Annotated in this window: 92 protein-coding genes and 2 tRNA genes (1 of these 94 running past the window's edge); 48 read left to right on the top strand and 46 right to left on the bottom strand. The window is 55.7% G+C overall.

From position 1 onward, the window contains the following. From rpoA2 to VGK23_10895, 5 genes are all read right to left on the bottom strand, one after another. Positions 1-177: the start of a DNA-directed RNA polymerase subunit A'' gene (gene rpoA2, locus VGK23_10875; GenBank protein ID HEY3421043.1), read on the bottom strand. It extends 1,278 nt beyond the left edge of the window; only the first 177 of its 1,455 coding nucleotides appear in the window; it begins with the start codon at positions 175-177; its stop codon lies beyond the left edge, outside the window. Further along, positions 177-2,954: a DNA-directed RNA polymerase subunit A' gene (locus tag VGK23_10880; GenBank protein HEY3421044.1), complete on the bottom strand. Its 2,778-nt coding sequence runs from the start codon at positions 2,952-2,954 to the stop codon at positions 177-179. The genes rpoA2 and VGK23_10880 overlap by 1 nt, the downstream gene beginning before the upstream one ends. Further along, positions 2,951-6,541, bottom strand: coding sequence for a DNA-directed RNA polymerase subunit B (locus VGK23_10885; protein ID HEY3421045.1), 3,591 nt, complete (start codon positions 6,539-6,541; stop codon positions 2,951-2,953). Before VGK23_10885 ends, VGK23_10880 begins: the two co-directional genes overlap by 4 nt. Positions 6,542-6,546: 5 nt before the next feature. Then, positions 6,547-6,810: a DNA-directed RNA polymerase subunit H gene (locus VGK23_10890; protein HEY3421046.1), complete on the bottom strand. Its 264-nt coding sequence runs from the start codon at positions 6,808-6,810 to the stop codon at positions 6,547-6,549. Between the two features lie 132 nt (positions 6,811-6,942). After that, positions 6,943-7,075, bottom strand: a tRNA-Lys gene (locus VGK23_10895). Between the two features lie 244 nt (positions 7,076-7,319). On the opposite strand from VGK23_10895, the gene VGK23_10900 reads away from it, so the two are divergent. The 4 genes from VGK23_10900 to VGK23_10915 all read left to right on the top strand — a co-directional run bounded on the left by VGK23_10900 (position 7,320) and on the right by VGK23_10915 (position 10,624). Continuing rightward, on the top strand, positions 7,320-7,487 hold the full coding sequence (locus VGK23_10900) for a zinc finger domain-containing protein (GenBank protein HEY3421047.1): 168 nt from the start codon (positions 7,320-7,322) through the stop codon (positions 7,485-7,487). An 11-nt stretch (positions 7,488-7,498) separates the two neighbouring features. Beyond that, complete coding sequence (locus VGK23_10905) at positions 7,499-7,765, top strand: elongation factor 1-beta (protein HEY3421048.1); 267 nt, start codon at positions 7,499-7,501, stop codon at positions 7,763-7,765. Positions 7,766-7,849: 84 nt separating this feature from the next. Further along, positions 7,850-9,484 carry a radical SAM protein gene (locus VGK23_10910; protein HEY3421049.1) on the top strand — a complete coding sequence of 545 codons (1,635 nt, stop codon included), beginning with the start codon at positions 7,850-7,852 and terminating at the stop codon, positions 9,482-9,484. A gap of 66 nt (positions 9,485-9,550) precedes the next feature. Next, positions 9,551-10,624 carry a DNA primase large subunit PriL gene (locus VGK23_10915; GenBank protein HEY3421050.1) on the top strand — a complete coding sequence of 358 codons (1,074 nt, stop codon included), beginning with the start codon at positions 9,551-9,553 and terminating at the stop codon, positions 10,622-10,624. Here the strand turns inward: VGK23_10915 and VGK23_10920 are convergent, their stop codons facing one another. The 3 genes from VGK23_10920 to truA all read right to left on the bottom strand — a co-directional run bounded on the left by VGK23_10920 (position 10,625) and on the right by truA (position 12,802). Beyond that, complete coding sequence (locus tag VGK23_10920) at positions 10,625-11,239, bottom strand: CDP-alcohol phosphatidyltransferase family protein (GenBank protein ID HEY3421051.1); 615 nt, start codon at positions 11,237-11,239, stop codon at positions 10,625-10,627. 17 nt (positions 11,240-11,256) lie between these two features. Then, a complete protein-coding gene (locus VGK23_10925; GenBank protein ID HEY3421052.1) occupies positions 11,257-11,793 on the bottom strand; it encodes an adenylate kinase family protein in 537 nt (178 codons plus the stop codon). A 208-nt stretch (positions 11,794-12,001) separates the two neighbouring features. Then, on the bottom strand, positions 12,002-12,802 hold the full coding sequence (gene truA, locus VGK23_10930; protein ID HEY3421053.1) for a tRNA pseudouridine(38-40) synthase TruA: 801 nt from the start codon (positions 12,800-12,802) through the stop codon (positions 12,002-12,004). A 67-nt stretch (positions 12,803-12,869) separates the two neighbouring features. Between truA and VGK23_10935 the strand changes: the two genes are divergently transcribed. Both VGK23_10935 and VGK23_10940 read left to right on the top strand, forming a co-directional pair. Then, the gene (locus VGK23_10935; GenBank protein HEY3421054.1) at positions 12,870-13,883 is read left to right on the top strand and encodes a hypothetical protein; all 1,014 of its coding nucleotides are present in this window, start codon (positions 12,870-12,872) and stop codon (positions 13,881-13,883) included. A 64-nt stretch (positions 13,884-13,947) separates the two neighbouring features. Next, positions 13,948-14,670, top strand: a complete 723-nt coding sequence (locus tag VGK23_10940; protein HEY3421055.1) for an RNA methyltransferase — start codon at positions 13,948-13,950, stop codon at positions 14,668-14,670. A gap of 5 nt (positions 14,671-14,675) precedes the next feature. On the opposite strand, the gene ftsZ (VGK23_10945) is transcribed toward VGK23_10940, so the two are convergent. Together ftsZ (VGK23_10945) and VGK23_10950 are read right to left on the bottom strand one after the other, a co-directional pair. Next, entirely contained in the window at positions 14,676-15,695 is a 1,020-nt protein-coding gene (ftsZ, locus tag VGK23_10945) for a cell division protein FtsZ (protein ID HEY3421056.1), read from the bottom strand. Between the two features lie 27 nt (positions 15,696-15,722). After that, positions 15,723-16,034 carry a ribbon-helix-helix domain-containing protein gene (locus VGK23_10950; protein ID HEY3421057.1) on the bottom strand — a complete coding sequence of 104 codons (312 nt, stop codon included), beginning with the start codon at positions 16,032-16,034 and terminating at the stop codon, positions 15,723-15,725. Positions 16,035-16,530: 496 nt separating this feature from the next. Here VGK23_10950 and VGK23_10955 point away from each other — a divergent pair, with 496 nt between their 5' ends. Then, complete coding sequence (locus VGK23_10955) at positions 16,531-17,400, top strand: TatD family hydrolase (GenBank protein ID HEY3421058.1); 870 nt, start codon at positions 16,531-16,533, stop codon at positions 17,398-17,400. Here VGK23_10955 and VGK23_10960 read toward each other — a convergent pair. Next, on the bottom strand, positions 17,397-17,669 hold the full coding sequence (locus VGK23_10960; GenBank protein HEY3421059.1) for an acylphosphatase: 273 nt from the start codon (positions 17,667-17,669) through the stop codon (positions 17,397-17,399). The two genes, VGK23_10955 and VGK23_10960, sit on opposite strands and share 4 nt — an antisense overlap. A 191-nt stretch (positions 17,670-17,860) precedes the next feature. Between VGK23_10960 and ftsZ (VGK23_10965) the strand changes: the two genes are divergently transcribed. After that, on the top strand, positions 17,861-18,994 hold the full coding sequence (gene ftsZ, locus VGK23_10965; GenBank protein ID HEY3421060.1) for a cell division protein FtsZ: 1,134 nt from the start codon (positions 17,861-17,863) through the stop codon (positions 18,992-18,994). 33 nt (positions 18,995-19,027) lie between these two features. On the opposite strand, the gene VGK23_10970 is transcribed toward ftsZ (VGK23_10965), so the two are convergent. Then, positions 19,028-19,234 carry a helix-turn-helix transcriptional regulator gene (locus tag VGK23_10970; GenBank protein HEY3421061.1) on the bottom strand — a complete coding sequence of 69 codons (207 nt, stop codon included), beginning with the start codon at positions 19,232-19,234 and terminating at the stop codon, positions 19,028-19,030. 317 nt (positions 19,235-19,551) lie between these two features. Between VGK23_10970 and ftsZ (VGK23_10975) the strand changes: the two genes are divergently transcribed. From ftsZ (VGK23_10975) to VGK23_11025, 11 genes are all read left to right on the top strand, one after another. Then, entirely contained in the window at positions 19,552-20,664 is a 1,113-nt protein-coding gene (gene ftsZ / locus VGK23_10975; protein ID HEY3421062.1) for a cell division protein FtsZ, read from the top strand. Between the two features lie 65 nt (positions 20,665-20,729). Next, complete coding sequence (locus VGK23_10980; protein HEY3421063.1) at positions 20,730-20,954, top strand: protein translocase SEC61 complex subunit gamma; 225 nt, start codon at positions 20,730-20,732, stop codon at positions 20,952-20,954. A gap of 28 nt (positions 20,955-20,982) precedes the next feature. Then, entirely contained in the window at positions 20,983-21,849 is an 867-nt protein-coding gene (locus tag VGK23_10985) for a transcription elongation factor Spt5 (GenBank protein HEY3421064.1), read from the top strand. 5 nt (positions 21,850-21,854) lie between these two features. Beyond that, positions 21,855-22,331, top strand: a complete 477-nt coding sequence (locus VGK23_10990) for a 50S ribosomal protein L11 (protein ID HEY3421065.1) — start codon at positions 21,855-21,857, stop codon at positions 22,329-22,331. Between the two features lie 103 nt (positions 22,332-22,434). Next, positions 22,435-23,073, top strand: a complete 639-nt coding sequence (locus VGK23_10995; GenBank protein HEY3421066.1) for a 50S ribosomal protein L1 — start codon at positions 22,435-22,437, stop codon at positions 23,071-23,073. A 12-nt stretch (positions 23,074-23,085) separates the two neighbouring features. Then, positions 23,086-23,946 (top strand): 50S ribosomal protein L10, encoded by an 861-nt coding sequence (locus VGK23_11000; protein HEY3421067.1) that lies wholly within the window; start codon positions 23,086-23,088, stop codon positions 23,944-23,946. 21 nt (positions 23,947-23,967) lie between these two features. After that, on the top strand, positions 23,968-24,270 hold the full coding sequence (gene rpl12p / locus VGK23_11005; protein HEY3421068.1) for a 50S ribosomal protein P1: 303 nt from the start codon (positions 23,968-23,970) through the stop codon (positions 24,268-24,270). Between the two features lie 192 nt (positions 24,271-24,462). Then, positions 24,463-25,431: an NGG1p interacting factor NIF3 gene (locus VGK23_11010; protein ID HEY3421069.1), complete on the top strand. Its 969-nt coding sequence runs from the start codon at positions 24,463-24,465 to the stop codon at positions 25,429-25,431. Further along, complete coding sequence (locus VGK23_11015; GenBank protein HEY3421070.1) at positions 25,428-26,594, top strand: AAA family ATPase; 1,167 nt, start codon at positions 25,428-25,430, stop codon at positions 26,592-26,594. The genes VGK23_11010 and VGK23_11015 overlap by 4 nt, the downstream gene beginning before the upstream one ends. A 42-nt stretch (positions 26,595-26,636) precedes the next feature. After that, on the top strand, positions 26,637-27,818 hold the full coding sequence (locus VGK23_11020; GenBank protein HEY3421071.1) for a glycine cleavage system aminomethyltransferase GcvT: 1,182 nt from the start codon (positions 26,637-26,639) through the stop codon (positions 27,816-27,818). A 5-nt stretch (positions 27,819-27,823) separates the two neighbouring features. Beyond that, entirely contained in the window at positions 27,824-28,882 is a 1,059-nt protein-coding gene (locus VGK23_11025) for a M20/M25/M40 family metallo-hydrolase (GenBank protein HEY3421072.1), read from the top strand. On the opposite strand, the gene asnS is transcribed toward VGK23_11025, so the two are convergent. Further along, complete coding sequence (asnS, locus tag VGK23_11030; protein ID HEY3421073.1) at positions 28,873-30,171, bottom strand: asparagine--tRNA ligase; 1,299 nt, start codon at positions 30,169-30,171, stop codon at positions 28,873-28,875. The genes VGK23_11025 and asnS overlap by 10 nt on opposite strands. A 98-nt stretch (positions 30,172-30,269) precedes the next feature. Here asnS and rimI point away from each other — a divergent pair, with 98 nt between their 5' ends. The 9 genes from rimI (at position 30,270) to VGK23_11075 (ending at position 35,649) form a co-directional block, all read left to right on the top strand. Next, complete coding sequence (gene rimI, locus VGK23_11035) at positions 30,270-30,707, top strand: ribosomal protein S18-alanine N-acetyltransferase (GenBank protein ID HEY3421074.1); 438 nt, start codon at positions 30,270-30,272, stop codon at positions 30,705-30,707. Positions 30,708-30,929: 222 nt separating this feature from the next. Continuing rightward, positions 30,930-31,097, top strand: coding sequence for a hypothetical protein (locus VGK23_11040; GenBank protein HEY3421075.1), 168 nt, complete (start codon positions 30,930-30,932; stop codon positions 31,095-31,097). A gap of 87 nt (positions 31,098-31,184) precedes the next feature. Next, the gene (locus tag VGK23_11045; GenBank protein HEY3421076.1) at positions 31,185-31,526 is read left to right on the top strand and encodes an Lrp/AsnC ligand binding domain-containing protein; all 342 of its coding nucleotides are present in this window, start codon (positions 31,185-31,187) and stop codon (positions 31,524-31,526) included. Positions 31,527-31,562: 36 nt separating this feature from the next. Beyond that, positions 31,563-31,838, top strand: a complete 276-nt coding sequence (locus VGK23_11050) for a UPF0147 family protein (protein HEY3421077.1) — start codon at positions 31,563-31,565, stop codon at positions 31,836-31,838. 115 nt (positions 31,839-31,953) lie between these two features. Further along, a tRNA-Gly gene (locus VGK23_11055) sits at positions 31,954-32,025 on the top strand. 505 nt (positions 32,026-32,530) lie between these two features. After that, entirely contained in the window at positions 32,531-32,743 is a 213-nt protein-coding gene (locus VGK23_11060; protein ID HEY3421078.1) for a hypothetical protein, read from the top strand. Further along, positions 32,740-33,765, top strand: a complete 1,026-nt coding sequence (locus VGK23_11065; GenBank protein ID HEY3421079.1) for a hypothetical protein — start codon at positions 32,740-32,742, stop codon at positions 33,763-33,765. Before VGK23_11060 ends, VGK23_11065 begins: the two co-directional genes overlap by 4 nt. A gap of 113 nt (positions 33,766-33,878) precedes the next feature. Continuing rightward, the gene (locus VGK23_11070; GenBank protein ID HEY3421080.1) at positions 33,879-34,001 is read left to right on the top strand and encodes a hypothetical protein; all 123 of its coding nucleotides are present in this window, start codon (positions 33,879-33,881) and stop codon (positions 33,999-34,001) included. A 178-nt stretch (positions 34,002-34,179) separates the two neighbouring features. Next, positions 34,180-35,649 carry an MFS transporter gene (locus VGK23_11075; GenBank protein ID HEY3421081.1) on the top strand — a complete coding sequence of 490 codons (1,470 nt, stop codon included), beginning with the start codon at positions 34,180-34,182 and terminating at the stop codon, positions 35,647-35,649. A 48-nt stretch (positions 35,650-35,697) separates the two neighbouring features. Here VGK23_11075 and VGK23_11080 read toward each other — a convergent pair whose 3' ends face one another. Together VGK23_11080 and VGK23_11085 are read right to left on the bottom strand one after the other, a co-directional pair. Beyond that, a complete protein-coding gene (locus VGK23_11080; GenBank protein HEY3421082.1) occupies positions 35,698-36,318 on the bottom strand; it encodes a DUF1638 domain-containing protein in 621 nt (206 codons plus the stop codon). Between the two features lie 71 nt (positions 36,319-36,389). Next, the gene (locus VGK23_11085; protein ID HEY3421083.1) at positions 36,390-38,300 is read right to left on the bottom strand and encodes a cation:proton antiporter; all 1,911 of its coding nucleotides are present in this window, start codon (positions 38,298-38,300) and stop codon (positions 36,390-36,392) included. Between the two features lie 332 nt (positions 38,301-38,632). On the opposite strand from VGK23_11085, the gene VGK23_11090 reads away from it, so the two are divergent. Both VGK23_11090 and rtcA read left to right on the top strand, forming a co-directional pair. After that, the gene (locus tag VGK23_11090; protein ID HEY3421084.1) at positions 38,633-41,356 is read left to right on the top strand and encodes a cation-translocating P-type ATPase; all 2,724 of its coding nucleotides are present in this window, start codon (positions 38,633-38,635) and stop codon (positions 41,354-41,356) included. Further along, complete coding sequence (rtcA, locus tag VGK23_11095) at positions 41,353-42,381, top strand: RNA 3'-terminal phosphate cyclase (GenBank protein HEY3421085.1); 1,029 nt, start codon at positions 41,353-41,355, stop codon at positions 42,379-42,381. The genes VGK23_11090 and rtcA overlap by 4 nt, the downstream gene beginning before the upstream one ends. Here rtcA and VGK23_11100 read toward each other — a convergent pair. Further along, complete coding sequence (locus tag VGK23_11100; protein ID HEY3421086.1) at positions 42,368-43,165, bottom strand: PAC2 family protein; 798 nt, start codon at positions 43,163-43,165, stop codon at positions 42,368-42,370. The two genes, rtcA and VGK23_11100, sit on opposite strands and share 14 nt — an antisense overlap. A 117-nt stretch (positions 43,166-43,282) precedes the next feature. Between VGK23_11100 and VGK23_11105 the strand changes: the two genes are divergently transcribed. From VGK23_11105 to VGK23_11115, 3 genes are all read left to right on the top strand, one after another. Continuing rightward, on the top strand, positions 43,283-43,480 hold the full coding sequence (locus VGK23_11105; GenBank protein HEY3421087.1) for a PF20097 family protein: 198 nt from the start codon (positions 43,283-43,285) through the stop codon (positions 43,478-43,480). A 92-nt stretch (positions 43,481-43,572) separates the two neighbouring features. Then, complete coding sequence (locus VGK23_11110; protein HEY3421088.1) at positions 43,573-44,214, top strand: 2,5-diamino-6-(ribosylamino)-4(3H)-pyrimidinone 5'-phosphate reductase; 642 nt, start codon at positions 43,573-43,575, stop codon at positions 44,212-44,214. 10 nt (positions 44,215-44,224) lie between these two features. After that, positions 44,225-44,701, top strand: coding sequence for a Mut7-C RNAse domain-containing protein (locus tag VGK23_11115; GenBank protein HEY3421089.1), 477 nt, complete (start codon positions 44,225-44,227; stop codon positions 44,699-44,701). Here VGK23_11115 and VGK23_11120 read toward each other — a convergent pair. Together VGK23_11120 and VGK23_11125 are read right to left on the bottom strand one after the other, a co-directional pair. After that, complete coding sequence (locus tag VGK23_11120) at positions 44,683-45,621, bottom strand: hypothetical protein (GenBank protein ID HEY3421090.1); 939 nt, start codon at positions 45,619-45,621, stop codon at positions 44,683-44,685. The two genes, VGK23_11115 and VGK23_11120, sit on opposite strands and share 19 nt — an antisense overlap. 133 nt (positions 45,622-45,754) lie before the next feature. After that, positions 45,755-46,726: a hypothetical protein gene (locus VGK23_11125; protein ID HEY3421091.1), complete on the bottom strand. Its 972-nt coding sequence runs from the start codon at positions 46,724-46,726 to the stop codon at positions 45,755-45,757. 78 nt (positions 46,727-46,804) lie between these two features. Between VGK23_11125 and VGK23_11130 the strand changes: the two genes are divergently transcribed. Beyond that, a complete protein-coding gene (locus VGK23_11130) occupies positions 46,805-47,203 on the top strand; it encodes a DUF131 domain-containing protein (GenBank protein HEY3421092.1) in 399 nt (132 codons plus the stop codon). On the opposite strand, the gene VGK23_11135 is transcribed toward VGK23_11130, so the two are convergent. The 3 genes from VGK23_11135 to VGK23_11145 form a co-directional block, all read right to left on the bottom strand. Continuing rightward, a complete protein-coding gene (locus tag VGK23_11135; protein HEY3421093.1) occupies positions 47,189-47,377 on the bottom strand; it encodes a hypothetical protein in 189 nt (62 codons plus the stop codon). The two genes, VGK23_11130 and VGK23_11135, sit on opposite strands and share 15 nt — an antisense overlap. A gap of 20 nt (positions 47,378-47,397) precedes the next feature. Next, positions 47,398-47,973 (bottom strand): GMP synthase subunit A, encoded by a 576-nt coding sequence (locus tag VGK23_11140; GenBank protein HEY3421094.1) that lies wholly within the window; start codon positions 47,971-47,973, stop codon positions 47,398-47,400. Positions 47,974-48,036: 63 nt separating this feature from the next. Further along, positions 48,037-48,267, bottom strand: coding sequence for a hypothetical protein (locus VGK23_11145; protein ID HEY3421095.1), 231 nt, complete (start codon positions 48,265-48,267; stop codon positions 48,037-48,039). 119 nt (positions 48,268-48,386) lie between these two features. Here VGK23_11145 and VGK23_11150 point away from each other — a divergent pair, with 119 nt between their 5' ends. Next, positions 48,387-49,118 carry an HAD family hydrolase gene (locus tag VGK23_11150; protein ID HEY3421096.1) on the top strand — a complete coding sequence of 244 codons (732 nt, stop codon included), beginning with the start codon at positions 48,387-48,389 and terminating at the stop codon, positions 49,116-49,118. On the opposite strand, the gene guaA is transcribed toward VGK23_11150, so the two are convergent. The 7 genes from guaA to VGK23_11185 all read right to left on the bottom strand — a co-directional run bounded on the left by guaA (position 49,119) and on the right by VGK23_11185 (position 54,831). Further along, the gene (guaA, locus tag VGK23_11155; GenBank protein HEY3421097.1) at positions 49,119-50,066 is read right to left on the bottom strand and encodes a glutamine-hydrolyzing GMP synthase; all 948 of its coding nucleotides are present in this window, start codon (positions 50,064-50,066) and stop codon (positions 49,119-49,121) included. Beyond that, positions 50,066-50,533 carry a 5-(carboxyamino)imidazole ribonucleotide mutase gene (purE, locus tag VGK23_11160; protein HEY3421098.1) on the bottom strand — a complete coding sequence of 156 codons (468 nt, stop codon included), beginning with the start codon at positions 50,531-50,533 and terminating at the stop codon, positions 50,066-50,068. Before purE ends, guaA begins: the two co-directional genes overlap by 1 nt. A gap of 72 nt (positions 50,534-50,605) precedes the next feature. Further along, on the bottom strand, positions 50,606-51,262 hold the full coding sequence (locus tag VGK23_11165) for an SOS response-associated peptidase (GenBank protein ID HEY3421099.1): 657 nt from the start codon (positions 51,260-51,262) through the stop codon (positions 50,606-50,608). 106 nt (positions 51,263-51,368) lie between these two features. Then, positions 51,369-51,683, bottom strand: coding sequence for a hypothetical protein (locus tag VGK23_11170; GenBank protein HEY3421100.1), 315 nt, complete (start codon positions 51,681-51,683; stop codon positions 51,369-51,371). A 200-nt stretch (positions 51,684-51,883) separates the two neighbouring features. Continuing rightward, on the bottom strand, positions 51,884-52,816 hold the full coding sequence (locus VGK23_11175; GenBank protein ID HEY3421101.1) for a carbohydrate kinase family protein: 933 nt from the start codon (positions 52,814-52,816) through the stop codon (positions 51,884-51,886). Next, positions 52,798-54,042: an adenosylhomocysteinase gene (locus VGK23_11180; protein ID HEY3421102.1), complete on the bottom strand. Its 1,245-nt coding sequence runs from the start codon at positions 54,040-54,042 to the stop codon at positions 52,798-52,800. The genes VGK23_11175 and VGK23_11180 overlap by 19 nt, the downstream gene beginning before the upstream one ends. A 33-nt stretch (positions 54,043-54,075) precedes the next feature. Further along, positions 54,076-54,831 (bottom strand): phosphopantothenate/pantothenate synthetase, encoded by a 756-nt coding sequence (locus VGK23_11185; protein ID HEY3421103.1) that lies wholly within the window; start codon positions 54,829-54,831, stop codon positions 54,076-54,078. A 227-nt stretch (positions 54,832-55,058) separates the two neighbouring features. Here VGK23_11185 and VGK23_11190 point away from each other — a divergent pair, with 227 nt between their 5' ends. From VGK23_11190 to VGK23_11200, 3 genes are all read left to right on the top strand, one after another. After that, on the top strand, positions 55,059-55,328 hold the full coding sequence (locus tag VGK23_11190) for a Gar1/Naf1 family protein (GenBank protein ID HEY3421104.1): 270 nt from the start codon (positions 55,059-55,061) through the stop codon (positions 55,326-55,328). Next, complete coding sequence (locus VGK23_11195; GenBank protein ID HEY3421105.1) at positions 55,294-56,226, top strand: transcription initiation factor IIB; 933 nt, start codon at positions 55,294-55,296, stop codon at positions 56,224-56,226. The genes VGK23_11190 and VGK23_11195 overlap by 35 nt, the downstream gene beginning before the upstream one ends. A 100-nt stretch (positions 56,227-56,326) precedes the next feature. After that, entirely contained in the window at positions 56,327-57,331 is a 1,005-nt protein-coding gene (locus VGK23_11200) for a tetratricopeptide repeat protein (protein ID HEY3421106.1), read from the top strand. A gap of 9 nt (positions 57,332-57,340) precedes the next feature. On the opposite strand, the gene endA is transcribed toward VGK23_11200, so the two are convergent. Continuing rightward, on the bottom strand, positions 57,341-58,396 hold the full coding sequence (endA, locus tag VGK23_11205; GenBank protein HEY3421107.1) for a tRNA-intron lyase: 1,056 nt from the start codon (positions 58,394-58,396) through the stop codon (positions 57,341-57,343). A gap of 147 nt (positions 58,397-58,543) precedes the next feature. Here endA and VGK23_11210 point away from each other — a divergent pair, with 147 nt between their 5' ends. The 7 genes from VGK23_11210 to VGK23_11240 all read left to right on the top strand — a co-directional run bounded on the left by VGK23_11210 (position 58,544) and on the right by VGK23_11240 (position 65,725). Beyond that, positions 58,544-59,194: an ArsR family transcriptional regulator gene (locus VGK23_11210; GenBank protein ID HEY3421108.1), complete on the top strand. Its 651-nt coding sequence runs from the start codon at positions 58,544-58,546 to the stop codon at positions 59,192-59,194. Further along, positions 59,187-59,504, top strand: a complete 318-nt coding sequence (locus VGK23_11215) for a hypothetical protein (protein ID HEY3421109.1) — start codon at positions 59,187-59,189, stop codon at positions 59,502-59,504. The genes VGK23_11210 and VGK23_11215 overlap by 8 nt, the downstream gene beginning before the upstream one ends. 106 nt (positions 59,505-59,610) lie before the next feature. Further along, a complete protein-coding gene (locus VGK23_11220; GenBank protein HEY3421110.1) occupies positions 59,611-61,794 on the top strand; it encodes a CDC48 family AAA ATPase in 2,184 nt (727 codons plus the stop codon). A gap of 6 nt (positions 61,795-61,800) precedes the next feature. Beyond that, positions 61,801-62,328 carry an archaeal heat shock protein Hsp20 gene (gene hsp20 / locus VGK23_11225; protein ID HEY3421111.1) on the top strand — a complete coding sequence of 176 codons (528 nt, stop codon included), beginning with the start codon at positions 61,801-61,803 and terminating at the stop codon, positions 62,326-62,328. A 115-nt stretch (positions 62,329-62,443) separates the two neighbouring features. Next, positions 62,444-63,403 carry a transcriptional regulator gene (locus tag VGK23_11230; GenBank protein ID HEY3421112.1) on the top strand — a complete coding sequence of 320 codons (960 nt, stop codon included), beginning with the start codon at positions 62,444-62,446 and terminating at the stop codon, positions 63,401-63,403. Continuing rightward, the gene (locus tag VGK23_11235) at positions 63,390-64,019 is read left to right on the top strand and encodes a hypothetical protein (GenBank protein HEY3421113.1); all 630 of its coding nucleotides are present in this window, start codon (positions 63,390-63,392) and stop codon (positions 64,017-64,019) included. Before VGK23_11230 ends, VGK23_11235 begins: the two co-directional genes overlap by 14 nt. Positions 64,020-64,045: 26 nt before the next feature. Further along, on the top strand, positions 64,046-65,725 hold the full coding sequence (locus VGK23_11240; protein HEY3421114.1) for a UbiA family prenyltransferase: 1,680 nt from the start codon (positions 64,046-64,048) through the stop codon (positions 65,723-65,725). Between the two features lie 2 nt (positions 65,726-65,727). On the opposite strand, the gene VGK23_11245 is transcribed toward VGK23_11240, so the two are convergent. The 4 genes from VGK23_11245 to VGK23_11260 all read right to left on the bottom strand — a co-directional run bounded on the left by VGK23_11245 (position 65,728) and on the right by VGK23_11260 (position 76,043). Beyond that, positions 65,728-66,906, bottom strand: coding sequence for an NAD(P)/FAD-dependent oxidoreductase (locus tag VGK23_11245; protein HEY3421115.1), 1,179 nt, complete (start codon positions 66,904-66,906; stop codon positions 65,728-65,730). A gap of 24 nt (positions 66,907-66,930) precedes the next feature. Then, entirely contained in the window at positions 66,931-71,241 is a 4,311-nt protein-coding gene (locus VGK23_11250; protein HEY3421116.1) for a type IV pilin N-terminal domain-containing protein, read from the bottom strand. A 365-nt stretch (positions 71,242-71,606) separates the two neighbouring features. Beyond that, positions 71,607-74,009: a VCBS repeat-containing protein gene (locus VGK23_11255; GenBank protein ID HEY3421117.1), complete on the bottom strand. Its 2,403-nt coding sequence runs from the start codon at positions 74,007-74,009 to the stop codon at positions 71,607-71,609. Between the two features lie 1,506 nt (positions 74,010-75,515). Then, positions 75,516-76,043 carry a cob(I)yrinic acid a,c-diamide adenosyltransferase gene (locus VGK23_11260; GenBank protein ID HEY3421118.1) on the bottom strand — a complete coding sequence of 176 codons (528 nt, stop codon included), beginning with the start codon at positions 76,041-76,043 and terminating at the stop codon, positions 75,516-75,518. 82 nt (positions 76,044-76,125) lie between these two features. Between VGK23_11260 and cyaB the strand changes: the two genes are divergently transcribed. Further along, entirely contained in the window at positions 76,126-76,641 is a 516-nt protein-coding gene (cyaB, locus tag VGK23_11265) for a class IV adenylate cyclase (protein HEY3421119.1), read from the top strand. A gap of 44 nt (positions 76,642-76,685) precedes the next feature. On the opposite strand, the gene VGK23_11270 is transcribed toward cyaB, so the two are convergent. Then, entirely contained in the window at positions 76,686-76,937 is a 252-nt protein-coding gene (locus tag VGK23_11270; protein HEY3421120.1) for a hypothetical protein, read from the bottom strand. Positions 76,938-77,136: 199 nt separating this feature from the next. Here VGK23_11270 and VGK23_11275 point away from each other — a divergent pair, with 199 nt between their 5' ends. Continuing rightward, on the top strand, positions 77,137-78,531 hold the full coding sequence (locus VGK23_11275) for a CPBP family glutamic-type intramembrane protease (GenBank protein ID HEY3421121.1): 1,395 nt from the start codon (positions 77,137-77,139) through the stop codon (positions 78,529-78,531). Here VGK23_11275 and VGK23_11280 read toward each other — a convergent pair. Both VGK23_11280 and VGK23_11285 read right to left on the bottom strand, forming a co-directional pair. Next, a complete protein-coding gene (locus VGK23_11280; GenBank protein HEY3421122.1) occupies positions 78,509-79,285 on the bottom strand; it encodes a sugar phosphate isomerase/epimerase family protein in 777 nt (258 codons plus the stop codon). The two genes, VGK23_11275 and VGK23_11280, sit on opposite strands and share 23 nt — an antisense overlap. Further along, the gene (locus VGK23_11285) at positions 79,285-79,668 is read right to left on the bottom strand and encodes an RNA-binding domain-containing protein (protein ID HEY3421123.1); all 384 of its coding nucleotides are present in this window, start codon (positions 79,666-79,668) and stop codon (positions 79,285-79,287) included. The genes VGK23_11280 and VGK23_11285 overlap by 1 nt, the downstream gene beginning before the upstream one ends. A 41-nt stretch (positions 79,669-79,709) precedes the next feature. On the opposite strand from VGK23_11285, the gene VGK23_11290 reads away from it, so the two are divergent. Continuing rightward, positions 79,710-81,212 carry a DNA-directed DNA polymerase II small subunit gene (locus tag VGK23_11290; protein ID HEY3421124.1) on the top strand — a complete coding sequence of 501 codons (1,503 nt, stop codon included), beginning with the start codon at positions 79,710-79,712 and terminating at the stop codon, positions 81,210-81,212. Between the two features lie 26 nt (positions 81,213-81,238). On the opposite strand, the gene VGK23_11295 is transcribed toward VGK23_11290, so the two are convergent. The 10 genes from VGK23_11295 to VGK23_11340 are packed head-to-tail and all read right to left on the bottom strand — an operon-like array spanning position 81,239 to position 89,743. Further along, on the bottom strand, positions 81,239-81,388 hold the full coding sequence (locus VGK23_11295) for a hypothetical protein (protein HEY3421125.1): 150 nt from the start codon (positions 81,386-81,388) through the stop codon (positions 81,239-81,241). Beyond that, positions 81,388-82,023, bottom strand: a complete 636-nt coding sequence (locus VGK23_11300) for a V-type ATP synthase subunit D (protein HEY3421126.1) — start codon at positions 82,021-82,023, stop codon at positions 81,388-81,390. The genes VGK23_11295 and VGK23_11300 overlap by 1 nt, the downstream gene beginning before the upstream one ends. 6 nt (positions 82,024-82,029) lie before the next feature. Continuing rightward, positions 82,030-83,412: a V-type ATP synthase subunit B gene (locus tag VGK23_11305; protein ID HEY3421127.1), complete on the bottom strand. Its 1,383-nt coding sequence runs from the start codon at positions 83,410-83,412 to the stop codon at positions 82,030-82,032. After that, positions 83,413-85,143 carry a V-type ATP synthase subunit A gene (locus VGK23_11310; protein ID HEY3421128.1) on the bottom strand — a complete coding sequence of 577 codons (1,731 nt, stop codon included), beginning with the start codon at positions 85,141-85,143 and terminating at the stop codon, positions 83,413-83,415. Positions 85,144-85,155: 12 nt separating this feature from the next. Further along, on the bottom strand, positions 85,156-85,449 hold the full coding sequence (locus tag VGK23_11315) for a V-type ATP synthase subunit F (GenBank protein HEY3421129.1): 294 nt from the start codon (positions 85,447-85,449) through the stop codon (positions 85,156-85,158). Next, positions 85,449-86,510 (bottom strand): ATP synthase A1 subunit C, encoded by a 1,062-nt coding sequence (gene ahaC, locus VGK23_11320; protein ID HEY3421130.1) that lies wholly within the window; start codon positions 86,508-86,510, stop codon positions 85,449-85,451. The genes VGK23_11315 and ahaC overlap by 1 nt, the downstream gene beginning before the upstream one ends. 4 nt (positions 86,511-86,514) lie before the next feature. Further along, entirely contained in the window at positions 86,515-87,066 is a 552-nt protein-coding gene (locus VGK23_11325) for a V-type ATP synthase subunit E family protein (GenBank protein HEY3421131.1), read from the bottom strand. A 51-nt stretch (positions 87,067-87,117) separates the two neighbouring features. Continuing rightward, on the bottom strand, positions 87,118-87,342 hold the full coding sequence (locus VGK23_11330) for an ATPase (protein ID HEY3421132.1): 225 nt from the start codon (positions 87,340-87,342) through the stop codon (positions 87,118-87,120). A gap of 5 nt (positions 87,343-87,347) precedes the next feature. Further along, positions 87,348-89,411 carry a V-type ATP synthase subunit I gene (locus VGK23_11335; GenBank protein ID HEY3421133.1) on the bottom strand — a complete coding sequence of 688 codons (2,064 nt, stop codon included), beginning with the start codon at positions 89,409-89,411 and terminating at the stop codon, positions 87,348-87,350. Between the two features lie 11 nt (positions 89,412-89,422). Next, on the bottom strand, positions 89,423-89,743 hold the full coding sequence (locus VGK23_11340) for a hypothetical protein (protein ID HEY3421134.1): 321 nt from the start codon (positions 89,741-89,743) through the stop codon (positions 89,423-89,425). Positions 89,744-89,983: the final 240 nt, after the last annotated feature.

Genomic DNA, 89,983 nt, shown 5'->3' on the forward strand with positions numbered 1-89,983 from the left:
GTTCAGCTTCTCCAGGACGTCGACAACCTCATCCTTGGCCAGACCGGCTGCGAGCAGGTCCTCCTTGGTGGCGTTCTCGACCTCTCCGATGGAGGCGAACTTGGTGGTGATCTTGTCGGCGACGTCGTCTGCGATCTTGCGGCGACGGAGCGCGTTGATCGTGTCCTTGCGTGCCATTACTCTTCACCTCCGCCCTCGAACTCGACTTCCTCTGACTCCTCTTCCTCTTCGGAGAGCTCCATCAGGTCCTTCTCGACGGTACCATAGGTGCCGACCTTCTTGTCCTCGATGCGCTGCAGCAGTTCGGCTTCGTCACCGAGCACTTCCAGCAGCACGTCGTCGATGTCGATCGCTTCCCCGCCGACGCCGCGGCACGGGTCGATGCCATCCTCGCCGTATTCGAACTGGATGATGCTGTCGGCGGTGTTCCTGACGGTATGGTCCTGCTTCAGCTTGAGGTCCTCCAGAGCGTTGATCAACCGCCTCTGCATGTAACCTGACCGGCTGGTACGGACGGCGGTATCGACCAGTCCTTCACGACCTCCCATGGAGTGGAAGAAGAACTCGGTCGGTGTCAGCCCGGACTTGTAGGAGTTGGTGACGAATCCCTTGGCCTTCGCACCCAGGTCTCCCTGTCGGAAGTGCGGCAAGGTCCTGTTCCAATATCCCCTCGACAGCCTCTCACCTCTGACCGCCTGCTGCCCGATGCAGCCGGCCATCTGGGAAAGGTTAAGCATGGAACCTCTTGCTCCGGATTTGGCCATTTGGACCGCGGCGTTCTCCAGACCGAGCTGGTCTCCTGCGATCCGACCGGCTTCGTCTCTTGCCCGTCCCAGCTCCTTCATGGCCTCGACCTCAAGGGTCTCCTCCATGGATCGTCCAGGCATCTGTTCCAGCTCGCCCTTGCGGTATGCGGTGACCAGCTGGTCGACCTTGTCCGAGGCGTTCTGAAGCATGTCCTGGATCTGTAGCTGGGATTCCTTCGGGATATCCTCGTCGTCTATGCCAGTGGAGAATCCCTTCACCATGATGGCGCCGATGGCGATCTTGGTAACGCTGTCCAGGAACTCGCGCGAGTAGTTCGACCCATAGTCGCGAGCGATCTTGTCCAGGATCTTACCTTTCATCGATCCGATGGCCTTCTCGTCGATCGTTCCGGTCAGAAGCTTTCCGTCCTTGATCCTTACGTAGGCGTCGTTCTCGCACTTGTCCTTCTTGCACTGCGTGCACTTCTCGCAGATGGAGGACTTGAACACCACCCGCATGTCCTTGGGCAGGATGGAGGAGAAGATCATCTTCCCGGTCCAGAATTCCTTTCCGTCCTTGATGAGCGGTGGTGGCAGCTCGTTCCCCTTCAGCCTGGAGGTGATTATCAGGGTCTGGCTCTTGTTGAAGAGCGGGTTGTTGTGCGTGAGCATGTACGTTCCGGTGATGTGGTCGTGGATGGCACCGATGACCGGACCTCCGAACCTGGGCGACAGGATGTGCTCCTGCACCTTCATCAGTATGGTGGCTTCGGCCCGAGCCTCCTCGGACTGCAGCACGTGCATGTTCATCTCGTCCCCGTCGAAATCAGCGTTGTATGGCGGGCAGACGCACAGGTTCAGCCTGAAGGTCTTCCCTGGCATGACCCGGACGGTGTGCGCCATCATCGACATCCTGTGCAGCGACGGTTGCCGGTTGAATAGAACGATATCGCCGTCCATCAGGTGCCTCTCGATGACGAAGTTGACCTCGACCGTCTCTGAGACCGTCTCGGCGTTCTTGTCGGTGACCCTGATCCTTCTTCCGTCTGGCCGGATGACATAGTTGACACCCGGGATGTAGTTCTCGGTGTGGGGCGTCGGTCCGCGCTTGACCATATCCTTCAGGATTGCCAGGTTCGCCGTGGTCACGTGGACCGGCAGCGTCAGCTCCCTGGCCGCTTCCGTGGGTACCCCGACCTCATTGATCGACAATGCGGGGTCAGGAGAAATCACGGTACGGGCGGAGAAGTTGACACGCTTACCTGACAGGTTGGAACGGAACCTGCCTTCCTTACCTTTCAATCTCTGGACCAATGTCTTCAACGGACGGCCGGACCGGTGCCTTGCGGGCGGTATTCCGGACGTCTGGTTGTCGAAGTAGGTGGTGATATGGTACTGCAACAGCTCCCATAGGTCCTCGACGATCAGCTGCGGCGCGCCCGCGTCACGGTTCTCACGCAGACGCTGGTTGATCCTCAGCACATCGACGAGCTTGTGGGTAAGGTCATCTTCCGACCGGTCACCGGACTCCAGGGTGATGGAGGGACGTACCGTTACCGGCGGGACCGGCAGCGCCGTAAGGACCATCCATTCGGGACGGCAGGACGCCGGGTCTATGCCCAGTGGCACCAGGTCTGCGTCCGGTATCCTTTCCAGACGCTCGCGGACCTCCTTCGGGGTCAGCTTGTGGCCGTCCTCGCGGAAGGTGGTCGGCTTGTCCAGGGTGATCTTCAGCTGTTCGGCGCCGCAGTGCGGGCATACTTGCCTGGAAGCGGCGTCCTTGGCGGTGTCCTTGGATACCAGGCGGACATCCATCGAGTCGCCTCCCAGCTCCTCGACCTGCTCCATCGTCTCACGGTACTCTTTGGCCTGCTCCTCGGTGAGCAACAGGCGTCCGCAGGAGCGGCAGGTTGACTGCAGCAGCTTCTTGATCTCCTTCATGAACCCGACGTGCACCACCGGCATGGCCAGGTCGATGTTGCCGAAGTGTCCGGGACATTCGTCGACCTTGTGCCCGCAGGTCTTGCATCGAAGACCCGGTTCGATGACGCCCAAATGAGGGTCCATCAGACCCATGTCGATGGGGAAGCCGTCGTCGTCGTACGTGTCGGCGGTGATGATCTTTGTGGCCGACATCTTCCTGATCTCGTCAGGAGAGAGGCAGCTGAACTTGATCGAACCTATCCTCTTTGAAACCCCTCGCATCATCGCAAGTCCTCCAGTTGAAGACGCATGGCGACCCCAAGCGACAGCAGCTCATCGAGGAGCAGCTTGAACGCATAAGAGGTCTGGACCAAGTGGACGTTGGTGTTGTTGCCGCACACCGGACAGCGCAGCGAACCGCGCCGGTCGAGCATGGCCATATGGCCGCAGCTCGGGTTGCCGCATACGTATTGGAACGTTCCGTCGGACTCGTCCAGCAGACGGTCCTTTATGACCATCGCGGCACCGTGACCGATGAGACAATCCCTTTCCATCTCACCGAACCTCAGACCACCTTGCCTGGAACGGCCCTCGGTAGGTTGCCTGGTCAATATCTGGACCGGCCCCCTCGACCGGACGTGCATCTTACCTGACACCATGTGGTGCAGTTTCTGGTAATAGATGACGCCGATGAAGACGTCCGCTCCGATCATCTGACCGGTGAGACCATCATACATGACCTCCCTGCCGGAGTGGTTGAACCCGTTGCGCACCAAAGCCTCTCGTATGGCATCTTCCCTCTCACCGGAGAATGGGGTACCGTCGATTAGCCTCGACTCCATGGAGCCGACCTTCCCTCCGACCATCTCCAGGATGTGGGCGACGGTCATACGGGACGGGATAGCATGCGGGTTGATGACCAGGTCGGGGATGATGCCGTCGGTCGTGAACGGCAGGTCCTCTGGCGGTGCGATCAGGCCGATGACTCCCTTCTGCCCGTGCCTGGACGCGAATTTGTCACCCAGCTCGGGTATCCTCTCGTCACGGACCCGGATCTTGACCAGACGGGAACCGTTCTCCGATTCCGTCAGCATGACCGAATCGACCCATCCGGTCTCACCGGCACGGCAGGTGATGGAGGTCTCACGCCTCTTCTGAGGGGTGAGGAAGTCGGTCTCTTCTTCCAGGAACCTCGGGGGTGATGTTTTGCCGATCAGCACGTCACCGCCGGTGACGGAGGTCTCCGGGCTGATCAGTCCGTCCTCTCCCAGGTTGCTGTATGAAAGGTCCTGCCTTGCTCCCCTTACGTCCGGTGGCGGGATCTCGAAGTGATCTTCCTGGCCTCCAGGGTAGCGGCGCTCCTCCGCACGGTAGGTCCTCATGAACGAGGAACGGCCCAGCCCGCGTTCGACACTGGCCCGGTTCAGGATAAGCGCATCTTCCATGTTGTAGCCGTGGTAGGACAGGATCGCGACCACGAAGTTCTGTCCAGCCGGTCTCTCGTTGAACGCGACGAACTCCATGGTCTTGGTCTGCACCATAGGCTTCTGCGGGTAGTGCATGACGTGACCGCGGGTATCCGGCCTCTTCCGGTAGTTGCTGGAAGCCAATCCCAGCGACTGCTTGGACATACCTGCTCCCATTGTGACACGTGGAGAGGAGTTGTGCTCAGGGTAAGGAACCAGTCCGGCGCATACCCCCAGAATGACCATCGGGTCCACTTCCATATGAGTATGGTCCTTCTGCATCAGCAGCTTTCCGGATATGATCTGGTTACAGTGCTTGCACTTCAGATTGGCCTGCTTGTCGGTCGTTCCCGGGTTCATCCAGTCGACATCGATCGGGGACAGCGCTCGGGAGCACTTGTCGCAGCGTTCCGGCACCTCGAAGGGGTCGACGCAAATGAAGGCGTCCTCCTCTTCCTCGGCATCGATCCATTCCAGCACGCCCTCGCGTATCAGGTCGGACCACTTGCTCTTGCCCTCGCGGATGTCCTCGATGTTCTTGCGGGTCAGAGCCAGTTTTCCATCGTTGACGACCAGCAGCGGCCTTCTGAGACGACCTTCATCGCAGTTGATGATCACCTCGTCCATCTCATGGTCGAAACGGATGTTGATCTCATGGGACAGCAGACCGCTGCGCCGGCGGTGGCGCATCTCGGCGATGAGCTCTTTGGCCTTCTCGGAGACCCCTTTCAGATCACCGTTGACGTAAACGCGGGTGCCGCTCTTCTGTCCCTTGACCTCCTTGACTCCGAGGTCCTTCAGCAGATAGGCGACATCCTCCTCGCGGAATCCTTCCGAGACATCGATGATCAGCGCGGCGTTCTTCACCAGTCCGCAGTTCTGACCTTCAGGCGTCTCGCTGGGGCACAATCGGCCCCATTGGGTCGGGTGCAGGTCACGGGCCTCGAAGTGAGGCTGGGACCGGGTAAGTGAAGATGTCACCCGCCTCAGATGAGAGGCGGTGGACATGTTGGACGTGCGGTCCAGCAGTTGCGATACACCTGCCCTTCCGCCCACCCAGTTGCCGGTGGCCAGAGCATGCAGCAACCGATGGGTCAGCAGGTCCGGGCGGATCGCGCTGGCGATCCTCAGGTCCTTCTTCCTGGCGTACGAGCGTTCCAGCTGGTACTTCAGGTCCTTCATCAGGTTGGTGAAAGCGACCCGGAACAGGTCCTCCATCAGGTCGCCGGAGAGCTTCAGCCTCTTGTTGGCGTAGTGGTCCTTATCGTCCTCACCGCGCTTCTCCAGATAGAGCTCCAGGACGGACCTGGCGATCCTGCCGAGGAAGATGGCCTTCTTCATCCGGTCGTCCTTGGTGTCGCCCAGGTGGGGCAGCAGGGACCGGTCGATGATCGACTCGACCTTCTTCAGACGGTACTCCTTTGCCTGACCGGTGGCGAACTTGCGCTCCAGGTACAGGTTCGCGTCTTCCGGGGTGAAGATTCCGTTTGGCGGGAACAGCTTCTTGTCCTGGCATTCCTCGATGTTGGCATAAACGATGTTGTGCATCTCGGGCATGGACGCGACGGCCTCAAAAATCTCCTCGTCCGTCTTCATTCCCAATGCCTTCATGAGGGCTACCAGCGGGATCTGTCCAGATGCTGCTGGCACCGTGACCATCAGCATGCCGTCGCGCTTCTTCTCGACCAGGGTCAGCGCCCTGTGGCCTTCCCTCTGCGAGAACACCTTGGCAACCTCGAGCTTCGTGCCGTAGCGCTCGTTGTACTCGACCATGACACGGTTAGGCGCAAGGTCCTCAAGGGTGATCAGGACCCTCTCTGTTCCGCCGATTATGAAATATCCACCGGGGTCCATGGGGTCCTCGCCGGCCTTCATCAGGCGCTGGCTGTACTCATGGTCGTTGATCTCCCTCTCCTGCTCCATGTTCTCTTTGTAGAGGGTGCACTTCTTTGACTTGACCATGACCGGCAGGTCACCGATGTGGACCCTTTCCGGCTCCTTCTCGATGCCGTCCTCGACGACAGTAAAATCCAGATAGACTGGGGCCAGATAGTTCAGGTTCCTGAGCCTGGCCTCCATCGGGGTGAGGTCGTGGACGTAACCGTTCGCCTCGCGGACGACCGGCAGCCCGACATGTATGGTCGGACGAGACTGGTTGTCGATGTTCCCAGTTTTCTCATCCCGCTTCCTTCCGACGCGGATCTCCACGATCCTGCCATCGGTCTTGTCCGGGTCGAGCCTGATGAACCCTCGGTCCAGGTCCTCCGCCGACACACGCAGGTTGTCGACGATCTTCTGCATCCTGCTGTTCGGGTTGTCCAACGTCGACAGGAAGTCGTCAAAGCTGGAGATATGATGATTTACAATGCTTCTTTCTTTGAAATAGAGTTCGACTAGGTCACGCAACGAATTCACCCTCTGACAACTAAGCGATAGGCAACGGTGGTCTCCGCGGTCGCGCTTCGGCGCACGATCTTGACCACTCTTCCCTCGGTGATAGGGCCCTCAAGGTTCTCCAGAAGCCTGATGCAGGCGTCTCCCTTTCGGATCTTCGGCAACTGGTCCTTCTGAATCCTCAAGGAGGCCAGTACCTTCTTGGTTTCCTCGTCCGATAACAAATAATGCTCTGGCACGAGGTCGTGCTCTAAGACGTTAAACTGTACAGTGTCGACCATAGCTATCACCTCGACGAAATTAAGCCCGGACCTTCTTTCATACTAAGTAGCGGCCTTATAAAAATGCATCGGAATCTCTCGAAACGGATGTTCACTTTTCGATCTCCCATGTCGTTTCTTTGCCTACGCAAGCGGGCCTGAAGGGATTTTCGACATGACGGAGTTACCGTCTATGATTCGAACCCTTGGCCAGCTGGTTAAAAGCCAGCTGCTCTTTCTAGGGACGCATGTTGCCATACGTCCTACCTAGCTGAGCTACAGGCCCTTGGTAGGTATGCCGGCGTGCAGAGCCGAGAGAATCCGGTGCCGTTATTTAATCTTTCTCTTCAACCCAAGGAAAACCAAAAGCTAACCTAGGTTTCCGACATGTCAAGTGTCGATATGCTATCATTATCGATAGTCTAGATGAGAACTTATTTGTTTGCGATGTCATAGAATGATTAATTGCTATCTTTGGAATCCCACCTATATATTTATACAAGAAGTCTAATCTCGCACGAGCGATTGCTATGGAGAATGAGAAAGTCTGCAGCTCATGCGGCAAGAGATTGACCGGAAAGGGTATCACCTTCTTCAAGTGCCCCCAGTGTGGTGTCACCGAGATCGGGAGATGCTCCAACTGCCGCGACCAGAGTGTAAAGTATAAGTGTGACAAGTGTGGGTTCACCGGACCTTAAGGGTGTTTCACATGGGACAGGTCGCCGCCGTTCATCACCTAATGCCAGACTCTACCGACTTCGACCTTGAAGGACTATCGAAGAAACTTCCGACCATCGTCCCAGAAGGGGTTAAGGTCGTCCGGTCCGAGGTCAAGCCGCTCGCCTTTGGGTTGAGCATGCTCGAGGTAACCACGATCATGCTAGACTCTGGAGGCTTGATCGAGAAGCTAGAAGAAACCTACCGCTCAGTGGAAGGTATCCAGAACGTTGAGACGGTGGAGGTCGGCCTCATCTGAGGCTGACCCATAAATGACTTTGAACAATACTGTAATAAACTCAGGAGACCCGTCTGCGCATGCAGAGGGGCCCATTTCCCTGTTTTGGAGCACCTCCCGACCATGACGCTTGTCGCAGTGATCGATGGATACATCGATGAACCGGGATCGCTTGGCGTGCCACCCTATATTCACCCGTTGGTAAGAGCGACCTATGGTGCGGCCAGGGACGCGGGGGCGGAGGCAAGCTACCACACCATCGATGATCTGCGTCAGGGCTGGCATCCGGAAAAGGCCGACGTGGTGATCTTCCTTACTGGCAGTGCTGTTCCTGGTAGGTACATCAGGGCGTCCCCAGCTTCGAGAAGAGAGATCGAGAGATTCCTTCCCCTGATGGGTGGGGTCAGGGTCCTTGGCGGTCCGCTGACGATGGAGGAAGGCATGGAAAGTGCCGGTCTGTTCGAGATCATCGCCAAACGCGACCCTGCGAGCTGCCTTTTCGATTACCTCAAGGGCGAGGGCCCATCCAACCGATGGAGAACGGTCGAAGAATGGAACCGATGGCTGATGATCGGGGCGGACATCGTCACAAAACATCGGGACTTCCCCCAGCCACTGGTGGCGGAGATCGAAACTTATAGAGGGTGTGTGAGATACAAGAGCGGAGGATGCTCCTTCTGCGTCGAACCGCTCAAGGGCATTCCGGTCTGTCGGGAACCGAAGGATATCATAGCCGAATGCAGAAAATTGCATGATCTGGGGGTGCGTAATTTCCGCCTGGGGGCGCAGACCTGTTTCATATCGTATCACGCCCACCTCGATGGGACGGAGACCCCGCGGCCGGACCCGGAGGCGATAGAGGAATTGCTTTCCGGAGTGGCCTCGCTCGGTGTGGACCTGCTCCACCTGGACAACGCGAACCCGGCGGTCATAGCCGCTCACCCGGTCGAATCGGAACAGATCCTCCGGAGCATCGTGCGTCACTGCACGAGCGGTAATGTCCTTGCGTTGGGCATGGAGAGCGCGGACCCGGCGGTGGTCACTGCCAACAACCTGAACGCCTCCGCTGGACAGGTGATGGAGGCGATCGAACTTATCAACCGCGCTGGCAGGGAGCGCGGACCCACGGGTCTTCCGGCGGTGTTGCCCGGCTTGAACTTCATTATAGGCCTGGACGGAGAGACCAAGAAGACCTTGCAGCTGAACTTCGATTTTCTGAGCATGGTACTGGAGAAGGGCCTCCTGCTTCGACGGATAAACATCAGGCAGGTGATCGGTATCAGGCGCTCGTTCGACGAAGGGGTCTCACACTCGGATTTCCTGAAGTTCAAGGAAAAGGTCCGCGAGAACATCGACAGACCGATGCTGGAAAGGATCGCGCCCCTGGGCACGGTTCTTCGCAGGGTGTACACCGAGATGCATGAGGGGAAGACCACTTTCGGCCGCCAGATCGGAACATATCCGCTATTGGTCGGCTTTTCCTACCCCATTGAACTGGGTAAGTTCGTTGACGCGGTCGTGACCGGTCACGGTTATCGGAGCTTGACCGCCGTGGAGCATCCGCTCAAGATCAATCGGTGCTCCCTGGCGGCGATAGCGTCGCTCCCCTCCGTCGGCAAGAAGCGCGCCGCCAACATCCTTGTCCACCGCCCTTACCGGTCCAAGGAAGAATTCATCGCGGCGATGGACGACCATGCCGTAGGACAGACCCTGGCGGACATGCTGGATTTTTCGACGTGATCCCGCCGGCATCCCGAAAAGCAACGGAATGCCCATAAATATCGGGTTGCCGCTCACAATAATTGAATGGATGAAAAGTCCTTGGCTCGTTACCCTTTCATAAAGGGCGCTTCCGAGATCGTCAGGAACAAGGGGGTTTCGCTAGCAGACCTGATGAGCCAGAATTCGTTCCCCGAGGCGAGGAGAAGAGGCCGGAAAAGGGTGCTGGAAGCGTTGAACGACACGAAGATCCAGACCAACTCCACCGGTACGGAGGAGGATATCCTGGCCGAGCTCCTCTCATATCCGGTTGCGAGGATGATCGTCTCCAGTGTGGGCGATGATTTTCTGATCAGGCGTTATGCCATGGGCGAGGCCAAGACCTTGGCTGACCGACTTTCCACCGAGGATGTGTACCTGCAGATGGAGGTGGCATCCGACCTGGGGGTCTCTTCGCAATTGGACGGTGAACTGCCTTCGATGCATTTCTGCGATTTCCTGAAGTACACCTCGGGCATCCGCGGCAAGGAATGGAAACTGGTGAACCAGGAGGTCAAGAAGGGCTACATCTCCCTGCCCAAGGTCAAGTTCGCCAGGGTACTGGAGCAGGCACTGGATGAGAAGATCGAGCACGAGCTGCCGCTACCGGTCACCGAGGCGATCATTGATGCGTTCCAGGAAGAGGTAGGAGAGGTCTCGGCCCAGGTCGAGGAGATACGCAGTAAGTACAAGGGAAACGAGTTCGGGGAGGTTCGGATTGTGAACTTCCCCCCCTGCATGAAAGCGCTCGTTTCTCAGGCACAGGCGGGCAAGAACATGCCCCATGCCGGGCGTTTCGCCATGGTCACATTCTTGAACTACATCGGAATGCCGACCGACCAGATAATCAGGACGTTCTACACCTCTCCCGACTTCGACAACAAGATGACCGAATACCAGGTCAGACACATCACCGGGGACGGGATGGGCAAGAAATACTCCTGTCCAGAGTGTTCTACAATGAGGACCAACGGCATCTGCGTAGACCAGGACGCGCTGTGCAGGTCCGGCAAGATCAGGCACCCGCTCAATTACTACCGGGTCAAGACCATTGAGATGAAACGGAGCGGAACCCAGGCGAAACCGGCGGAAAAGTCAAAGGAAGAGAAGCCAAAGAAATGATCATTTGCCCTTGAGCTCCTTCCACGTGCCCCATGCACGCTGGACCGCGGTCAGGTTCCCGACCACCGCGAACCATAGCATCATCATCTCGAACGCGGACAGGTGTATCGAACCGAACGTCAGCCATCCATATCCGTTCACGGACATGATCACAAATTGCACCAAGGGTATGACGAAGGAGAGGACGATCCGATCGGCCCGGCCCAGGAGTCCGGAATACATCCTACCCGCCCCGACCGCCTGGGCCTGCGTGCCCATATAACTGGTGAGCAGGACGCCGATGATCGCTGCCATGCCAAGGTAGGGGTTGCACCAGGCGCTGACCGCCACCGCGCCGATCATCAGTACGTCGGCATAACGGTCGAGAACGTGATCAAGGAAATCACCGCGCTTCGAGGTCTTGCCGGTGAGTCGGGCGACCTTACCGTCAAGCGCATCGAGGAGACCGGAGACCAGGACCAGAATGGAGACCAACGGCAGCAGTATCTGCCAGTTCTCGGGGCTGTAAAATGTGGCAAGTGCCGCGAATAACGCGATCACCAGCGACATCCCGGAAATGGCATTGGGGGAGAACCTGGTCAGTGATTTCGCCATCGGGGTAAGAATGAACTCCACCTTGCCGCGCTTAGAATCTAGGACCAGTCCAATGCCTCCTCGCTCCAGTCGATATTTCCGATGGCGTACTTCTCCTTTTCTCCGGCCAGTATTTTCATGATGGCATCCGCTGTCTCTTCCGGAGAAATAATGGTGGTATCGATCTCATAGACCTCTCGGCCTGTCTCCACGGACTCGACCAGGATAACGTCCAGAGCCTCCGCCTCTGCGTTCTCCGCCACCTTCCGCTCCGGATAGCCGCGGGACCTCAGCCGCTCGGCCAGCACCGATGGACGGCATCGGAGGATGATGATGAGGTCCGAAGCGATGAGATGTGACAGATGCCCGACCAGTATGGTCGTCCCGGTTGCACCTATCTCTCCAGCCGCCAGGTCAAGCTTCTTGACATCCACCTCATAGGTGCCGCCCTTTCTGTCGAACCTTTCCAACAATTTCTTTTCTTTGGCTAGGTCTCCAAGTTCAATGATCTTTAACCCTCTGGATGCCAATATCTTAGCGACTGTGGACTTGCCCGTACCTGGAGTGCCTGTGAGAGCCAATTTCACAAACGTCATAACGCGGTACACATTAAAAAGCGGATATCATGCGGGACGGAGGTTCGCTCCGTCCCGACGTCGTTTTTCCCGTGGTCCTTCTCCAAAGACCTACAAGCTGCTTCCTTCAGCCTAATCCACGGACCGTAGAGGGGATATTTGAAGGGATTCGGAGCATGCTACAATTAATCTTATATATTAACAGACCCGAAACCTCGATGTTGGATGGTCAATCCAAGCCACATCTGGATGAAAGCGAATCGTAGAATAGGAGCTCGATCATTTTTTCCGATCTTTTCGCCCTTGCTTTCCTCTCCAATGTGGGAGGACACATCTCTACGAATTCGATGCCATAATCGATCTTCATCAGGACCAACCCTTCGGAAGGAGCCAGCCCGAACGACATGTCACGACCTTCAAGGGCCTCTCTGACCTCCTCGATCGTCGAGCTCCCTTCCGAAACCGATGACAACGTCGCCACGATGCGCCTGACCATATTACGCAGGAACTCCCGGCCCTTGAGATCTATCACCACAATGTCTCCCAGATCGGTCAGGACGATCGAGTCTATGGTCTTCTCGGAGCTCTTGCCATCGGCCTTGCAGAACCTTTTGAAATCGTGCCTTCCTACGAACTCCTGAGCGACCTTGTCCATCGCCTCAAGGTCCATCCCTTTCCCAAGTGGCAGGAAATATCGGTACCACCGTTGCTTCGCCCGCCGAGGGGTGAACTCCGGACCCACCTCCGCATAGGCGCAGAAATAGACATTCTCGGACGCAGCGTTCAAGGCCTGCAGCAAGCGGTCCCGCTTGAATCCGGTGTCGAAGGCAATGACGTTGCCGAGCGCCGAAACTCCCCGATCGGTCCGGCTGGCGGCCCTGAACCTGGATCCCTTTACCGAATCGATGGCCTTGATCTTCTTAAGGGCCCGTATGCACTCGTCCTCTACGGTCCCTTTATCGGGCTGCCTCTGGGACCCGGTGAAGTCCCTCCCATCGTATGCTATGATGACTGCGGCATGCCAGACCATATTACCGTTAACCTCAGTACTGATAGTTATGGTTAGCGCTCCAGCAGATTGATTATGGATCCCGCTAATGGTTGATTCGATGCACCAGGGCGTTGGAGCTGCCGATCAGGAGATCATCGACCGCCTTGTTTCTTCGGACGATCCCACTGTAAGACTGGCCGCCATGACAGAGCTGGGAGGATTCCGCGGATCTGATCCGGAGGTGTTCCGAGCCCGCCAGGAAGCGATGCGATCGGGACCGATACCGAAGATCCTTGCCGCCCAAGACCCAGGCGGATTCTGGGGCCGTGAAGAACAATTCTATGTCGGCGGTAAATACAAGGGCACGGTCTGGAACTTCATCCTGCTCGCACAACTGGAGGCCGATGGGAGTGACGGTCGGATCAGGGCTGCGTCCGAATTCCTGTGGAGATGGTCGCAGCACGAGTGCGGCGGATTCGGGTATCAAGGTAATGCCGAAGGCAGCTCCGCCGAAAGCATTCTACCGTGTCTGACCGGAAATCTCGTTTGGTCTATGCTGCGATTCGGCATGAAGGACGATAGCCGTGTCCGGACCGCCATAGAATGGATAGCGAAATACCAGCGTTTCGACGACAACGAAGGACCGGCCCCGAAGGGATGGCCATATACCCGTAAGAATTGCTGGGGAAAGCACACCTGCCACATGGGCGTGGTCAAGGACCTTAAGGCGATCTCATTGGTCCCGAAGGACGAGAGATCGACGGCCTTGGCCAACGTCGCTTCCGCCGGGGCGGAGCATCTTCTTAAGCATCGTCTCTTCAAGAGGAGCCACGATCCGAGCCAAATCGCCAAGAAATGGTGGATCAATCTGGGATTCCCCCTCATGTGGGACACGGACGCGCTGGAAATGCTCGAAGTGCTGACCGACCTGGGATACCGGGATGAGCGGATGGAGGATGCGATCGAGCTTGTCCTGTCCAAGCGCCGCTCGGACGGCCTGTGGAGGAACGAGAGGAGCTACAACGGAAGGATCATTACCACGATTGAAAAACAGGGAGCGCCCAGCCAGTGGGTCACGCTCAGAGCGCTTGCGGTGCTCAAGAAGCTCGATCGGCTCTGATGGGCGGCAGATCCTCCAGAAAACAATTATACCGTTGGTTGATTCGCTGAGCGAAGGGATATTGATGACTAGCTTCAGGATCGTCCTGGTAGAGCCCCAGACCGACGGGAACGTGGGAGCGGTGGCCAGGTCGATGGGTAATTTCGGTTTCGAGCGTCTGTTCATGGTAAACCCATGCGAACTCACCGAGGAAGCGTTCAAAAGGGCGAAGCATGGCAATCATATCCTCAGGGGTGCGACCACCGTCACCACCTTCGAAGAGGCTATCGCAGGCTGCTTCCTTGTCGTAGGTACAAGCGGCATCATCACCTACGGGGACAAGCACTTCATCCGGATACCGATCACCCCTAGGGAACTGGCCTTGAGGATAGACGACCAGGAGGACGAGGTGGCGCTGGTCTTCGGAAGGGAGGACATCGGGCTGACACAAGAACAGCTGACCCGATGCGACATATTGGTCAACATACCGTCTAACGAGGAATACCCGATCCTCAACTTATCCCACGCTGCCACCATCGTCATGTACGAGATCTTCGCCAGTCATGGCAAGCCAAGCAATCCGAAGAAGGCGACCGAGTTCGAAAAGGACAAATTGTACCAGTTCTTCGATTCTTTGCTCGACGCGGTCGACTACCCAGATCATCGCAGGGAAAAGACCAGCATCATGTTCAAGAGGATGATGGGCCGTGCCATCCCGACCAGCTGGGAGTTCCACACCATAATGGGCGTCATCGGTGACGCGGCCAAGAAGATAAAGCGGCTCGAGAAGGCGGAAAAGGAAAAGTGACCGGTTCAGCGCCGGTATTTTCCGATCACTACGTTGATGTCATCGATCGGACCGGCAGCCGGAGGGAGTTCGGATATTCCAGTGACCAGCGCTATTAGCCTGATCGTTTCGTTGTCATCCTCCACCGTCCTTACGCCAAACTTCACGTTGGCATCCACATCAAGCTGCTCCGTCAGCCCTTCCACTATCCGATGGACCCGCCGGAGCGTGAGGTTGCTGCCTCCGGATATGTGGATCAGAGCACCGGTGCCTCCCTTGATGTCCACATCCAGCAATGGATTCTCCACCGCATCACGAACGACGCCTTCAGGGTCGGCATTCTCAGCGTAAAGGAGCGTGGATATCCCTCCATGTTTTATGATGGTCCGAAGATCGGCAAAATCGAGGTTGATCAATGACGGTTTTGTCAGCGCGTCCACCAGCCCTTTGATCAGCTCGGAGACCAGCGCATCCATTACTCCGAGGGCCTGGTTCATCGGCAGGTTGTCCACCATCTGCAGGAGGCGGTTGTTGTCCAGGACAAGTACGGTGTTCGAATATTCATTGAGCCGATTGAGCCCTATCATGGCGTTCCGACGCCTGGTGCCAGACTCGATCTTGAACGGCATCGTGGCTATCGATATGACTATGGAGCCGGCCTTCTGGGCATACTCCGCTATGACCGGGGACGCCCCGGTTCCGGTTCCGCCTCCCATGCCGGTTATTATGAAAGTAAGGTCAACGTCGTTGAACATCTCGCAGAACAGGTTGGCACAGTTGCGCGCGCACTGTTCCCCCACCTCCGGGAGCCCTCCAGCGCCCAGCCCATGGGTGAAGTTTGCCCCGATCAGAACACGATTCTCGCAACGGGTGTCCTTCAGACTGCGCTGGTCTGTGTTTATGGCGATGGTCATGGCTGACTCTAGGCCGATGCGATTCAGCCTGGTAATGCTGTTACAGCCACCGCCTCCGCATCCGATGACGAGTATCTTCAGATCAGGCGCGTCGATGCCTGACTGGTCTTTCCATCCCGAGCCAATCCCCATCTTGATTACCTCACGGAAAGCGTGTCTTCACTTCAACTCGCTGACCGCCTTCTCCAGGCGCATTCTGACATATTCCCGTACAGCATTCCTGATGGCGTCGTCTATGGAGACCGAGTCTCCGTCCTTGACGAGTGCTTGTAGTTCAACTATCTTGGTCTTCGGCAGCTCCACGGTTACCCTTCCGATGTAATCGGGCGTGGTATGCGTCTCGACGAATGTCTCGATCGCCGCCCTTATCGCGTCGGAGATGGTCGGGAATTTGCCGTTGTCCACCAGTGCCTGTAATGCTTGCAGCTTTTCGGCAGGAATCCTGACCGTGATCCGTTCGCTGTCGACCATGACACAACTCTTGTTCCGTTGATTTGTCTGACGCTTTTTGCCAAAACGTCTGACAAATTGGATGATTCACTTGAGAATATTTAAAAGTTAGCGAATCAAATAGCGTCTGACAATAATGACGACGAACACGACCAGACTTCGTCGACATACGTAGCTGAATTTTGAACAGTGTCGTATTCGGGTCAACAGTTACAAATATTCCGAAGAGACCACTTCGCAGCACTTCGATGACGATCTTCTATTGTCATGGATCTATTATGCCCATCAACCTGTCTTGAATGTCCGACCCTGGACCAGATCTATCATGAGAACGGATCTGATTCCCTAAATCTGACAAGCTCGAACCAACGGCATGAAGGCGACCTGGCCTCTGTCCAATCAATCGAACATGGAAACCAATCTTGAATCCTAACATCATGCGCAGATGCTAAAAAGCCACAGGACGTTGCGGATGCGTGGTCGAGACGTCGAAAATGCTGAGCATGGAGGTGCGTTCATGATGAAGATCGACTTTCCTATAATGGACAATCACCTTCACCTGCAACCTAGAGGCCGTAACGTCGAAGCAATAAAAGAGTTCGAGAAGGCAGGCGGTACCCACGCCATCCTCAGCCACATGCCATATGATGAACTGCCGATAACGAACGGCGCTGATTTCGAAAGGTCGTACCGAATAACCATGGACACGGCCGAGCGCTGCAACCGGGATTCGAAGGTAAAGGTCTTCGTGACCTTGGGTCCGTATCCGGTCCTGCTGATCGACCTGGCCAAAACCCATGGTATAGGGCCTGCCACCCAGATGATGAAGGAGGGAATGGAGTCGGCCGCCCGGCTGGTGCGAGAGGGCAAGGCCATAGCCATCGGTGAGGTTGGCAGGCCCCATTTTGAGGTGCCCTCCGATATCATGGAAGCCTCCAACGATATTCTCCATTACGGCATGTCGCTCGCCAAGGAGGCGTCATGCCCCATCGTCATCCACGCCGAGACCGCCACTCCAGAGACCATGGAGGACCTCGGCCGCATGGCTGACTCTGTCGGACTGGAAAGGGGAAAGGTTGTCAAACACTACTCGCCTCCTTTGGTGCTAGAGGAGGAGAATCGGGGACTCATGGCATCAGTCCTTGCCTCAAGAGGCAACGTTCAGGAGGCGTTCAGAAAGGGGAACCGTTTCTTCCTCGAGACCGATTTCATGGACGAACCGACCCGTCCGGGAGCGGTGCTCCCCATCGATACCGTGCCGAAGAGGATCAAAGGCATCGTTCAGTCCGGCATTGCCACATCGGATTTGATCGAAGCCGTTTGGAAGGTCAACAAGGACAATCCGAAGAAGGTCTACGGGATAGATCTGGAAAGACCTGGAGACTAGAGTATCTCGAACCTGTCATACTGATCACGATATTCGGTCCAAACCGCGTCCATGCCATCGACACGGGCATATGGGTGCTCCTCTCTTAGCATCCTTATGACCTCTTCGATGTTCTCCCTGTCTCCCTCAAAGACCGCCTTGACCGTACCGTCGGGAAGGTTCTTTACCCACCCGAATACCTCCTTCTGCATGGCGAACCTTCGGGTGTAATCGCGGAAGTAGACACCCTGGACCTTACCCTTGAATATCACTTCTACCCGGGATTTCATTTTATTGGCCACTTACACCGGACAATGCCGTTGTGATTATTATTTTTTCCACGGGCGGTTTTCCTTTACTGGCTATCAAAACAGATTGTTTTTATCGCCTGGCAACAAAACCCCGATATGATTTTTATAATCCGTCAGCATATGGGGATTAATATTAGTGGTTACTTCAGGCTATCAGGAAGGGAAATGGGATGTTGAAATCATTAGTCGAGGATGCACTGGCCAGGGACGACGTGCCAGTACCAAAGTTCGAGCAGGCGCCCGCGGCTCAGCCGGCCTTCAAGCAGGCAGACGGAGTGGATGACGAACTCATCGCAATTCTGCAAACGCTGAGAACCAACATAAAGATCTTCGGTGTCGGCGGAGGCGGTTCCAACACAATCAACCGGATCTACGATGAACAGATCGTAGGTGCAGAGACTTATGCAGCGAACACTGACGCGCAGCACTTGCTGATGGTCCGCGCGCAGCACAAGATTCTTCTTGGAAGAAGAAGCACCCGCGGCCTGGGAGCGGGAGCGCTACCGCAAGCGGGAGAGCAGGCGGCCCAAGAGGCTGAACAGGAAATTCGCAAGGCCGTGCAGGACGCGAACATCGTATTCGTTACGGCAGGCATGGGCGGAGGCACCGGTACCGGAGCCGCTGCGGTCGTGGCCGGGATCGCCAAGGACGCAGGCGCACTGACGATCGCGGTAACGACCACCCCCTTCAAAGGCGAGGGTAAGATGAGGATGGAGAACGCGGAGTGGGGTCTGGAGAGGCTCAGGAATGCCGCCGATACGGTCATCGTCATCCCGAACGACAAACTGCTGGAGCTGTACCCCAGACTGTCTCTTAACCAGGCCTTCAAAGTTGCAGACGAGGTCCTTACCAGGGCCATCAAGGGGATCACCGAACTGATCACCAAGCCAGGATTGGTCAACCTCGACTTCAACGACCTGCGCACCATCATGAAGGGAGCGGGTGTGGCCATGATTGGCATGGGAGAGTCCACCGGTCACGTGGAGGACCGGGCATTGGAAGCCATCCAGATGGCGCTCAACTCACCGCTGTTAGAGGTCGACATAAGCACCGCGAATGGCGTGCTGGTCAACGTTGTCGGCGGACCGGACATGACCATCGGCGACGCCCAGAAGGTAGCGGAAGAAGTGCAGAAGAAGGTCAGCCCCAATGCCAGGATCATCTGGGGTGCGGGCGTGGACCCTGCGCTGGAGCACAAGATCCGGGTGATGGTCGTCATCGCCGGAGTCCACTCCAAGCAGATCCTCGGAAAGTCCAGCGAGCAGGCAAAGCTCAAGGGCTCGGACGTCGACTTCATTAAGTAAGCCACACGTCCGACAGAAACCTTTTCCCTTCTTCTACAGTTTCTCTTTCTGATCGAACAGGAAGACATCCTCAATTCTCACCTTGAAGAAGCGTGATATCTTGAAGGCGAGCTCAAGCGAAGGGTCGAACCTTTCGTTCTCTATGCAGATGATCGTCTGCCTGCTGACGCCGATCTTCTCCGCTAGCTCGGCTTGGGTCATGTTCGTGAGCGCCCGGTATACACGGAGATTGTTCTTCATAGGTTCACTCGGGGACATTACTAGTGATGACGTTCGACGTTATGTACATATTGATAACATTGCGTTTCTAATTGTAATGTGTTAATATCAAATAGTAAATAACACTTTACATGAATGCTCTAAAAACTAACAATATTTTTATCGTGACTTCCAACATTAGCGCATCCAGACAGGAAAAAGAAGGGTAGCGGATATCACGAGAAAATCTAATTATATCTAAATCATCACCGAAATGTTTTATACACCCCAAGCCTCTAACGACATTAACCATACATTGCCAGCGATGCAGTCATGGCCAATATGTGGAGGAATTCACCTTGAAATCGTTCATCACCGACGCCCTTACCCGTGCAGGACCTGCAGGCGCAGCAGAGCCAGTTCAGACGCAGTATGGAAAACCTTACTCTCAGGATGATGAAGAGCTCACGAAGATCCTGATGGGGCTGAGGACGAACATCAAGATCATCGGCTGCGGGGGCGGAGGATCGAACACCATCGATCGGCTTTATGCATCCAACATCAAGGATGCCGACCTGTATGCGGCCAACACCGATGCCCAGCACCTGCTGGTGACGCGGGCGCACAGGAAGATCCTGCTGGGCAGGAGAAGCACCCGCGGACTCGGCGCCGGAGCCCTGCCCCAGGTGGGAGAAGAGGCGGCCAGGGAGGCCGAGGAGGAGCTAAGGAAGGCCCTCCAAGGAGCCGATATCGTATTCGTCACAGCTGGATTGGGCGGAGGCACGGGTACCGGTTCAGCTCCTTACATCGCCCAGCTGGCAAAGGATATGGGAGCGCTCACGATCGCGATCGTCACCTCCCCGTTCAAAGCAGAAGGGACCATCAGGGCGGAAAATGCCGAATGGGGGCTGGAAAGGATGAGGGCGGTCGCCGATACCGTTATCGTCATCCCGAACGACAAGCTCATCGAGCTTGTTCCCCGATATTCACTAAACCAGGCGTTCAAGGTAGCCGACGAGGTCCTCATGAGGGCCATCAAAGGGATCACCGAACTGATCACCAAGCCAGGATTGGTCAACCTCGACTTCAACGACCTGCGCACCATCATGAAGGGGGGCGGCGTGGCCATGATCGGCATGGGAGAAGGGGAGGCGGACGACCGGGTGGAGGACGCGGTTGAGGAGGCGATCAACTCACCGCTCATCAACGTCGACATTTCCGGGGCCAATGGAGTGCTGGTGAACGTCACCGGCGGAGAGGACATGTCCATCGGGGACGCCCAGAAGGTGGCCGAACTGATACAGGCCAAGGTCTCACCCAACGCAAGGATCATCTGGGGAGCATCGGTCGATCCGGCCCTGGAGAACCGTATCCGGGTAATGGTGGTCATCACAGGGGTCAAATCGAAGAACATCCTCGGTCCGAAGGAATCGAAGTCTGTAAAGGCGATGAACGTAGATTTCATCAAATGATGCAGATACGTGAGGAAAGGATTATCTAGAGAAAACTAATAGACCCCTCTTCAAGAGTGCTTAAAATGGACATCGTCGAGAAATCCTGGGAAGTCCAAGAGACTATCGAAGATAGGGTCAAGAGGATCGGCAAGGGTAAGTACGGCCGAGTAATCAAAATGGCCCGGAAGCCGACTCCAGATGAATACGTCAAGACCGTCATGATCACTGGACTAGGCATCATCCTCATCGGTGGGATGGGTTTCGCAATATACTTAATATGGAAGTACTTGCCGGGACTGTTCGGCTGATGTCCGTTTCATTGCCGGGGTATATCGTATGACTGATGAAGATAACCAGACACTAATGCCCCAGACGCAGGGCGCCGGTTCTGTCTCACTTAGCGGAGATAACGCCCCCAGCGTCATGGCAGCAGGATCCGTCACGACCTGGCCGCTACAGGTGAAGAGCAACGATAGCGGCAAGAAGAAGGTCGTTCTACGCGCGAAGATTACCCTGGAAGAGGGAGCTCCGGAATGGGAGATCAAGATCACGGATGCCACGGGGGCATCGCTGTGGGAGAGCCAAGCTGCCGGTTCACCTCAGATCGAGTTCAATCTGGACGGCCCGCGCCCGAAAGATCTTAAGCTCATCGTAGAGGCGCCCAAAGGGGCCCGTTACAATGACAAGGTGACCATCGAGCTGGAGGTCTGCCTTGGAGACCAGGTCTGCGCGGCAAAAGAGTTCAGCGCGACCGCCAGACAATCTATCCTGGTCCTAAAGACCTCGATCGGCCATGAGAGGAACGTCGCAGACGGCGTTTCCAGCAAGGCCAAGACCGGCAACACCGGTATTTTCGCCATACTTGCCCCGGGCAAGTTGGATGGTTACGTCTTCATGGAAGCTATGAACACTGACCTAGTCCGGGAGACCGTCCGCGGCGTCCGCAAGGCCAAGGGCCTGGTGGAAGGCGAGACGAGCTTCAGCGAGATAGAGCACTTCCTGACCCCGAAGCCGCTGGTTTCCGGGATCATGGAGGGTGACGTGGTCGAACTGGTCGCCGGTCCGTTCAAGGGCGAGAAGGCCAGGGTCCAGAAGATCGATGAGAGCAAGGAAGAGATCACCGTCGAGCTGTTCGAGGCGACCGTTCCGATACCGGTCACCGTTAGAGGCGACCACGTGAGAGTCCTCGAGAAGGAGAAGTGAGTATAATGCCAGAGACTATTGAAGTGCTAGTAGACGGTGGCAAGGCCACCCCCGGACAGCCGCTCGGCCCAGCGCTGGGCCCGACCGGGATCAACGTCGTCCAGGTAGTGCAGAAGATCAACGAGAAGACCCAGGCCTTCGCGGGGATGAAGGTCCCGGTCAAGATCACGATCAACGCGAACAAGACCTTCGAGATCAAGGTCGGCACCCCGCCGACATCCGCGCTCCTGTTCAAGGAGCTGGGTGTGGAGAAGGGATCGGGCGCCCCGAAGGCGACCAAGGCCGGAAACATCTCCATGGAGCAGGCCGTAAAGGTCTCCGAGATGAAGAAGGACTCTCTCATGGGCAAGGACCAGAAGCACCGTGCCAAGGAGGTCATCGGAACCTGCGTCTCGTGCGGTATCACCGTCGAGGGCAAGGAGCCGAGGGACATCCTGAGGGAGATCGACGAGGGCAAGTGGGACGCAAAATTCGGGGCCTGAACAGCCCCCGTCCCTTTACAATAGTTTTATAAACGGTAGGCCCATTTAGGGCCTACCCGCTCTGTAGGAGAGGCAACTCGTTACTACTACAGGAGGAATTGCATTGGCAGAGAAGACAACACTAACGGCCGTCAAGAAGGCGCTGGAGAAATCTCCGAAGCGCAATTTTAGAGAGACGGTCGACCTATCGATAAACCTGAAGGATGTGGATCTTTCTATCCCGAAGAACAGGATACAGGAAGATATCATCTTGCCTCATGGTAGGGGAAGGGCTGTCAAGGTCTGCATCATCGGCGGTGGCGAACTTGCCCAGAAGGCCAAGAACGTCGCCGATAAGGTCGTCACCCCAGAGGAGCTGGGAACCCTCGCCGACAACAAGAGGGAGGCAAAGAAGGTTGCCGCAGGACACGATTTCTTCGTCTGCGAAGCGCCACTGATGCCGACCGTCGGTAAGAGATTGGGTATCGTGCTCGCTCCCCGGGGAAAGATGCCGAGGCCAATCGCCCCAGGCGCCGACCCGAAACCGATGGTGGACAACCTGAGGAAGTCCGTCGCCATCAGAAGCAAGGACAAGATGACATTCCATGTCCCGGTAGGTACGACTGATCTGACTCCGGAACAGATCGCTGACAACATCGACCTCATAATCAAGAGGATCGCGGTCAAGCTGGAAAAGGGAACGATGAACATCCGGTCGGCTTATATCAAGACGACCATGGGCCCTGCAGAGAGGCTCATCTGAGGAGGGTCGATTATGGCACACGTCGCAGCTTGGAAGAAGGAAAAGGTCCAGGAACTGACGAATGCGATGACCAGCAAGAAAGTGGTCGCCATCGTCGACGTACACGGCATACCGTCCGCCCAGCTTCAGCAGATGAGGCAGGGACTCAGAGCAAAGGCGTCCATCATGATGTCGAGGAACAACTTGATCGATATTGCGATCGAGCAGGCGGCCAAGGACCGGCCGGGACTGGAGAAACTCCTAGAGTCTGTCAGTTCCCAGTGCGCCGTGGTCACCACCGATGTCAACCCGTTCAGGCTATTCCGCGAGATGGAATCGACCAAGAGCGCAGCGCCGGCAAAGCCAGGCGACATAGCGCCCGAGGACATCGTGATCAAGGCGGGGGACACCCCGTTCAAGCCAGGCCCGATCGTCGGTGAACTGCAAAAGGCAGGGATCCCCGCCGGTATCGAGGGCGGCAAGATCGTCATCAAGAAGGAGAAGGTCCTGGTCAAGAAGGGCGACGCCATTTCTGAAGAGATAGCCAAGATCCTACCGAAGCTCGAGATAATGCCGATGACAGTCGGCCTTGATCTCGTAGCCGCGTTCGACGAAGGCGTTCTCTACGGAAGGGACGTACTGAACATCCCAGAGGACTACTACAGCTCGATGCTGTCAATGGGCTCCAGGCAAGCCATGGCCTTGAGCATGAAGATCGCGTATGTGACCCCGCAGACCGTCGTCCCGCTGTTCGCCAAGGCGTACAGAGAAGCGATGGCAGTCAGCGTAAAGGCCGTCATACCGACCAAGGACAACATCAAGATACTCTTGGCAAAGGCGAACGCCGAAATGCTAGCCGTTTCAGCGCTCTCCGAGAAACACGAAAAGAAGTAAGAAAACAAGGAGGTAAGAAAAATGGAATACATATACAGCGCATTGGTGCTTCACGCAGCAGGAAAGCCGATCAACGAGGATGGCGTAATCGCGATCCTCAAGGGAGCTGGAATCGAGGCAGATGCAGCCAAGGTCAAGGCCTTGACCGCATCCCTCGAGGGCGTCAACATCGACGAGGCAATCGCCTCCGCGATGGTCGCCGCAGCCCCGGCCGCAGCCGCTCCAGCAGCAGCCGCCCCGGCAGCAAAGAAGGAAGAGAAGCCGGAAGAGCCGGCAGTCACTGAGGAAGAGGCCGCAGCCGGTCTCTCCGCCCTGTTCGGTTAAACGAACTGGTGCCTCAGAGGCGCTTCAAACCCCGGGGCGAAAGCCCCCAAATCCCTTCATCTGTTTTTTACATCCCAACTGAAGCGGGGATGCCATCGAGGTCATGCAACATCGTTCATGACCCGAGGAAATCTGGAATTTAGAGGCGGGGATTCTAACAACCTATTTCTAATGCATACACATTTTCATTGAATGTTTGAAATGAAGCTCATCGACATCTACAAGCTTGCGGTCCAGATGGGGATGGACGCCGATCTGCGAACGAAAGAGGAGATAGAGGTGGAGCTGAAGCGGGTCGGCGAACGCTACAAGAAGATGGACCCGACCGACCAGGAGCTGTTCGATAGGGACCAGCTATGGAACCCGTATGCCGATTCTCGTCTTCTCCATGGCGACCCTTCGACAGAGGTGGAAGGGGTCCTCTGGGGCATCGATATCGGGACGGGCGAGATAATGCTCGCCGACCGGTTGCGGGAGAAAGGCAAGCGTATCGATGCCACCATCAGCCATCATCCGAACGGCTATGCCCACGCCAATTTCTATGAGGTCATGCATGTGCAGGAGACGCTGATGCAGCAGGCCGGCATCTCCATCAATGTGGCTGAGGACATCGTCTCTCCGAGGATCCGGGAGGTGCACAACGCCATCGCCTCCGGCAACCACGAGCAGACGGTCGATGCGGCGCGCCTGATGAACATGCCGTTGATGTGCCTGCACCAGCCAACGGATATCCTGGTCCAGCGCTTCCTGCAGGACCTGATTGAGGAGAAGAGGCCGGAACGCGTCGAGGATGTCCTCAAGGTGCTGTCGTCGCTACCCGAGATGCGTTACGCGATCAGCCACAACAACCCTCCAGAGGTTTGGGTGGGTGACCGGTCGCGCCATACGGGCAAGATATCGGTCAAGATGTGCGGGGGCACCGCCTACCCAAAGGACGTCTATGAGAAACTGGCCCAAGCGGGCGTCGGCACGGTCATCTGCATGCACGTCCCGGAGAGCCACATAGAGGAGGCCCGCAAGAACCATGTGAACATCATCATATCCGGCCACATGGCATCGGATTCGCTTGGCGTGAACCTGTTCGCCGACCGGGTCGAACAGAACGGGGTGGAGATAACTCCCTGCTCCGGCTTCATCAGGGTAAAGAGGAGTGGAAATTGAGACAGGTCGCCCCCCGCAAACTGTTCAAGGATGAATCGAAGCTGTCCTTCGACTATGTGCCAGAGAAGCTGGTCCACAGGGAGCGGCAGCTGGACAAATTGTGGATGATCTTCCGGCCGGTGCTGGAAGGTGCCATGTCACAGACGGCGTTCCTGATCGGCAATGTCGGTACCGGGAAGACCGCCACATCGAAGAGGTTCTGCATCGACCTGAAGAAGCAGGGCGGCGAGCAGGGGCGGGTCATCGATTATATCATCATCAATTGCCGGCAGCGCAACTCGGAGAGCGCGGTGCTCCAACGTCTGGTCACCCACTTCGACGAACACTACCCGGACCGGGGTTTCAGCATCGCGGAGATGCTGCGGGCCATCCGGAAGCACCTGGAAAAGAACAAGATGCACCTGGTGGTGGTGCTGGACGAGGCGGACATCCTGATCAGGAAGGGAGCCAGCGACCTCATCTATCAGCTTTCCCGGTTCGACGAGGAGACCGTCGGTGCCAGACCTTCCCTCTCATTGATCCTGGTCTCCCAGAAGTACGTTCTGGACCTGCTCGATCCGGCCGCCTTCTCGACCTTCCGTCGGGCCAACGCGATCCAGTTCGACAAGTACAACACCGAGGAGCTGCGGGACATAGTCGCCGACAGGGTCGAGCTGGCATTCCATCAGGGAATGGTCAGGAGGGACTCGATCGACCTGGTCGCGGACATCGCCTCGGAATGGGGCGACGCCCGGTTCGCCATCGAACTGCTTGACCGCGCTGGGATGATGGCCGAGGAAGAGAGCGCTCCGGCGGTCGGTCCGGAGCACGTCCGTGCGGCCAAGGCGCTGACCTATTCCATCGTCACGGAGAGCAAGGTGGACCAGCTCGACCGGCAGCGCAAGATCGTGCTCTTGGCTGTGGCCAGGGCGATGAGGGACGAGGCCTACGTGACCACCGGCGATGCGGAGAAGGTCTATAAAGTGGTCGCCGAGGAGTACGGAGAAAAACCGCGGGCGCATACCCAGTTCTGGGCATATATCCAGGGGATCGCGAACGAGGGGATCGTCCAGACGAAGGTGTCAGGCGACGCCGCCGGAGGACGGACCACCTACATATCCATCCCGGACGTGCCGACCAAGGTGCTAAAAGAGATGCTGGAGAAGATGCTCACCATCGAGTGACCGGGGCAAACATATTCTACGGGGGAGTGGCTTCTTCAGGGCATGAAGAGGACCCCATTGTATGACTGGCACGTCTCTTCCGGAGCCCGCATGATCGACTTCGGCGGATGGGAGATGCCGCTGCAGTACACCGGCATTGCCGATGAGCACATCAATGTGCGAAAGCGGGTAGGCATCTTCGACGTTTCCCACATGGGGGACATCATCATCCGGGGGGAAGGGGCCGGGTCACTGGTAAACCGTCTGATGACCAACGATCCCGCAGGAATGCCGGTAGGCAAAGGCATCTATGGCCATATCCTCAACGATGAGGGCCGGATCATCGACGATACCATTGTCTATCGCATAACTGAGGACGGCTACCTGCTGGTACCCAACGCCTCGATGACCGGAACGGTGTTCCAATGGATCAAGGACCATACAACAGACCAGGAAGTAATGGACGTGACCGACGAGATAGCCTGTTTCGCCGTCCAAGGACCGGAGGCGGGGGCGCTCCTTCAACGGCTGACGGACCGGGACCTGTCATCTGTCAAACGGTTCCATTTTGTCATCACGGCGCTGGAGATCGATGGCCAGCCGAAGGACCTCGTCACCGGGCTGCGGCCGCCCCTGCTCTTAGATAAGGAGATCGGTCTCGATCTGGAGGAAGCCGGTGTCTGGCCGGGAGGACCTTTCGGTGCCAGGATCATGCTTTCACGCACTGGATATACCGGCGAGGATGGATTCGAGGTGGTATGTGACTCCCGGGCGGCGGTCGCCATCTGGAACCTCATCATCAGTATGGGCGCTAAACATGGCCTGCTTCCGGCCGGGCTGGGGGCCAGGGACAGCCTGAGGCTGGAGATGGGCTACCTGCTCTCCGGAACCGACTTCGACGGCAGCCAGAGCACGGTGCAGACCGGTCCTGGTTGGGCGATCAAATGGGAACATGACTTCATCGGCAAGGAAGCCCTACTCCGGGATGCGGGCCTTCCCCTTCCCCGGTTGACGGCGATGGTCCTCGACGACCGGGGCATACCCCGGCAAGGATACCCCTTGCTTAAAGATGGCAAAGAAATCGGCCATATCACCAGCGGGACCCTGTCACCGTGCCTTAGGAAGGGGATCGCCCTGGGCTACATGATACCGGAATTCTCTAAGCCCGGGAGCGAGCTAACCGTCGCCATAAGAGATATGCGGGTGCCCGCCCATGTGGTTATCCCGCCGTTCATAAGGAAGTGAGCATTTTGGCTGAGGGCGTAGTTGAGACACTTATCGACATGATCCTGATCGGGAGCGAGGAGAGGGAGAACAAGGACGAGATCGTCAAGTACGCGTCAGACTGGCTCAAGGACCTGGGCATGGAGGTGGACATCGTGGGTGATAAGCGCTACCCGGCGATATGCGCCTACAACGGTTTCCGGGGGGTCGCCCTGTCTGGACATCTGGATACGGTCCCGATCGGGGACCGCTGGACCAAGGACCAGGGGGAGATGTCGGACGGCAAGGTGTTCGGTCGTGGCTCGGCCGATATGAAGGGCGGATGCGCGGCCATGCTGCACTCCGCCAAGGCGCTGATGGCGGACGACCTGGACTGCTATCTCCTTTTCACCACCGATGAGGAGGACCTGATGACCGGGGCGAATGCGCTCATCCGCACCCACGGCGCCAAGAACGCCAGGGCCATCGTGATCGGCGAACCGACCAACATGAGACCGGTCTACAAAGAGAAGGGAGTGGCCAGGGTCGGGGTAAAGGCCTTCGGGAAAGCATCCCATGCCAGCATGCCGTGGCTAGGCGAGAATGCCATCATGACCATGTCACGCCTGCTGGATAAGCTCGGGGCGCTCAATGCGGAAGGCCGGGAGGCGGCCGAAGGCCTGACCATGAACGCCACCACCATCAAGGGCGGGGACATGTACAACGTCATCCCGGACGAATGCGAAGTGGATCTGGATGTACGCTTTCCGGCATCGATGAGCGCCCACGAGGTCTTCTCATCGATCCTGGCGACGCTAAAAGGCGAGGATTGCGAGCTCGCGCTGCTTCACGAGTTCCCGGCTTTCGGGACCGACCCCGAATCGCCCCTGGTCAAGGCGGCGACGGCCTATCTTAGGGAAGAACCGATGGCCGTGCCCTATGCCACGGAGGCGGCGGTCTATGCCAAGGTCAACCCCAATATCCTGATCTGCGGTCCGGGCGATACCGATGTGGCCCACACCGCCGACGAGTTCGTGGAGATGGCCCAGCTGGAGCAGGCCGTTCAGTTATACATCCACCTTGCCAAGACCCTGATTCAGGGGTAGACCCGGGAAACCGTCCGAGGGAACGGTATGGCATCCCGTATGTGCTCCAGCTTGCACACCCAGCGCACTATGCGCTCCACCCCGAGCCCGAACCCGGAATGCGGCACGGAGCCGTATTTCCTCAGGTCCAGGTACCACTGGTACGAATCGACCGGTACGCATTGGGATTCCAGCCTCTCCAAAATCTTGGTCAGGTCTGTCTCCCTTTCCGATCCGCCGATGATCTCCCCGTAACCCTCGGGGGCCAGCAGGTCGGCGCACTTGTACGTGCGCGGGTCGTCCGGATCTTCCTTCATGTAGAACGCCTTGCACTCCTTGGGGAAGTTTGTTATGAAAGTAGGTAGCGACTCGTCGGCCGTCACCGCTCTCTCCTCCGGCGCACCCAGGTCCTGCCCCCATTCGATACTGAAGTCCTTCTGTTTCAGCCTCTCAATGGTCTGGGCATAGGTGACCCGGTTGAACGGAGGAACGATCAACTTGAGCTGATCGACATCCCTGCCGACCAGCTTGAGCTCGTCTCGCCTCTCATCGACGATCTTTGCGATCATCGCCGAAACCAGCTCTTCCTGGATCTTCATGTTGCCGGCGTTGTCCGTCCATGCTTCCTCCAGCTCGAGGTGCCAGTATTCAGTCAGATGCCTGGTGGTCCGGGACTTCTCGGCCCGGAAGGAGGGAGTGATGGAATAGACCCTTTCCAGGGAATAGATGAGAGCCTCCAGGTACATTTGTGCGCTCTGGCTCAGGTACGCCTCCCGATCGAAATATTTGAGTTTGAACAGTGTGACCCCGCCCTCGCAGGCATTCTGGGTGAAGATCGGGGGAGTGACCTCGGTGAAACCCTGTTCGTCCAGCCACTCGCGGGCACCTTTCATGGCGCTGCTCTTGATCTTCATCACCGCGTTCTGCTCGCGCGATCTTATCCAGAGGTGCCGGTTGTCGAGGAGAAGCTCCTCGCTCTGGTACTCGGTGATCGGGAAAGGTTGCGAAGGACCGACAAGCGTGAACCCGGTAGCCCTGATCTCATAACCGCCGGGAGCCCTCTTGTCCTCTGCCAGAGTTCCCTGTACCGTGACCGATGATTCGATGGCGGAGGCAACTGACTGGTCGAAATCCCCGTCCGGCAGAGCCCCCTTCTTCACCGTGACCTGGATTATGCCGGTGGAATCCCTCACCACGGCGAAGACGATCTTGCCGCTACTCCTGGTGCGGTATATCCAGCCCCTAACGGCGGTCTCTGCCCCAACGACCGGGGAGTCCAGCAGCTGTTTTATCGGCACAGGGGAACTCATCTAAATACCCACCAGGGTTACAAATGGCACTCTACTATCTTTTTATTTCGGTGGACCTGGCCACATCTTATTAATATCCGTTGTCAGGATGGAACGTTATGCGCGTAAGAGAGGCCACCCCACAGGACCTGGACGACCTGATGCGCATCGAAGAGGAATCATTTCAGGAAGAAAGGTTCAACAGGGACCTCCTGGAGATGTTCGTGAACGAGGAGGAGTTCGAGACCCTGGTCTGCGAGATGGATGGAATCGTCGTGGGGTATGCCACCGCCTACACTGAGCCGGGGGTCAAGAGCCGCGTTCTATCGCTGGCCGTGGATAAGAGGCATCGAGGAAGGGGGATCGGAGTTGAACTGATGAGGGAGATCGAACACCGCGCAAGGACTTTGAGATCAAACTCTGTTTCCCTTGAGGTACGCGTCACCAACGAAGTGGCGGTGAACCTCTACCTGAAGGAAGGATACCGTATCAAAGGGACCATTCCTGACTACTATTCCAAGGGAGAGGACGCATTCTACATGGAGAAGAAGCTATAGATCGACGGGTTTTCTGAGATTCCGGACAGCGATTTGTCTAGCCGCCTGAAAAATAGAAGATAACCGGCCGCCCTTTAATGATTGTAACCTTTTATGGGTATTTTGATGGCATATCTGGGTGCGTTTTGTGAAATATCAATAGACCTCGGAAACCATTAAGTAATAGACCTATTATTGGTGGTTGTCATCAACACTCGCAGATTGTTGGCTAGGGGTGCGTAAATGGAAGAGTCACTTTGCAACGTCGAGTTCCTTAAGAACAATAACACTTACATTGCCCGTGTACAAAGCGACCTTGGTGGCCTCAGGGAGTACCAAAGTTCTAACCTAGAGGAAGTCCTCGAACAGGTCATCATCGACCTTCAAGAGGAGTTCGAGACCTCCATCTGAGCGTGCCAGGCCAAGAAAGCGGGCCACGGTCTTCTGGAGGCAGATGCTTCTGGATAACTTGGGCTCCATCCATTAGGAGGGGTTCAGGTGCAAGAAAAGGAAGGTAACGAGATTGATACGGTAATGTCCTCTTACTACGGGGAGGAGCAGGTTACTGCGATTATTAACCTCAAGGTCGATACCAAGGCCGCAGACACGATCGCGGAAAAGGTGGCCAAGTATGCCCTTGTGGAGGATGTCTTCCTGGTCACTGGTGATACTGATATCGTTGTCAAGACCAAGTTCCACAACTATAATCAGCTCAAGAGGTTCCTTGTGGACGAGATCTCGAACATCGATGGAGTGAAGGACACGAAGACTCTGATGGTGGTCACGACCTTCAAGGAAAGGGGAAAGATCGTAGCTGAATCGCAGGAGCCGAACAAATAGGCTTCATGGTGCAAATTAGTCTCAAGAGGTGTTAACATGGTAGTAGTTGATGTCAAGCAAAAGATGGGTCAAATTTTGGAAGTATTGGACCAGTTGGCCGAGGATACGTCGGTCCCTCGGAACATCAGGCGCGGAGCCACAGAGGCAAAGGCAAAGCTGGAGCAGAGCGCAGCCTTGGATGTCCGGGTGGCCGGGGCGATCGGAAAGCTGGACGATCTGGCGAACGACCCGAACATACCGATGCATGGAAGGACCATCATCTATCGCATCATCACCGAGCTGGAGAACCTGCTCGCGGCAGCTCCGAAGTGAGGACATATTTCTTCGAACAAACTGATTAGCCTCCAGGGGCCATCTTCCGGCAAATGCTGGCAGTGTCTTGGGTCAGAAAAGATTAAGATATTGTGCTGGATTTGGTAGCGCACAGGCGGCCATAGTCTAGTGGTTAGGACTGAAGCTTCCCAAGCTTCGAACTCGGGTTCGAATCCCGGTGGCCGCACTTTTTATCTTATCCATTCAGCTGATCTTAGGATCATAGGCCTTTTTGCCATTACCGAAAACGGTATACCATGTTTTGAATGTAACATGATAGGAGAAATCTAGGTCAGGCAACGGACCTACTATAATAGTTTGGCGATTTCGTTTTGTAAAATTTATTATTAATTAATTGCATATTTTAGACAATATGAACTGTTCAGGAACTATATGATAACAAATTTCCATATAATTTTGTTTATAATGTATGATCGAATCTCCTGAACAGGGGAGAATAATGGAAGAGACCCTTGTCGAGGGTGATGTTCTCTGCCATCAGATCAGTTGCAATCAACATCTCGGGATCCATTTTTGATCCAGATGTTCAGGCTGTATGCCTCATTGAGCGATTTCTTCCGATCGCTAGCATACGAGACAGACCCTGCGACGATCATCGAGATCGTTGTGGTGGCAGTCTCCATCCAGTCTGATCAGTGCAACGTAACGAAAAAGGAGATGAAAATATTAGGATGGGATCAACATTGAAGAGGGACAAGTTCGGGACGGCTGTCACCAGGACAGCTGTTCCGGTCGCACCGGGACCGGCTACGACGGTGGCCTTGTCCGTTTTTAACAGCATAGCGAACAAAGCAAGGGACAACGCTTGGAAGATCGGCGATCAGGCGATGAAAAAGGGCGCCTTCGAGATTGCCTCGGGAATAACGAGAGGTTGTTTCGAATGAGATTCTTCAACAAGCACCGATTGAAAAACTACGCCCTGATGCTCGGATCCATAGTGATCGTCATTTCATTGCTGTCCGTAAGTTTGCAGGTCACCAGTGCCGTCCCGAGCTATAACTATAAGATCGTCGGCTCGAAGGTTCTTAGCTCGACCGGGGCGGTTGTCTATACAGGAACCAACTTCGGCAAGGCGCTTACCTGGACCATGGGCCAGGCGAACAAGGTCACATACGTGCCCGCGGGCAACTACATCGTTAGCACAGCCATCTATACGGCCTCCGGCGCCAAATTATATGGTGATGGTGACGGACCCACCGGTACGGTGCTCAATTTCAACGATGCGTCCGCCTCTGCCGAGCAATTCGTTGTGTATAATAAGAATGGCGTAACGTTCAGCAACTTCAGAATGACAGGATATGGCAGCATAGAGGTCCTGGCCTCGCGTTCATCTGTTACAGCAATAACGATCGACCACGTGACGGCCTACCGTTGTCACGGTAACGACTACGCCTTTGGCTTGATCGCGGTAAGCCCCTACAAAATTTCTGGAGTGACATTCACAGATTGTCATGCGGAGGGAGTGGATGGATTTGGATACTTGCTGACCGGCACTGGTCAGAAGGCCAATATCAAATTCACTGATTGCTCCGCCAATTATTGTGGATATTATTCCACCCGTTTCAATAAATGGGCAACGGGATTCGATGTGTGTGAACTTGGTAGCGTCTCGAACGTATTACTCACCAGATGCACTGCCAAATACAACTTGGAATCCGGTTTCCACATGGAGTATGCCGCCTCGGTCACTGGAGTGCTGTTCACAGATTGTGTCGCATCCTATAATGGACAAAAGCCAGCGGGTTTTGTTAACGGCGACGGAACGGTAGGTCCACAGTATGCAGTAGGTTTCTTGTTCAATGCCAAGAAAATACCGAGCATCTCATTCGATGGATGCTCGGGTGTGGGGAACATCAAAGGATTGAGCAGGATGGCACCAAGAGCTACGACCCTGTCTACAGTGTAAGTGGAACTGCGCAGCTCGAAACCACAAATGGGGCGAAATGCCCCACCTTTCTTTTACTTCACGATTACGAGCGAAGCCCGACCAAATACCTACCAAACCTGGAGGAAGGAGGATTGCTGAAAAGGTCTGAGGAGAAGGACAGGATGATCAACGAGATAACCGATAAGGGTAGGCACTTCCTTACCGAGTTCCAGCGCATGGAAGCGTTCGTCAACGGTTTCGGCCTGGATATTTAGGTACCTTGGCTCCGATATGTCTTGATGGTCAAAAACTCGGTTATCCTTGGTCGAATTTTGACCTGGGTTATGCGGCCGACAATATCTTTTTCGGTCGAATTATATAGATGGTCATGTCTTGTGAGTTGAAACCAGCAATTGGTCTGCATTGCCTTTCTCAACATTAACAGGTGGATTGATGAGCCCTCGAGAACAAGAGAAATCTAACGGTAATTGGAGGATACTTGCGATTTTGGCATCGGTCGCGATGATGGTCATGTTCATCGAGATCATGCTTGTTCCGGCCCTGCCATACGTAGGAGTGGACTTCAACAACTTTCAGTGGATCTCTTGGGTGCTATCGATCTATTTGCTGGTAGGCGCCGTGGCCACCCCTCTGGCCGGACGTCTGGGCGATATGTACGGCAAGAAGAGGATCATGCTGTACGTCATGTGCATCTACATCATAGGACTGCTCGGCAGCGGGTTCTCGCTGGACATATCCCGCGCACTGCTCGGCGAGCCTTCGATCTTCGTTCTGATCTTCTTCAGGGGAGTTCAGGGCATAGGAATGGGCATGTTCCCGTTGGCCTTCGGAATCATACGCGACACTTTCCCCAAGGACAAGATACCCACCGCCATCGGCACCGTCAGTGCGATGTTCTCGGTCGGTGTTTCCCTCGGCCTGCTGGGCGGGGGCTATATCACCTCCGTCGGCCATTGGTATGATGCGTTCCACGTCGTCGTCCCGTTCTTCGCGGCACTGACCATCCTTACAATGTTCCTCATCAAGGACCCTATCATAGTGAAGAGGGGGTCCTTGGACATGGCAGGAGCCGCAACTCTGGGGATCGGCGTGTTCTCGTTGCTGCTGGGCCTGACCCAAGGACAAGAATGGGGATGGGCGAGCCCGCTGGTCCTGGCCCTGTTTGTGCTTGCCTTGTCGATGTTCCTGTTGTTCACCAAGCTGGAGCTGAGGACAAAGGACCCGATAGTCCGCCTGTCTATGTTCAGAAACCGCGGTGTGTTGGATGCCAGCGTAACGGCCATCTTCATCGGCTTCTGCATGTTCCTGATGTTCCAGACGCTACCGTTCTTCCTTGAGACCCCTAAGGCGGCGGGGGGCTTCTTCGGAATATCCGATACCTTCGTGATCGGGCTCTACATGTTCCCATCAGCGATCGCCCAGCTCATCTTCGGCCCGATGGGCGGCATTCTTTCGAAGAAGTTCGGGGCCGACAAGGTACTGATGTCCGGCCTTGCCATAATGGCCCTCGGATTCGCCACACTGGTATTCATGCATACGGATTGGGTGGGGATCGTGATCTCGATATTCATCACGGGAGCGGGAATGGCCCTGTGCATGGTGTCTATGATCAACCTCGTCGTGGTCACCTGCAAACAGAGCGAGTTCGGTGTGGCGTCGGGGATGAACACCTTGTTTAGAGTGGTGGGCGGGGCGATCGGGCCAGTCCTGGCCGTCGTGATCTTGTCGAACTACACCCAAATCATCCTGGGTCGCCCGGTCTATACCGAGAACGGATATGTGACCACATGGATCATTGGAGCCGCGTTCTCGCTCATCGGACTTGCATGCGCCGTCCTCCTTCGCCCGAAGAAAGGGGAAATGGAGTGCGATATCGCGCCCGAGGACCTTCCAGCGAAGTAGAAGAATCGGCTAGAACAGATTTCATGGATCCGATGTTGGAAGCCGCGTTCACTGCTGCAAGGCCAACGCCTTCGTGTCTTTCCAAGCTTTGGCCAGTGCGTCCAGGCCGCAGCTCGTGCATTCATGCTGAAGGCCAACCTGGTTGGAGAACTGCTCAGAGAGACCCTGGAAACGCTCCTTTTCCCCCACCCCGGTATCGATATAAAGGCACCTTGAATAACCAGCGAAGAGGATCTTCACGAAGTACATCGGTTCATATCCTTGCTCGATGGCGGAATCGAGACGAAGCTCTTTGATCACTCCCTTCAACCCCATCTCCGCCCAGCCGGAAGTATTGAACCATGTGCCGGTCACCTTCCGCTTCTCCTCTGCGTACCGCAGCGGGCTCAAAAGGGCGCCGATGCAGTCATCGGCATCCAGCATCACCGTCGGTACCCTTAGCTCTTCCTTGACCCCTTTTAATGACTGGCAGATGGCATACCCCAGGAAGACCGCGTCCACCTTACCTTCCAGCGAATTGACCCGCTCGATCACCGTGGCCTTGAGCTTTGCTGAATCGACATGTAGCGCGAATTCCAGGTATTCCTTGTGAACGATGTCGGGGTCGTTGCCGACGACCGCGTCTATCTCACGTCTCCAGATATCGCAGGCAATGATTCCGATGCGCATCTTAGAAAATCCCGCCGTAGGCCACGAGGATGGATGTCCCTTCCAGTGATTTAAACTTAGCCGGAAGTGGTCTACAGCCGTCTCCACCTGTTGTCATCGTCCGGTCCATCCCGCCTTTGAGCCTCGTCCGGGTTGCCCGATCGCCTCTCGACTGGCTTGGCAGGCGGATCCCAGTTCATGTCGTCATCGAAACGGGGGAGAGGCACTTCTATGGTGTTCACATCCCTGACGATCGTCGGATTTTCCTTCTTGGCGGCCTTCTGGAACTGGATCCCGTCCTTTTCCACTCTCTGCTGTTCGACACGAGACAGCGTCATCGGATCGGTGGTGAGCCTGTGGGTCCTCCGCATGAGCTCCAGGGATCCGAGGAAATATGCCAGGAAGACGAACAGGCATAGATACCACTCTATTCTGAAGATGAATGCCGTGGAAGCGATCGTCAGGAGACTGCCGCAGATGAAACTGCTGATAAAGCTCGAGATCGGCTTCGGGTCCTTGGTCAGGACACCGAGATTATCGTAGCTGATGGTCTTGATTATGGGGCGCAGTTCCTGCTCCGTGATGAAATATACCGTTATGGAGACGGCCAGGGCGGCGATGTACATCAAGAATGCCAGCTCGTTTCCCGAGATCATGATGCCGACCAGGGCGATGAAATAGACCGACAGCAGGACCTCGATCTTCCTGTCCCGCTGGAACAGCTTCAGGGAGGAGGGGAGGATCAGCTTGGCCATCGTTCTGTTCATGAGCGATGAGCTGTATTTGGCGAAGCCCGGAACGATCCGCCTAAGGCCTTTGTAGATCGAATCGCTGGTCTTCATCATGATCGGTGTGAGAATGCTCAGGACAAAACAGAACGTCCCAGCGAATGGATTGAGCTGGGATGCTTTGGTCAACCCGGCCGCCCCTGAACCTACCGAGGCGAACATGACGGACTCGGCACCCCTGCTGCACATGGACGATCCCATGAAAGTGGCTGCCCTGCCGGAGAAGCCCAGGAAATAGGCGAGCGCTCCGGTGAGCAGCAGGTCGCCCAGGATCACTACTGGCACCGCAATTATCACTATCCAGATGACCGTCGGGAACATCCCGGGATCTATGAGCATGCCGAACGATATGAAGAACACGGCCACGAGGGCGTCCTTGAATGGGCTGATGCGGTCCTTCAAACGGTCCGCTATCTTGGTCTCGGCGAAGACCATGCCCAGGAAGAAGGCCCCGATTATCGCAGGAACCCCGGAAACCTCGGCCATTGCCGAGGAAAGGAAGACCAGACCGAGCGCGAACAGAACGAACATCTCGTCGCTCTTTATGTTCTCGAAGTGCTTGGCGCACCTGGGTATGACCACCAGTGCCAGGAATATGAAGAAGGAGTAGAAGGCCAGCACACCGACGATCATCGTTGTGAGCGTCAGGGGGTTGTCGCTCCCGCTCTTGAACAGCAATCCGCCTGCGATGGTCATCAGGATCATGGAGAGGAAATCCTCCACCACGACCATGCCCAGCAGGAACTCGGTCTCGGGATTGGACATCTTCTGAAGTTCCATCAGGGACTGGCCGGTGATGGCGGCGGAACCCATGGCGATGACACCAGCCAGGAACACTGTGTCCACGATGGGCCAGCCAAGGGCCATGCCTATGAGTATGCCAAGGAAGAAATCGATGCCGGTATTGATCAGAGCGAGGAGGAATGCCGACGATTTGGTCTTCCTCAGCTTGCTGACGCTGAACTCCAGACCGACAAAGAACATGAGGAGCGTCAGGCCCAGCGTGGAAAGGTATGAAACGAAGCTAGTGTCCTTCATCAATCCATCATACTGGAAACCGAAGATGTTGAAATGGATGAAAGGGCCGATCAGGACGCCAGCTACTATGTAGCCTAGGATAACGCTCTGCTTCGCCCTCGTGGCCAAAGCGGCACCGATGAAGGAGACGAGCATGATCATGCCCACCTCGAACATTATCTCCTCTGTTGCGACCATCTATGTCTCAGCCCAGTGATGCGGACATGTAACGGTGGCTACGACTACCAAGTGGATCGCGCATTATGGATTTGCCAGTTCCCCGGTATCGCTCGACCGTTTTATCCAAGATATGCCCACGACTCGTCCAGAGTACAGGCTAGTGCATCCCTAACCATCTTAATAGCCTGAAAGATATAAAAGCGTATTGTGCCAGATAATTGTTGGACGAATTTTGGAATGGAGTCCCGACCGTCCTGCCAGCCCCTACCCCAACTACCGCCGAAAACATCATCCGCCTTCGAATGCAATCATTTCCGCAGGCTGATCAATTGTCGGGCGATTTCCATTCGATGAGCGCAGAGGAGGCCGTGTCGAGCCTGGGCTCTTCCCCGGCAGGCCTGCCGGCGGAGGAGGCCGTCCGACGCCTGAAGGAGTTCGGACCGAACGAGTTGGTGAATCAACGCACCCTGTCCCCCTGGCGTCTGCTGCTGGAGCAGTTCAAGGACCTGATGGTCATCGTCCTGATCGTGGCAGCATTGATCTCTGGAACGTTGGCGCTCCTGAAGGGGTCGACAGAGGAATGGATCGACACCATAGTGATCATAGTGATCGTGGCGGTGAACGCAATATTGGGCTTTTTCCAGACGTACCGGGCCGAGAAGACCATCGAAGCCCTTCGCGACATGGCGTCGCCACGCGCTACCGTCGTGAGAGGAGGAAACGAGATCGACACCCCCTCGAAGGACCTTGTCCCAGGGGATGTCATTATCCTTACGACCGGGGATAAGGTAGGTGCGGATGCCCGCCTGACCGATTCCTTCAACCTCAAAATGAACGAGGCGGCCCTGACCGGAGAGTCAGTACCGGTGAGCAAGGACCATGGTGTGGTGCTTCCAGAGAGCACGCTGGTCTCGGACCGGACCAATATCGTGATGGCGGGAAGCTCCATTCTGAGCGGCCGGGGCCGTGCGGTCGTCGTCTCCACTGGCATGGGCACCGAGCTGGGAAGGATCGCCCGGATGGTCCAGGGAGAGGATGAGGAAAGCCCCCTGCAGAAGAAGCTTGGGCGCCTGGGGAAGCAGATAGGTATAGGGATCGTCGGCGCCTGTGTCTTCATATTCCTCATTGGGGTCCTGCAAGGCGTCGCCATCGAAGAGATGTTCCTGACCGCGGTGAGCCTGGCGGTTGCGGCCATCCCTGAAGGACTGCCGGCGATAGTGACCATCTCCCTAGCCCTGGGCCTACAGCGCATGGCCAAGAGAAATGCGATCATGCGCCGCTTGCCCGCGGTCGAGTCGTTGGGCAGCACGACGGTCATTTGTACGGACAAGACGGGCACCTTGACAAAGGGTGAAATGAACATCACCGAGATGTTCACCGGGGAATACCTCCAGGTTTCCGGGGATGGATATGATCCGGTGGGCGAATTCTCGACCGAGAACGGGAAGATCGAACCTGGCGATGACCCGGGCCTTACCGAGCTCCTGACGGCGGGAATTCTGTGCAATGATTCCCAACTCTACAAGGAACGAGACCGATGGAAGATAAGAGGCGATCCGACGGAGGGCACCTTGATCGTTACGGCCAGGAAGGCGGGGCTGGACCCAGACGCCATCAGGTCGGCCAACCCACGAGTGTTCGAGGTCCAGTTCGATTCCGACCGGAAACGGATGACCACTGTACATGATGTTGGCGGCCGCCGCATCGCATACATGAAAGGCGCCTCCGAAAGCGTAACGCCGCTGTGTTCCGCCATCGACGTGAACGGTTCGGTCGGCATATTGGACGAAGATGCCATGAGGAATATCACCGAGCGTGCCGACGAGATGGCATCAAGGGCGCTTAGGATTTTGGCGATAGCCCGCAGGGATGTCACCAATGTCGCTGTGGACGAAACGGTCGAGCACGATCTCACGTTCCTGGGGCTGGTGGGGATGATCGACGCCCCAAGGAAGGAGGCGGTGGAGGCGCTGGTCCGCTGCCGCACTGCCGGCATAAAGGTCATAATGATCACCGGAGACCACGCATTGACGGCCCGGTCCATAGCCAGGGATATGTGCCTGCCCAGTTGCGATTTGGCCGAGGTGATCACCGGAACGGAATTGGAGGCGATGAGCAACGAAGAGCTGTCGCGACGGGTGAACGACGTGTCCGTCTTCGCGCGGGTGTCGCCAGAGCACAAGGTCCGCATAGTGGAGGCGCTGCAGAAGAACGGGGAGATCGTGGCCATGACCGGGGACGGCGTCAACGATGCGCCCGCCTTGAAGAAGGCGGACATCGGGATAGCCATGGGCATAACCGGAACGGATGTCGCCAAGGAATCCTCCCAGATGATACTGGTGGACGACAATTTCGCCTCCATCGTCGACGCGGTGGAAGAGGGACGGGGCGTGTACGAGAACATCCGGAAGTTCGTGAGCTATCTGCTGACATGCAACAGCGCCGAGGTCGCCTCCATGTTCGCTGCCAGCCTGATATACATTGACCCGTTGATGCTCCCGTTCCTTCTGCCATTCCAGATACTCTGGATGAATCTGGTCACTGATGGTCTGCCGGCGCTCGCCCTTGGTGTCGATCCGACCCCGAAGGATGTCATGGAGCGACCTCCGATAGATCCCGAAGAGCCGCCCATAACGCGCCATGCAGCCTACAGAATATTTGTCCTAGGGGCCATAATGGCTGCGTCAACGCTCATATCCTTTCAGCTGGAGTATGTGGACGCCACCATGATCATGGGCCTTTCACGGGAGGAGGCGGTCCAGAGAGCGCGTACGGTCGCGTTCTGCACACTGGTCCTGGCTCAATTGCTTTTGGTCTTCTCGGCCCGTTCACCGACAAAGACGATCAGACAGACCGGGATCCTGGACAACAAGAAGCTCATCATCGCGGTCCTGGTATCGTTCGCCTTGCAGATGGTGATCGTCTACCTCCCAGGCCTTAACACGGCCTTGCGCGTTACGCCATTGGGGTGGGAGGAATGGGCAGTGCTGGCCCCCATGGCGATGGTGGGATTGGTAGTGAATGAGATCTGGAAAGTGGTATCACGGAGAAGGTCCCTCCGGGTGAATGAATGATCGAGATCGACGGTTCGGAAGGAGAGGGCGGCGGCCAGATGCTTAGGACAGCGTTGGGGCTGTCTGCATTGACCGGTCGCTCGTTCAGGTTGGAGAACATCCGGGCCAGAAGAGACAGGCCGGGCCTCGCCCCGCAACATCTGATGGGGGTCAAAGGGGTGGCGGAGATCTGCCATGCCGCCGTGGATGGGGCAATGGTCGGTTCGACCTCGTTGACGTTCGAGCCCGGCATCGTGGAGGCCGGGGATTACCATTTCGATGTGGGCACCGCCGGCAGCATCACCCTGGTCCTTCAGGCATGTATGCTCGCCTGCGCCAGAACGCGGTCCAGGTCCGAGTTCGACATCATCGGTGGCACCAATGTGAGGATGTCCCCGCCCTCGGACTATCTGGAGCATGTCCTTTTCCCGCTTCTGCGGAAAATAGGATACGACATCGACGTGAAGACATGCGCCAGAGGTTTCTATCCCCAGGGCGGGGGTGAGATGGTGGTCGGGATGTCGATGGGAGAGCGTGTCCTTCCATTGAACCTGGAAGAAAGGGGGAATTTCCGTCAGATATCGGGCGTCTGCTTCACCCAAAAGCTACCTGACCACATCGCCGACCGCATGGCCTCCACCGCAAGGAAGACCCTTGTGGGACATACCCCGGTCAGACTGGTCATGGACCGAAGACATGGTCACTCGATAGGGGCCGGGATATTCCTGGCCGCGGAATATGAGAACACTGTCCTGGCCAGCGACGCTTTGGGCGAGAAGGGCATCAGTTCGGAGAAACTGGGGGAACTGGCCGCCACCTCGCTTGTCAAGGAGATGGGGTCCGGCGAGACCCTGGACCCCCATGCCGCCGACCAGATCCTTCCATATCTGTCATTGGCTGTGGGGCCGTCCTCCTTCCTGGTAAGAGAACTGACGATGCATTTCATGACGCAGATGGATCTGGTCTCCAAGTTCCTTGATGTTCAGATCGACACGAGATCTGAAGATGGCGTCCAGCGAGTATCGGTCGTGCCTAACCATACATGATGGAGCGCTTCTTGGCCAGCTCTTCCGATTCTCCGGTCTTCTTGTTGATCTCCTTGAGCGCCTGCTCCAATACCGCTGCCTCCTCGAGCAATGGCTGGGTGTCCAGACCGGTATGGAGGATGAGCTTGTCTATGGTGTGCGTGGCGGCAGCCGCGGCCCGGGCATCAGGGTAATCGGAGTGGGCCTCTGACAATATCGACACGACATCGAAATTGCGGTTCACGCCCTCGTTCAAAAGCACTCCGGCAAGACCGACGACGACCCCGTTCTCGAAGATCGGTATGTCGTTGCGAAGAAGCAGCTCCCTGGCGAACGGCGTCGATCCCACCCCGAAGACCGTGATGTCATCTCCTTCCTTCTTCTTGTCGATCTCGATCTCCGGCATCTCGACGCTGGTCTCCCCGGCCTTGTTGGCCAGACCTTCTGGGGAGAGGACCATTTTGCAGTGCTTGTCCTCGACCCAATCCATTATCGTCTGGGCCAGTGGCTTAAGGATATCCTGGGGGGGCTCGAACTCGGAGACGATGACCACTATCTTCTGTGGACTTCCCTGCCCTATGACACCGGAATAGATACGGACCGGGCTGTACGGGATTCCCTCGCGCACAATGGATACCGAGGGAAGGTAAGGGGAATCAATGATGGCGATCTGTTCCAGGTCCAGAAGTGTCACCAGGTAATTGGCGGTGATCGAACCGACGAGCCCGATGCTGGAGAAACCCTCTATGACATATGCGCCCTTGCAGTTGTTTCTTCGGAGCTCGACGACCTCAAAATCATTCATCGGGCGAATAACGACAAGGGGGTTATTTTTCTTTTGGCCGGAGGACGTTCCTACCTCCGGTCAGAGAAAATACTAACGTGTTGGAAGTCGATAATTATTGAGCGGGGAGTGAGGAGGATGAAATGTCCTATTTGCGGCAAGGAGATGGAACCGGGTATGATGAGGACGGACAGTTTCCTTGGAGGGGCAAAATGGTTGGGTCAGCCATACAACAGGTCGAACAAGCACACCCTCGCCAGCCCGGACTGGTTGGGATATATCAAGATGTATGGCTTCCGGTGTGCCGACTGCCGTCAGCTGGTCCTGAACTATTGATGGCTTTAAGGCAGACCGAGCGGTCTGGTAGAATAATGGCCAGCGGGACGACGACCACAAGCTTAAATGCAGACGGAACGGTTTTCTGGTCCATGAGGCCTAGGGTCACGGTGAATTGCGCCATGTCCCCCGATGGCAAGATCGCTACCAGGGAACACAGGCAGACCAGGATATCCTCTCCCGAGGACATGGAGAGGGTCAGGTCCCTACGGGCCTCGGTCAATGCCATACTTGTAGGCATAGGGACCATATTGGCGGACGATCCGCATTTGACGGTCAAGGGGCTCCCGCCGGAAAAGAACCCGCTCCGAGTGGTGCTGGATTCCCATGGCCGGACCCCGGACGAGGCCAAGGTTCTGAACGGAAATGCAAGGACCCTCATCGTCACGAACGAATCATGCTCAAGGACCTGGAACAATGCCCAGGTCCTGCGCGCCGGCGGGGAAACGGTGGACCTTACGATTCTTCTCCCCAAGTTGCACGACATGGGGATCAAGACCCTGATGGTGGAAGGGGGAGGTGAGACCATATGGTCATTTTTTCGGATGAATATGGTCGATGTCTATTCGGTTTACATCGGAAACGATATCCTGGGCGGCAGGATGGCACCCAGCCCGGTGGACGGGGAGGGTTTCACGGAAGGAGACAAGGTCCACCTGGAACTGCGATCGGTGGAGAGGCTGGGAGATGGGGTCCTCCTGACCTACGAGCGCCTGGGGCCGGGATGCCAGTGATCGGATCGACATGAACATGCCGCGTTTCTCCGCCGATGAGATGCTCGGGTCTTTGGCCAGATGGCTTCGGTTGATGGGTTACGATACCCGGTATGAAAGGGACGGCAGCGACACCGACATCTTGCTTCGGGCTAGAGAGGAGGGCCGGGTCCTGTTGACCCGGGACAAGAAGTTGGCGGAGAGAGCGGGTTCGCAAGGTCTTTATATCGACGTCCGGAACCTGGATGACCAGATAAGGCAGGTGGCGACGGCATATGATCTGGTTTTTGATGAAGATTTATCCAGATGCACAGCATGCAACGGCGAACTCGTGCTCATTGGCAGGCAGGAGGCTTCGGAGGGTGTGCCGGAAGGGGCGCTTCATTCCAACGAAGAGTTCTTTCGGTGCAAATCATGCGGTAAATACTACTGGAAAGGAAGTCACTGGACGAACATAAGGAAAAGGTTGGAAGCGTTGGACCGACCAGGTCAGGACAGTTCGCGGTAATAGTCCTCTGATATTATCTTGCCGGTGCTGGCATTCAGGATCATGACGCCCTTGACCCCTTCGATGCACCAGATGGGCAGGTAAAAGATGCCCATGTCGGACAGCTCGATCGAGTCGGCCTTCGGGGAGACGGTCTTCTTTTCCGTCATGGTGACGTGGTTCTCCTCTTTCACCACGTCCCTTTCGAAGGTGTGCCTCCTAACCACCTCCTGCATGACCAGGTTCTTGGCCTCCTCGGTGTCGATGAGAGGTTCCAGGCGCTTGTGCGTCACCTCCAGCGAAAAGACAATGTTCAGGTCGGCCGGCCAGGAGTCTACTTGATGGGTCAGCCCGTTCACCGCCAAAAGCCCGGTCTCGACGCCGAGCTTGTTGTCATCGATGTACAGCGGAGCCTTGTAGCCGAAAACGTAATGCGGGACCAGTTCCAGCCGATGCCGGAAACCGGCTACCGTCTGGGCGGCGATCTGTTTTACGTCCTCGACATCCACGATCGGTTTGACGATCTTCTCCCCAAAGTCCTGGTCCACGGCCTTATCCAGATCCTCCGCGGTAACGATCTTGGGGTAATCGTCCGCACCGAACTCGTCCATCAGGCCGTGGTCCTTCTCTCCCACGATCCTCTCTATATGCACCCGGCCGATCTCGTGTTCGATCGCCTCCCGGTCCCATACGAATGTGCGGTCGTCGACCTTTGACAGCAATGCATCGGGCAAGGGCAGAAGGGTGGCGATGACCCGCTTGCCCTTGAAGTCCTTGAAGTGCTCCATGAAATCCGAAAAATCCTTGTCGTTCAAGTCGACCAGCAATAAGAACACTACCTCGACTTCCTTCCGTTTCCCCGCGAGGAATCCATCCCGGTCGAATACCTGAAAATCCCGGGATTCAAGTATCTCACTGATAACCGCTCTCAGCGAGGTCAAAAGGACACCTACCTCACCTAATCATGCTTGTCTCATAAATACGTTGGTGCAATTCGTCCACATGACCTTGACCGTCCGGTTATCGGTCTGGCATATAAATATGGACAAAATAGTCCTGCATCGACACTGGTCCTTACCTCTCCCCATTATGGGATGGGAGTTTCCTTTCCTTCCTCCAAGGTAGGATGGGGGCGGTCTCGCCCCGAATGACGGCCGGTAGTCCATCAGCCGAATGCTGGTCCATCTCGGTCCGCCTCACCCGTGCCCTCAGGGCATAGTTGTTGCAGGTATTGGTGGCGCATCCACCGCTCACTATCTGGCTGATCTCATGCACCGTGAGATATCTGACATCCTCCTTGGCCTCCAGCAGGTTCCAGCTTACGAATCTCTCGCCCAACGCGAAAAGCCGTTCTTCCCCCATGCTCCTCCCCATCGCCCTGACAGACCGTGCCGTTTCCCAATATGAGTGGAACCGATTGGCTGTGGAGCGAACCTCATCCATTTTTTCCTGGGACATCCGGACGATGGCCGGTTCATGATGTTTCCTCTTGATCGTGTCCGGCAGGTGGCCCGTCCATTCGTCCAGCAATGAGAAATTTATTCCTACCAGCAGCCAGGCCGAGGTCTCTCTGAATATCACCTCGCGGACCACGTTCAGCACCTGGTCGAACTCCTGGAGCATCTCCTCCTCCGTCTCCCATTTTCCCTGCTTGCGCTGGATCTCCACCAGTTGTCCTTCAGATTCAAGGATGGCCTGCTCCAGGTTCAGGGCGATGGCGGATCGGCCGATGTCCAGTACCCGGTCGGCCGTTGCGTCATCGAGGGTGAAATATCCCCTTGCCATTGGGCTTTCGAAGAGACGGTCGATTATCGTCTGAGTCACCCCCGCTGTCTTCAGGACGGCGGCTATCTTGCTGAGGTTCCAGTAAGCGTGATGGAAGAACGTGCGCACGAACTGTAGGTCTTCCCCCTCCACCCGAAGGTCGCGCCTTATCCTGTTCCAGCTGGAATCCATAATCTCAGCCAGTACAGACCAGTTGAACGGGTACATCACACCCGGCAGGAACTCATCGGCCAGTACGTTAGAGTAGATATCGTCGCTCATCGCAGATTCTATTGCCCTTCCCGGCTTATCAACGTTCCCTGGGTAAATTTCAAGATGCGGGGAGGAGTATCAGGAGCGATGCGCTCTGCAACGGTACGAGGCGTGGGAATCGCCCTGCTCATCGTCGGGTTGGTGACGACCGCCTGGACGGTCTATTCGGGCCTGACCAAGTTCTATCTGGTGGTGATCGTGCCGGTCTTTGCCAGCGATAATGCTTTCGGCATGCTGCCGCTCTTGGCGATCTTTGCCGGGATCGTGCTGATCGCGCTGGCGCCGGCATTCTATGAGGATGATGACGCCCCTGCAGTAGAATCGGGACATGGCCAAGAAAGACCAGATCCCGGACGGGCCAAGGTAGGCGGTGTGGTCCTGATAGGCCCCATACCGATCCTGTTCGGGACGGACAAGAAGATGGCGCTCATGGCGGCGGGGTTAGCGATCGTGGTCCTGGCGATAATCGTTCTATTTCTGTTGTGAAAGGTATGCCTCGGCAGCCCGGACCAGGTCCAACCTCTCGCTTTGGGCTAGTTCGCGGATTTCGCTGATGATGCGAACGTATGAATGGTATTCTAGCCCGGCCCGGCGCATCTCCTTGCCCAGGACCTTCTCGAAAATGTCCTTCTTTCGCATGACGTCGATCGCCCTGCGCACCGCTTTGATCTCATCAGCGCTTAGCTGTGCCAGCGCTGAACCACCTTCAGGAAGTTCTTGAAGATCTCCTCTCCGTGCTCGGTGTTCTCCACCTCGGGGTGGAACTGGAGACCGTAATATGGACGGTCTTTCATCTTGACCGCCTCAACGGGACATGCGTCTGTGTGGGCCAGGATATCAAACCGGGGAGGTAGCACCTTCACCTCATCGTTGTGGGATTCCCAGACATTGAACTGCTTTGGCAGCCCTTCGAAGAGCTCGTCCTCCTTCTCGACATAGAGAGCGGCCTTCCCGAACTCCGCCTGGTTGGCGGCCTCGGTGGTGCCGCCGAAGTGCGTGCACATGAACTGCATCCCGGCGCAGATCCCCAGGATCGGAAATGTAGCCCGGTCCAGGTATTCCCCGTTGCAGCCCATGCGGCAGTCGTCCGTGGCGACGTGCGGAGAGCCTCCGGAAAGTACCAATGCGTCCACCTCCCCGATCTGGTCGAACGGGGTGGTGTTCGGCAGGATCTTCGTATCGACCTTGAGGTACTTCAGGACCCTCCATTCTCTGTGGGTCCATTGACCCCCATTGTCAATGACGTAAACCTTCATCGCGTGATGCAATGGGCAGGTCATTAATAAAATCGATGTCCGGCCCCTTCGGGCGGCCTATCCTCATCTGCCCGTTTCTGATGGTGCTCCCTTCGACTTGCAGGCCTTGCATTCCCTTCGCCTGATCAGGAACCCCGCCCCGAAGAGCAGAGCCAGGAAAAGGCTGCCCACTCCGAACCAGCTGCCCGTCGTCAGGATAAGGATGCCAAAGATCAGGTTCACTGCGATCAATAACAGCAGAAGCAGGTCAACGGCGTCGATAAGGCTCTTTCCGCAGCGGTCGCAAACATACATCGCCCCTCCATGGCATCGCTGACCTAATCAACCCTCCCACAGTGATCGCATCATATCTTCGCCATGAACCGCATGGTCAAGAAAAAGTATTAAGAATCGAAATCGAGGTAGTGCCAGACATGAAGGCCGCGGTTTTCGACCTGGGTCACACGCTCATCGATTACTATAGCAACTGGGAGGCACCCGAGCTCAAAGCCATCGAGAGGTCCTACCGGCTCGCCGCAGAGAATGGGTGCGAGGCCGGGCCGGACAAGTTCCAGTCAGACCTGAAGAAGATGTTGGTGGATGGACGGGTCCGCAAGGAGAAGGAATTGGTCGAGATCCCCCTGTATCAGGTCCTGGACACGGTCTACCAACGACACGGCTGTGATGTCACGGACGAGATGTTGGTCGAAGGGATGGACATATTCTATGGGGTCCTGGTCGAGGACAGGAGGCTGGTGCCGGGGACGATCGAGATGCTGGAACTGGCCCGGGACAGGGGTTACGCCATTGGACTGGTGTCGGACGTGGCCTGGGGCCTGCCATCCGATTACCCTCAGAGGGACATGGGGCATTTCCATCTCACGGACCATTTTGACGATATGGTCTTCTCCACGGACGTGGGCCTGAGGAAACCGCACCCTAAGATGTTCAAGATCGCCTTGTCAAACCTCGGGGCTGACGCCGACCGGTCGATCTTCGTAGGCAATTCCCTTCAATGTGATGTGAAGGGCGCTTTAGGGGTCGGAATGAAAGCGGTCCTTAAGAAATCGGACTATTATCAGCCCGATGATAGCATAGTTCCAGACGCCAAGGTCGATCAGTGGTCGGAACTCACGGCGATCCTGGAAGAGAACGATGCTGCGTGATCACTCCCACTCGATCGTGGCCGGGGGTTTGTTGGTTATATCGTAGACCACCCGGTTCACTTCAGCCTTCATCTCATTGGTGATGCGCGTCGATATCTTCTCCAGGACCTCGTGCGGTATGCGCGAATAAGCGGCGGACATGCCATCGATCGACTCCACTGCCCTTACCGCGATAGTGCGGCCGTAGGCACGTCTGTCCCCGTGGACCCCGACCGACTGGACCGGCAGGAGAACGGCAAAGTATTGCCAGGGCAGGCTCATGATCTTCTTCGCGGCGGCCATCTCCAGCTCCTCCTCGACGATGGCGCAGGCCTCCCGCACCACTTCCACGTTCTCGCGGGTCGGCTCACCGATGACCCTGATGGCCAAGGCCGGGCCGGGGAAGGGCTGGCGTTCTGAGACCTCGATCTGCAAATATCTTGCCAGCTTTCTGACCTCGTCCTTGTAGAGGTCGCGAAGGGGCTCCACCAGCGTCAGCTCCATGTCGTCTGGCAATCCTCCAACGTTGTGGTGGCTCTTGATGGTGTCGCGGAGATGGTCCCCCGACTCGATCCAATCAGGGGCAATGGTTCCCTGGACCAGATAGTCGGCCTTGTACGCTTTGGCCTCACGCTCGAAGACCCTGATGAACTTCTCCCCGATGATCTTCCTCTTCCTTTCCGGTTCAGTTATTCCCTTGAGGGCATCGAAGAACTCGTCCGAGGCATCGATGAGGCGATAGTTGATATTCAGCCTGGAGAACATCCTGTCGACCGCCTCGGTCTCTCCCTTTCTCATGAAGCCGTTGTTGACATAGACGGTCAGGAGCCGGTCCCCGATGGCCCTGGACACCAATACCGCAGCGGCAGTGCTGTCGACCCCGCCGGAGCAGGCGATGATGGCCTTTCCCTTGATCGATGTCTTCAGCTCTTCGATCTTCTCATCCGTGAATTCCTTGGGGTCGAACATCAGGCCTGCACCTCTTTGGAGTCCGTCTCGATCTTGTCCGCCATCTCTTTCCGGTATTTCTCCAGTTCTGTGGCAAGACGAGGATCGGAGATCGCCAGCATCTCGACCGCCAGTATGGCTGCGTTCTCGCCCCTGTCCAGGCCGACGGCGGCGACAGGGATCCCCGGAGGCATCTGGACGATCGACAGAATGGAATCGAGGTTGACCGCCCCGCTCACCGGGACACCGATGACCGGCTTGGTGGTGTAAGAAGCGACCGCTCCAGGCAGCGCCGCCGCAAGCCCGGCCACGGTGATGAATATCTTCGCATCGCTCTCACGCACCATGTTCCAGAGGCGTTCAGGGGTTCGGTGGGCAGAGGCCACTACGATCTCGGACCCGACTCCGAACTTTTGCAGCAGGGCGAGCGCTTTCTTGCCGATCTCTAGGTCGCTCTTGCTTCCAAGGATGATGAGGACAACGGGCATTGGATGGACTGACCCATTTCTTGTTTTAAAAAGTATCGGTACGACAGCGATCGGATATTGACCAACGATGGTCTAGATCAGCCTTTGCTGGCCTGGAACCACTTTGGGCTCTGGACGGCTCATTTCGGAAGGAGCGGGGGCTATCGAAAGAGATCCGGAATAGGTCCTGAGTATCTCATCGACGAGGGTACCATCGAGCTCGCCGGGTGCGATCCACTCCGCCTCCATGTCATGCGCGACTATCACTGGCATTCGATCATGAAGGTCAGCCATGGCCTTGGCTGCGGCAGTCGTCACAATGGTGAAGGTTGACAGAACACTGCCATCACCTCCCTGCCAAACATCATAGAGCCCGGCCATGGCGAAGTAGTCCTGATTCCGGACCTTGATCACGTAGGGCACCCTTCCATCCTCCTTTTTCCACTCGTAGAAGCCTGAAGCGGGAATGAGACAACGTTTTCTTTTCAACAGGATACGGAAGGACGGTTTCTCATCTAAGGTCTCCGATCGTGCGTTGAACATCTTGCTGCCGATCTTGACATCCTTCGCCCAGCTCGGAACGAGGCCCCATTGCATCTCGACCACCCTTCTTCCCTCTAGGTCGAATATCACCGGCGCTGGCTGTCCTGGCGATATGTTGAGCCGGGAGGTGCGGGCGATCGAATCCTCAGGGAGCTCGAAACGCTCGAAGAACCTGGCCGTAATGGTCAGCGCGAACCTGCCACACACGCGTTACCATAGGAGCTGGCAGGGCATAAAGGATGTGGAAGGGTGGCCTGAACCGAGATAAAAAATGGAGAAAAGTTAAAGGTATTTTGGGAAAGGGTTTTCGTGATTAGCTCTTCATGATCGCGAGCAGGAAGACCCCGACCGCGATGAGCGCCCCGATTACCGCCGCGATTATGTTGACAAAGGCGGTCCAGATCACATTGCTTATGCCAATCGCTTTGCCGTCAACGGTGAACAAGAGCGGTCCACCATACATGGTCGCGTAGATCCAAAAGATGGCGACTACCAGCCCAACGACCAGCAGAACGACACCGATGATCCTGCTCTTGCCGCTTCCGAAGTAGGCTGTGAAGGCACCCGCTAGCACCATGAACAGGCCGAAAGTCAGCAGAAGTACTGTCAGGAATTCCATTAAATTCATCTTTTCTCACCCTTCTCATTTCATGTCTGAGATATCGGTGTCGACGACTGCTTGGGAGGCCTCGCTTAGCGATGTCCAGCCCAATGCCATACATTCACCTTGGCGGCCCTTTACGGTTTCCGTGTTATTAAACATTTCCCCGTTCGAACGTAACCAGACAATTATCCCAGCCAAGCCAGAGTTGCAATGATCGTACTGTGTCATAGGACGGACCTTGCCCGTTCCAATACCTCTGGCCATTCAGGGATGTTGGTGAGCGATCCGCTAGCCTCGATCACGAAGGAGGCGGCGGCGGCTCCGAAACGTGCGCTGTCCTTGATCGAATAATTCCGGTAAAGCCCCGCAAAATAGCCGGCCCTGAACGCATCCCCTGCCCCAGTGGTATCGATGACCTTTGTCGGTTTGACGGCTGGAATCTCCAATTCACCTTCCTCCGTATAGATGCGGCTTCCCTTGGAGCCGATCGTGTTGAACAGAACGTCCACATGATCCAAGAGGTCCTCCGGACGCTTGGCCTCCAGGTACCTCATGGCGGTCTTGAGCTCGTTCTCGTTGCAGAAGAACATGTCGCACATGCCTATGGCCTGCCTGAAGGCCTCCTCGGTCCAGATGTGATGGATCTCCTGGGCTGGATCGAAAGAGATGTTCTTCCCAAGTCTGACGCACTCCTTCATCAGGCGCAGGTAATATTCCGGACGGCCGGTCATGATGTGGATGAACTGAGCCTCGTTTGCCGCGTTCATCCTGAGCTCGAACTCCTCCATCCTTCGCATCGGTCCCTGGTAGACGTACGCGATCTGGTCATGGGCCCTATCCGACACTATCCATACGGTCGGGGTCTCGTATCCGTCCACCTCCACCAGGTCCCGTAGATCCACCCCTTTGGCGATCATGAGCTCCCTGAACTCTGTTGGCATGTCCTTGCCAACATACGACGCGAGGGCTGTGGGCACTCCCAGCGAGGCGGCAACCGTCGCCACGTTCGCCCCTGTCCCTCCAAAGTATCTCTGCTTCTCCACGACATCGACGGACGTGTTCTTTTCCGGGAACCGTTCCAGCGACATGATGAAGTCCAGGTTCGTATGGCCGAATACACAGAGGAACGGGATCAAGGTCAGGTCCCTTCCTGCCATGCCTCTAGATATTTCTTCTGGGTCGGGGTAAGCTTATCGATCCCCACGCCCATCGTGCGTAGTTTGATCGTAGCGACCTCCTCGTCCATCTCCGGAGGGACATTGTAGACCTCTGCCTTGAGATTCATATGGTTCTTGACCAGGTGCTCCAGGGAGAGCGCCTGTATGGAGAAGCTCATGTCCATAATCTCAGCTGGATGGCCCTGACCCGCGGCCAGGTTCATCAACCTTCCTTCGGCGATCAGGTAGACCTTGCGGCTTCTCGGCAGGTCGTACTGGTCCACGTACTCACGGACCCGGACCGGCTTGGAGCCGTATGATTCCAGCGCCGGTTTAGAGACTTCGTTGTCGAAGTGACCGGTATTGCCGAGCACACACCCGTCCTTGATGACCTCCAGATGCTCCTTGGTGATGATGTCCTTGCATCCCGTGACGGTTATGATGATGTCAGCCAGCTTGACCGCCTCCAGCATCGGCATGACACTGAACCCGTCCATCTTAGCCTCGATGGCTCTGATCGGGTTCACCTCGGTGACGACGACGTTGGCGCCCAGTCCTTTGGCCCTCATGGCGACCCCTTTCCCGCACCAGCCGTAACCGGCCACGACCAGGTTCTTTCCCGCTACCAACAGGTTCGTGGCATTCATCCAACCATCGAAGGTGGACTGACCGGTCCCATACCGGTTATCGAACAGGTACTTCATCTGGGCATCGTTCACGGAAATGACCGGGAACTTCAGCCTTCCCTCTTTGGCCATGGCCCTCAGCCGTATGACCCCGGTCGTGGTTTCCTCGTTCGCCCCCTTGATGTGGGGCAATTGTTTCTGGCGCTCGGTATGAAGCATCGTGATGAGGTCTGCCCCATCGTCGATGACGAAGTCGGGGTCCAGGTCCAGCACGGCGTTCAGATTGTGATAGTATTCCTCGGTCGATTCCCATTTCTTGGCATAGGTCTCGATGCCGTATTCCTCCCGCAGAGCTAGAGATACTGAATCGTCGGTGGAAAGGGGATTGCAGCTGGCCAGCCTGACCTTGGCTCCGGCCTTGGCAAGGGAGACGGCGAGCATCCCGGTCTTGGCCTCGACGTGCAACGCCATGCCGACCTTGACGCCCTTAAGCGACTGTTCCTTGACCAGCCTCTCCCTTATCTCCTTTAGAACTGGCATATGGGAGTTGGCCCATTCCAGCCTTCTCACTCCCTTCATCAGCAGATCGTTATCTGTCATAGAACCACTAGGCCTACATGCACCAGAGGGAAATTATGTTTTGGATGACAGTTCGAACTTAAGGTGGTCGGATATGCCCTTCAGGATGTGACCCAAATTGCGGCGGTTGTTGAACCCCATGATCAGATCGCATCTTCTTCCTGCATCGCCGGTCAGTTCCCCGACATGGGCGATGAGGTTCGGCACTGCCCTGGTCAGTTCGTCGGTGATGCTGACATCGGCCGCCATCGAGGTCCGGGACACTGGGTTCAGGTCGATGGCGATGACCTTCTTGCCCGCCTTAACGAGCGCTTCCGCACGATCGCCATCCTCTAAAGGAATGAGCACCACGTCGGCCATCCCTATGCCCTCAGTGGCACTAAGTGCCCGATCAGATGCTATCCCTTCCAATGTAAAGTCCTGGACCCTGCCGAGCACATCCTTGGCCCCTAATGATTCCAGATATCCACAGACGAGCTCGATCCTTTCCACCGAACGATGGAAAAGATTGACCTCGAGCCGTGCGTTGATAGCCTCGGAAAGTTGTATGAGCTCCTTCCCGGCAAGTGCAGCGGCGTTCCCGTTGACAGTAATGACGGGGCGTTTTGCTTCCATGAGCATCGCTGCCGCCACACGTTCAGCCATTTCAGCTGGGGGTAGAGTGATTTCTCCTAGAAGGTAATCGAACGCCTCGCCTCGGCCATGTGCGATCAGCCCTGTCGGCGCTACGATGCCCTTCCTCATCATCTCTGACATCGTCTCTCTGGTGACTAATGATTTGTAGCGGGGGTGATCCCTTGAGATTTCCACAGTGACATTAGGAGAATCGCAGGTTTTAAATGCTTCCTGGGGTTTTTATGACCGGTATGCCCTTTGGCCATCGCGTATATGGCTAGCGTTATCAAAAAACCGAACCCTGTACAAAAAGAATAAAAGGCCAAAACGAAAACGTAATAAAGGTTTGCACAATTCTTATATAGTAAATGTTTACTTCTAGTAGCAACACCGGAAAAGAATCGGGTGTGAATTGGTGAACCATGCAGTTTCTTGGAAAAGTCCAAGAAGTGACTTTTGACGGCAGGATAATTGTCAAAGGCTCCTTTGCGCCGCAGATAAGGTCCAGAGTAGTCGACAACCGCAACAAGATTGTGGGGAAGGTCCTGCGTATCTTTGGTCCGGTTGATTCACCATATGTCACTGTTGAACCCACCGGTGATTTTAGCCTGCTCTCTGCCATAGGTAAGCAGGTGTACGTGGAAGGGGTAGAAGAACATGGCAAAACCAAAGGAAGGGACCGAAGAAGTTGAAAGATGCCCCGAATGCAATAGCGGGCATCTAGTCAGGGACTATGAGAGGGGTGAGCTCATCTGCGAGGAGTGCGGCCTCGTTATTGATGACCAGTTCATTGACCTCGGACCGGAATGGCGGGCCTTTGACGTAGAGCAAGGCGAAAAGCGGGCCAGGACCGGCGCGCCAATGACCTACACCATCCACGACAAGGGTCTTTCTACCGAAATCTCCTGGAAGAACAAGGACAGTTACGGCAAAAGCATCCCGACCAGGAACCGTGCCCAGCTGTACCGTCTCAGGAAATGGCAGCGGAGGATCCGTGTCTCTAACGCAACAGAAAGGAACCTCGCATTTGCCTTGAGCGAATTGGACCGTATGGCTTCTGCCATGGGTCTGCCGCGAAACGTCCGGGAGACCGCGGCCATGGTGTATAGGAAAGCGGTCAACAAGAACCTCATCCGCGGAAGGAGCATTGAGGGAGTTGTCGCCGCTTCATTATATGCGGCATGCAGACAATGCAACGTACCCCGTACCCTGGATGAGGTGGCGAACTCGTCACGCGTTGGACGCAAGGAGATCGGTCGTACGTACCGTTTCATGACCCGCGAGCTGAAGCTCAAACTGATGCCGACGCGCCCGCAGGACTATGTGCAAAGGTTCTGCTCGGAGCTAAAGCTCTCAGGTGAGGTCCAGTCCAAGGCAGCAGACATACTGAAGGACGCTGCAAAGAAGGAACTCACATCGGGCCGCGGACCGACCGGGGTCGCTGCGGCTGCCATCTACATAGCTTCGATCCTGTGCAACGAACGCAGGACCCAGCGCGAAGTGGCTGACATCGCAGGCGTAACTGAGGTCACTATCCGTAACCGGTACAAGGAGCTCACGGACAAGCTCGGAATCGAGATACAGCTCTAAAATCCCACTGGCCCGTCTTTTTAGGGCCTATTCATTCAAAAAACGCTAGATATTTAACGCTGGCGCGCAATTGGATTATATTCTCTGCGGTGTGAACTTCATGGAACGCAAGAACATGCTCCTGAAACCGATGGCTGTCTGGCTGGTCTTCGCAGGCATCCTTACCATAGTCACGATATTCTACGCCATCTTTGCTGTCAAGACCATCGGCGTCATCGTCGGCGTCCTGCTGATGCTCCTTTTGATCCTGATCGCCGCATGGGAACTTACTGTCGTGCGTTCGGTTTGGGGAAGCCAGGTCGGTGAACGGGAGAACATCATCCGCGCCATGACGGCCTCCTTCCTGGCTCGGATCCTTATCATATATCTGATACTGGATGTGAACGCGTTCGGTCAGATCGGCAATTTCGGCAGCCTCGGATCTGTGCAGCAGGCCGGGATCCTGTTCGTGTTCCTGTCCCTGATCTCCGCCGCGGTGGAGATAACAGTCCTTTTCATCGCAGTGAGGAGGAAAGAATACTTTCAGCCCTCGAAGGAAGAGCTGGAGAACGCTCTGCGGAAGATGGGCGGTGCCGGAATCAAGTCCGTTTCCGAGTGTCCCAAGTGCAAGGAACTAGTGGAGCTCGACTGGAGCCTATGCCCGAACTGTGGTGCGGCCCTTCCGAAATACTGTGCCAATTGCGGTAACGAGCTCACGGGGAACCAGGACACCTGCCCCAAATGCGGGGCAAACGTCGAGCCCCCCAAGTCCTTGAACGCCATGGTCCAAACGCTAAAGGCCAGTGCCGAATCCCCGGCGATGAAGGAGACCAGCTCGGCGAGATATGCCCGGCTGGCAGAGGCACAGTTGAAGAACGGTGACGTGGAAGGGGCAGTCGATTCCTATAGGAAGGCCATCCAATACACCGAGTTCAACCGGAAGAGAACAAATTTCATGGTCAAGATGGCGATGGTGCTCTACAACACTGGAAAGAAAGAGGAGGCCATGAAGCTTCTGGAGGAGTCCCTGAGCATGGAACCGGAGGATTGGGCAGGGGCAAAGAAGGTCATCGATAACATCAATGCAGAAGAGGCCAAGCCTAAGGGCGACGCCTGCACCGGCTGAACAAGACCTCTACGGTTTGACGCGCTTCAGTTTCATGTATCCGATGGAGTCCTTGGACACGCAGGCGAACAGGATGTCCTTCTTGACGCCATGCGCCAGCCTGATGGCTCGCGAGATCTCCGCCCAAACGGTGGAATAATCGTCTGGCACGGCATGCACCAGATATTCAGAGTGATGGCTGGACGGATCGCCCTTATAGACCCGGAAGTGAGTTCCGTACTTGAAACCGGTCTTGACCACCAGCTTCCGGTTTCTCAGGTCCGAATAGGCGAGCAGCCTCATGTCGAAGTCGGGCTGGATCTCCTTCGCCCGTTTTAGGAACGTTCGTTCCGCCATCTTTCTTCCCGTCCCGACCGCCCGAAGAGATAAACGGCCATGTTCGATGAGATAGGCGGTCTCGATGAACGAGAGCTGCAACATCTTGCCGATCTTCTTTCCGTAGAATCCATACTGGTAGAGCTTGGTGCCCAGGGATTCGTCCAGCACAAGGATGCTCCCTTCCATGAGGAGTCCCTCTGGCACCTCCTTCATGGCCTTGTCGTTCAGCTCTCCCTTTGGATCTGCGTTCTCGGCGGTGTAATAGGTGATGTCCCCCTCCTCGTCCACCACTGCGAGCAACAGGTCCTTCCTGGTGCGCTGCGACATCTCAGCCTGACGCATCAGTTCGACTATGTTGAAGATGTCGCGTTCAGAAATCGCCAAGACCCAAAGGTTGGTCTGGGTAGTGCTTGGGGTGCCACCACGCGGATACAGTCTGAAATTGAAATCGCCCGAGTCGGTCTTGACGATGTATCCACGCTGCCTCAGGTCCCTGTAAACTATGAAACGGGTCTCCAGATCGTTGTGCAGGGCGGCCGCACAGGTCATCAGCCCGGCAAAATCGATCTTCTGGTCATCCACCAAGATCTCGATCCGGTCTCCTTCCAGCAGATGCAACGCCTCCAGCAGGTCCAGATGAAGCGATCCGCCGGACTGAGGATATCCAAAGAACCCTTTGCTGTATATCTGGCTGGCCTCCCTTTCTTCCTCAACGACCACGGTGTCTCCGACCAGTTTGCCAGACATTGAAGCTTGAAGACCGAGGGCGTAGTTAAAGTTTGACCCGGATAAGCAAACCGGGAAGTAGGGAGGTCCAAAGAAGGTTATTTATCCTCAATAAATACTCTATTACTATGTTAACAACAATTAGTTAACATCTAGGAAGTGAAAATAATGGATGAATTGGACGTTCTGCTCTCAGTGATCGAGAATCCCACCCGCAGACGGATTCTGGAAGCTTTGGTAAGAGAGCCCCATTACCCCCTGCAGCTCTCCCGCGAGCTCGGCATGAGCCAGCAGATCATCATGAAGCATCTGAAGGTATTGGAGGAATGCAGAATGGTGCGTTCGTATCCAGAGGAGAGCGATCAGGGCGGACCGATGCGGAAGCGATACGTCCCGATCAGCGGTTTCTCCATCATCGTGGACGTCGGTTCGGGCATGTTCAGCGTGGAGTCGATGCGCCGGGAGATGGATGATGAGCCCGAGCATCATCATGAGAAGACCCGGGGTGAGCAGGGAAACAATGAGCTCACCGAAAGGGTTATGGCACTCCGGCAAGAGTTAAGTATTTTGGATGGTCGGATGGACGAGCTCCGTAAGAAGAGAGAGGAGCTGATCGACCAAAAACAAAGGCTGCTGGACGAGGCCGTTCATTTGGTCGAGTCCGCTACCTTGGACTATGGCCAAAGACATGTGGTCTTTGAATATATCCAGCATCCGGACATCGATCCGGACCAACTGGCCGACTATCTAGGGCTGAGGAATGATGTGGTCCGGGAGATACTCGGACCATACCAAAGAGGAGATGAACAAGATGGCTGAAAAGAACAGGGCACAAGAAATGGCGGAGAAGTACATCGCGCGTGTCAAGATCGCCAAGGACGAGGCGAAGAAAGCCTTCGAGAAGAGCATGTCTGAGCTGGACCAGATCGGCACCGACATGTACGAGGACATGAGGGTCAACCTGAAAGAGAACGGTGTCGACCTGGACAAGATGCAGGCTAAGATGAAGGAAGGCCTGATGAAGGACAAGGACGAGCTGCAAAAGAACTTCTGGCACATGGAGAGCCGCTTGGTCAAGTTCGGGGAGGACATCGAAAAGGAGGTCCGAAGGACCTTTAAGCAGCCTTAATATAGAAGAACAAATAATGTACTATATCATAATAGGTTGTCAACCCATGGTTGATATCCAAGAATGGATCATGGAACGACCGTAATCATAACAAGAAGGACTGAAGATGAGCGATTCCGAAAAAGTGCTTAAGGTGGCAGAAGCCAAGTCAAAGGATGCCGGAAGAGGCATAGCCAGAGTTGACCCGGCAGTCATGGAGGTGCTTGAGATCACCGCCGGCGATGTCGTCCAGATCGAGGGCAAGAAAAGAACGGTGGCGATCGTCTGGCCAGGCTATAACGAGGACGCTAACCGGGGCTTGATCCGCATCGATGGCACGATACGCCGCAATGCGAGCGTCGGCATAGACGACAAAGTGGCCCTGCGTAAGGTCAATGTCAAGCCAGCCCAGAAGATCGCGTTCGCGCCCATGGAAGAGCTCAAGATAATGGGGGGCGAGGAATACCTTGGCCAGGCCCTCGAAGGAAGGGTGGTCACCCGTGGTGACGTCATTGAGATCAACGTCATGGGACGCCGGATAGACCTGGTCGTGATGACCCACGCACCGTCCACAGATGCGGTCATGATAATGCGCGACACCGATGTGAAGATCTCCGAGAAGCCGTCAAAGGAAGGCATGTCGAAGATCCCCAAGGTCACCTACGAGGACATCGGCGGACTGGGTGACGAGGTGAAGAAGGTCAGGGAAATGATCGAGCTCCCGCTGCGTCATCCGGAACTGTTCGAGCGCCTCGGGGTGGAAGCGCCCAAGGGCGTGCTTCTGCATGGCCCTCCAGGTACTGGCAAGACACTGCTGGCAAAGGCCGTGGCCGGGGAGACCAACGCCAATTTCATCTACATCGGCGGACCGGAGATCATGTCCAAGTTCTATGGAGAATCCGAGGAACGCCTTCGTGAGATATTCAAACAGGCGGAGGCGAACGCGCCGACCATCATATTCATCGACGAGATCGATTCCATCGCGCCGAAGCGCGACGAGGTCACCGGTGAGACCGAAAGAAGGGTGGTGGCCCAGTTACTGGCTTTGATGGACGGTCTGGAATCGAGAGGGAAGGTCGTGGTCATCGGCGCCACAAACCGTCCCAACGCGCTGGACCCGGCGCTGCGGCGTCCCGGCCGGTTCGATCGGGAGATCGAGATCAACATCCCGAACCAGGAAGGACGGTTGGACATCCTGGGCATTCACACCAGGGGCATGCCGCTGGAGAAGGACGTGGACCTGGAGAAGCTGGCCCGGTTGACTCACGGATACGCCGGGGCCGACCTGCAGGCACTGACGAAGGAGGCGGCCATACACTCTCTGCGCCGGATACTGCCGGAACTGGACCTGGAGCTCGAGAGCATCCCGTCCGAAGTGCTGGCCAAGATAGTGGTCAAGAAGGATGATTTCTTTGCGGCGCTGAGGGAGATGCAGCCGGCGAGCCTGCGCGAGGTTCTGGTAGAATCGCCGAACCTGCACTGGTCCGACATAGGCGGTCTGGCCGATGCCAAGAAGGAGCTCGTCGAGGCGGTGGAGTGGCCGCTCAAGTACGGGGCCCTCTTCGACAAGATGGATGCCAAACCTCCGAAGGGCATACTGCTATACGGACCACCGGGCACCGGCAAGACCATGCTGGCCAAGGCAGTGGCCACAGAGAGCGAGGCGAACTTCATCAATGTGAAGGGGCCGGAGTTCCTGAACAAATGGGTTGGGGAATCGGAAAAGGCGGTGCGGGAGACGTTCCGCAAGGCGCGTCAGGCAGCCCCATGCATCATATTCATGGACGAGATCGATTCCATCGCCCCGGTGAGGGGGACCGGCTCGGACTCCCAGGTGACCGAACGGGTCATCAGCCAGCTGCTGACGGAAATGGACGGGCTGGAGTCATTGCACAACGTTGTGGTGATCGCCGCCACCAACCGTCCGGACATCATCGACCCGGCCCTGATGAGGCCAGGAAGGTTCGACAAGATGGTGCAGGTGAAGGCGCCGGACCTGGAGACCAGGAAGGCGGTGCTGGAAGTGCATCTCAGGTCGAAGCCTCTGGCGGCGGATGTCAATGTCGACGAGATCGCCAAACGCACCGACGGCTATACCGGGGCGGACCTGGCCGCCGTGGCCAATGAAGGCACCATGCTGGCCATCAGGGAACTGGTGGCTGAGGGCGAGGACGTCACGGATGAGAGGATCAACATGAAGAAGGTGACAATGGCCCACCTGCTGAAGGCGATCGAGAAGTTCCGTCCCATATCCAAGAAGGAAATGAACAAGTTCGAGATGGCCTACAAGGATTTCGAGTATGTCAGGTGATGAAGAATGGCAAAAACGGAGAGGAAGAGGACTGATGACATCAACGACAACTTCTCCAATTTCGATGAGGAGTTCGAGGAGATGAGAGCACGCATGGACAGGATAATGGAACAGATGCTTACGGGTGAATTCGGTCTCGGTGGAGAAACAAAGATGTACGGAGTGTCGATGAGGATGGGGCCGGATGGGCAGCCCCATATCCAGGAGTTTGGGAACGTCAAGCCAATTGCACCAGAAAAGGTGAAGGAGATCTCACCGATAGAACCCCTCGTGGATGTGCTCCAGGAGAAGGACAAGGTGCGGGTCATAATCGAACTTCCAGGAGTGCAGAAGGATGACATAGGCGCCAAAGCGGATGGCCTTTGGCTCGAGGTCTCCGTGGACACTGAGAACAGAAAGTTCTCAAAACGTATCGAACTCCCTTGCCCGGTCAGATCCGGTACTGAGGCTGTGAGCTATAGGAACGGCGTACTGGACATCACCTTGGATAGGGAACCGCCTAAAAGACGGAAGAAGAAGACGATCGTCGAGTGATGACCGTCTTCCATTTTTTTTTCCTTTTTTCAGCTCCAGACCTAGAAATTCCGTAGTTCCATGGCCTCGGTTTTTCCCAATGGTTATATAGAAGAACAGATGAATCTAGTGCTTCGTGCAGCGCGATGAGCTCATCAACGGCGTGAGAAACACGCTCGAGAAGGTCGGGTTCACGGTCTCCAAGCCGCTGAACATGCGCAGCATAAGCTTTGACATTGTTGCCAGGCGGGACAAGACCCTGCTGTTGGTCAAGATCCTCTCCAATGTCGACGCTTTCTCCAAGGACAATTCCGAGGAGGTGAAGACCCTGGCAGAGGCTCTGGGCGGCTCACCCCTGCTGGTCGGGGAGAGGTCCGGCGCGGGGGAGATAGAGCAAGGTATCGTCTATTCTAGATTCAGCGTTCCCATCGTGTCCCTGAACACGCTCAAGGACCTTCTTCTGGAAGAGGTGCCCCCATTCATCTTCGCCGCTCCGGGCGGCCTGTACGTCAAACTGGACAGCGACCTGCTGAAACGCCTTAGGGAGGAGAAGAGCATCTCCCTGGGTAACCTGGCAGAGGTGGCAGGCGTGTCGCGCCGGACCATCCAGATGTACGAGACCGGCATGGGGGCGATGATCGATGTGGCCATCCGTCTCGAGGAGTTCCTGGACCAGCCGATAGTGCTGCCGGTGGACCCCCTCAGCTACAAACCGGAGACGTCCGAAAGGCCGAAGGTCAACATGGAGAAGTATGACCAGTTCACCAGAGAGGTGTTCTCGATCCTCACCGGGCTGGGACTGACCATCACCCCTACCCAGAAATGCCCGTTCGAAGCGCTGACGGTCGATCGTGACATGCTGATACTGACCGGCCTCGGCAAGGACGATACCAAGCTCCGGGAGAAGGCCCGGGTGGTGGCTGACATATCCGTCGTCACCGGTCGCGAGTCGGTCATATTCATCGAGAAGGTGCGCACGCGCCAGAGCATCGAAGGCACCCCCCTGATCGGACGCGATGAGCTGCAGAAGATTCAAGAGTCGGAGAAGCTTCGGGCACTGGTCAGCAAGAGAAGTGAACCTGATGAGAAGCGTTGAGATCGACGGCTCCACGATACTGTTCCTGCCGGTCGTGAAGGGCCTTGTTTCAGAGGGAGAAGCGGTGGAGAAGGCCATCAACGATGAGAACCCGGATGTCATAGCCATCTCGGTATCCAAGGAGGAACTGGCCGCCTTGGGGAACAAGGAGGACTATGACAAGTACGAACCGAGCGACATCGAGGAGATCTATTCGGTCCTGCTCGAATCCTTCGGAGATGTCAAGATACCCCCTCCAGGCTATGTGAGGGCAAGGGACGTCGGCACCGAAATGGCCATCGCCCTTATCCCGATCGACATGAACGAGGAGCTCTACACCGAGACCTATTGCCGCGAGGTCGGGGGGACCGACCTTATCCGGGAGTCCATGTTCGTCAAACGCGCGCAGCGTAAGCGCTTCGATCTGTCCTCAGCAGGGGCATTCGCCGTCGATTGGGACAAGAAGGTCAACAAGCCCGGCGGATTCCGCAAGCTCAATGCGGAACGCGAGGAGCACATGGCGGAGGCGCTGGGAAAGCTCGCCGGAAAATACCGGAAGATCATGGCGGTCATCGAGTACGAACGGGCGGAGAACGTGGAGAAGCTCCTGACGAGTAAATCAGCTCAACATTCTTAAATAGCGCCCAGCCGTCTCTCTGGTTGATGCCAGCATCGAATGGCGGGACGGCTTGGGAAAAATTCTCGGCCAAAGGTGACGGGCTCATCGCTTTCCTGGAGAAGGAGCGGCTTCCGATCATCGGTGTTTTCGTCTACGTCATACTGCTGGCTTTAGGCCGGGACATGGCCGAGTACTACCTGTTGGACGCCGAGTTCGTCAACACCGTGCATCCCTGGATCTTCAGCATCGCCCACCACGTCTCCTTCTATGTGGTGGTGTTCCTGGGGCTGGTGCTGTTGCTTACGGCCTTCTCGGGAAGGGGTTTCCGTCGCTCCCTTAACCTCATCACCAACATCTATTGGCTAATTCTCATCCCCCCGTTCCTGGACCATTTCGTGTTCGGACTGAACGAGAGCTATGCCTATTTTTCCTGGACCGAATACCTTAATGCGTTCTTCCAGTTCCGAGGGCGGACCTTTCATCCAGGGCAGGGATTGGAGGTGGCCGCGTTCCTGTTCGCGCTGTTCGCCTACGTGATCTGGACCCAAAGGAACAGCCTCTTCTTCATCAAGGAGAGAGCGGTAACGCTACTGCGCGTTTTCTTCCTGGTCCTTTTCACCATCATCTCGATGTTCATAGTCGCCACCCCTGGAGCTTACCTCCCGGTCGGCAACATCGACGGCATGCCGGCCTTCCCCTACTTTGACCAGACGAAGTACTTCCAGTTCCATCTGTTCCTGGTGATGTATTACGTCGTCGCAGGCCTGCTCCTGGTGACGGTGATCGCATATATGGCCATGAAGGGCTCCTTCCGCCGCCAGATCGCCAGCATGCGGCCGTTCCAGACCCTGTTCTTCGGCATGATCGTGGCCGGAGGGATGGTGGTCGGATGGAGGACGGTCGATCCGGAACTGGTGATGTCGATAACCCAGACCCCTTACTGGGTGAACATCACTTACGTTATCCTATCGATAGCGTCTGCCCTCCCGGCCTGGCAGGTCAGCACCATCTGGAACGATATCGCCGATAGCGGGTTCGACGATCCGACTAAGACCTGGAGAACGATCGCGTCCGGGACCGTGGACCGGGGCACTATGTTCCAAGGGTCCATCGTCATGATGCTGGTGGCTCTGATGGTGGCGCTCCTTCTCTCCTTCACGGAGTTCCTGTTGTTGGCCCTGATCTTCGTCCTTTCCTATCTGTATTCGTTCAAGCCGGTGCGTTTCAAGGAGCAGGTGATGAGCCCGGCGCTGATCGGCATCGGGGCATCGTTGGCGTTCCTCTACGGCTACCTGACGCCATACACCGTGGTCGTGACCCAATACCAGTATGACACGCCGGTGATCTTCTTGACGGGGGCGGTGGGGGTCGCCCCGCTGAGCCTGACGTCCTTCATGATCGCCGCCGTCATATTCCTCGGACTGGTCATCGGGTCGATGGTGACCGACGTTTCCGGCTACGAAGAAGACAAAAAGGCCAACGTGAGGACCGTATACACCAAGCTAGGTTTGGGAAAGGGGGCATTGCTGGTCTCGGCCCTGATATTGGTCGCTTCCTTCACTCCCTTGGTGCTTTTCTCCAGACCGACGGATCTTGTCCTGTTCCCTGTGATGGGCGTGGTTGCCGCGGGATGCTTCTACAGGTACCGGAGCTCACGGCTGGTCATGGGCGTGGCGCTGATCGGCTTCATTTATGCGACCCTCAGGTATCTGGGCATGATCTAGGATCAGAGCGAGGAGAAGAAAAGTCTCGGGAAGGACGGTATCGTCTCCGCCAGCAATCTCCGCCAATCGTCCGCCCCGACCGCTATCCCCTCGGAAGCGCGGACGATGCCCTCATAGCCGATCACGTTTCCGAAGAACTTGTCAGTGTCTACCACGCCGATGAGCCAGTGCAGGACCGGGGCGATGATCTCGGCGGCCCTCATGTCCCTTACGATGTTGTCTTTGCAGAGCCGGTCATATCTTGCCAACGGATCTTTCACTGAACCGGACAGCAGGCCTTTGAGAGCCTCGGTGGCATAACCGGCGCTCTGGAAGGCGTAGGACATGCCCTCTCCGCTGATCGCGCTCGTGAGACCTCCGGAGTCTCCCACCAACAGCGTTCGTCTGGTGTGCAGCACTTTACGCGCCCGAAGTGGGATCGGGTGGGCCGCGTAACCGCTGATGTCCGGCAGGACCCCCGTTCTCCGTTCCAGGTCAGTGGAAACCGTGACCATCGCCTTCCCCATCGCCTCGGCGGAATAGCCCGAACCCACAACCCCGATGTTGCATCCGGTGCGCAGCGGGAACATCCATCCCATGAGAGGGAAGCCTGGACCCCAGCGTATATGCTTCGTCGGAGAGTCGATGAGGAAAAGCTCAATCATATCGCCACGATCGATGTCCTCGTTGCACTCCACCGCCATGCCAATGGAGGAGAACTTCCCTGGATAAGGACCGTACAACCGGCTGGCGTTAACGCTGGTCGCCCCTTCGGCGATGATCAGGGCTTTTGCCCGGAGATCGCTGGCACCGACCTGGCAGTCGACGCCGCCTTCATCCTCTCGTACATTCTCCAGCTTGTGGCCCTGCAACACCTCACAACCGGCATTCTCCGCTTTCGCGACCAGGAACGCGTCGAACTTGGACCGGCGGACCATCGAGATGACGACCTTGCCGCTGTCGAGGGTGTGCATGTGCCCATCATGGACCACCTTGACCCCGGTGACCTTTCGTTCGAGTACGTCCTCTGGCACCGGGAAATCCAGCATGCCGAGGGCGCGCTGCATCACGCCGCCGGCACAGCATTTGCCGCGCGGAAGCTGCTCTCTCTCGATCAGACCGACCTTGTACCCGCTCTTGGCGAGCAGGTACGAGGCGTAGGAGCCGGAAGGTCCTGCCCCGGACACGAGCACATCGTACACGACATTACCCGGTCCGGGACAGTCTTACTCCTTCCTCTTTCTTTCGGCCCGTTCGATTACCGCCTCGGCCACGACGATGCCGAAGACCCCGAAGAGGGGCCATAGGAACGTCAGGTCGACATAGCCGGTCTTGATGTTGATCACCGAGCCCGACGTGTCCAGCACATTCACCGGCTGCTCGCTGAACTGCCATCCCCCGGAGGACTGCTGGCTCGTGTATATCCAAAGGGTCGATGTGCTTCCGGCGGTGTAGGTGTAACCCGGGCTGAAACCGATGGCCATGGCGATATCCATGAAACCGTCTCCGTTGAAGTCGCCTAGCTCGACCGCCTTGACGTCATACGCGTTCGTCCCGATCGCGGCGGACGCTGCCACCACTGGGATGTTGATTGGAACTCCCAGCTGGGTACCGGAATTGATGCTGGGGATGACGAACAGGGCGTGGTTGGCATCCCCATTCCCTATCATGGTGGTGCCTACCACAATGTCCAGATAACCGTCCGGCTTTGTATTACTATAGGACGGACCCACGTCCGCCACCGCCAAAGAGGTGATGTAGTTCGGGCTGCTTATGCCGGGTATCGACTTCTGCCATTTAGTGGAATCGAAGTCCCAGGAGACAGCCGGCGAGTAGTGCGTAATGTTCAACTTATTCACGCAAAGCGTATCATTGACTATGTCCGTCGCCTGCCTGTTCGTGTCCTCGATCCTGATATAGTACTTCGAGTTCACTGTGTGCAGGAGCATCCCTGAGTAGTTCTTCTGGGTCGTGCTCGAGATGGTGAACAGGTGGAACCAGGTCTCATTGTCTGGTGAGTAGGACACATTGAACGAGTCCCCGGCAGTTTTGACCTTGGCGTTGATCGTCAGGTTGTGCCAGATCTCATTCGGTAGGTTTGGTATCTGCCAGTCCCACTGTACCTGTCGGGACACCGCAAACTTCACCTCTAGATATATGTAGTCGAAACGCACCGCGCCCGAACCCGTGGTTTCGTCGTTGTAATATCGGAAGCAAATGTTCTGCAGCTTCGCCCAGGTGTTTATGCTGTCGGCCCCTTGACCGTTAAACAGATCATATGTCAAATTGACTGAGAGTTGGGTGTTAGTGGGTTTGATATTGGTGTTCATCCATGTGCTTCCGCCGTCCTTTGACCATTGCAGATAGCTATTGCCATCGTAATCGGCCAACACCCAGTACTTGGTTCTCATCATGACCTGAGTGACCTGCATCCCACTGTACGACGAATCCGCACTGGCCATGGCGACGCTGAGCGTCTGATGTCTGTCCACATTGTAGGTTTGTCCGTCATCGCGCTGCAGATTCGACACTGTCTGATTTATGGTCGTATCCCCTGCTGCTTTCGTTATTGGCCTATCGAACAGGACAGAAGAGTTCTGGAAGACCTCTGTTAGGTTCTCCCATTTGTTGTCTATCGCAGTCAGATCGGCCTTGCTTCCAGTGACCTTGGCCGTAATCCCGGTCCCGCCATATTCAAGGACCGGGAAATTTTGTGTTTTGGTCGGTTCGGCCCTCTTCGTGATGATCACATAGACGGTGTTGACCGATGCCGCGGCCGCGCTGGTCCTCACGATATCAGGATAACCGTTGCCGTCCACATCAGCCACCCTAAGCCTAACGGCTCTGCCAGCCAATTCCCACGGCCCCGCGGTTCCCGGAACGGTCGGTACACTTGTCGATGGCATGAGCGATGCCGTGGTGTTGAACGCGGCATTGAACGGATCGGACGTCGACTGCACATCGCTCCACTGACTGAGCCATATCTTGGTGACACCGGTCTCATAGACCGCCACTATATCGTCGCATCCGTCCTGGTTGAAGTCCCCTGTGGCAATGTCGATGGCCGCTGGGTTGTTGTTGCCGTTAGCGTCCAGGAGAGTTGCTCCCTGTTTGAAGGCCGGGAAGTAATCCCTTGATCCGTACAGTGGGGTCATCTTCCAATCCATGGCCCCACCGTTGTTCCACAGAACGTACAGACCGCGGTTGAAGAACATAGGGGTGTTCAGCGCTGGGTTTGATTTCGCTGCATCCTCAGTGGTCGCGGTGGAGTGAACGACCACATGGATAAGGCTGACAACGATGTCGGTATGACCGTTTCCGAAATTGCCTGCTGCCATTGCTCCAATGATGTCATAGGACGAATAATAATCGTTGTCGAACTCGGGTGTGTGACCCCAAGACGTCGTGGCCGCATAGACGGTAACGTCAGCGTTGCCCAGCCCTTTACTGCTGCCACCATCCTTCCAGAGGCCGGGGGTTCCGTCGAGGGATTTCATTAGACGGTAGGGATTTGACCATGATAGGCCATCAACTGACTGGCTGCGATACCAGGCGACACCGACGCTCGGGTCCTGGAATCCGACTGCCAGGTCCTGGCGGCTGTCTCCGTCCAGATCCGATTGTACCAGCCCTATTGGTCCATTATATGTCTTGGTCGGAAGGGCAATGTCTATCTTTTGCCATTGCCCGGTCACCTCGCCGTTCTTGAACCATGCGAGCTGGCTATTTTGCCAGGAGGCTCCGGATGAGCTCCAGGTGAAAGCGCCGGAACCGATGCCCGCTATGATGTCCGTCATCGTCCGGGGAGCGGTGATGTTGAACTGGACGGTCAATGAGTGATACGTTTCACCGGTTGTCGAGTTGGCCCCAGCATCCTGGAACGTGTCTATCGTAAGGGTGTACGAGTTCCTCCTCGGCAGCCACCATCCGGCGTTCGCGTCGATGGGCTTGAAGTAGAAGGTGTAACGAGCCGACGGATCGTTGGATGATGTCTTCCCATCGGCTATCCAGGTTGCCCCGTTGGTTGAATCTGTCTTGAAGACCGAGCTGACCGGGGCGGTATAGATCGGAACCTTGATGCCGGCCGGATTGGCCGCCGGCATTGTCGGGGTCTTTCTTACAACATAACGGCCAGAATAGTCGCTCACCGTCAGGTCGTTCATGAAGACGCCGGTCATCTGGCCGTCGACATCGAGAGTGGTCAGCTTGACATATATGGTATCGGTAAGTGAGAAGTTGGCAGAAGGCACCAGAACCCCTCCGCTCAAAATATAAGTGGCAACCTTTGGGTATTGAGCGTTGTTGATGATTATCTGGTCCCAGATGTTGACGACCGTCCCTATGTTGTCCTTCAGCTTGATCTGTATGGGATAAGTGTAGCCAATGTTGGGGGCGTTGAACGTGTAGTTATAACGGTAGAAGTCTCCGTAGATACCACCGTATTGGAACGCCGCGGTCGAGCTCGGCGGGGTCATGATGTTGCCGGTCAGCGGCATATAGACCAGCAGGTTATTGTCAATGGCCAGGTTCCTAAGTGTATCGCTATACACTTCGACCAGTATCTGTTCGCTGGAGTTGAAGTTCCTGGTTATGTTGCTGTCGGAGGCGCGGCGGATGTAGTAGAATGTGGTCCCTGCCTCTCCCATCGTCTCTCCGGCCTGACCGCCGCTAGCATCCGGAGGATATGTTCCGTTTGTCAGGTAACTGGAATAGTTGGTGTATGGGCCATTGTAGCCGCTACCGCCGCCAGAGGTGGTCTTGGACACAACGATAACGAACTGAGCGGTGGCGTTCTTGCCTAACGAGTCATACGCATTGAAGAATATCGTCTTGCCATTCCATCCACTGTAGGAAGCCAAGTATGTGCTTGTGCTGGTATAGATCCCGTCGTGGTTAGTGTCGGTCAAGGTGATGTTGTTCGATAGACCGATACCGGAAGCATCGACCCAAACCCCAGCCAGGTTATTCTCCAGGTCGGTTATGGTGGCATACAAATATACCGGATCCTTATCATAGACCGGTGACGGGGTGAAACCCCGGGCACCAATGATGGGCGGCGTGTTCTGGTCGGTCTTGTTGCCTGCCAATACCGCTTCCCATACGATATTGTTGGTGGTCTTGTCCACGATCATCAGACGAACGGTCATGCCGGAGGAGTAGGGGGTGGTGTCATAGGACCAGACCTCGCCTATCTTCCAGTCGTTGCCTATGCTGGGGTTGCTGGATGAGATGTTGAGAACAGTGGGAATGTCGTTCTTGAAGAGGTATATGTTAGTGGAATCCTGGGTCAGCGTCTGACCGCCCTTGTGGGTTATGTTCATATATAGATGGCTGCTGGAGGTACCGACCTGAGCACTGAAGTCGCTGAGCGTCTGGTCCTGTGGCGCAGGCATGTTCGTCACGAAGAATAGGACACCGGTGAACAGTGAGACGGTTATGGCCAGTATGAGCAGGTTGCCTATGATCTCAGAGACACCGTGGCGGCTTTTCCTGAGATTCTTGCTGTTCCGATGATAATTGCTCTTTTTGTTGGTCATAATTGCTGCCTTCCACTGTCGAGTGCCTGCGCTCGGGGCAAATTTGATTATTTCGTTTGTCTCTATTTAACCATTGGTGGCTGATAATCAATTTTGAACAGATGATGGCTGGACAGAAATTATTCAATCGTATCATCATTGATAATTTGTACGGCCAGAACCCCCACCAACAGGCAAGTTACCTTGAGTGAGCTCGCTCGCCTTCAAGCGACGTTCGCATATATTTCAAGGGTTTTGACAACGGCGAAATCCAGATCGAATTCAAATGGGGGTTCCATTGATCATTCAATTTACCATGATCCAGAACTGAAATCGACATCAAAGAAGGATCGAAAGAGGTTTTTCCCAATAGGTAAGACATTTCTTCAATAGGTCTGGAACTTCCTAGCATCCAGATCGTTAATTCCTCCAGACCCGATTATCTGATTATCAACGACGTAATACTGCCATCCCTGCGTCTTGAGACCCTGATAATTCGCATAATAGCAGATCGCGCTCGAGGTGGCCAAGAGTATGTCAGTCCTACCATTTCCATCCACGTCCGCCGCAATCATCTTCACTATGGATTGACCGGTCAGAAGGGCGAATTTTGCATCATATGTTCCAGGTGTGGTCTTGTTCTGGTTTATTAGATACACGCCAGTAGCCGTTGAGACAGCGATATCCAGATATTTTCCTTTGTAAGGATTGAAGAAATTTCCAGCCCCAATATCCAACGCATTGGAGATTCCGGTGGAATATGGAGAGGATGGGTGATCAAAGATGGAGGAACCAGCGCAGTTCATGAATGCTACCAATGTCCCAGAACCTCCGATGGCAACTATGTCGTTGGCCCCGTCCCCATTCATATCGGCAACTGTCAATGCGGCAATGCTTGTTCCCACCGATGTCACTGTCGCCCCTACCGTGGTCACAGTCATCTGACCGATCTTCAAATAGGATTCTCCAGGCGTAGCTGTTTTGATCCAGGGCGCTGAAGCCTTGATCTTTATTATTCCAGTCGAAGTTACCCCGGTAATTATTCCAGAATATTGAGTGAACGAAGACCCTACTCCAACATAGAGATGAGTGGAGAAGGATTTGAAGGTCAACCCATTATCGATCGAATAGTTGAACTCGATCTTATCACCATCATTGCTGGCAGATCTAAGGGCAAACGCTGAGAATGCATAGGTGGATCCAGAACTTGGTACCTTTACCGTCCAATTGTGATCCATTATATCCCCGGTAACCCAGGTAACGTTCAAAGACCAGTACCTGAAGTCCACGCTGGTGGATAGAGGGTTGGAATTCTCATAGGTGATATTAAGGGTCTTCAATGAACTGGCCAATGGGAATTTGCTCGTCAGATCATAGCTCGCCCGAACCCAGCCGCCTTCGGTATTCTGGATGTTGATCATGTTGGATGACGTCTCAATTTTGCCCGTTTCGTTACTCCAGGTTATGTAATCGGTTCCATCATTATTCCCGTTCGTCTTGTACATTACCTCGAAGGTTACCTGGCTGGTCGGAAGATCATTTATCAATCCAGTGCCGTCCCAATTGACGATCGATGCGTTGCTGCCTCCGGCCACAGTGTATGGATTTGATGCGGAATTCGCATATTGCAGTTGCGAGATGTCGTCTGGACAGTTATCCAGCACGCCTTTCGGTGCTGCGGGTACTGAGATCTGATGCCTCATTGTCAACTGTTCCTGAACCTCTTCATAGATCCAGGGTACCTGTATCGCGCTGGTTGTGTCCAGATAACTACCAGTAATGATATCGTTTGTAGAATCCTCCCCGATGGCAAAATCCTGAGTTGTCGTGGTTGAAGAAGATAACTTGATCGGGTTCCAAAGGGTACCGATTCCGTTCTGGTTCTTGAAGACGGTTATGGTCCCGTCGGTCCTTCCGACCACGATGTCCATTGAACGATTTATATCGACGCCGGACGATCCAGGAGGCACCATGTTGGCCACCTGGATGGAACTAACCGGTGAACCTGAACCCACTACAGTATATTTGGACCAGATTCCGTCGTTCTTATACAGAGTCACCGCACCGCTTGCATAGCCTACCACGATGTCCAGTGTCTTTCCCAGACCTGTATTTCCAAGCTGCACGTCAGACGCTGTTCCGGAAATCGATGATATCCAGTACTTGTCGAACCCTCCGCTGCTCCGCTGGATGAACAGATACAGATTCGTGCCACCGTCGTCCTCCACGGCCACAAAATCTGTTTTTCCATCCCCGTTGATATCCCCGGCACGAATGATCGAGATCACCGGATTGTATGATTTCTTGTCGGTTGTGGTCTCCAGCATAAGCGGAGGGTACCAGCTGTTGTCATTTTTGTAGTAGAGGAGCGAAGCTTGACTCTGGAATCGAGCGCCCCCTTGAGGTTCACCACCTGCAACGATGTCCAATTTGGTGGTCGGAGAAGTGACATTGATCACATTTGATAGGACGTAGGTCTCTGTCCCGGCTTGGAACATGTCATATTTTAGAATATAGGCGTTAAATCCAGGTAGCCATGGGGTCAATCCGGTGACGTTATACAGATTGATCTCGAAACGATATTTGTTCACTGCGCTCTGCCAGACGTTGCTCACTGAACCGGTCCAATGGGTCACGTGCTGAGAATAATATGTCGTCGGTGGATAGGGCGAGTCGCTCGGTGGGGTGTTGCTCAATTGGGAATCCCAGAAGAAATCACGTATCTCGACCAGGCCAGACCCGGGGACCCAGGCCCCTCCGATCTTCGTCGTTATCTCAACATAGACCACATCACTATCTGTGTTGTATGTTGTAAAGCTAGTCGTTTTCTTCGTAAAACTTGAATCCGAATATGTCGTGAAGGTCGGCAATTGAGTAACTGATGCCCCGGCTGTCTTGATCAGGATCATCTGATTCATCATGAACGCATTGTTGGGATTCCAATTATCCTTCACCTTCACATCAAGAAGGTAATATGCGGTCAATGAAGGAAGTAGGGATGTATTAATCGAACAATTATATATATAATATCCAGATAGAACATCTAATGGCTGGAATGAATTTATCGGGGATGAGACACCTGATTGTACTTGTTTTGTCGTGTCATTCATCACGAGGATCGAATTCATATTCTGGACATTGACCACGAACTTGCTTGCGATGACGACCACGGCCGTCTGCCCTTTGTCAAATGTGAGGGTCGGTGTTGCACTGTATTTGTGTAGGTTCCAGTCACTCCATTCGAAGATTTGGAAGCCTTGTAGCCCACTGTAATCTAGATTTCCTGGCGGGGAACCGGATCCCGAACCGCCGTTATTGTCAATGTTGTTACCACTTTGATTTTGCATTACTGAAAGAGTAAATTGGACGGAGGAAGTTGCCCCCGCCCGATTCGTTGCATTGAAGAACACCGTCTGACCGTTCCAATCGCGGTACGATGCCTTGTAAGTCAGGTTGGAAGTAAAGATGCCATCATTGTTTGAATCCCAGAGGACGACATGATTGTTGGTGACTCCCGGAAGGAAAGCGGCATTCATATAAACGCTAGCAATGTTTGCCAAGCCATTGACATCGACAACCGTTGCGTAGAACTTGACCAGATCCCCATCATATGCTGGCATAGGATTGATACCGCGACTACCGATTATCGGAGGAAAGTTGTTATTGGCATTACCAGCCAACGTTGCTTGCCATACTATGTTATTCGTGGTCTTGTCCACAACCATTATTCTTACCGAATCGCTATTTTTATCGAAGTTGCTAAGGATATGCGACCAAACTCCACCGATATTCCAGACATTCCCAAGTTTGGGATCGCTTGAGATATAGAGCAGCTGCAGGTCATTGTTTTTGAACAAATAGATGTTGGTTGAATCGTTACTGAGCGATTGCCCTCCTTTGTGTGTTATATTCATATATAAATTGGAACCGGATATGCCGGTCTGGGCACTAAAATCGCTTAGCGTTTGATCCTGTGGCGATGGCATGTTGGTCACGAAGAACAGGACGCCGGAAAACAGTGAGACGGTTATGGCGAGGATGAGCAGATTACCAATGATCTCCGAAACCCCGGTCCTGCATTTGCGCAATCTCTTGCCAGACCCAAAATAGTTGCTCTTTTTGTTCGTCATGATCGTCGCCTTCCCTCTGGCATCTATGCAGGAGACAATCCGACTCATCCAAATGGTCACTATTTATTTATTTGGAGTTGATAATCAAGACTCGAATAGACACGGCCAGATCATATAATTGATATATATTAATATAAAATATTATGATTCATGGTAAATATGATATCAGAACTCTATGCCCGCCCGGGCGATCACGCCCTTGTCGTAAGGGTGCTTCTCCGCCACCATCCTGGTCACCAGGTCCGCCTCATCTATGACCTCGGGAGGTGCGTTCCTGCCGGTCATGATCACTTCCACATCCCTATGGCGTTTCCTAAGCACCGACAAGACCTCTTCTGGTTTGACCAGGTTGAAAAAGAGCGCGACGTTTATCTCGTCCAGTATTATCACGTCATACTCGCCAGATACCAGCACGCTTTCGGCAAAGGCGAGCGCTCGGTGCGCCAGCTGGATGTCCTCCGGATGGACGCTGCTCCTGGTGATCAGCCGGTCGGAACCGAATTGGTAGAGGTCGATCTCCATCCTGCGCAGGGCCAGTATCTCGCCGTAATCCTCCCCTTTCTTCATGAACTGGATCATGCAGACCTTGAGGCCCCTGCCCCAGGCCCGGAGCGCCAGACCGAGGGCTGCTGTCGTCTTGCCTTTACCGTCCCCGGTGTACACCTGCAATAGCCCAAGCTGGTCCTCTTCCATGCTAATCCAGTCAGGATTGCCTCTCGGGATACTTCTTTGTTGCGGGAAAGCCCTGATTAACCAAGAGCACTATCCCAGTCACATGTTGGAGATCGAGATCAAGACCCGTTCCGAGGACAATCGCAAGGTCGAGGGGATGCTCCTGGAAAGGGGAGCGACACTTCTGGGCGATCACGAACAGGTCGATGAGTACTTCAACCATCCATGCCGGGATTTTGCAGAGACCGATGAGGCGCTGAGACTGCGAAAGGACTCCACTGGCAAGATCACGTACAAAGGGCCAAAGATCGACCGGTTCACCAAGACCCGCGAAGAGATCGAAATGGAGATCGACGACCTGGATAAGATGTCCGCGATCCTGGTCCGTTTGGGTTTCCGATCGGTTGCAAGGGTGAAAAAGAAACGCAGGGAGTACTTACTTGACGGGGTAACGGTCAGCCTCGATTCGGTCGAGGGGTTGGGAGATTTCGTCGAGCTCGAGGTGCAGGGAGAGGACGCGGTCAAGGGAAGGCACATGGTGGAAACGCTGCGCGACGAGCTAGGACTGGAGGGAAGCGAGCGACGGTCCTACCTTGAAATGCTGATGATCCAGAACTGAAGAATGATCATACTGGGGTATGCACCCCAGAAAAAATGACCAGCTCACATCGATCTGATCTTCTCGATGACGAAATCCTTTATCTGGGGATCGTCCGGGATCGTGATGGACTTCTTGAACTTCTCCGTTCCGTCGGGGAGGAAGAAGCCCCTCGAAAGAGAGATGAACTCGTTCTCACCCTCCTTGGTGATGGCCTTTTTCCGGGCAACTTCGATGAAGTTGTTTCTACCAAATGGGATCTTTTCAGCGCTTATCGTTTCAAACTTCACGTCTTTCTCGGTCGAACCCTCATCCATTTAAGCTGCCTCCGTTAGGGACCGTTCGACATAGATTTGGTTGGCTCTTAAATCTTTCCCTTACTATCCAGTATTGAAAAAAGCTACGTTTTGACGATTTTAATCTGATCATCCATAGAAAATAACTTACCTTCGATCACCGGTATCGGGGGATTTACACCGAAGGATAGAAATAGCGTACGAGGAATCAAGACGAACAATGGACCCCGAGGTCTCCTCCAGTTCTGGAGAAACGGGCCCTTCGTGTCCCCATTGCGGCAGGAAGGTGCCTTCCGATGCCGTCTTCTGCCCGTTCTGTGGCAAAGGCATGTCGATGCCGGCATCGCCGCAGTACCCTAACAATCCCTATTATCCGTATGGCTACCAGTACGGCTATCCCAACTATCCGCCATATCAGCCTTCGAACGATGGAGAGACCCTGAAGAAAGTGGTCAGAGGGGTGACCAGCATTGTCATCTTCATGCTGCTACTGCTCGTCTCCTTCAACGTGATCGTCCTTTTATGGGGGATCGGACAGGTGCTCCCGAACGTGAATGGACACGGCACTTATCTGTTCATCATCACTCCCTGGCTGGTCAATATCCTAAAGGTAAGCGATGTGGGCCTCTCCATCTATTTCCTCTTCTTGGTCGGCGCCATCGTGGCCTCGTTCATCTGGATGCTCAAGAAGAGCTTGCACAAGTTCGCCCATGAGCTCACTTTCCAGATCCACGATGAGGGCCACAGTCCGCTGTACATGATCTCAACGCTGTTCTTCGCGGTGATAGCGTTCAACATAGTCTTCTATCTGCTCATCGGCCTGTCAGGGACTTCGCCGAGTGTTCCTAGCCAGGGAGCCGACCTTTGGCAGATCCTATTCTCCTATGCTCAGGCATCGGTCTGGGAAGAACTGATCACGCGCGTCCTGCTGCTGGGTGTGCCCCTCTTCCTCGTTGCGGTCGCCTTGAACAAGGTCAAGGACCCCAAGCACTACATCCTGGGAGGGGGGTTCCAGTTCGGGAAGGCGGAACTGGTGCTTCTGCTCTTCTCATCGGCGATGTTCGGGTTCGCACACAGCTTCAACTGGGACCTGTTCAAGGTCATCCCGGCGTTCCTGGCCGGAATGGCCATGGGTTATCTGTTCCTGAAATTCGGCCTCTATGCAGCCATCATGTTCCATTTCTTCACCGATTATCTCTCGATATCTCTTTCGATCTGGCCGAACAACACCGGACTGGCATTGGGGCTGGGACTGCTATTACTGGTGTTCATCGCGGTCGGCGCGGTCTATTTCGTTCATTACTCCTTCAAGGCCGTCGAGCTGTTCACCGGTATGAAGCTGACCAGGCAAAGACCGGCCCCGGTGGCGCAGCCCTACTATCCGCCCCAGCCATACTATAATCCGTACACCCAGGGCTATTATCCCTATCAGTACCCGCCTCCCGCTTACCCGCAGTACCCGCCATCCCAACCCTACCAGCCGCCGTCACCCCCTCCGTCCGAGCCGAAGGGCCCGGAACAGGGCTTTGGGTTCGTATGCCCCCATTGCGGTGGGACGGAAGCCCGCTATGTGGATGGACGGTTCGAATGCCTCAAGTGCGGCCGCCAGATCTAGCGCCCAGCAACTTGCTCAGGCGCATTGCCGAAAGGGGAGCCCCTTCGATCCTTCTGGCCTCTATGACATACCTGCCACGGTAGCTGCCCATAAGAGCCAGGACGCGTTCGAAATCGATCCTCCCCTCGCCGATGGTCAGGTGCTGGTCGGAAGTACCATCGTTGTCATGGATGTGGACGTTTGCGAACCTGGGAACATGCCTGAGGAACTCATCGATGTTGCAGGCGGTATGGGCGTGGCCTATGTCGAAGCACACGCCTATCGATGTGCCCTCCAGCACCGAAAGCAATTCGGTCGGTTCCGTGCAGGTCGATATCGGCATTCTGGGCATATTCTCCAGTGCGGCGACCACGCCATGTTCGGCGGCCGCCTTGTCGATCTCGTGGATCGACCTTACGGTCTCTCTCATGACCGCGGCACGATCGAGCTGTCCCAGAGGAGTGATGAACCCGGGATGGAAGGTGATCAGGTCGATGTTCATCTTCCGGCAGGATCCTATTGCCATCAGAACCTCTTTCAGCGACGCATCCCTCATTGATGGGTTGAGCGATCCGATGTTGATGTCGCTCAGCGGCGCGTGTACAGAATACTCCAGGTCATAGGATCCAGAGACCTCGATGAACCTCTTCTCGATGTTCTCGAGCCGGTGCATCCCCTCCGCGACGATCTCCCAGGCCTGGAACTCCTTTGCCACCGCCTCGATCGCCTGATCGAAGGGTATGAGGGAGAACGCTGGTGACGAAAGGGATATCATCAGACCTCAACCCCGTCAACGGTCCTTGGCGCCACCTCATCGATCAGCCGCTCGATGTCCTCGGATTCGATGGTTACCTCCATGTTCCCCAGGGCGGCCTTGCCCTCGGACAATGACACGCGTTTCACGAACGCCGCCTGTTTGTTCAGAGAAAGGTTCGTGAAGCTGGCGGAGGCCCCGGAGAGAAGACTTTTCCTGACGGAATCCAGGATCTTCTGGTTCCGGATCAGGGTCTTGAACCGTTCCAATGTGGCGGTCTTGGCGGTGACCTCGTCCTGTCCGACGATGATTTCGCTTTCCGGAAAGATGTTCAGAATTGCCGTCCTGACCTTCTCCGGGTCCTCGGTGGGCCTCAAAGGCGTCCTGATGGTAACTAGGGGCATGACCGGAACATCGAAATGAAAGTATTAAAGGCAGGCCTCACATGACATTTGCCGTGAACCGGGAGTACGTTGTCGATGAGCTGGCCAAGGAGGGATATCTGCTTGATGCTGATGCGGAGGAGTTCATCCTGGCCAAGAACGACCCGCTTGATTTTGCCCGGGATGCCATTTCACGATTGATGACCCGGCCCCTGGTGGTCACGATGCGGGACCTTCGGACCGTCTGCCAGGTGGATTCGATCGACGCGCTGACGCAGGTCAAGGCACACCTGGAGGACATCGGGCCGAGGGAGTACTGCGACGGTGACGTGATCGTGCTCAAGGACATCACCGGCGCTTCCCATTGCGTCGGCAGCATCGATGGTTTCTCACACTACTTCATGGACCGGTTCAATTCCGTCCGGGGAATGCTGCAGAAACGCCGGGATATGAGCGGTTCCACCACCATCAGCCGGGTCTCCGACCCCAATCGCATGATGGTAGAGAAGGAGATCAAGGTCATCGGGATCGTCAATGAGGTGAAGGAGACAAAGACCGGCGACCACATCATCGAGTTCGTGGATGAGACGGGACGCATCACCGTGATGCTCGGTAAGGACGCAAAAGGTGGCAACGACTCCATCCTGAACGATGAGATCGTCGGGATCATCGGTAAACCGGCCCGCAGGGTTGGCGGATCATACGAAAAGGGAGGGTCCGGGGTCAAGATGACGGCCACCGAAATCGTCCGCCCGGACGTTCCCATCAGCAGCGGCATGCCGCGGTCCGATTCGTCTTCCATAATCGGGTTCATGTCCGATATCCATGTGGGGAGCAAGACGTTCCTCGGCACTGAGTGGGGAAGGATGATGGACTGGCTCAAGACCGAAGCGGTCGATCTTGGCATGAACTATCTTCTGATCCCGGGGGATGTCGTTGACGGTATCGGCATCTATCCCGATCAGGAGAAGGAACTGGACGTGGACGACATATTCGGTCAGTACCACGTTCTGGCCGAGTATCTGAAGGATATCCCTGATTCGATCAAGGTCATCGTACAGCCTGGAAACCATGACGCGGTCAGGCCGGCCGAACCGCAGCCAGCTTTCGAGGGCGAGTTCGCCAAGATGTTCGATTCCAACGCGATCCTGATCGGCAACCCGTGCTATCTCAAGATAGAGGGAAGGACCATCCTGTCGTATCACGGCAAGAGTTTCGATGACCTCATGTCCTCGGTGAAGGGGCTGAACTATTCCAAGCCGATCGAGGCGATGAAGGAGATGCTGAAACGGAGGCACATGGCGCCGATCTACGGCGGAAAGACACCGCTGGCACCGGAACCCAGGGACATGCTGGTCATCGACACCGTTCCGGACATCTTCGTCACCGGCCACGTTCATGGCGCCGGACTATCACATTATAAAGGCGTCCGTCTGATCAACGCTTCCACCTGGCAGTCGCAGACCTCGTTCCAGAAGATGCACAATTTCAACCCCGACCCGGCAAAGCTCTACCTGGTGCACCTGGGCACCGGCGAGACTGACATGCAGAGCTTTATGTTCTAAGAATAGGTGAAATGGTTTTTCTCATCCTAGTTGAGACCGCCATTCACGATCTCGTACAGGATGAAGATGCAGCCCAATAGCAACATCCCGTAGGAAACGTATTGGGCCAGGCGGAAAAGATGCTCCCGGCCTTCCGGGGTCGTCATCGAGAAGTAACTCTCGATCCGCTGGAACATTATTTCGCTACCTGCGCCTTCTGCTTGATGCGCTTGAGCCTGAAGATGTTCTCCCTTTCCATTTCCTCGAGCCTCATCTTGATGAAGGCCTCGGCTTCCTGGTATTCGGGGATCACCTTGAACTCGAGCGCGTTCACACGGCGCTTGGTCTTCTCGATCTCGTCGAGCAGCTTCTTCATCGTTGTTTCGATCTCTGCCGCTTCGATGAGGGTCTCGACCAAGTTCTCGAACGCCTTGGCCGCTTCGTCGATGTAGACCGAGGTTCCGATCACACCGTAACCACGCTTGTCCATCGGGGTACGGATGCTGTTGGCCTCGATCTCCGGGACGACCAGCCCCATGACGTTCTTGCTGCGCAGCGTAATCTCCGGGTGAAGCTTCAGGGCGAAAGCGGAGGACTGGACCGCGATGGCGCCATCGACCGCCTTGGCTATGGCGATCTTCTCCATCGCTGTATGGTAGTCTTTGTCGATCTTCTCCCGGATCTGCTTTGCCTGCTCCAAGATCTTGAAGAACTCCAAGATCAGGCCGTCCCGCTTCATCTTCAGGATCTTGTGGCCGGTCTTGGAGAACTTGATCTTCTTCTTGATCTCGAGGAGTTCTGACCGGGTGGGCTTCACTTCACGCGCTGGCATTTTTCATCAGCTCTGTTTGTGGGCCGGGTGGTACTTGTCGATGTACTTCTTGTCGATCCTGGTCAGCTGCCTCTCGTCGAGGTGCGCCAGCAGTTCCCAGCTAAGGTTCAGCGTGGTCTCGATGTCCCTGTCCTCGTCCCTGCCCTGACGCACGAAGCGCTTCTCGAACAGGTCTGCGAACTCCAGGAACTTCTTGTCACGCTCGGAGAGTGCATCCTTGCCGACGATGGCCACGAGACCTCTCAGGTCCTTGCCCTCCGCATATGCGGCGTAGCACTGGTCGGACACTGCCTTGTGGTCCTCACGGGTCTTGCCCTTTCCGATACCCTCGTTCATCAGCCTCGACAGGGAGGTCGAGACATCGACCGGGGGATAGATACCGGCACGGACCAGTTCCCTCTTCGCCACGATCTGGCCTTCCGTGATGTATCCGGTAAGGTCCGGGATCGGGTGGGTGATATCCTCACCGGGCATGGACAGGATCGGGATCTGGGTGATGGAACCCTTCTTTCCCTTAATACGTCCAGCACGTTCGTAGAGAGTCGCAAGGTCGGTGTACATGTACCCTGGGTATCCGCGACGGCCGGGCACCTCTTCTCTGGCAGCGCCGATCTGTCTCAGCGCCTCGCAGTAGTTGGTGATGTCGGTCATGATGACCAGCACATGGTATCCCAGCTCGTAGGCGAGGTACTCTGCGGTGGTTAGAGCCAATCTCGGCGTGATGATACGCTCGATGGCCGGGTCGTCGGCGAGGTTCATGAAGACGACGGCCTTTTTCAGCGCGCCGGTCCTTTCGAAGTCCTTCATGAAGTAGTTCGCTTCTTCGTTGGTGATACCCATGGCGGCGAAGACCACTGCAAACTCTTCGTTAGAGCCCAGCACCTTTGCCTGCCTGGCGATCTGCAGCGCGATCTCATTGTGCGGCAATCCGGACGCAGAGAAGATCGGGAGCTTCTGGCCCCTGACCAGGGTGTTCATACCATCGATGGTCGAGATACCGGTCTGAATGAACTCGGACGGGGAGTCACGGGCCCACGGGTTGATGGCCGCCCCGTTGATGTCCAAGCGCTTCTCCGGCACGATGGCCGGGCCACCGTCCAGGGGTTCTCCGGAACCGGACAGGATCCTGCCCAGCATGTCCCGGGAAACGGGCATCTTCATGGTCTCTCCGGTGAACTTGGCACCGCAGTTCTTGTCGATACCGGATGTTCCTTCGAAAACCTGGATGACGACGTAGTCCTTGGAGGTGTCCAGCACCTGTCCCTTCTTCTCAGTTCCATCCGCCATCGTGACGACGGCGATCTCGTTGAATCCGATCGGCTCGGTCTTCTGGACGAACACCAGCGGACCGGCGATCTGCGAAACCGTGTGATACTCTTTGGATGCCATTTACTTCGCCCCCAGTGCTTCGAAATCCTTGTCCATTCCGGCCATGATTGCTTCGAGATCCTGGTCCACCGTCGGCTCCAGCTTTGCCCTCTGGAGTCTGGACCTGATGGGCATGTTCGAGATGGTCTCGACGGATATCTCGTTCTCGACCGCCTTCTCGGCGCGGTCCGAGAACATCTTGATGGTCTTGAGGTAAGCGTACTGCCGTTTCAGCGGGGAGTAGGTGTCCACCGGGTGGTAGGCGTTCTGCTGCAGGAAGACCTCGCGGATCGTCCTTGCCACTTCGAGAACGAGTTTCTGTTCCTCGGGAAGCGCGTCGGAACCGACCAATTGCACGATCTCCTGGAGCTCTGCTTCTTTCTGCAGGAGCTCGGTGGCCCAGTTCCTTAGCTCGGGGAAGTCCTCGGCCACGTTCGACTTGTACCATCCGTCCAGCTGACCAGCGTACAATGAGTACGAAGTCAGCCAGTTGATGGCCGGGAAATGCCTCCTCTCACGGAGCTTGGAGTCCAACGCCCAGAAGACACGGACGATACGCAGTGTGTTCTGAGTGACCGGCTCGTTCAGATCTCCGCCTGGCGGAGAGACCGCACCGACGACAGAGATCGACCCGGTTTCGCCCGCGACGGTGGTGATACGTCCGGCACGCTCGTAGAACTCGGACAGCCTGGCGGACAGGTAAGCGGGATATCCTTCCTCGCCTGGCATCTCTTCCAGCCTGGAGGAGATTTCTCTCATTGCCTCTGCCCATCTGGAGGTCGAGTCTGCCATCAGCGAGACGTTGTAGCCCATGTCCCTGTAGTATTCAGCGATGGTCATTCCCGTGTAGACCGAGGCCTCACGGGCCGCGACCGGCATGTTGGAGGTGTTGGCGATAAGGACCGTCCTGCCCATCAACGGCTTTCCGGTCTTAGGGTCGTCCAGGAACGGGAAGGTCGTAAGCACTTCGGTCATCTCGTTGCCGCGCTCACCGCAGCCTATGTAGACCACGATCTCCGCGTCGGACCACTTGGCCAGTTGTTGCTGGGTGACGGTCTTTCCGGTACCGAATGCACCGGGGATGGCGCCAGTACCGCCCTTGGTGAGCGGGAACAGCGTGTCCATGATCCTCTGCCCGGTGACGAGCGGGGTGTCCGGGGCGGTCTTGACGCTGAACGGCCTTCCGACACGGACCGGCCATTTCTGCAACATCGTGACCTTCTTGCCGCCGATGAGGGCAACTGGGTCGTCAACGGTGAATTCCCCTCCTCTGATCTCCTCAACAACGCCGGAGATTCCTGGCGGGACCATGACCTTGTGGATGATGGACCTTTCCGGGACAGTGCCGATTATCTGTCCGGATACGACCTTGTCGCCCTTCTTGACGATGGGCGTGAAGGGCCACTTAACGTTGTGGTCCAATCCTGGTGCTGAGACACCCCTCTGGATGAAGTCGCCCATCTTTTCCATTAGGACCGGTAACGGCCTCTGGATACCATCATAGACGCTTCCCAGCAATCCCGGGCCCAGCTCTGCGACGAGGGGCTGTCCGGTATCGATGACCTTCTCTCCCGGTGCTATGCCGGCGGTATCCTCGTATACCTGGATGATGGTCTTGTCACCAACGATCTTGATGACCTCGCCCATCAGGCCTTCCTTGCCGACCTGCATAACGTCATACATCCTCGGGGTGATGCCGGTTGCCGTCACGACAGGTCCCGCAACTCTATAGATTTCGCCTTCCTTTGCCATAATAACCCCTCATTACTTGTACAGATCCACGCCAATTGCTCTCTTGACCTTCTCTCTAAGGTCGCCTTCTTTCGCGCCCACCATTACGACGACCGGGGCGATGGATTCCGTCGCCTTCTTCCGGCCGATAGGGCTCAACAGTTCAGTATCAACAGAATCGATGGCCAGCACGCCGATCGTAGAATCCGCTATGAGCTCCATGAGCTTCTGCTCGTAGTTCTCCGGCTTGACCGTGTAGACGCGCTTGACGCCCCCCAGTCTGAAGCCGAGTACGAATTCGTTACTGCCCAGAACGGCTATGTCCATTATACCACCAGTAGTTCTTTGATATGGTCGACATCAAGCTTGCTCTCCTTTCCACGAGCGATGATCCTGATGTTGTCGACCTCGATCTTCTTCCTGATCATGTAATCGATAATCGGGAGAACGGAGAGCGGATACATGTGAGAGAACTTCTGCGATTGTGCCGCCAGGTACCTTTGCAGCGCCAGGGCGACGAACGTAAGAGAATTCCTCTCCTTTGCCTTCTCCAAAGCCTCCTTGATCTCTTCGTAGAAGGACAGCTTGGTCAACTCTCCTATTGTGGCCTCGAGCGATTCCATACCGGCCAGACGGTTGAGCTCCTTCAATGGCAGTTCCTGACCGCCCTCGATGAAATAGCCTCCCATCTTGTCGATCTCGATGCCCTCACGTTTCAATTTGAGAAGGGTCATGAGATTGGCCACATCTATCTCCTTCCTGAGGAAGGTCATCAACAGCTTCTCCGGCACCGTTTTGCATTCGATGCATCCGATAAGCCTCCCATAGAACTGCTTATCCAGATAGTCCTCTATGGGCGCCAGCGTCCCGGTCGCATCGTATTGGGCCTTGATCTCTTCGGGAATTGAAAGATCACTCTTCTTCTTGATCTCGTCCAGAACATCGTTTACGGTGGACAGGGAGATCAGGTAGTTCAGGGTGTCCTCGCTCATCCTTCCGGCGGCAACGATGTCCTCTTGGATCTCCTCGACGGTGGCTCCATAGAACTTGCCCCTCAGGATGGTCTTGATGTTGTACATATCCCAGCGCGCCAAGTACTTCTCGACCATGACGCTGAGTTCCCCGGTACAGAATCTAAGGATCTGCGTGTTCATCCGAGCCAGGTTCCTGCTGGTGCCAAGTTCGATCAGGTTAACTCCTTCATAGCGGGACGCAAGCTCCGTCATCTCTTCCTTGTATTGCGTCTCTCCCAGGAATCTCCCGATCTCGCTCAGGTCCATCATCAAGAGCTTGGGGTAGGTTTCCTTGTCGAGGAGGAATTTCTTCTTTGCCTTGACCCGTGCGCAGGCATACGCATAGTTGCCCTTTCTACCCCTCATTCCGAACATTCATTCACCCAAACAGAACGTTGGATACGTTCTTCAGTTCCTTTTCCCAGACCGCTGCGAGCATGGTGTTAAATCTGTAGTCCAGGCGTATCGTTCCGTCCTGGCTTTCCAGAACTAGCCCAGTGCTCATGTCCGTTTCCGTAACCGATGCGATGTCGCTGTCCTTCTGCACAAGCCGGGACTCGCCCTTGGGGCAAATCACCTTCGGCCTGGAGATGTTCTTCTTGGCGTTGATCAGGATCTTCTGGTAGACCCGAACCTTTTCCGCCTCGGGCATCGACTCCAGATCTTTCAGCGTCTCCTGGAACGACCGGTCAAGGATCTCCTTCTTGGCGTTGAGTACGATCCTCTTGGCCTCGAGCTCGGCGCTGGAAATCTCCTGTTGCCTCAAGCGCTTCAGGGCGACTTCCAGTTCCTTCTCCTGGGCCTTCTTCTTGTTCGCGATCGTCTCATCAGCTTGCTGAAGGATGGTTGCCCTCTCTTTCTCAGCGGTCGCTATTCGCGCCGCTGATTCCTTGTTGGCGGTCTCCAGTATGTTTCCGACTACCTTGTCCAATGCCATGAATCGGCCCCTTGATTTTTATTATATTGCGGTCGCACTGCCTATTTATACCATTTTTATCCAGAGCAGGATAGCCATGACCAGACCGAAGATAACGATCGTCTCCGGGATAACGGTCAGAACCAGGCCCTTACCGAATAGCTTCTCATCCTCGGCCATGGCGCCGACTGCTGCGGATCCGATCGGACCCTCAGCGATACCGGATCCGATTCCGGCCATACCGACTGCCACTCCAGCTCCAATTGCTATCAAACCAGCTTCTATTGCCATTTCATTCACCTCTCGCTTGTACGCTTTCTCACTATTCTCAGCGGGTTGAACTTGACACCGCCGCCTTCGTAGAATTTTTGGAAGAGCTCAACATAGTGAAGCCTGATGCCGTGCATTCCGGCGGACAGGATCCCTAGGATGAACACCGTCAGATGTCCTACTATCAATATCACTATGGCCACGATGATCATCACTATGGACAGATCAACCGGCCAGGCTCCCGCTCCAGCCCTTGCTACGGGGTCGAAGCCCAGGATGGTCTCGAAGGCGATCGTGTTGAACGCCAGCGCCAGTCCCGCCTTCGACATGCCAATCGCGGCAAGCCTAGCATAGGATATCATGTTGCTCATTAGGCCCGGGAGTTCCAGGATTGCGGTCGCACCTTCGGCTTTGAGCACCATCAAGACACCGGGCACCAGGGTGACCACCCCGAGCGCGAGGAATACCATCGAAATGGTGTCACTGAGCAACCAGGTGGCGATCAACAGGTCGATGATCCACATCAGCAGGAACGTTCCGCCGGTCAGGATCAGGATCCAGCTGCCCTTCTCCATGATGGCGTGCTTCCTTCCGTGTCTCAAGTACTTGTTGTAGAATCCCAGCCCGAATCCCAGATACAGGTGGATAATGCCTATCCATACTGTAAGGAACAGCAGGATCTTCACATCGGTCAGCTTGCTGTATATTCCGACCGGGATGAATCCGAACAGCGTGTGCGGAAGATTGACTCCCAGCAAACTGGACCAGGTCATTTCGTCCGGGATCGGATAGAAATGCAGTCCGAACGCTTCGCCGAACAGGAAGAACCCGAACAGCGTTGCCCAGATACCTCCGAAGAACAGCATGGTCGCGATGGTGCGCCATTCTTTGCTCGTGCATTTCGCCAGTCCTAGGGCGCCGAGGATGAGGAACGGTATTCCGTATCCCATGTCGCCGACCATCAGACCGAAGAAGATCGGGAATGTGATCGCCAGGATCGTGCTTGGGTCGATCTCGTTGTATCGAGGGACCGATATGAGTTCGGTCAGGAACTCGAACTTACTGACGGTCTTGCCGTTGCGCTGCAATGTCGGTACTTTCTCAACCGGCTCCTTGTGCGGCATTCCCGGCGTGTGGGCCGGTTCATGCTGTTCGGCTCTCGGCGCCTCGCCGATTACCTCCATCAGGACGGCGTCCCCCATTTTGGAAGCGAGTTCTTTCTCGATGCCGCTGACGTCTGCGGAAGGAACCCACGCATCCATTGCGAAAGCGTGAGCGGTTGTGCCTAGGCGGATCGGCGTCTCGGCCTTCTCCACCTCTATGCTAAGATGCTCATCCGAGGCCAGTATGAAGGATTGGTGCTTCTCGCGGAGGGCGTCGATCTTCTTCGTTGCCTCCTCGAGGGTCTTCTTCTCCACCTCGTATTCCTCGTCCAGCCTCTTGATCTCCTCCGCGGGTTCTCCTTTCCCGGTCGGGGCGGGCATGTCCGTGTATCCGTTCTGGATAAGGACCTTCTGCGCCTCTGCGGCCTCCGACTTTGGAACGAAGACTGCCACGAACTTACCGTCATTGGATTTGTAGACCTCGAACTGTTTGACCGCCTGCGTCAAAGCCGCGGCCGGGTCCATCTTGACGTAGCCAGTGAAGACCGTCAAGCTTTCGTAACCTGTATACAGCTCCAGCGGCAGCGGGACGGTCATGAACGGTTCGAGCTGCTTCTTTTTCTGCTCGATCTCGTGCATCCGGGCCTGGGAGTTGCTCTTGGTCTCGACGACGCCGACGATCTCAGCCTCGAGCCCGTTAATGGTCTCATCCACCTCAGAGTTGATCTTCCCTATCGGGATGACCTCGATCTCCATTCCCTTGACCTCCTTAATGTCAAGGTCCCTTTCCATGGAACGGAGCTTCAACAGTTTCTGTGAGGCGTCCGATGCTATCGGCAATGGCGAACCCAAGCTGAAACCGGGCTCCTCCGCTGAGAAATCCACTAGGTGAACGGTCTCCAAACCATACAGAATGTCGATGGTCTGTGATAGGGATTCCTTGGACCCTACGACCAGGATCCTAGTCATTTTCTCTGGCAGTATCATCTAAAATCCTCTCAGATGTTCGCTTCGAAGGCCTGCTTCAGTTGCGCTTTGGCCTTTGGAATGTTATGCTCTGCTTTTCCCTTGACGCCAGAGGCCTCTTCTCGCCCCTTGCGGAGGATCTCGTCCCTTTGAGACGAAACCTTTGCCTTTTCGGCAGCATAGGCAGATTCGAACTCAGCCCTTTGCTTCTCCTCAGCATCTTGGATCTTTCTGACGGCGTCCTTTCTGGCAGCGGCCACTATTGTCCTCTGCTTCTCGTCCGCCTCAATCATTATCTGTGACGCTTTTGCTTCTGCGTCTTTTATCTGAAGAAGTGTGTCAGCCCTAGTCACAGGACTCGCCCCCGGAGGTTCAGGGTGGGAATATTTTTACTATATTTAAAGGATTTGCTAAGGTCTAACACGGCCTGCGCAAGATGGGTTTTCTCACTACTTTTCTCATAATTCTCCAAGGGAATCAAGAATGTCCTTCCAGCATATCCGCTCTTTTGATGCGTTAAGGCATATTCCAAGGACCCGCCTCGTTTAATCGAGCAATTATATATAATAAGTAATATCAACCTTTTAACTCGA

It is taken from the genome of Methanomassiliicoccales archaeon, assembly GCA_036504055.1.
In the GTDB taxonomy this organism is placed as follows: Archaea; Thermoplasmatota; Thermoplasmata; order Methanomassiliicoccales; family UBA472; genus DASXVU01.

Bases quoted from the DNA above. Each gene is read 5' to 3' on its own strand.
- VGK23_10880 (HEY3421044.1), bottom strand. From the start codon at position 2,954: ATGATGCGAGGGGTTTCAAAGAGGATAGGTTCGATCAAGTTCAGCTGC.
- VGK23_10890 (HEY3421046.1), bottom strand. From the start codon at position 6,810: ATGGTCGACACTGTACAGTTTAACGTCTTAGAGCACGACCTCGTGCCA.
- VGK23_10900 (HEY3421047.1), top strand. From the start codon at position 7,320: ATGGAGAATGAGAAAGTCTGCAGCTCATGCGGCAAGAGATTGACCGGA.
- VGK23_10905 (HEY3421048.1), top strand. From the start codon at position 7,499: ATGGGACAGGTCGCCGCCGTTCATCACCTAATGCCAGACTCTACCGAC.
- VGK23_10915 (HEY3421050.1), top strand. From the start codon at position 9,551: ATGGATGAAAAGTCCTTGGCTCGTTACCCTTTCATAAAGGGCGCTTCC.
- VGK23_10925 (HEY3421052.1), bottom strand. From the start codon at position 11,793: ATGACGTTTGTGAAATTGGCTCTCACAGGCACTCCAGGTACGGGCAAG.
- truA (HEY3421053.1), bottom strand. From the start codon at position 12,802: ATGGTCTGGCATGCCGCAGTCATCATAGCATACGATGGGAGGGACTTC.
- VGK23_10935 (HEY3421054.1), top strand. From the start codon at position 12,870: ATGGTTGATTCGATGCACCAGGGCGTTGGAGCTGCCGATCAGGAGATC.
- VGK23_10940 (HEY3421055.1), top strand. From the start codon at position 13,948: ATGACTAGCTTCAGGATCGTCCTGGTAGAGCCCCAGACCGACGGGAAC.
- ftsZ (HEY3421056.1), bottom strand. From the start codon at position 15,695: ATGGGGATTGGCTCGGGATGGAAAGACCAGTCAGGCATCGACGCGCCT.
- VGK23_10950 (HEY3421057.1), bottom strand. From the start codon at position 16,034: ATGGTCGACAGCGAACGGATCACGGTCAGGATTCCTGCCGAAAAGCTG.
- VGK23_10955 (HEY3421058.1), top strand. From the start codon at position 16,531: ATGATGAAGATCGACTTTCCTATAATGGACAATCACCTTCACCTGCAA.
- VGK23_10960 (HEY3421059.1), bottom strand. From the start codon at position 17,669: ATGAAATCCCGGGTAGAAGTGATATTCAAGGGTAAGGTCCAGGGTGTC.
- ftsZ (HEY3421060.1), top strand. From the start codon at position 17,861: ATGTTGAAATCATTAGTCGAGGATGCACTGGCCAGGGACGACGTGCCA.
- VGK23_10970 (HEY3421061.1), bottom strand. From the start codon at position 19,234: ATGAAGAACAATCTCCGTGTATACCGGGCGCTCACGAACATGACCCAA.
- VGK23_10980 (HEY3421063.1), top strand. From the start codon at position 20,730: ATGGACATCGTCGAGAAATCCTGGGAAGTCCAAGAGACTATCGAAGAT.
- VGK23_10985 (HEY3421064.1), top strand. From the start codon at position 20,983: ATGACTGATGAAGATAACCAGACACTAATGCCCCAGACGCAGGGCGCC.
- VGK23_10990 (HEY3421065.1), top strand. From the start codon at position 21,855: ATGCCAGAGACTATTGAAGTGCTAGTAGACGGTGGCAAGGCCACCCCC.
- VGK23_11000 (HEY3421067.1), top strand. From the start codon at position 23,086: ATGGCACACGTCGCAGCTTGGAAGAAGGAAAAGGTCCAGGAACTGACG.
- rpl12p (HEY3421068.1), top strand. From the start codon at position 23,968: ATGGAATACATATACAGCGCATTGGTGCTTCACGCAGCAGGAAAGCCG.
- VGK23_11010 (HEY3421069.1), top strand. From the start codon at position 24,463: ATGTTTGAAATGAAGCTCATCGACATCTACAAGCTTGCGGTCCAGATG.
- VGK23_11020 (HEY3421071.1), top strand. From the start codon at position 26,637: ATGAAGAGGACCCCATTGTATGACTGGCACGTCTCTTCCGGAGCCCGC.
- asnS (HEY3421073.1), bottom strand. From the start codon at position 30,171: ATGAGTTCCCCTGTGCCGATAAAACAGCTGCTGGACTCCCCGGTCGTT.
- rimI (HEY3421074.1), top strand. From the start codon at position 30,270: ATGCGCGTAAGAGAGGCCACCCCACAGGACCTGGACGACCTGATGCGC.
- VGK23_11040 (HEY3421075.1), top strand. From the start codon at position 30,930: ATGGAAGAGTCACTTTGCAACGTCGAGTTCCTTAAGAACAATAACACT.
- VGK23_11050 (HEY3421077.1), top strand. From the start codon at position 31,563: ATGGTAGTAGTTGATGTCAAGCAAAAGATGGGTCAAATTTTGGAAGTA.
- VGK23_11060 (HEY3421078.1), top strand. From the start codon at position 32,531: ATGGGATCAACATTGAAGAGGGACAAGTTCGGGACGGCTGTCACCAGG.
- VGK23_11065 (HEY3421079.1), top strand. From the start codon at position 32,740: ATGAGATTCTTCAACAAGCACCGATTGAAAAACTACGCCCTGATGCTC.
- VGK23_11075 (HEY3421081.1), top strand. From the start codon at position 34,180: ATGAGCCCTCGAGAACAAGAGAAATCTAACGGTAATTGGAGGATACTT.
- VGK23_11080 (HEY3421082.1), bottom strand. From the start codon at position 36,318: ATGCGCATCGGAATCATTGCCTGCGATATCTGGAGACGTGAGATAGAC.
- VGK23_11085 (HEY3421083.1), bottom strand. From the start codon at position 38,300: ATGGTCGCAACAGAGGAGATAATGTTCGAGGTGGGCATGATCATGCTC.
- VGK23_11090 (HEY3421084.1), top strand. From the start codon at position 38,633: ATGAGCGCAGAGGAGGCCGTGTCGAGCCTGGGCTCTTCCCCGGCAGGC.
- rtcA (HEY3421085.1), top strand. From the start codon at position 41,353: ATGATCGAGATCGACGGTTCGGAAGGAGAGGGCGGCGGCCAGATGCTT.
- VGK23_11100 (HEY3421086.1), bottom strand. From the start codon at position 43,165: ATGAATGATTTTGAGGTCGTCGAGCTCCGAAGAAACAACTGCAAGGGC.
- VGK23_11105 (HEY3421087.1), top strand. From the start codon at position 43,283: ATGAAATGTCCTATTTGCGGCAAGGAGATGGAACCGGGTATGATGAGG.
- VGK23_11110 (HEY3421088.1), top strand. From the start codon at position 43,573: ATGAGGCCTAGGGTCACGGTGAATTGCGCCATGTCCCCCGATGGCAAG.
- VGK23_11115 (HEY3421089.1), top strand. From the start codon at position 44,225: ATGAACATGCCGCGTTTCTCCGCCGATGAGATGCTCGGGTCTTTGGCC.
- VGK23_11125 (HEY3421091.1), bottom strand. From the start codon at position 46,726: ATGAGCGACGATATCTACTCTAACGTACTGGCCGATGAGTTCCTGCCG.
- VGK23_11130 (HEY3421092.1), top strand. From the start codon at position 46,805: ATGCGCTCTGCAACGGTACGAGGCGTGGGAATCGCCCTGCTCATCGTC.
- VGK23_11140 (HEY3421094.1), bottom strand. From the start codon at position 47,973: ATGAAGGTTTACGTCATTGACAATGGGGGTCAATGGACCCACAGAGAA.
- VGK23_11145 (HEY3421095.1), bottom strand. From the start codon at position 48,267: ATGTATGTTTGCGACCGCTGCGGAAAGAGCCTTATCGACGCCGTTGAC.
- VGK23_11150 (HEY3421096.1), top strand. From the start codon at position 48,387: ATGAAGGCCGCGGTTTTCGACCTGGGTCACACGCTCATCGATTACTAT.
- guaA (HEY3421097.1), bottom strand. From the start codon at position 50,066: ATGTTCGACCCCAAGGAATTCACGGATGAGAAGATCGAAGAGCTGAAG.
- purE (HEY3421098.1), bottom strand. From the start codon at position 50,533: ATGCCCGTTGTCCTCATCATCCTTGGAAGCAAGAGCGACCTAGAGATC.
- VGK23_11170 (HEY3421100.1), bottom strand. From the start codon at position 51,683: ATGAATTTAATGGAATTCCTGACAGTACTTCTGCTGACTTTCGGCCTG.
- VGK23_11175 (HEY3421101.1), bottom strand. From the start codon at position 52,816: ATGGCAGGAAGGGACCTGACCTTGATCCCGTTCCTCTGTGTATTCGGC.
- VGK23_11180 (HEY3421102.1), bottom strand. From the start codon at position 54,042: ATGACAGATAACGATCTGCTGATGAAGGGAGTGAGAAGGCTGGAATGG.
- VGK23_11190 (HEY3421104.1), top strand. From the start codon at position 55,059: ATGCAGTTTCTTGGAAAAGTCCAAGAAGTGACTTTTGACGGCAGGATA.
- VGK23_11195 (HEY3421105.1), top strand. From the start codon at position 55,294: ATGGCAAAACCAAAGGAAGGGACCGAAGAAGTTGAAAGATGCCCCGAA.
- VGK23_11200 (HEY3421106.1), top strand. From the start codon at position 56,327: ATGGAACGCAAGAACATGCTCCTGAAACCGATGGCTGTCTGGCTGGTC.
- endA (HEY3421107.1), bottom strand. From the start codon at position 58,396: ATGTCTGGCAAACTGGTCGGAGACACCGTGGTCGTTGAGGAAGAAAGG.
- VGK23_11210 (HEY3421108.1), top strand. From the start codon at position 58,544: ATGGATGAATTGGACGTTCTGCTCTCAGTGATCGAGAATCCCACCCGC.
- VGK23_11215 (HEY3421109.1), top strand. From the start codon at position 59,187: ATGGCTGAAAAGAACAGGGCACAAGAAATGGCGGAGAAGTACATCGCG.
- VGK23_11220 (HEY3421110.1), top strand. From the start codon at position 59,611: ATGAGCGATTCCGAAAAAGTGCTTAAGGTGGCAGAAGCCAAGTCAAAG.
- hsp20 (HEY3421111.1), top strand. From the start codon at position 61,801: ATGGCAAAAACGGAGAGGAAGAGGACTGATGACATCAACGACAACTTC.
- VGK23_11235 (HEY3421113.1), top strand. From the start codon at position 63,390: ATGAGAAGCGTTGAGATCGACGGCTCCACGATACTGTTCCTGCCGGTC.
- VGK23_11240 (HEY3421114.1), top strand. From the start codon at position 64,046: ATGCCAGCATCGAATGGCGGGACGGCTTGGGAAAAATTCTCGGCCAAA.
- VGK23_11250 (HEY3421116.1), bottom strand. From the start codon at position 71,241: ATGACCAACAAAAAGAGCAATTATCATCGGAACAGCAAGAATCTCAGG.
- VGK23_11260 (HEY3421118.1), bottom strand. From the start codon at position 76,043: ATGGAAGAGGACCAGCTTGGGCTATTGCAGGTGTACACCGGGGACGGT.
- cyaB (HEY3421119.1), top strand. From the start codon at position 76,126: ATGTTGGAGATCGAGATCAAGACCCGTTCCGAGGACAATCGCAAGGTC.
- VGK23_11270 (HEY3421120.1), bottom strand. From the start codon at position 76,937: ATGGATGAGGGTTCGACCGAGAAAGACGTGAAGTTTGAAACGATAAGC.
- VGK23_11275 (HEY3421121.1), top strand. From the start codon at position 77,137: ATGGACCCCGAGGTCTCCTCCAGTTCTGGAGAAACGGGCCCTTCGTGT.
- VGK23_11280 (HEY3421122.1), bottom strand. From the start codon at position 79,285: ATGATATCCCTTTCGTCACCAGCGTTCTCCCTCATACCCTTCGATCAG.
- VGK23_11285 (HEY3421123.1), bottom strand. From the start codon at position 79,668: ATGCCCCTAGTTACCATCAGGACGCCTTTGAGGCCCACCGAGGACCCG.
- VGK23_11290 (HEY3421124.1), top strand. From the start codon at position 79,710: ATGACATTTGCCGTGAACCGGGAGTACGTTGTCGATGAGCTGGCCAAG.
- VGK23_11295 (HEY3421125.1), bottom strand. From the start codon at position 81,388: ATGTTCCAGCGGATCGAGAGTTACTTCTCGATGACGACCCCGGAAGGC.
- VGK23_11300 (HEY3421126.1), bottom strand. From the start codon at position 82,023: ATGCCAGCGCGTGAAGTGAAGCCCACCCGGTCAGAACTCCTCGAGATC.
- VGK23_11305 (HEY3421127.1), bottom strand. From the start codon at position 83,412: ATGGCATCCAAAGAGTATCACACGGTTTCGCAGATCGCCGGTCCGCTG.
- VGK23_11310 (HEY3421128.1), bottom strand. From the start codon at position 85,143: ATGGCAAAGGAAGGCGAAATCTATAGAGTTGCGGGACCTGTCGTGACG.
- VGK23_11315 (HEY3421129.1), bottom strand. From the start codon at position 85,449: ATGGACATAGCCGTTCTGGGCAGTAACGAATTCGTACTCGGCTTCAGA.
- ahaC (HEY3421130.1), bottom strand. From the start codon at position 86,510: ATGTTCGGAATGAGGGGTAGAAAGGGCAACTATGCGTATGCCTGCGCA.
- VGK23_11330 (HEY3421132.1), bottom strand. From the start codon at position 87,342: ATGGCAATAGAAGCTGGTTTGATAGCAATTGGAGCTGGAGTGGCAGTC.
- VGK23_11335 (HEY3421133.1), bottom strand. From the start codon at position 89,411: ATGATACTGCCAGAGAAAATGACTAGGATCCTGGTCGTAGGGTCCAAG.